Below are 114,128 nucleotides of genomic sequence, written 5' to 3' on the forward strand. Positions count from 1 at the left end.
ATGTCTCCGAAGCTTCTGCAGATCTTCCGGAAAGCTGGAAAGAGCCGCTGCGGGAAAAAGTGCACGCAAATACGGCGGTGCTGGATGACGGTATTGATGCGGCGATTGCCGGCACTCCGTTGGGTGTTGAACGGTCTTCATGGTGGTGGCCCGTAGTCAAGGTCATCCAATGGGTTGCACTTGTTGCGGCATTAGGTGGTGCTTTGTGGCTCGCCGGCTATCTGGTTGCCGGATACTTCCAATTCGAGCTACCGGAGGCTCCGCGAGTCGAAGGTATCGCTGTACCAACGCTGCTGGTTTTCATTGGAATACTGCTGGGCATTGTCCTGGGATTGGCGTGCTCGTTTGTCAACCGAATAGTCGCTAAAGTTAAGCGAAGGAAAGCGTTGAAGAATATTGAACGCTCGGTATCCCAGCTGGTGAGGCAGGCAGTCATTGAGCCCGTTGACCAGCATCTGGACACCTACAACAGCTACTCAGCATTGATCACCTCCGCAGCCAAGAAAGCCGATTAGAACTCTGTGACTACAAACCAACCAAAAGTCGATGCAACAGTGGGTGACCTAGGCGAGCAAGGCATCCTGGAAGCGATCTTGCCGCTGCTCGATTCAGCGCAGGCAAGTCTCGGGCCGGGCGACGACGCAGGTGCGTTGAGGGTGAGCGGGAACGAAGTTCTCGTCTCGGTAGATACCCTGGTTGAAAACCAGGATTTTCGACTCCTCTGGCCCAGCGGTTTGGAACACAATGCTTATGACATCGGATGGAAGTCCATTGCCCAAAATGTTTCAGACATTAATGCGATGGGTGGTCGCGCCACTGGCGCTGTGATTTCGCTGTCCCTGCCGAAGTCCACGTCTCTGGAATGGGTGAGGGACTTCAGCCGTGGCGTTGCCGAGGCTATTGCGGAGCTTGGCGCCAGCGAACTGACGATTCTCGGGGGAGACCTCGGGAAGTCGCAAGAAATTTCCGTTACCACGACCGTTCTTGGCGAATGCGAGCATGGGAAAGTGCTGAGGAGCGGAGTCCGAGCCGGAGACCGCATAGCGGTGGCCGGACGTGTTGGCGCCGCCGGGGCAGGACTCTCTGTGCTTGAACACGAGCATGACAATGAAAGTTGGAGCAGAGCGGTGCGCCGTCTGGTCCAGGCACAGTGCCGTCCCGTGCCGCCGCTGGAATCTGGGCCACGCGCTGCCGAAGCGGGCGCGACAGCCATGATGGATCTATCCGATGGGCTGATCCGCGACGCCGGGCGCATGGCCAAAGCCAGCCATGTGAATCTCGAGTTGGAATCTTCTGCTCTCCAGGACTTCGCGCTTCGACTGGAGGCTGCCTCAGAACTGACGGGCACCGATCCGATGTCATGGGTACTTTATGGCGGTGAGGATTTCGGACTCCTTGCCGCCTTCCCTCAGGGACTTGAAATCCCCGGAGAATTTAATGTTATCGGTGTTGCCAAGCCGGCCAATGGGCGTCGAGCAGTGGTGAAAGTCGATGGCAAGGTCGCAAAGCCTGAGACGGGCTTTGACCACTTCGCTTAGCTTCTTGGCACCAGATTCGTGTGCTGGCTATGCACGGTCATTTTGAACGCGCAGGAGTTCAGAAAGTTCGTGGGCGGCGCTCGTCACGGCTTCGTGATGAATCTTGCCAGGTTGGCGGGTAAGCCGTTCAATCGGGCCCGATAAGGACAGGGCAGCGATGACTCGTCCGGACTGCCCGCGAACTGGTGCGGAAACCGAAGCGACGCCAGGCTCGCGTTCTCCCAGCGACTGGGCCCAACCGCGCCGGCGGACTCCGGCCAGGATTGTCGGCGTGAAGCGTGCGTGGTGCAACCCTTCCACCATGCGCTCATTATCTTCCCACGCGAGCAGGATCTGGGCTGCCGAACCGGCCTTCATTGACAGTTGGGTCCCCACGGGAATGGTGTCGCGCAGGCCGATTGGGCGCTCGGCGCTGGCGATGCACACACGGTAGTCACCCTGCTTGCGGAAAATCTGCGTGCTTTCACCAGTCAGGTCGCGAAGCTTGATGAGCACCGGCCCGGCAGCGCTGACCAACCGGTCTTCGCCCGCTGCGCTGGCGAGCTCCACCAGGCGGTTTCCCAGCTCAAAGCGGCCATGCATGTCGCGCCCAACTAATCCGTGATGGACGAGCGACTGGGCAATGCGGTGCACCGTGGGACGCGAAATTTCGGTGAGCTCCACCAACTGGGAAAGGGAAGTGGGGCCATTCTCCAATGCATTGAGAATGGCTGCTGCCTTATCCAATACGCCTACGCCGCTGCCTGTTGTCATAGTCCAAGTATCACGTCTCAGTATTTGAGATTCAAGTCCGCATACTGGAAAAGTCGCTCTGTGAAGTGTCAAAGTTGGAGTATCAATTGTTTGTAGCTTGAGGAGTGTGTCGCATGTCCGCCATGCAGTCGCCCCAGACGTTGGCAGAAAAAGTCTGGAATGCACATGTTGTGCGTCGAGGAGAAGGCGAAGGCGAAGCCCGCCAGCCGGACTTGATTTTCATTGATCTCCACCTGCTGCATGAGGTGACCTCTCCGCAGGCCTTCGAAGGCCTGCGTCTCGCTGGCCGTCCGCTGCGCCGTCCGGATTTGACCATTGCGACAGAGGACCACAACACTCCGACGCTGGACATCGACAAGCCCATTGCCGACTTGACCAGCCGCACCCAGATCCACACCCTGCGCGACAACTGCAAGGAATTCGGCGTCCGCTTGCACTCCTTGGGCGACAAGGAACAGGGCATTGTCCACGTCGTGGGTCCGCAGCTGGGACTGACCCAGCCGGGCATGACCGTTGTCTGCGGCGACTCGCACACTTCGACCCATGGTGCCTTCGGCGCCCTGGCCTTTGGCATCGGCACCTCGGAAGTCGAGCATGTCATGGCCACCCAGTCCTTGAGCCTGAAGCCGTTCAAGACCATGGCCATCAACGTCGAGGGCACCTTGAAGCCAGGCGTTACCTCCAAGGACATCATCCTGGCCGTGATTGCCAAGATCGGTACCGGTGGCGGCCAGGGTTACGTGCTGGAGTACCGCGGTTCGGCGATTCGTTCGCTGTCCATGGATGCCCGTATGACCATCTGCAACATGTCCATCGAGGCCGGTGCCCGCGCCGGCATGATTGCACCGGACGAAACTACCTTCGAATATGTCAAGGGCCGCCCGCACGCTCCGGAAGGCGAAGATTGGGATGCCGCTGTTGCAGACTGGAAGCAGCTGCACACCGATGAGGGTGCACGCTTCGACGCTGAAGTCTTCTTGAACGCTGATGAACTCGAACCTTTCGTCACCTGGGGCACCAACCCTGGCCAGGGCGTCTCACTGTCCGAGAATGTGCCTTCGCCAGAAGACTTCGAAGACGAAAATGACCGCAAGGCCTGCGAGCGAGCATTGACCTACATGGGACTCGAGGGCGGTACCCCAATGAAGGATATCCGGGTGGATACCGTCTTCCTGGGATCTTGCACCAACTCCCGCATGGAAGATCTGCGGGCAGCCGCTGAGGTCATCAAGGGCAAGGAAAAAGACCCCAACGTCCGTATGATAGTGGTCCCTGGCTCGGCGCGAGTTCGCTTGGAAGCAGAAGCAGAAGGACTGGACCAGATTTTCAAGGACTTCGGCGCTGAATGGCGGTTCGCGGGCTGCTCCATGTGCCTGGGCATGAACCCGGACCAGCTGGCCGAGGGGGAGCGCTGCGCGTCCACCTCGAACCGCAACTTCGAAGGACGCCAGGGCAAGGGCGGACGCACCCACCTGGTCTCGCCACTGGTTGCCGCGGCTACCGCAATCCGTGGAACCCTCTCGTCGCCTAGCGACCTCGTCAACGCACCGGTTTCGGTCTAGGAAGGATCACCGTCATGGAAAAGATTGTCAGCCACACCGGCATTGGTGTTCCACTGCGGCAGAGCAATGTGGATACGGACCAGATCATTCCTGCCGTATACCTCAAGCGCATCACCCGCACCGGTTTCGAAGACGCGTTGTTTGCAGGTTGGCGACGGGATGAGAAATTCATTCTGAACCAGGAACCATTCAACACCGGCTCCGTACTGGTGGCGGGTCCCGACTTCGGCACCGGCTCGTCGCGCGAGCACGCTGTCTGGGCCTTGAAGGATTACGGATTCAAGGCCGTGATCTCCTCGCGCTTTGCCGATATCTTCCGCGGCAACTCGGGCAAGCAGGGATTGGTTGCTGCCGAAGTTGCGCAAAGCGACATCGAATTGATCTGGAAGGAACTGGAAAACAATCCAGGAACCACGGTGACCGTGGACTTGGAATCGCGTACGGTTCACTGCGGTTCCATCTCGGCACCGTTCCAGATTGACGACTACACCCGGTGGCGCTTGATGGAAGGCCTGGATGACATCGGCCTGACCCTGCAACACGAGGAAGATATCACCGCATACGAGGCCAAGCGCCCTGCGCACAAGCCGAGGACTTTGCCCGCACGAACTGCGGGCTAGCACCGAGTTCAAGGTAAATGGAATGGTCCGCTCATCCCTGGCGTTGTTAGGGGTGAGCGGATCATTGCGTTCCCAACGCAATGTTTTTCTGCAGAGCATCACGGCTCTGTCTGAAAGCATGCTCACAATGTGTGCGCCACGAGATGATCTGGGCGTACTGGCAGGTATAGAGGCGGTATGCTTACTTAGTCCTGCCAGTTCGAAAGCCTTGATGCTTCGGCGGGCGATAACGACTACGCGATGAGGTAATTCATACATGGGTAAGATCCTGACGATCCATGGTGGTGTTCCGCTAAAGGGCACCGTACGAGTCGGCGGAGCGAAGAACCTAGTGCCAAAAGCCATGGTCGCGGCTCTGCTGGGCGACAGCCCCTCGGTACTGCGCAACGTACCGGAGATCAAGGACGTAGCTGTTGTCCGCAGCCTGCTTGAAATCCACGGCGTCAAGGTGGACCAGGATCCCGAGACCGGTGATCTCACCATGGACCCTACCCAGGTCAAGACCGCCTCGAACCAGGCCATTGATGCCCACGCCGGCGACTCGCGTATTCCCATTCTTTTCTGCGGACCGCTGATCCATTCGCTGGGCGAAGCCTTCATCCCGGACCTGGGTGGCTGCCGCATCGGCGACCGCCCGATCGACTTCCATCTGGAAGTACTGCGCGACTTTGGCGCCATCGTGGACAAGGCAGCCGACGGCATCCGCATTTCTGCCCCAAACGGGCTGACCGGAGCCAAGCTCGAACTGCAGTACCCAAGCGTTGGCACCACCGAGCAGGTGCTGCTTTCGGCCGTCCGCGCCAAGGGTGTCACCGAAGTCAGCAATGCAGCCATTGAGCCGGAAATCCTGGACCTCATCTCGCTGCTGCAGAAGATGGGCGCCATCATCTCGGTGCACCGCGACCGCGTGATCCGCATCCAGGGTGTTGAGAAGCTTTCCAGCTTCGACCACTCCGCTCTGCCAGACCGCAATGAAGCCGCATCTTGGGCCTCTGCCGCTCTGGTCACCAAGGGCGATATTTTCGTCCAGGACGCCACCCAGCGTGACTTGACTGCTTTCCTGCACGTCTATCGCCAGATTGGCGGCGAGTTCGAGGTAAAGGCCGACGGCATCCGCTTCTACCACCCAGGTGGAGACCTTAATCCGCTGATCCTGGAAACCGATGTGCACCCGGGCTTCATGACCGATTGGCAGCAGCCGCTGGTCGTCGCCTTGACCCAGGCCAAGGGCGTCTCGGTCATTCACGAAACCGTGTATGAGAATCGCTTCGGATTCACCGATGCGCTGGTCCGCATGGGATCCACCGTCCAGGTTCACACCGACTGCCTCGGTTCCACGCCTTGCCGCTTCGGACAGCGCAACTTCAAGCATTCAGCTGTTGTCGTAGGCCCTGCCAAGCTGACCGGTGCCGACATCGATGTTCCGGATCTTCGTGGTGGATTTTCCCACCTGATTGCCGCACTGGCTGCCGAAGGCACCAGCAAGGTCACCGGAATCGAGATCATCAACCGTGGCTACGAGCACTTCATGGAGAAGCTGCAGGCCCTGGGCGCAAACGTCGAGCTGAGCAACTAAAGGGGATCAGATTCGTGGAAAAGATTCTGGCCCCTGGCGAATCTGCAAGGACCAAGCGGGTTTTCTCGGTATTGGCGGGCGTTGTCCGTACTTCCATGAACGTTTTGATGGGCAAGACGTGGAAGGGTTTCGAGACGCTTCCGCAGGGCGGGTACATCCTCTGCCCCAATCACCTCACCGAAATTGATCCGCTGGTTGTCGGCCACGCTATTTACAGCAATGGCCGGCTGCCACGCTGGCTGGCCAAGGAGTCCTTGTTCAAGATTCCAGTGCTCGGCTGGCTTCTGCGCGAGACCGGCCAGGTACCGGTATCACGCAGCGCATCCAACGCCGGCGAATCGCTGGCCGCGGCCAAGAAAGTGCTGGATGCCGGCGGAGTCATTGTCATTTACCCTGAGGGCACGCTGACCCGCGACCCCAATTTGTGGCCAATGGTTGGACGCACTGGCGCCGCACGATTGGCTCTGCAAACCGGTGCACCAGTGGTGCCGATGGCACACTGGGGCGACCAGGAACTGCTCCCTCGCTATTCCAAGAAGATGTACCTGTTCCCGCGAAAGCACGTCACCGTGTCCGTCGGGCAGCCAGTGGATCTAGACGATCTTCGTGGAGGCCCGCGCACTCGTGCAGTGCTGCAGGAAGCCACCGATCGCATCATGGACGGAATCACTGCACTGACCGCAGAACTGCGCCAAGAAGAAGCGCCGGCTGTGCGTTGGGATCCCAGCAAGCACGGCCAGTCGAAGACTGGACGCAATTTCGATACCCCGGAAAACTAATAAACTTCATCATCACCTTCCAGAGGACTGACTTTGACTAAGCCGCTACCACGCAAAATCGCCGTCATGGGCGCTGGCAGCTGGGGGACCACCTTCGCCAAGGTGCTTGCCGATTCAGTTGCAGACAAGGGAATCGCGGTTCAGATTTGGGCACGTCGCGAAGACGCAGCCAATGAAATCAACGAACGCCATACCAATTCACGCTACTTGCGCGAAACCAAGCTTCCTGCCAACGTCACGGCATCATCGGATCCGCAGACCGTGCTAACCGGCGCCGACCTTGTGGTCTTGGCAATTCCGTCGCAGTCCTTGCGCCAGGAATTGGCGAAATTCAAGGAATTCTTTGAACCAGGCGCCGTGCTGCTTTCCCTGATGAAGGGCCTTGAACGCGGAACCGACCTGCGCATGAGCCAGGTGATCGCTGAAGTGACCGGGATGCCCGCTGAGCAAATTGCCGTGCTGTCCGGGCCGAATCTGGCCATGGAGATTGCGCGCGAGCAGCCCACCGCCTCAGTTGTTGCCTGTACAGATTCCGATATTGCGCAGTGGATCGCTGAACTGTGCTCAGCTCCGTACTTCCGTCCCTACACGAATGATGATGTACTGGGCGTGGAGCTTGGCGGTATCGTCAAGAACATCATCGCGCTTGCCGTGGGCATGTGCGACGGCATGGGGATGGGCGATAACACCAAGTCCACAGTGATCACTCGCGGTTTGGCCGAGACCACTCGCTTGGTCCTCGCCCTTGGCGGCCGTTTGGACACCTTGGCCGGCCTTTCTGGTTTGGGCGACCTTGTCGCTACCTGTTCTTCCTCGCTCTCGCGCAACAACACCGCCGGACGACTGCTCGGCCAGGGGCTCTTCCTAGAAGAGGTCAATGACCGCATGTCGCAGACCGCGGAAGGCATCAAATCAGCACGTGCCGTATTCGACCTTTCCCGTGCCCATAACGTGGAAATGCCGATTACCGAAGCAGTGGTGATGGTCCTGGAAGGCACCTTGAGCGTTGAGAACATGGCCGCACGCCTGTTGTCGCGTGAACTGAAATCCGAAGGAGAACGTCACTAATGACTGAACGCAAGCTACGCGTCCTCTTGCTCTTCGGCGGCCGTTCCTCGGAGCACTCCGTTTCCTGCGTGACCGCTGCCGGCGTCATGCACGCCATCGACCGTGAACGCTTTGAAATCGTTCCGGTAGGGATCACCCGCGACGGCGGCTGGACCTTGCTGGATGAAGATCCGGAAGGCTGGGCTCTGAACACCGGCAAGCTGCCGGAGATTTCCTCGGTGGAGCATCCGGTGCATTTGTCCACCGACGCGCAGAAGACATCATTGCTTTCTTACTCGGATTCCACTGTGGTAGACCTGGGCGAGATTGACGTAGTCTTCCCCTTGCTTCACGGTCCGTTCGGTGAAGACGGGTCGATCCAGGGCATGCTTGAAATGGCAGGCGTGTCCTATGTGGGCTCCGGTATTGCAGCCAGTGCGATGGGCATGGATAAGCACTACATGAAGGTGGTTTTCGAAGGGGCCGGCTTCAATGTGGGACCGTACGACGTGATCACCAACAAGCAGTGGCTGCGTGATAGCGAAGCTGCCATGAAGCGTTGCGATAACCTGCAGTACCCGTTGTTCGTCAAGCCGGCCCGCGCAGGGTCTTCGGTAGGCATCACGAAGGTTGATGATCCGTCCGAGCTGCGTGCTGCTATTGAAATCGCCCGGGCCGAAGATCCCAAGGTGATCATCGAGCAGGGGATCGTCGGGCGGGAAATCGAATGCGGCGTTCTTGAAGGCCGCGGTAGCGGACCATCGCGCGCTTCATTGCCAGGAGAGATTGCGGTGGCGGACGCTCAGCACACCTTCTATGATTTCGAAGCCAAGTACGTTGATGGAGCGGCGGCCGAGCTCAGCTGCCCTGCAAACTTGAGCGATGAAGCCACGCGCGAAATCCGTGAGCTGGCAGTCAAGGCGTTTGACGCCATCGACGCAGAAGGCCTATCCCGAGTTGATTTCTTCTACACTCCCGAAGGTGAGTGGATCATCAATGAAATCAACACCATGCCCGGCTTTACTCCGTCCAGCATGTACCCGCAAATGTGGGCGAAGACGGGAATTGAGTACCGTGAACTCATTGATGAGCTGATTGCCCTGGCGACCGAGCGGAACATCGGTTTGCGCTAGGCCAACGAGCATTGGTGGAACCTCGGGGTGTGTTGAAAATTCAGCACACCCCGAAACTTTTGTCGACGAGTTGTTTACAAGTCCACCGATTTGTCAACGCTGACGCACTTCTTGGAAGCTGGGATTTTCTGTGCAGCATCTGAAAGTGTAGCCAGAACTGTGCTCGACGGGATCACGTTAGGGTCGAGGATAACTTCGGTTGCTGGGGTCCGGCCATAAGTGGTCAAGGTCCAGATGCTCGTTGCTTCGTCCTCATGCGCTACCCAGTCAACGTCATTCACCGACACGCAAGGGTCCGTTGTCGGCCCGGGGACTTCTACACCGCAACGCAGAACGACCTTTGACGGGTCGCCCCAGGCTGCTGTTGATTGGGACGTCGTGGTACGGCGTTCCGCATCATCGATAGCTTCGGGCAGGACAACCATCATTTCCGCGCACAGTGGGTTGGCTGCGTCTGGGGCAGCATCCACGGAAGCTACTGATGCGCAACCGGCGAGGCCAGTTATGGAAATGAGCCCGATTCCGGCGACTACTGAACCACGACCCAATATTCGGTTAAGTTTTGGTGACAGTCGTGCGGAGACACTGATTTTAAACACGTTATAAGCCTACATCGGCAATCTGAAAGATAAGATGTAGTCAGTTGAAACTGTGAAAGGTAGCATATGTCCTTTGAAGAACATTCGGTGAGACCACGCCAGAAAAAGAAACGCACGGGTCGAGCTATTATCCTGAGTGTCCTTGCCCTGGTGGTTATCGCTGGACTTGTCGCTGGTGGTTACGCATGGAACCTCGGTAGAACGTTCAATGACAACAGCACCAAAATCACCAACGCTTTCCCTGCGGAAGAGACGCGCCCGGAGGTAAAAGAGGAATCTAAGGACGCAGTTAACGTACTTCTGCTGGGTACTGATACCCGGGCCGTGCGTAGTGACGATGCACAGGAGGATGAGTTCGCAACACTTCCGGGTGGAGGACGATCCGACACCATGATGCTGGTGCACATTCCTTCGGACCGGAAGAACGTCTTCGTCACGTCGATCATGCGTGATACTTGGCTGGACATTCCTGGCGTCGGCACCGCGAAGATTAACCGCGCATTCGCCAGCGGCGGTGTTCCCAAAGCAGTCGAAACTCTCGAAGGTCTCTTCGGCATTCGGATCAACCATGTGGCATCGATTGACTTTGAAGGCTTCAAGGGCCTGACCAATGCCGTCGGCGGCGTAACCGTCGACAACCCGATCGCTTTCAGCCCGGTACATGTCAAGGGCTACTTCTTCCCAGAAGGTGTGCAAACGCTCGATGGAGACGAAGCACTAGCCTTTGTTCGTGAGCGCAAGGCGTTTACGGGTCCAGGTGGTAGCGATTACCGCCGTGTCAAGAACCAGCAGCTCTTCGTCAAGGCTTTGATTGGCCAGATCCTGTCCAAGGAAACTCTGACCAGCCCCACAAAGATCCAGTCTGTCGTTGAGGAAATCGCACCATATGTAGCAGTTGACGAATCCCTTGACGCAGGAAAAATCGCATCGTTGGCGTCTTCGATGATTAGCATCCGTTCCAGTGCTATGGAGTTCTTCACCCTGCCAAACAATGGTCCTGGGCGTTCAGCTGACGGGCAATCAATTGTCGTTCCTGACATGGATACGATTGCCAAGTTTGGCGAAGCATTGCAGAATGACACGGTTGATGAATTCGTAGCATCAACTGACTTGTCGCAGTAAGACCACCTAAGGAACGACTTTCCATGACGCCCCACAAACTCGATACCTCCGTGCGAGCCATCCGAGAATGGCTCGCTCGAAGCGTCAAGAGTCTCGGGAACCATTCTGACAGGTTGAATGCAATCAATGTGTTCCCAGTGGCAGACGGCGATACCGGTAGCAACCTGTATCTGACCGCGAGAGCGGGACATGACGCGATCAGCAAACTGGAAAGCGACGATATTGGTGGGTTTCTTGAAGTTGCCGCGCGGGCTTCGTTGGAATCTGCGCGCGGCAACTCGGGCACATTGCTAGCAGTCTTCTTGAGCGGCCTGAGCGAGCCTTGGAGTGGCCATGAACGCCTAACTGCGCCGTTGCTTGCGCTTGGTCTCGAGCGAGCCAAAGTGCGGTCTTGGTCAGCGCTGAGCGAACCGGTCGAAGGCACGATGCTGTCCGTGATCAATGCAATATCTTTGGCCGCAGGCTCAACACTTGCACACTTGAAGACGGATCCGGATAGTCGTGCAGCACTTGATGCCGTTCTCACGCAAATGAGTCAAGCAGCTCAACTCGCAGTCAGGGGCACCGAAGCTGAACTTCCGAGTCTCGTTAAGGCTGGCGTTGTCGACGCAGGAGCGGTCGGGATGCTAATCATAATTGACGAGCTATGCGCCGCGATTCGGAGCGAATCCACCGAATTCGATTCCTACGACGACTTCCACGGTTACCGTTCACAAGACCCGCACATTCACATGACTGAAGAAACAGAGTCAGGTGTTGAGGTAATGTGCACTGTTTCCTTGGACGCGTTGGGTGCCGCTACTCTGCGTGGACAACTGGACTCAATGGGCAATTCAGTGATCATGTCGCCCGTGAATCAGCTGGAGGAAGACACCTACAGATGGCGCGTTCACGTCCACGTCCCTGATGCCGAACCGGCACTGGAACTCATCAGAAAACACGGTGACCCGGTGAATATCAGTGTCACTGATCTGTGCACCCACGATGGCTGAAACAACGCTTACTTCGTTTGAGAGTGCAGAGCTCTCAGCATTCCTGGGAAAAAAGAACTCCACCGCCCTGGAAAAAGCATTCGGCTATAAGACGGTAGGGGAGTTCTTATGGCATTTTCCGCGACGGTACGTTGAGGTAGGTGAGCTCACCCCGATTTCAGAGATTCCCTTCGATGAGCACGTTACTGTTGTCGCCCAGGTTGTCAACGTCAGCCAGCGGCAGATGCACTCGCGGCGCGGTTTCATTTTTGAAGTGACCGTCAGCGATGAGCTCAGCATAGGCGGACAAGAGCTGAAGATGACCTTCTTCAATGGCTATCAAGCACGCACAGATCTGCACATTGGAACTATCGCGATGTTCAGTGGCAAGGTCGGTTGGTACCAGGACCACCTGCAGTTGAGCCAGCCTGAGTACGCGATCCTGGATGAGGCATCGCAGGCAGATCCACGTCCAATTCCGATCTATCCTGCTTCGGCAAAGATGCCCAACAAGCGCATCCGGGATCTGCTGGGTCTGTTGCTGGAGCACTTCACAGATCAGAAGCTTCCTGAGTTTCTTCCAAGGGAACTTCTTCGCACGCATCAATATCCACAACGCCATCAAGCGTTCTTGGATCGCCATTTCCCCAAGGAAATCAAGCACGCCTACGTCGCTCGACAGCGCTTTGCCTTTGAAGAAGCATTTATGCTGCAGCTGGCGTTAGGCGAACGTGGGCGCCAGTTGGGCGCGCAGAAAGCAATTGCACGCCCACCGGTGCCGGGCCGCTTAGCTGACAAATTCGATGCCCAGCTGCCGTTCAGCTTGACCGAAGACCAGCTTGTTGTCGGTGAACAAATTTCCAAGGACTTGGAACAGTCGCAACCAATGCATCGCTTGCTGCAGGGGGAAGTCGGCTCCGGCAAGACTGTTGTCGCACTACGGGCCATCTTGCAAGTGATCGACGCCGGAGGACAGGCTGCACTCTTAGCGCCAACTGAAGTCTTGGCCGCACAGCACTACGCTTCGATCAAGAAGATGCTCGGCAAGCTCGCTGAACCTGGGCTTTTTGGCGAAGGCGAAGGAACAGGCGTCGCGCTTCTAACCGGGTCGGCTAAAACTGCCCATCGCCGTGAAGCATTGCTGGGTATTGCCAGCGGTGAGACTGGACTGATTATTGGTACGCATGCCCTCTTGAGCGGCCATGTGCAGTTTGCAGATCTTGGCCTCGTCGTCGTGGACGAACAACATCGATTTGGTGTTGAGCAGCGCGACGCCTTGAGGTCTAAAGCAGTCGACTCGGTTCCTCATACCCTGGTCATGACTGCTACTCCGATACCGAGAACCGTCGCCATGACCGTCTTTGGTGATTTGGACACCTCCACAATTAAACGCTTGCCCGCCGGCCGCGCCCCGATCCACACGCATATCGTGCCAATGCAGCTGACCGGTTTCCGCGACAGGCTATTCACCAGAATTGTTGAAGAAGTGGAGAAGGGCCACCAAGCATATGTGGTGTGCCCAAGAATTTCGGACACAGCGGCGGAACAAGGCGTTCTGCTGGCGTCCTATGAAGAATCGTCCGGTCAGCCCATGAGCGTAGAAGCCATGCAAGAAATGCTTGGTGGGATGCCTGAATTCGCTGGGATACGCACCGAGGCGTTGCACTCGCAATTAGATGTGGCAGACAAGCAGGCAACCATGGATTCCTTTGCCCGTGGTGAAATTGACGTGCTGATTTCCACGACAGTCATTGAGGTTGGCGTTGACGTCCATAATGCGACATTGATGGTGATCATGGATGCTGAGCGCTTCGGCATCTCGCAGCTCCATCAGCTGCGCGGTCGAGTGGGCCGTGGCGGACTGCCTGGTACGTGCCTCATGACGACATGGCTGGACGCGGACCATCCGTCGGTTGGACGCTTGAAGACCATCGAGTCAACTATCGACGGTTTTGAGCTAGCCGAGGCAGACTTGGCTGAACGCAAAGAAGGAAATATCTTGGGTGTTCAGCAATCAGGCAGCCGGACGACGTTGCGGGAACTGAGCATCATCAAGGATCGCTCGCTCATTGAGCACGCGAGAACCGATGTGGGCAGGCTTCTTGCCGATGCCAACTGGGGAAGCAACTACCCGGGGCTTCTGAGCGCAGCCGGGAATTGGCTTGATGATTCCACTAAAGAATTTTTGAATAAGAACTGATTGAAGGTATTGCTAGGCAATGAGCCGTATTATCGCTGGAGCTGCCGGCGGGCATCCACTGAAGTCCGTACCGGGTGATGCAACGCGCCCGACAACGGATCGTGTCAAAGAGGCCCTCTTCTCCCGCTTGGATAGCTGGGATATTCTTGCCGGCGCCCGAGTGCTGGATCTCTTCGCCGGTTCGGGGTCGCTGGGACTCGAGACGGCCAGTCGCGGTGCGCGGCAGGTTGTTCTGGTAGAAAAAGCCCCGAAGGCGGTTTCTGTTTGCCAGCAAAACGCGTCACTGGTGAACAAGGTGTTGAAGGCCAATACGGTGACGGTACAGCGTGGACCTGTTGATAGTGTCCTAGACGGCTATTACAACGCAATTTCGGGAGTGCCCAGCAAGACCTTTGACATTGTCTTGCTGGATCCTCCCTACCCGCTGACTGAAGAAGAACTGGCTGTCACCCTCGAGAAAGTATCCAGAATCCTGGCTGAGGATGCCACAGTCATTGTGGAGCGTTCCGGACGCTCACCGGAACCTACATGGCCAAGCACCATGGAGAAGATCGCCGACAAGAAATACGGCGAAACGCACCTATGGTTTGCAGAACCCATCTAGATCCATCGAATGGCGAACTTCTGACGGGTACGGTCCCGCTGCCTGGCACTGGACTATTTGGTCTTCGCTAAAGTGTTGGCGCGACGCTGTGAGAATCAAATTACCGGGGAAGCGCTTGGTAAACATTTCCGGACTCGAACTCAACATCACGAACTCAAAGCTGGAGTTCGCCGCCTCGACTTGGGTGCAAGTGAAATTCAAGGGCGGATCATCTCCAATATTCACGAAGAGCAATCCGTCATTGGCCAAAGAGTTCTTGAGTTCGGCGTAATAGTCCTCCGTAGTCAGGTGTTCAGGGGCTTCCGGGCCAGAGAAAATATCCAAGACAATGACGTCAAACTTCTCACCGGCCAGTTGTTCGGCAAGTACACTCCTCGCATCGGCGACAATCGGTGACAAGTGGCAGTCATTCGGCAAAGGAAGATGCGTGAGAACGAAATCAAGAAGTTCGCACTCAATGTCTACAGCCACGTGGGTACTCGATGGGTAAACGACACTCGCCCAACGGGCCAAGGTCAATGCACCGGCACCTAGATGAAGCATCTTCAATGGGCGTTTTTCTGGGCGCAAGGCCTTCAGATGGTTAGCGATGCGTGCGAGATACTCGTAGAACACTTCTTCCGGAAGGGAAAGATTCACATGGGATTGAGGCGCATCGCCGATCGCTAGTATTTTTGACCCGGGGATCAAATCATCGTCGTAAATAGTGGCGTGTGCCTGGATGAATCCGAGCCACCGTTTAGCAGGCTCGCGCGTCATTGGGCAAGCAACCTTGGCAGGAGGCGCAAGTGCTCGACGGCATCGGCAATGACCTCACGCTTCTTGCAGAAAGCGAAACGCAACAGTCCTTGGTAGTCTTGCTGATTCTCGGGATGGACAAAGGCAGACATCGGAATCGCAGCTACGCCTACGCGCTCGGGCATCATGCGCGCTACTTCAGCAGCGTCGTTCAGATCAAAGCTGCGTACGTCAGCAACCAAGAAGTAGGTGCCCTTTGGACGTATAACCGGGATCCCAGCTTGTTCCAGGCCTGATGCGAGAATTTCTCCCTGCTGTCCTAAATCAGCAGCGAAGCGTTCGAAAAAGGCATCAGGAAGATTCAAGGCTTGTGCGACAGCAGGTTGGAACGCAGGGCCCGAGGAATAGGTAAGGAACTGTTTTACCGTACGGACGGCAGTGATCAGTTCGCGGGGTCCAGTTGCCCATCCAACTTTCCAGCCGGTAAAGGAGAATGACTTGCCTGCCGAAGAAATGGTGATGGTTCGTTCGAATCCACCTGGCAAGCTCGCGATCGGAACATGCCGTATGCCAAAAGTGAGGTGTTCATAGACCTCGTCAGCGATGATGATGCAGTTGTGCTGATGTGCTAGAGAAATGATTTCCTGGAGCACCGAAATATCTAGAACTGTGCCCGTTGGATTGTGGGGATTGTTCACGACGATTACACGGGTCTTGTCTGTGACCGCACGTCGAAGGTCATCCATATCCGGCTCGAATTTCGGAGCCTTGAGCTGAACGACCTTATGCACTGCATTGGCCAACCCGATCATGGCCGCATAGGAATCGTAATACGGTTCAAAGGTCACAACTTCATCGTCAGGTTCCAGGAAGGCAAGTAAGGAAGCAGCGATAGCTTCGGTAGCGCCAGTCGAAACTACGACCTCGGATTCGGGGTCCAGGTTCAATGAATAAAAGCGCTCCTGGTGGGCAACGATGGCTTCGCGGAGCGAAGGAGTTCCTGAACCGGGCGCATATTGGTTAGCGCCATTCTGGATCGCATCGATAGCAATTTTCTTGATTTCCTCTGGCCCTTCGGAATCCGGGAATCCTTGCCCAAGGTTAATTGCCCGATGATCGTTCGCCAGACCCGTGATTTCTTCGAAGATGGTCACTCCCGGCCGGCCAGTGGAATCTAGTAGGTTGGCACCGTGGGCGGTCCGTTGCCACGGAGAGTATTCAATGCTCATGGTTCCATTATCGTCTTGTGTAAAGGCGAGCATGGGCATTAAGTCATTGAATCTTTACGAGACATTCATACCAGTTCGCTGAATTGGCGAGAGTTCTTGATAGATTCAGATCATGCGAAGAGCGGTATGCCCGGGTTCTTTTGACCCAATTCACAATGGACACGTCGAGATCATTGCGCGCGCAGCGAGCCTTTTTGATGAGGTGATCGTGGCTGTGTCTACGAATTACTCCAAAAAGTACCGCTTCAGTGAAGAAGATCGCGTAGCGATGGTTGAGGAAACTGTTGGGGGACTGCGCGGGGTTTCCGCTGTTCCTATGGGGCAAGGCCTGCTGGCTGATTTCTGCAAGGAGCAGGGCGCCGAGGCAATCGTCAAGGGATTGCGCAGCACTGTTGACTACGCATACGAAATTCCCATGGCCACGATGAATCGGCATCTGACTGGAGTTGAAACTGTTTTCCTTCAGGCCGATACGCGCTACACGCATTTGTCATCTTCGTTGCTTAAGGAAGTTCAGGCACTTGGTGGGGACGTTGATGAATACTTCCCGCGGGCTGTTATCAAGAGACTAGCAACGCACTGAGCACATTCGAAGCAACGTTGGGCATCAGCCGAACAATAGGTAGGAAAATTAAAATCATGTCTATATCGCGTCCGATAACCAAAGCCGTAGTTCCCGCCGCAGGGCTCGGTACTCGTTTTTTGCCGGCGACGAAAGCAATGCCCAAAGAAATGCTCCCTGTCGTCGACAAGCCGGCGATCCAATACGTTGTTGCTGAAGCTGCTCGTGCTGGTCTCAGCGACGTACTGATGATCACCGGGCGAAATAAACGTGCTCTAGAAGACCACTTTGATCGGGTTCCTTCTCTAGAAGCTTCTCTGGCGGCCAAAGATGACCAGAAAAAGCTCTCGTTGGTGGAGGAAGCGACCGCCCTAGGCGATATTCATTACATCCGCCAGCGCGATCCGCGAGGATTGGGGCACGCAGTATTGTGCGCGAAGCAGCACGTAGGCGATGAGCCCTTCGCCGTGCTGCTCGGCGATGACTTAATCCATGAGAACGATGACCTACTGAGCACGATGATCGCGGTACAAGAAAAGACCGGCGGGTCAGTCATCGCTCTGATGGAAGTCGAACCGGATCAAATAAGTTCCTATGGCTGTGCTGATGTAGCTCCTGTCGAAGACGAAGATTTCGTTTGCGTACGAGGACTTGTAGAAAAACCAAGTGTTGAAGAAGCCCCCAGTAACCTCGCAGTAATTGGACGGTATTTGTTGCATCCTCGGGTATTCCAGATTCTGGAGCACACTGCTCCTGGACGCGGAAACGAGATCCAATTAACCGATGCCCTAGAAGAGCTTGCAACTTCCGAAGGCGAAGGTTCAGGAGTGCATGCTGTTGTCTTTAGAGGGCGTCGCTACGACACTGGGGACAAACTGAGCTATCTCCAAGCGAATATCAGCCTAGCTGTTGAAAATGAGGATCTTGGACCGGGATTGAAGACGTGGCTGAAATCCTTCGTTCAGGATCTCGACGTTTGAACCTGACTAAGACTACTCAGGATAATCACAATTATCTTGGGTAGTCTTTTTGATTGCGCAAAGTCGCCCCATACGACGTTGACATTGGGGGATCATGGTCCGGTGGAGATTGATTGAAAACACAAGAAGACGGGAACTCGCTACTTCTAACACGTAGTGCGAAGAACCGAGCAATCCGACAAAAGAAAAAACGAACACAGGGCATCGTAGTCCTCGTGATTTCTATCGTGCTCGTCGCCATGCTGGGTCTTGGATACATCTTGTTTGACCTGCAACGGCAGTTCAATACGAAATCTAATACGGTGGCTTTGGAATTCTCTAAAGCCGAACAGCTAGCGCGACCCGTCAAAGATCCAGATGATAAGTCCATGAACGTTTTGATGCTGGGTGTCGATCATGCTGATGATGACACGGAGAATTCGGCAGCCTTACAGGGCGCGGTTTCGCAGCGAAGCGATTCAATGATGTTGGTGCATATCCCCGAAGATCGTTCCCAGATTTACGTAATGTCAATGGTTCGAGATATGTACGTGGACATCCCTGGGTACGGCCAAAACAAACTGAACGCGGCCATTTCGTTTGGCGGGGTTCCACTGCTTTTAAGAACCGTTGAGGGGCTCTTCGAAACCAAGATTGATCATGTTGCCATGATCGACTTTGAAGGTTTCAAGGAGCTGTCAACAGCTCTTGGGGGAGTGACTGTCAACAACGAAATAAAATTTACTGCGAACGACACTGACTATTTTTACCCAACTGGTGAAATCACGTTGGAAGGCGACCGCGCACTTCGATTCGTGAGAGAACGAAAGTCCTTCTCGAACGGCGATTATCAACGAGTGGCGAATCAACGAATATTCATTGCTGCAGCCGCTAACCAATTGTTGTCTTCTGGAACAGTCACGAATCCTGCAAAGTTATACGAAATCGTCGATACGGTTTCTCCATACCTGACTTTGGACGAGAATTTTGATGCTGCCACCCTTGTTGGGCTTGGTCTGCAGTTGAAAAATGTCGATACAAAGAACATGGCCATGTTTACGATGCCGACTGCGGGCTCAGCAACTAGCGTCGATGGCCAGTCGATTGAGTTAGCCAGTGTTACCGCCATCGAACAAATTGGCGAAGCACTTCGTACCGATTCTATGCGGGAGTACTTGGCTGAAAACCCACCAGAATCGAACTGATCGACGTGACTGACATGATAATTCGTGTGTTGCGTATCCTAAAGTGCGGGGTTCACACGAGCTATCTACTAGACTTTGAACATCTTTGCTCACGAACCGAGCAGTAGTTTGCATAAGAAAATGAGGACTTTTGGGCATGACAGTTGCAGAGGAGGCCGACAAGTATGGCTTGCACCGTGTTGGTGCGCGGCCATCGTTGGCTAACTATCTGAGGCAGACCTGGGAACGCCGTGAATTCGTATATGAGCTAGCTAAGGCTCGGGTGCAAAAACAGAACCAGCAGAATCGGCTGGGAATGATTTGGGTAATTCTTAAGCCGACGCTCAACGCCATTATGTACGGCGTGATTTTCGGTATCCTGCAGGGCGACAAGAAAACTGCTGATTTCCCTGTCTTCGTGGTGATTGGTGTCTTCTTATTCGAGTTTTTCACTAGTTCAATGAATGGCGGCGCGAAATCGATTACCGGTAACCAGGCGCTAGTGCAATCTTTATCGTTCCCACGATTAAGCCTTCCTGTGGCACAGATAACTCAGAATTTGTTAACTCTGATGCCGATGCTTATCGTCATGTTCCTCTACTCAGTCATACTCGGCACTGTCCCTAAATGGACTTGGTTTGGCATTATTCCGATCATCGCCATCTTCACTGTATTCAATATGGGCGTAGCACTCATTTGTGCAAGAATAACGGTCCATGTACGGGACTTCACCCAAATCTTGCCGTTGGTGACTCGAATGCTTTTCTATACTTCTGGCGTATTGTTTAGCGTTGACCGCATCCTCGCTAGTTGGCCTTGGCTCGTAACAGTATTTGACTACCATCCGCTTTATCAAACCCTTCAGTTGGCTCGCGCCATGATTATGGATAACGCTGAATATAATCCGTTTGGATGGTTGGTAATCGGAGCGTGGGCGATCGCCGCGCTTGTCTTTGGACTTATTTTCTTCTGGAAGGCTGAGGAGCGTTACGGTCGTGCCAATTAGTTTTGATGACCTGATCAACCCAGGACTGCATCCTGAGTATGAGCCGGCCCCTATTTTTTCAGATGACACATCATTTATAGATGTTGTTCAGCCAGATCAAGTCAAACAATCCTCTTTAGAGATCGACGATAGTCGTCAGCCTGTTGTTATGGTTGATAATTTGCACGTGAAATACCAAGTGTTCTCTAGCGGTAAAGCTGTCGGAAACGCTGGTGCTCGCAGGCTCTTACAACCTAAGATGCGTGGAGTGAGAACCGTTCATGCGCTTCAAGGCATCTCGTTTGTCGCCTATGAAAACGAATCCATCGGAATCATTGGTTCAAACGGTTCTGGAAAGTCGACACTGTTACGTGCTATCACAGGGCTTACTCCTCCGGCCTCGGGTTCCGTCTACGCGCGCTCCCGCCCCAGTCTTTTGGGCGTCGGCGCTGCTCTGATCCCGGATCTATCTGGGGATAAGAACATCACTTTGGGTGGATTGGCTCTTGGATATAACCGGGAGCAAGTAGAAGAGATGAGGGCGGACATCACGAAGTTCGCTGAATTGGAAGAATTCATTGATCTTCCGATGAGAACTTATTCTTCTGGCATGGCAGCACGTCTGAAATTCGCCATCGCTGCGTCAAAGCAGCATGACATTTTGATTGTCGATGAAGCCCTGGCCGTTGGTGATGCGAAGTTCCGCAAGAGAAGTGAAGCGAAGATTCGCGAAATCCGTGAGAACGCCGGAACTGTTTTTCTTGTTTCTCATTCTATGAATTCAATCAAGGAAACCTGTAACCGTTGTATTTGGATAGAGAAGGGCGTCCAGAAAATGGACGGCGATCCTGACACGGTCATTAAGGCCTATCAACAGCATAAAAAGTAAGTGACGAATGACTGAAAACCCTGGCGTATCCTACGTCATGCCTGTGTTGAATGAAGCTGATTATCTCGAAGAGGCCGTTCGTTCGATTTTGTCTCAAGACTATGATGGCGAAAAAGAGTTAGTTATAGCCTTGGGGCCGAGTGACGATGGTACGAATTCAGTTGCTGCCCGCTTGGCTGAGTCAGATCCGCGTATTGTCCTCGTGGACAATCCTAAAGGTCGTACTCCAATTGCTCTGAATCTAGCTGTCAAAAAGTCATCCCACCCCATTGTCATGCGGGTAGATGCTCATAGTGAGCTACCAGCAAACTACACTCGCCGTGGCGTGGAAACGCTATTCCGAGTTGGCGCCCATGACGTGGGCGGGCTCATGGATGCACGAGGACGTACGCCGAAACAACGTGCTATCGCTGCTGCATACCACTCAAAATTCGGTTTCGGCGGCCCGGCTTATCATTCGGGCGCTCCAGAAGGCGAAGCTGAGTCCGCTTATCTTGGGATTTTCCGACGCGAGGTCTTCGACGAAGTCGGTTTTTACGATGAAGACATGTGGCGCGCGCAAGATTGGGAGCTTTGCCTGCGAATTCGTCAGGCAGGCCACAAGGTATGGTTCGATCCAGAATTAAAGGTGGGCTATTACCCGCGTGATAATTTCAAGTCATTGGCGCGCCAGTCCTACGCTTCGGGAACGTGGCGGGGCGAGATTGCACGGCGATTCCCAGAAGGAAAATCGATCCGCCACGACATGCCTCCCGTTCTGCTTGTCGGGGTAGGAGCGGGATTAATCGCAATGGCCGTATCCCCTCTGATCAGGGGACACGTATCACGACCAGTGCAGTTCGTGGTCGACACAGCACGTCTAGCACCCGTGGTGTATTCAACCGCCACTCTTGCTGCTGGCCTCAAATCCAACGCGCAGGGTGTCAAAGAAAAGGTGCTAACCGCCGGCGCGTTCCAAGCGATTCACCTGCCCTGGGCAGCCGGTTACATTAAGGGTCGATTGTTCGGTGCCGCTGGCACAGTGGATAAAGGACGCGTTAAATGAGCGTAGAACGACCGAAAAATCCTACGCTGGATCAACTGCGCGAGGTATGCCAGCCTCCAGAAGTCAAAGCGCGAAAGAATGCTGAACACTGGACAGCTGAACTTTACCTGCGTCATATCTCGATTTATCTGACCGCAGTATTGGTTCGTACAAGGATCAGTGCGAACGGGGTTACGGGATTGATGATCTTGGCCGGTTGGTGCATGTCGTTGGCACTGCTTATCCCCGGCATTTGGGGGCCGGTCTTGGCCGTGGCGTTGTCCCAGGTGCAGTTGTATTTCGATTGCTCGGATGGGGAAGTGGCACGTTGGCGTGCGTCCCAATCTCCTCGTGGCATTTTCATTGATATGGTCGGTCACCACACGACCGAGGCTTTGATTCCGATTGCACTTGGCTATCGCGTGTTCAAGGAACTCTCAACTGATAGTGGTACTGCAGCGCAGGCTTGGCCGACACTATTCATGGGTGCCTGTTTGGCTGTGGTCCTAGTGCTTAATCGTTCACAATCACTGATGGTGCATGCTGCCCGCGGCATGGCTGGGTTGCCAAAGCTGCCGGACACTGCAGCTGCCCGCGCGGTTCCCACAACGACACTCATCGGTCGGTTGCGTTCTCTAGCGAAGTTCCTCCCGTTCCACAAGCTGTTGCATGCGGTAGAACTCAGTTTGATCATTTTGGCTTGCTCAATCATTTCTGCCGTTAGCGGTTCGCCTGGACTGGCGGAGAAGTGGCTGATCTGGATTCTCCTTCCAGCGTGCGTTCTAGTTAATGTTGGTCATTTTCTGTCGAACATGGTTTCTGCGCGGTTGAAGGCCTAAGGAATAACGCCATTGAATTTGAATCGAAAGGGTAGCGCATGAGTCAGCAACTCGCACCGCAGATCGGCGTGGTCGTTCTAACGATGGGCAACCGTCCTGTGGAGCTTCGCCGAGCTTTGGACTCATTACTGTCCCAACGCGGCGTAGAAATCGATGCAGTGGTTGTCGGCAACGGGTGGGACCCCACGGAGATTCCCGAAAGCATCAAAACACACTACTTGCCGGAAAACCTTGGGATCCCAGCTGGGCGAAATGCTGGAGTTTCCCAAGTTTCGGGTGAGTATCTTTGTTTCCTGGATGATGATTCTTGGTTCCTTGACGATGATTTCCTGATTTCCGCTATAGAGCGCTTTAGGCATTACCCACAGCTAGGTTTATTGCAGCCGCGAATCACAGATCCTGAACATAGCGATCTGGATCCCACTCGTTGGATCCCTCGCCTGAAGAAACGAACTGCAGCCGAGCCAAGCAAGGTTTTCCATGTTGGGGAGACGTGCCTAGTTACTAAACGAGCTCTTTTCGACGCCACTGGCGGCTGGGCTGGCGGCTTCTGGTATGCCCATGAAGGTATTGAACTTGCCTGGCGGATCTGGGATACCGGGACCTATGTCTGGTACGCAGGTGATATGCGAATCGGCCATCCCGTGGTCGATCCGCGGCGTCACGATGAGTTCTATAGGTTGAATGCACGCAATCGTGTTTGGCTGGCTCGTCGTAATCTGCCGGTCCCATTTGCGTGGATCTATCCAACTTCATGGGCGATGATCGAATGTCTGCGATTACGGAAAAATCGATCTGCTGTAAGACAGTATCTAGCAGGTTGGAAAGCTGGCTGGAAGGGCAGCCCCTGGTACCGCGAACCGCGTGCCAAGCTTCGTTGGAGTACCTTGATGCGAATGACGCTTTCTGGACGTCCACCTATTATTTAGGCGTATTCGAACCTTGATCCCGTGGAGTCTGTTCTGAATTGTCTTAGCTAGTTATGCCAGCGCCTGTAGTTGCATTTTGTGACGAGTTAACCGATTTGGACTAATATGGTTATTTGGTCGTTCAAGTCCAAAGTGAACAACCTGTAAAATGTTCATGAATGTAGCGAAGCGAATTGGCTAATCGTGATCTAACAACAAGTGCTGGATGGTGTGAGATTTGAGTTTCCGTGGATGGAGGGGCCGGCTTGGTCGAAAGCTACCCGATGCCTTCTGGGAGAAAGTTCTTGCATGGTCTACCAGAAATCAAAGTTCAGCAGATCTTGATATCGAACAAATCCGTTCAATCAATGTACATGAGTCCCGCGCAATGGCGACTTCGTTAGGGATCGAGTACCTCGATGACACGCTACGTGGCGTTTCGACGGTTACGAAGACAGGGTGGCAAAAGCTTTCCACAGCACTGCAGGGCGCTGGCTACAAGCTGACTAGAGTGAGTTTGGACGCAGCAAGCTATGGCGCATTAAGCGTGTGGGCGGTCCATGGACAAATGCCTATGCATCAAACGCCACTAGGACGCCATTCGGGTTTAGGTGCGATATGGGCGGTTTATTCGGATGGCAAGTCACTAGTGCCAGATATCCAGGATTTCACTGAGCCGGTCGATGTTGTATACACGTGGGTTGATTCGGCAGATCCGGTTTGGCAAGAAGCATATCGAGAATTCAAGCAGTCAATCCCAGCCGGCGCATCTCATCCGAGTAGCCGCGATTTGGCACGATACACGTCTCGCGACGAATTGAAATACTCGTTGCGTTCCCTGGAAATGAATATGCCATGGATTCGCAATATCTATTTAGTGACGGCAGGGCAAGCTCCTGATTGGCTCAATACGGAGAATTCCAAGATCAAGCTGGTGAGCCACAGCGAGATATTTGATTCCCCGCTTGATTGCTTACCGACTTTCAACTCGCATGCGATTGAAACGCAAATTTCCAATATCGAGGGCCTGTCGGAGTATTTCATATATGTGAATGACGACATCTTTTTTGGGCGTCCGATGTCACCGAACGTGTTCTATACCGGCAGCGGCTCCGTCAAGTATTCGTTGGCCAAGGCGCATTATGCCGAAGCATCGAACCCGAGGCTTGCGGTAAATCTAGCAGCTCAGCTTAATGCCGATTTGATCCAGGATAAATATGGGAAGACGACTGCCCTGAAGTTCCGCCATGTTGCGCACCCTCAGCGGAAGAGTGTGCATGAAATAATCCGTCGTTCGTTTACCGAAGAAGTTGATGCCACCGCAAAGCATAAATTTAGGCACGTAGACGATATGTCATTACCGTCCTCACTGGCACATTACGTGGCAGCAGCTGAAGGCATTGGCGTTCCTGTGGATATCGATTATTCGTACGTTGATCTCGGCGGCGAACATTTGCCAATGAATCTCTTTCGGCTGGTGCGCGGGCGTGGCAAACAGATGTTCTGCTTCAATGAAGTGTCCAGCGTCAGCGGAACCGAAAAACGCGGACGGATGGCAAAGAGCGTTCTCGACACGCTGTTCCCGTACAAGTCTTCTTTCGAGAAGTAGTGCGGACGCACTCAGGTTTCATCAAGTTGTGCGTGACAAACTTGTGAAGCATTATTTATTGTTCAAGTAACAAAAGTGCCAGGTGCTGCGCTGCAGCGACGGGTGAGGTAGTCCTACAGAATTAGTGCTACCGGTAATAACAGCAGGAGGCAACCAATGACCAAGACGGTACTGACTTATGGAACATTCGACCTTTTCCATATTGGTCATCTCAACATCTTGAAGCGTCTGAAAGAAAAGGGCGACCGTTTGGTAGTTGGCGTATCCACGGACGAGTTCAATGCAATCAAGGGTAAAAAGCCCGTTGTACCGTTCGAACAGCGCCGTGAAATCGTGCAGGCCATCAAGTACGTTGATCTTGCGATCCCAGAAGAAAATTGGGAACAGAAGCGCCTGGATATCAAGAAGTATGATGCCAAGGTGTTTGGCATTGGTGAGGACTGGAAAGGAAAGTTCGACGACCTTGGTGATGAAGTCGAGGTTGTTTACCTTCCTCGTACCTCGGGAATCTCAACTACCGAGATGAAACGTGTCCTGAGCCAGTTTGATGAACGCCACGTGGATTCTTTGAAGGACACGCTAGACACCCTGAGCCAGATCGTAAAAGAACTGAGCTAGTTAGTCCGATTGCACTCCTGCTTTTCTAGATTTTTGAAAGTTCCCATGTCTAGCGACCATATTTCAGCCACCATTAAGTCCAGCGTCAAGAACGCGCTTCGGAAAGTGGGGCGCAGGCCAGAGGTAAGACGACTATCAAGGGTCATGGGCCTCACCGCGCGCCTTGGCAGCCTCAACGTTGGTGTTTCCGGTATTCCTGTACCTGGAACCGTTGCGGTGTACTTCGGCGATGGTGCGGATAAGATCTACCAGGTAACTCAGTGGTTACCAGTGCTCGAAGAACTTCATGCAAAGCAAGAAGTTCTGTTGGTCTTCCGTACCCTGAGCGCTTTCAAAGCTGCTGAGAAATTCACGGATCTTCCGAAGATCTACATCCGCCGTTTTTCAGATCTCATGGATTTGTATGACGACAATGAGTTGAAGCTGGTCATCTATACGAATAACTCGCGTACCAACTTCCAGTCCCTTGACCACCCCCGTTTGGTGCATGTTCACGTGAATCACGGCGAAAGCGATAAGCTGTCGATGGTTTCAAACAAGGCAAAGGCCTACGACAAAGTGTTTGTTGCGGGTCCAGCAGCTATCAAACGCCATGAGGCCATGCTGATCGACTTTGACCACAACAAGCTTGAGGTTACCGGTCGTCCGCAGCTGGACATTGATTTTAAGCCTGAACTGGATCCTAGTGACAAGCTGGATGTCATGTACGCGCCAACGTGGGAAGGCGAAAACGAGGATAACAACTACACCTCGTTGGATAAGTACGGGGTTTCCATCGTCGAAGCATTGCTGGCGAATCCCAATTGGCGGGTTATCTACAAGCCCCATCCGCGGATCCAGACAAGCAAGAATCATGGTGTTGCCCAAGCGCACTCGCGCATCATGGAACTCATCGCGATCGCCAATGAATCGGGGGCCGATCACGTCATTTCCGAACAGGGCAATATTTTGGCGATGTTCGAATCCACCGATGCACTGATAACAGACGTTTCAAGCGTCGGGCTGGACTATTTGTACCTGCATCCTGCCAACCCACTGGTGATTTCAGATCGTCGTACGAATCGTGAAATTCTGCATAGGGACGCCCCGATCACCAAGGCTTGTCACGTTATTGATCGTGACTCCGTGCCCAACGTGCGTGAAGTTCTTAATGATGCGCTGGTCCACGACCGGCATAAAGAACAGCGCCTCGAAATGCGCAAGTTCTACTTTGGCGAATTAAGCCGAGGAGATTCCACCAAGCGCTTCCAGGAAGTAATCGAAAAGCTCATCGACGAACGCCAGAGCAAACTGCAAAACTTCCGTGGTTGGCACAGTTAGTCACTGTTGCCATTGGTACGACCCCAAATCACAATACTTGCGGATTTGGGGTCGTCTTTATTGCAGATGTGTTTTCACACTAACAACACTCGGTCCTTAATTAGGCAATTCTGACGAGCTGTGCGGGAGAATCGGATGATAGATAGGCTCCGTATTATTGGCGCCTATTAGTTAGACCCCCTTCTGAAGGACCCCGGTGGATATTTTTCGTACGCGTGTAGCTCTCGGCGTAGGCCGTCGAATCGAACGACTAGGCAGATACCGTATCGCGGCTATCTACTACGGTCAGGTACTTAACAAAGGCCTGACCAAGTCTGCTGAAGTGCAATTCCGCTACGGATTCTGCTTGTACAAGTGCAAGCAGTACCACGCTGCCATGAATGAGCTTGAATCTGCCATTGCTCGTCAGCCGCATCGTTACGGGTGGATCCAAACGCTCGCATTGAACATGCAGCGAATGAAAAAGTACGAGCGCTCGCTAGAACTTTTTGCAGCTGCTTGCGAAGGCGACCCAAGCAAAATCACTTGGCGGATTCGTTGGGCACGTTGCGCTCGTTTGGCCCGAAAATCAGATCTCGCCTCTGCCGTCTTGGACGGTTTGGTGGCAGATTTCCCGAGCGATCCATCAGCTTCGGCAGCTATCGCGAAGTTCCTGCTGGAGACCGGGCAACGCTGGCGTGAATTGGATGTTCGGCTGCAATATGAAAGCCAGCATGTCGACGACGCAAATTGGATGTTCCTGACCGGCCAGGCAGCCTCCTTCATGTCCCGTTTTGAGTTGGCTGAAGAGTACTTCCAAAAGGCTTTGGACCTCGATGACCAGCACCCCAAGTACTGGTACGGGCTTGGTCGTTGCCTAGAAGAATTGGGGCAATCCACGGAAGCCCAGAACGCGTACTCTAACGCTGTGTTGCGTTCAACCGAACAGACCGTCCTGAACGTTGGCGTAGGCAAAATTCATGAAAATGAAGAAGACTGGAATCGTGCACTAGACGCCTACGAGCTCGAACTGCAAAATACTTCCAGCACTACGAATTTATATCTGCTGAACTACCGTGCCGGCGAAACGGCGGCGAGACTCTTCGAATTCCGCCAAGCCAACGAATACTTCCAACGAGCCGAGAACTTCGCGGACACAGTTGAAGAGCGCGTTTTGGCTGGTTATGCCCGCGGTCGACTACTCGCTCGCGCCGGTGAACAGGCAGAGTCGGTAGCCTGTTTCTCCGAATTTGTTGACCTATTGCCAGAGCAGAAAAGAATTGAACCAGCTGTAGCGTTGTTCCGTTATGCCCACGGACTGATGCAACTTGGCCAATTTGAGGAAGCCAGTAACCGATTCAGCGAGGCGGCAGAAGCTTGGGGATACCTTGGCAGCAGCTTCAAAGGATCCAAGTCCGCTGGCGCACGTGCAAATTACCATCGCCAGCGAGGTGCGATTGCAGCTGCCGGAGGAGATTGGGAAACTGCCGCTTCTGCATATGCGTCAGCTTTGTGGCATTCGTCTTCTACCGAACGTCAGTGGCAAGCGAAAGCTGGGCAGGCCTTCGCCCATCTAGGAATGTTCGAGTCTGCGTGTGAATACTATGCCGGCATGTTGCTTTTCACTGAGATATCGGTGGCCGGACTGGGCAACGCCCTTAAGGGCGTGGGTCGTCGGCGCGGTGCTCTGGCTATCCATGCGCGGGAAGTAGAGCCGCTAGACGAGAATCTAGTCCTATTCGAGTCGTCACATGGCAAGAATGTCCATTGCCATCCTCTGGCAATCTTCCGTCAGATGCGTAAGGATCCACGTTTTGACAACTTCCGTTTCGCGTGGGTCTATAACGATTATTCAGAGGTCCCAGCCCAGCTGAGTGAAGAACCGGATGTTGCGATCATAAAGCAGCATTCCGACAAATACATTCGTTTGCTGGGAACCGCCAAGTACCTGGTGAATAACGCGACCTTCCCAACCTATTTTGCCCGTCGCGAGGGGCAACGAGTATTAAACACATGGCACGGTACGCCCTTGAAGTTCATGGGTAAGCTCGTCAAAGACGGTGTTGCCGAGCACCGAAACGTTCAGCGCAACTTCCTTCAAACAACTCACATGATGGTCCCCAATGCGCACACGCTGAAAACCCTAAGTACTGACCATGACCTTGGTGGTCTGTTCCCGGCTAAGGTTGCCCTGACCGGCAGCCCTCGAATAGACCAGATGATCAATATGAGCGAAGCACGTCGGATCGAAATCCTAGAAATTCTTGGTGTTGATCCAAACAACGACAAGAAAATCGTGTTGTTTGCGCCGACTTGGCGAGGCCAGCTCAAAGATCGGTCTTATGATGTCAATGGCCTAGTCGAGGACCTGGCTGCAATGTCGCAAGGCGAGCACCACATGCTGTTCCGTGCACACCGTTTCGCTGAACAACTAATTGGTGATGCAGCCCTGGATGCAACCGTCGTGCCTGCATCCATCGACACTAACGAGCTTTTGGCAGTTGTCGATGTGTTAATCACCGACTACTCTTCAATCTTCTACGACTTCTTGCCAACTAAGAAGCCAATCATTTTCTACACGCCGGACTTCGACGCTTATGAGGCTGAACGTGGTCTGTACTTCGAACGCTCTACATGGCCTGGCAACGTCATGGACTCAATCGAAGAAGTATGCTTGGAGCTTCATCGCCAACTTGGCGAGGGGGATCTCGGTGTACACGAGAACCTCGAGAAGAACGTGGCTGAGTTTGCGTCGATGGAAGATGGGAATGCCACTCAGCGAGTCATCGATTTCTTCTTCCTGGATGACGAAAGCTGCCTTCTTGAGGCACCGCAAGACGAGCGTATCAAGCTGCTGTTCTATCAAGGTCCTTTTAAGCCCAATGGCATCGCCACAGCATTCACCAATTTGATCGGCTCGCTGGATCCAGAGAAGTACTTGGTGTCTGTTGCTGTTGACATGGGCGCCGTTGGAAGCAATACGGATTCATTGGAGATTCTCAACGGGCTTCCTGAACATGTCAAGATTCTTCCACGCGCCGGCGCAACGATTATGTCCGCCGAAGAACGTTGGGTTTCCGATGGTTATCACGCACATCGTGGTTTCGACTCGCCTGTAGCTGAACAGATCCACCTGAACACGATGGAACGCGAAATGCAGCGTTCCTTCGGTGATGCACGCTTTGACGTTGCTATCGATTTCGAAGGATACTCGCGATTTTGGGCTATGTTATTTGCCGCGTCTCATACTCATGCGAAGCGCAACTACATTTACCTGCACAACGACATGGTAGGGGAGTGGAAACTGCGCTTCGGCACGATGCCGGGACTATTCGCCACTTACCGTCACTATGACCGGTTGGTTTCTGTAACTGAAAGTGTTGGTCAGCAGAACGAGCAGCAACTGAGCGAGGTATTTGGGCTTGATCCTGGCAAGTTCACCGTGTCGGAGAACCTGCTGGATCTGCGCAAGCCTTTGGAATGGTCTGAGGCATCGGATCCGGTGCATCGTTTCGAGGGCGATGGGCTAACCGTTTTTGCCAACATGGCGCGGTTGTCTCCTGAAAAGGGACAAATGAAGTTGCTTGAAGCGTTCGCGAAGATTAACGCGGATCATCCAGGAACTCGGTTGTTGATGATTGGTGATGGCCCGCTTCGCAGTGACCTGGAAACGGAGATCAAGGTACGCGGACTGACCGGGCGCGTGGTCATAACCGGTTTGTTGGCCAACCCCTTCCCAACACTGAAGACCGCTGACTGTTTTGTCTTCTCTTCTGACTATGAAGGTCAGGGACTGGCAATGATAGAAGCGATGATGCTTGGCCTACCTGCAATCTCAACCGATGTTGTTGGATCGCATAGCGTGCTCGTCGGCGGTTTCGGGCAACTTGTCGAAAATTCGGCCGAAGGATTGGTCAAGGGCATGCAGGCCTTCTTGGACGGCTACCAAGCCGAGAAGGTTTTTGACGCACAGTTGTACCAGGACAACGCGCTTGCACAATTTGAGGAGCTGCTTAGCTTGGTGAATTCATAGTCGTCTAAGACTGCCAAACTGGAAAGAGGTGTGTTGAAGAATCAATGACTCTTCAACACACCTCTTCGTTGGATTCGAACACCTAGGCTGCGCGCCGGCCCGGGAAGTGCGAAACCTCCGCGTGGCCGTTGAGCAAGTTCAGAGATTCATCAATAAAGCGCTGCATGCTGGCGCCCTTGGCAACGTCACCGAAATAGTACTCGACAACTTCTTTGAACCCAGCATTTTCTTCCAATAGTGCTGAACGAATCAACGCAGGGCTATCAGCGGACTGTGCAGCTGCTAGGGACGGCACCTTGCTCAGAGCCGGGGAATTAGAGATAGTCGCCTCCTCAGAAACCGGAGTGGTAACGAACATCGGTTTACCAGTTGCAAGAAAATCGTAGGCAACTGCAGAAATATCCGTAATGCAAATATCAGATTGGGCCCACTGCCAGCCCCAATGGGTGGTGTCGTCAAACAGGAGTCGACCAGTTGCTGTCGAATTTGCTGAATTGAGCTTATTTCGAACTCGTTCCACAGCTTGTCCATATTGCGCAGAATTGATGCCAGAACGCGGGTGGGGGCGGAAGATTATGTTGAATCCGCCGTCTTTGATCAGCGCGTCAATGAGCACTTCCCCATGCGATATGAGCGAGCCGTAATTCATCGAAGGCCGGTCGCCTTCCCACGTTGGAGCGTAAAGTACGGTGGGCAAAGAGTGGTTGATCGAGTATGGCGCCAAATAATTTACGTCGATCTGTGGTCGACCGATTAGACGGGTACGATGCTCTGAATCGAAGTTGTGCAGATGAACGCCCAAGCGATCGCGCGCAGCCTGTCCAGCGGAAAAGACGTAGTCGTAGGCTTTGAGCTGGTTGGACCACATGTAGGCCTTTTCGCTCTCACCATGACTGATGAAAACGTGGTCTGGTGCGTTGAAGCGCATCATCTGGAAATTGCGAATATTCTGGTTGACGTAAAACACAACACGTAAATCTTGGGAGTTAACGAGTTTTTCAACGTCTTCGATTGTCGGTGCGTAATGGACTGGTAGGGCGCATTCCTCACGTATCGCCAAAGCGGACTCAGGCAGTCGTGCAATGATGACCACTGGTACGTGTTTGGCCAATTGCTTCAAAGGTTCGTACCACTGGCGGATTTGATAAGCGTTAACCATGGGATCCGCAAAGTAGAGGGCAACCTGGTAACGGCCGTCGCCGCTAGGCGCATAAAAGAGCTCGGTGGCATGACGGTTGATGAACTTGCGGTGCTGTCGCGCAACAAGGCGTTGACCGGCGTATGCCGCCGCATTGTTCAAGGTCTTGAGTACCTTCATGGAAGTTCCTTCGCCACTGATTTTTGGATCTAAGAATAATCATATGGCGTGGACTTCGTAGGAGGCTGTCGACATGCTTAAGGAGGTCTTTGAACCTAGGAAACTTTTAGTTAACCATCAAAATATGTTCAGGTAGGGTGCGAATCAATTACCGTAAAGTTTGTCGTCCTAGAAGACCGTGTTGCCAATGCGGACCAAGATAGAAGCTGAGATATGATGTGATGAGTGCAACTTCCAAATCACTGGCCGAAAACTGGTTTGGGTTTGGGAACTTGGCTCACGGCAAGCTAAGATGAAATGTCGGACTATGTTTCTATAGGAGTCATCATTAGCGAAAAGCGTTCTGATCGATCGCCACACGGCGAACTCGATCGCAACTCGCCTCTGGTTTTTTCAACCAGGGAGCTCGGCCGTTCGCCTGGCTCGATGAAAACTCTCAAGGAGCAGGTTCCGGCGCCCACGGATGTGGGAAATGCACTCATTGGTATTCGTGGAGGATCTGAGCTTGACTTAGATCTTCGCTTTGAAGCCGTGCATGAGGGAATTCTGGTATCGGGTACCGCTACAGCGCAGATTGCTGGGGAATGTGGACGATGCCTGGAGCCTATCGAGTACGATTTCGAGGCTGATATTCAAGAGCTCTTCTACTATGAAGAGAGCGAAGAATTCGAAGACGATGATGATATGGATCAGTATTGGGTGGTCGGTGACTTGATTGACATCGATCCGGTACTAAGGAGCGCAGTGGTTACCGCCCTGCCGTTCCAACCGGTTTGCCGGGAAGATTGCTTGGGGCTCTGCAGCGAATGCGGAATCAGCCTCAACGATGACCCCCAGCATGATCATGAGATCCTGGATCCACGTTGGGCAGCGCTAGCGCAGCTGTCCGACATTGTCGCAGAGGATGCGACAAACGATAAAACGTCAGACAAGAGAGAAGAGAAGTAGTCGTGGCTGTTCCAAAGCGGAAGATGTCCCGTGCGAATACTCGTGCCCGCCGTTCTCAGTGGAAGGCTACCGCACCGAACCTGGTGAAGACCGTTGAAAACGGTCGCGTAACCTACAGCCTGCCTCACCAGGCTAAGGTTGTCACCGACTCGGCTGGTACCGAACTGTTCCTTGAGTACAAGGGTCGCAAGGTCGCAGACGTCTAAGACATGTCTTCTAAAGAAGAACTTATGAAGCGTCTCGGAATCAACATTGATTCCGAGACGTTTCGTCTTGCATTCACCCACCGCTCCTATTCATATGAGAACGGTGGCATTCCAACAAATGAACGCCTCGAGTTCCTGGGTGATTCAATTCTTGGCTTCTGCGTTGCAGAATACCTATACGCAACTTTCCCGTTTCTGCCAGAAGGCGATCTCGCGAAACGGCGCGCGGCTATCGTCAGCACCCGCGCCTTGGCAATGATTGCCCGTGATCTGGAAGTGGGGGAGCACTTGCTCCTGGGTCGTGGTGAAGCGCAGTCCAAAGGCTCAAACAAGTCATCCATTCTCGCAGACACCATGGAAGCCATCCTTGGAGCAACCTACCTGGTACAAGGTATGGAAGCCGCCCGCTCATTTGTACTTCGTTTCGTGACTCCGCTGCTGGAGGATCCTCGACTGCTAGGCGCAACCACTGACTGGAAAACTGTAATCCAGGAGGAAGTAGCCTCCCAAAAGCTAGGCGAGATGCACTACCGGGTCACTGGTTCCGGTCCTGACCATGCACGAACCTACCTCGCGGAGCTCCTCATCGGTGACAAGACGTACGGCGAGGGGCATGGGCCGTCCAAGAAGGAAGCCGAGCAAGAAGCGGCACACAAGACTTGGCTCATGCTGCATCCTGGTGAGAAGCTACCCAAGGGATAGCATTTAGCGCATGCCAGAACTGCCAGAAGTTGAAGTCGTCCGCGAAGGGTTGGACAAGTGGGTTCGCACTCGAACGGTGCAAACCGTTCAGGTGCTCGACCCCCGTTCTGTCCGCCGTCATACCGATGGCGTTGAAGATTTCGAACAGACCCTGAGCGGCTGTTCCATTGCTTCTGTTGTTCGCCGGGGCAAGTTCCTCTGGATGGACTTGGAAGGCTTGCCTACTCCGGCGGCCTTGGTAGCTCACCTGGGGATGAGCGGGCAACTTCTTGTTGAAGAGCCTGACGCTCCCGATGAGAAGCATCTAAAAGTACGCCTATCATTGAGCAATAGATTCGGCTACCCACGCGAACTGCGCTTCGTCGACCAGCGAATCTTCGGCGGAATGTTCCTGTCGCCTGTCATAGCAACACCAGATGGGTTGCCTGCGGGCGCAGGTTCGCTACAGCCATCGATCCCATTAGCGGCTGCGCACATCGCCAGGGATGTCATGGATCCTCACCGCAATCCCGAGGACCTGTACGTCGCGCTTCGCAAAAAGAATACAGAATTGAAGCGGGCCATTCTGGACCAGGGGATCATTTCAGGCGTCGGCAACATCTATGCGGATGAGGCACTATGGCAAGCACGCCTGTCCGGATTGCGCAGTACCGCAACAATTAGGCGTCCTGAGGTTCAACGCCTTAACGATGCCCTGGTTGATGTGATGACTCGCGCCCTTGCATCTGGCGGTACCAGCTTTGATTCTCTCTATGTAAATGTGAACGGTGCCAGCGGTTATTTCGCCAGGTCATTGAACGCCTATGGGCGTGAAGGCAAAGTCTGTTTGCGGTGCGAGGAGAACGGACGAGAATCGTTGATTCGGCGGGATCCGTTTATGGGCCGTTCCTCATACAGCTGTCCCGTGTGCCAACCACGTCCACGCCGCACACGACGCTAGCTGGCGCATCGAGAACTTATATCAGGCTAGGCAGTCTGAGAATTGAGCACCTGTTCATTGAATGGTGCCCAAGCGTCAACGGCCCACTGTCCAAAGTCCTTATCGGTGAGCGTCACACAGGCTAGACGATGTTCTGGATCCACCCAGAGGAATGTGCCAGACTGACCAAAGTGCCCGAATGTCGATGCCGGATGGCTTGCGCCTGTCCAGTGTGGCGATTTGGATGATCGGATTTCAAAGCCGAGTCCCCAGTCATTCGGATTCTGACGCCCATAGCCAGGCAGAATCCCAGCTAGGTTCTCAAAATGAACACGCGTTGCGTCATGTAATGTTTCTTGCGCCACGATAGTTGGGTTCAATAGCTCAGCCGCGAATTTTGCCAAGTCCGCGGCAGTGGAGCGCCCATCCTTCGCGCAGCTGCCGGCAATCTCAGTGCTAGCCATGGCCAGGGGGGCGAAGACAGCCTCTTGTGCGTACTGGGACATGCTGATTCCAGTCTGTTGCTCCAAATGCTCTCCGAGCTTCTCGAATCCGAAATTCGAGTAGCCGCGTTTGGTCCCTACGGCAAAGCGGATCGTTTCGGAATCGAAGTCATAGCCGGCTGTATGCGCCAAGAGGTGGTGCACCGTGGAACCCTCTGGCCCTGCAGGGTCTTCGAGGGTGATGGCTTCTTCTTCTAGCGCTACCAAGAACGTGTAGGCACTGAGCAATTTCGTCACTGAGGCCAAGGGATAAACGCGTGCAGTATCACCGTGCTGGTCAATGATTGCCCCGTTGCCGTTGACTACCATGGAAACCGCATTGTCACTAGGCCACTGGTCAATCTGCGTCAGAATGCTCATAGAATGATCTATCCCTCGATTTTCGTTCTTGGATTTTGCGAGCACAACCAGAAAATCCCTACCGTGCTTCGCTAGAATTGCCACAAGGATTGGGTTTGGATGTCCAACCCAACTTTAGCCATTCGACCCAAACTTAGGAACTTCACGCCGTGCATCTCAAGACTCTCACCGTTCGCGGATTCAAGTCTTTTGCGTCGGCGACCACCTTTGAATTCGAACCCGGTGTCACAGCAGTTGTCGGGCCTAACGGCTCGGGCAAATCCAATGTGGTGGATGCGCTGTCTTGGGTCATGGGGGAGCAGGGTGCCAAGACACTTCGCGGCGGCAAGATGGAAGACGTGATCTTCGCCGGCACGTCGGGTCGCCCACCGCTTGGACGTGCCCACGTTTCCTTGACCATCGATAACGCAGATGGCCAGCTTCCCATCGACTATGCAGAAGTCACTATCTCCCGCACCTTATTCCGTACCGGCGGATCCGAATACGCAATTAATGGAAGCTCGTGTCGTCTACTGGACATTCAAGAGCTGCTCTCGGACTCCGGCCTGGGGCGGGAAATGCATGTGATTGTCGGGCAGGGGCAGCTGGACCGCATTCTGCACGCAACAGCCGAAGACCGGCGTGGCTTCATTGAAGAGGCGGCCGGCGTGCTCAAGCACCGTCGGCGCAAAGAGAAAACTCTGCGTAAGCTGCAGGCAATGCAGGGAAACCTGGATCGCCTTGAGGATTTGAGCGCTGAGGTGCGGCGCCAATTGGCCCCGTTGGGACGGCAGGCGAAAATTGCTCGCCGCGCGCAGACGGTTCAGCTCGACGTTCGGGATGCAAAGTCCCGCCTGCTTGCTGATGATTTGGTCACGCTGAATAACAAGCTGGCACAAGATATTGATGACGAATCGAAGATCCAAGCCCAGCAAGAAGAGGCTGCTGCACGCCTGGAACGCATCAAGAAGCACATCGAAGAACTCGCTTCCCAGATGGAAACCATCACCCCGCGTCTTGGGCAGATTCAGGAAACATGGGTTGCGCTGAGTACCCAAGCAGAAAGGTACCGTTCGCTGGCCGCGTTGGCTCGTGAACGAGCGAAATTGCTGGAGAGCAACGAAACCCATTTCGATTCCAGCCGTGATCCTGAGCGGTTGGAAGCCCAAGCTGAGCGAATGAGCTCAGAACTTGAGGAACTGGAAGAAGCTCTTGAAGACCGCCATGAGATCCAGGCTGAAGCCGTTGAATCCAGGGAGCAGGCAGAGGAAGCCTCGCGGGCTGAACAACAACGAATGGCTGCCATGCTTCGTGCCGCAGCGGATCGCCGCGAGGGGATGTCCCGGCTAGCCTCCCAGGTGGCTTCCGCACGTAGCCGTGTCGATGTAACTCGGGCTGAGATATCTCGCCTTCAGGAAAGTATCCGTTCCTTCGACTCGGATCTTGAATTGGATTCGCGCTCTCACGCCGAAGTCGCCACCGATCTTGAAAAACAGCTAGCTGGCGAAGCGCAGCTGAATCTGGATTTCGAGAGTGCGGATCAAGAACATTCAGCTTTGTCAGAAGCACACAACGCCGATAGCCAGCGGGAACGTGAACTATCTGTGCGTGTTTCAGGACTGCGCGCACGCCTTGATGCCCTGAAGCTGAACTCAAAACCAGATGATCAGTCCGTTCACCTTCTTCGTTCAGCTGCTGGCAAGGTCCTGGGGCGTTTGGGCGAGCTGATTACGGTCAACCCCGGATACGAACAGGCCATCGCCGCGATATTGCGTGAGAACGCCGAAGCATTGGTAGCCAAGAACCTTGGCAACGCGCTGGAACTCATCGAAGACGTGCAACAGCAAGCCGCCAGCCAGATTTTCCTGCACGCAGAGCTGTCTTCAGAGGTTGCTACTGCGGCTGGCGTGGCTAACGCCGTCAGCGCTCGTGAAGTTGTCGCTGCCGATAGCGCTTTGGACAGTTTGCTTGATCAGCTTTTCGATGGCCACTACATCATTGAGGAGATGAGCCAAGCGCCGGCAGTATTGGCGCAGCACCCGTCGGCTTTGCTCACCACCTTGGACGGCATAACTGTTTCCGCATTACGCAGCTCTGTGGGAGATTCAGCGGGCGCTTCCCTGATCGCTCAACAGGCGTTGGTAGAACAGACGGAGAACGAACTATCCCAGTGCCAAGAAGAACTTTCATCAGTTGAACAAAGACTGGCCCAACGAGGTCCAGAGCTTTCCGTCGCCCAGCAACAGCGCGAAGACGCCTTGTCCGCTTTAACGGAATCAGACGCGACAATTGATGAACTGTCGTCGTATCTGGCACGTCTCGGGCAGAAGCTGCGGAGCGCGCAATCGGATAAATCCGCGTTGGAAGAAAAGCTCGAAGCAACGCTTGAGAAGCTGGAAATTGAGCAGGAATCTCTGGAAGAGATTACTGAGCGCATGGAACTTGCTTCGACCGATCAAAACGAAGAAACCGTGGACGACGCGGCCCGGGCAGCACTGGCCGATGCCGCGGCCGCCGCACGCCAGCAGGAATTGGAAGCTCGTCTGGCCTTGCGCAGCAGCGAAGAGCGCGTTTCTGCGTTGCGCTCACGCATCGAGGGGTTGCGCCGCACTGCGGCCGCCGAGCGAAATCACCGTGAAGTCGCCGCCCGACGTGCTGAACAGCGCAAGGCCCAGGCCGCCAATGCGAACCGCATTGAGCAAGCCGCTGAACGCGTCCTGCGTTTCATAGAAGTATCGGCATCCATGGCTGGCCAAGAACGCGAGGAACTCGACGGCAAGAAAACCGGACTCGAAACCATGCTGGGTAGCCAGCGCAGGGAAGCGGAACAGCTCTCCGCAGAGCTCGCCCGGCTTGCAGATGCCGTGCATCGCGACGAGATGGCCCGTGCCGAACTGCGGATGCGTATTGAGAACCTTGAGACCAAGGCACTGGAAGAACTGGGATTCACCCCCGATCATCTGATTGCCAACTATGGTCCAGACCAGCTGATTCCGGAAGCTGTAGATGAAGACGACAAGTGGGGTGCGCTTCGGCAGAGCGTTGACGAAGACGGGAACCCTGTCGGCACCCGAGCCTATGATCGCGTGGAGCAGGAAAAGCGGCTGAAGAAAGCAGAACGCGACCTAGCGGCCCTGGGCAAGGTCAACCCGCTGGCACTTGAAGAATTCGCCGCTTTGGAAGAGCGCCATAAATTCCTGTCAGGCCAGCTAGAGGATTTGAAGAAGTCCCGCGGGGATTTGCAGCAGATCATTGCTGACGTTGATTCCCACGTCGAACGAGTGTTCACCGAGGCCTACAACGACACAGCCGTGCAGTTCAAGCGGATCTTCGACCGCCTGTTCCCGGGCGGCGAAGGCCAGCTCGTGCTTACCGATCCCGAAAATATGCTCACCACGGGCATCGAGGTGGAAGCGCGTCCAGCCGGCAAGAAGATCAAGCGGCTCTCGCTGCTCTCCGGTGGCGAGCGTTCGCTGACTGCCGTCGCCTTGCTGGTCGCCATCTTCAAGGCCCGGCCATCTCCCTTCTATGTAATGGACGAGGTCGAGGCTGCCTTGGACGATATGAACTTGGGGCGCTTGATCACGATCTTTGAGGAGCTGCGCGAGTCCTCCCAGCTGATCGTGATTACCCACCAGAAAAAGACCATGGAAGTGGCTGATGCGCTGTACGGTGTCACCATGCGCGGAGACGGAGTTTCCACGGTCATCAGCCAGAAGATGGATCGAGTTGTAACTTCGTAGCTCTTGCGGCAGGGCGGGGATACGCCAGGCAAACGAATCAAAATGGGTGAAGGTGTAGCAAAGCCCGAATCTTCAGGTTTGTATCAATCATGCAGCGGCCACCGGATTTATCAGCAAAGATGCTTGCCAAGCGAGCCAGCCCGTCGGCTTACGGAACCGCCCGGCTGGCTTCGATCCGATCGCCGACATCATACAAAGCAAAGAAGCTCGTAGTTGCCACTAGCGGCAACTACGAGCTTCTTTACTGTGCAACGGCTAATTCGCCATGCCTACGAGCACGTATTGAGCTTTCCGTCATTCCGGTAAGCAACTGTTGAATCAAGAGCCAGCGGTCCGCCGATGAGGACGTTGGTCCAGCCTTCCATGCTGGTCAGTGCCGAGCCGATTGATTTCGGCAGGCAGGTCTTCTTGGCCAGCAGCATTGGCGCTCCGTTATAGCCTGCTGCAACAGCACCGCTGAGCCCGTCAGGGAAGTTCTTGCCGTTGGCAATGAACTGTCGCTGTGAACCATTGGGCCAGAAGGCCTTGGCGATGACAGCACTGGTGTCATATCGCGTTGCGCCGCCATAGCGGGCGATGCGGGCATTCGGAACCGCCTTGCGGATCTGGTTTTCCGCAGTCTTGGAAACCGCCAGTGGTCCGCCGGCCAAATACACGGTGGAAGGATTCAAGCGCTTCAGCTGTTTCAAGATGGCGCTCGGGACGTACTTCTTGCTGCTCAACAGCAACGGAGCCTCGCGGTCCGCCGCGACTGCCGCCATGGACAGGGCATCAGGGAACGAACGTCCCGAGGCGACAAACACATTCTTCGCAGAGGACCAATTCGTAGCGATCTCGGCGCTGGTTCCGTAACGGGTGCTTCCCGCTTCACGCGATACCGGTGCGTACTTCTTCAATTGAGTGAACGTCTTGCTGCTGACTGCGGTCGGGCCACCTGCAATAATGATGCGCGAAGGATTCAGGCGTTTGATTTCCGCAGCCACCTCGCTGGGCAGGTACGCCTGCTTGGTCAACAGCAAAGGAGCGTTGTGGCGGTTGGCCAGCGACGTGACCGACAGCGCATCAGCGAAGTGCTCACCGGAAGCGACAACAACAGTCTTCGCGCCATAGGGGAAGGTGCGTTTGGAGATCGCAACAGGAGTTCCGTAGCGGTTGGCACCAGACATCCGTGTTGGGCCCAAGCGGGTCGGCCACACATCCATGTTGCCGAAGTAGCTGGTGGTCAACTTGTAGGCGGTGCTGCGGCGGTTCTTCGCGAAGTCGCGCAATGAAGTCAGGTCGCCGTTCCACACGTTGGCATCCACGTTATTGGTCGAGCCCAGCATGTTGGAGTTGGAAGAATACTGCCAGACGTTGAAGGTGGTCCAGCCTTCGGGAAGCTCCCGGGGATTCTTCGCGACGTCAGAGGTCGGGAAAATGGACACATGCAGTGGCCAGGACTTGAAGGCCACGGAATCACCCGTGCATTCGTCCCACCAAGACTGGGCGGTGTAGATCATCGGCAGGCGGCCGGTCTTGGCCTTGACGGTGTTGCCGAAGTCCTTGATCCACGCGACCATTGCCGAAGGAGACATGCCGTAGCACATATCGCCCTTGCCCTGAGGGTAAGCGGTCTTGCTATACGGGTTCCACTCGATATCCAGCAACGGCGGCATGGTGTACCCGTCGTTGGTCCAACCGCCGCCATTGGCCATGAATTCCTTGGCCTGTGCAGCGCCGGACGAATGGGCAGGCATGGCGAAATGGTACGCACCGCGGATCAGGCCGGCATTGCGCGAGTTGATGTAGTTCTGGCTGAACTTCGGGTCCTTGTACAAGGACGAAGGCCATGACTGGGTGGCCTTGATGTAGGCGAAGCGTGCTCCGTTGGCCTTGGCGGTGGACCAGTTCACAGTGCCTTGATGGCGGGAAACATCGATTCCGAGGGTGCCCGGCGGACGCCAAGTGCGCAGCTCATCCAGGGAAGCGGGCGCACCGACATCGAAGGGAATGGAAGCGGCAGCATCATCCGAGGCCAGCTGCGCGAGATCCGCCAGCTCGGCCACGGTGGGGACGGTAGCGTCTCCAGTTTCCGCAATTCGCTTGGCACCTTGCCCCAGCTGGGCATCGAGGTGCTCCAACTCCAGTTCGGCCAGCGCCTTGTCGGCCAGCTTCACCCGCTCCTTGTTGGAAAGTTCCTCACCCTTGGACAGCGCCGTGGAGATTTCCTCAGCAGCCGGCGTGGCCACGGCAGCAGATGTGCTCTGCGTTGGCGCCGTGGACTCAGCAACCTTGTCGCCGGTCCCGGTCAGCTCCGGCGCATCAGATGCCGTCGAAGATAGTTCCGGCGTGTCTGTCGCGATGGCCGTGGGAGTAGGAGATTGGCTTGATTGAGCGGAGGGTTCTTCCGCTGGTGCAGCGAAACCCGGACCCGCAGAAAGCGGGATGGAAAGTGCGGCTACGACCGCAATGGATAGGGCTTTGGATCGTCGTGACCGGAGTGCCGGCATGGATTCCCCTGAAAAATTGAGTGCAAGTGACATGGCAAAAGCCTTTGTCAGTATATCTACCCGATGTTTTCCGGCAAGATTCCGGGAATTAATATTCAGCCTGAAAAACAGTGGAAACGAAGTTGCCTATTCAGTCAATTTCACCGGCTTTATGGTTTTTGGAACCAGAAGCCACGCAATCACCCCGACCAGGCCAACTACTGCCGAAATATTGAATGCCAATTGGAAGCTGATCGTATCTGCCATGGCACCGGCCAACAGCGGACCGATAATGGAACCGAGATCCGTGCACATCTGGAAACCGGCCAGAGCCTTGCCGCCGTTGCGTCCGGAACCAATCACGTCAGCCACGGACGCCTGCTGCGCGGGGCCAAGCAGCCCACCGCCAAGACCAGCCAGCACTGAGAAGACGATGAAGCCAACCAAGGACGTCGAGTAGCCCATGGCGCCAATGGACAAGAGCAAGATGCTCATCCCGAGGACAATAGGAATCTTGCGGCCAATGCTATCAGTCAGTCGGCCGGAGAACATCAGCGCGCAACCGTTCCCGATGGCAAACACCGTCATGGAAATCCCGGCAGCCGTGGCGCCCATGGCTTGGCCGAAGACGGCCAAGGCGAAGAGGGGAATCATGCTGTTGCGTACGCCGAAGGCCAGCCAGCCGTAGCTGAACCCGGAGAACAACGCTGCCCGATAGGCGGGGGAGGCCAGCGCCTCGCGCGTGGTCACTACCTCGATATCCGTTTTCCGCGAGCGCGGGTTGGCGGCATCCGTATCCAGTTCACGGCGGCGGCCCAACGCCATGTAGACCACTCCCGCGGCAATCACCAGGGCTGTTCCGTAGATCAGGAAGGGAACACGCATGCCCAGCGGGGCAAGCAGTGTTCCAAGAACAGGGCCAAAGACATTGCCCAAGAGGAAGGAGCCGGCGTACAAGCCGGAGATGCGTCCGCGGGATTTTTCCGGAGCCAGGCGTGCAATCAGCGCCATGGCCGAAATGGTGAACATGGTTGAGCCGAATCCGCCCAGTCCGCGGGCAATCAACAGCTGGGTGTAGTCCTGCACCACCGCGCAGAGCAACGTGGATACCGCCACCAGCAGCACACCGGTGACGTAGATTCTTGGCTCGCCCAGCTTGCCTACCAATACTCCGGCTACCGGTGCGAAAATCAAGCGGGTAAAGGCAAAGATGCTGACGATGATCGTGGCAGCCGCATTGCCGACATCAAAGCTCACCGCATACTGGGGCAGGATCGGGGCAATGAGCCCGAAACCCAAGGCGATGATGAAAGCCGCTACCAGCAGCACGCCAATCTCCTGTGGGATCGGGGGCCTGGATGTACGGGTGGTTTTCAATGCCATAACTATTGGAAAGATGGTTCTGCCGCCAAGCGGGCAGCAACCGTCAGCCTTTCTGGAACGACGTGTAGGGCAAATCAGCCCACCAGCCAGTCTAGCCCCGGATGCCAAATACGCTTTCGCTGGTGCTGAGCGCCAGATGATCCCTAAATCGTTGGAGATATGAGACGATTTAAAGCGTGTCTGATTCGCTTATATTAACCATCATCATTGTCGCGGTTGTTGCCGTGGTGGCCATTGGCGTCATCGCCTTCGTCACCAAGGGCCGCAAGCCCAAGACCCCGTATACCTCAGAGCGCGACGCAGACGACTTGCCAACCGGCCAGAGCGCTGAGGGCGATACTGATGCCGCAGCGGACACTGCCGGAGCAAGTGACGCACCCGTCGTAGTCCAGGAACCTGCCGCACCGGCTGCGCCACAGCTCGATGTTCCTGAACCAGTGCAGGGCCGTCTGGCCCGCCTGCGTGCGCGACTGACCAAGTCCAATAACATGTTCTCCAAGGGCCTGCTGGCCCTGCTCAGCCAAGACTCGATTGACGAGGATGTCTGGGAAGAGATTGAAGAGAACCTGCTGATGGCAGACCTGGGTACCGAACCTGCCCTTGAGCTTGTCGACGCCCTGCGCGAACGAGTGAAGATTGAAGGCAGCAAGGACCCGGCCCGGGTCAAGGCCATGCTCCGCGAGGAACTGCTCAAGCTGGTCGACCCGAGCCTGGACCGCAGCTACCTGCCTGAACCGCACCCGGACCGCCCGAGCGTCATCATGGTTGTCGGTGTCAACGGCGTAGGCAAGACCACCACGATCGGCAAGATGGCCCGAGTTCTCGTTGCTGAAGACAAGGACGTCCTGTTGGGCGCCGCCGACACATTCCGTGCTGCAGCTGCAGAACAGCTTGCCACCTGGGGTGACCGCGTGGGCGTGCCAACCGTTCGCTCGGAGATTGACGGTGCCGACCCGGCATCCGTTGCCTTTGAAGCTGTTTCCGCCGGCATTGACCAGGAAGTCGACATTGTCATGATCGACACCGCCGGCCGCCTGCAGAACAAGGTCGGCCTGATGGACGAGCTGGGCAAGATCAAGCGCGTGGTCGAGAAGAAGGCCACGATTGACGAAGTCCTGCTGGTCCTCGACGCGACCACCGGCCAGAACGGCCTGCAGCAGGCCAAGGTCTTCTCCGAAGTCGTCAACGTTTCGGGCATCGTGCTGACCAAACTCGATGGCACCGCCAAGGGCGGCATCGTCGTGGCTATCCAGCGCCAGCTTGGCGTTCCGGTAAAGCTCGTCGGCTTGGGCGAGGGCCCGGACGACCTTGCTCCATTCAACCCCGAAGATTTCGTGGACGCACTGCTCGAAGGCTAATCGCCTAAACGAAAATCCCATATCTTCCAGGTCTCCCCGCTGCTTGAAATAGCGGGGAGACCTTTGATTAAAAAGACTTCCGGTGGTGGTCTGATCAAACTGGGGTACCACGGGCGACCCACTTGGCATTGAGGGCTCTGTGCGTGGCGCTGCCGGCTCCTGCGTGCTACGACGTATTCGCTTTCTGCAGGGGCGCTGGTGTGCCGTTCAATGTCGAAGTATTCGCAACGCGGTTGGCACTCAATATGGATCTATTCGCGTGGATTGAGATCGGAGCCAGCGCGTGCGTTTCGAATAATGCAAGCATCATGAGACGCGGTGCCAACATTCGCCCGGGAGCGTGGGCTCCGAAAACCTGCCGCGACAAGATCGCGGTGGTGCAAGCTGCCTGCTGGTGCACGTTGATAGATCATTAGTGCTGAATTCAGCAGACACACTGCATCGCGACACGCCGTGATGCTTTTCATGCGGCCGAGGAGCCGAACTCGTATGCGCGGGTTTCGTACATGTAGCTAAAACTACTTGTCAGCGAGGAGAAGCTTCATTTGATACAAGTGATCTCGTGTTGCTTTGTCCGGGAATCGCACAATAATTTGCAGAAAGCGGTCAGGTAACTTCGATAAAGATGTTCTGGGGCATTGAGCATCTCCACTGCCATGCGAGGCATTCGGGGTTCTGCTCAATGGATCCAGAAATCTTGCAAGAAAGATCGATCTGGCAAAGGACTCACACCGACGTGTCGTCGAATCAAGACCTGCCGATTCCCGTGAACCGGGATTCGCGAACCAAGGCATTCCGCGCCGATATTCAGGGGCTTCGTGCCATAGCCGTTGGCATTGTGGTGCTGTATCACTTCTGGGGACACTATCTCCCTGGGGGCTTTGTAGGCGTCGATGTATTCTTCGTGATTTCTGGTTTCTTGATTACCTCGCACCTGATCTCCAAACCACCTAAGAATCTCGCGGACGTTGCGCATTTCTGGATGCGGCGAGTGAAACGCCTGATCCCTGCATCCTTCTTGGTGATCTTCGCCAGCGTTCTGGCTATCTGGATGTTTGCGCCGACCACGGTCTGGCAGGACTGGGGGTTGCAGGCAGTGGCTGCAACGTTCTACTTCCAAAACTGGTTCTTGGCCTTGACTAAAGTCGATTACCTAGCCGAAGGCGATGCGCCAAGTCCCTTCCAGCATTTCTGGTCATTGTCTGCTGAAGAGCAGTTCTACTTCGTTTGGCCGGTGCTGATTGGTTTGCTGATCTTTGCCGCAGTCAAGTTTGGGCTTAAGTCAGCGACCGTGGCGCTGGCAGGAATCAGTGCCGTGTTTGTTCTGTCCTTTGGCTACTCGATCTATGCGACGGCAGCCGAGCCGGGAAGCGCCTACTTCTCCACGTTCACCCGCGTATGGGAATTCGCTGCTGGAGCACTTGTCGCAGCATTGGGGCCACGTTTGCATGCGGCAAAGCGCGACCTTGTCAGTCTGATTGGCGCTTGGGGCGGCCTATTAGCCGTTGCTTTCAGTGCGTTGGCTTTCACTGGAGACATGCCATTCCCCGGCTACATTGCAGTCATCCCGGTATTCGGCACAGCCTTGCTCCTGCTGTCCCACTCCACCCACAGGTATTCTCCCAACGTCCTGCTGAACTCCAAGCTGTTCCAGTTCTTTGGGGATAATTCCTATGCCATTTACCTGTGGCACTGGCCGCTGCTGGTCTTGATGCCGTTCATGGTTGATGATTTCAAATGGCCACAGAAGATCCTGGCTCTCGCCCTGACCTTGTCTTTGGCAGTGCTGACTCAGAAGCTTGTCGAAGTTCGGTTCCGCAAATTCATTGATTCTTCTGTTGTGCTTTCGGCACCGCGCTTCCTGGTCTCCGGAAGCCTGATTCTGGCCTTGCTTTCCGGTGCCTTCTATATGAATACGGCGCGGGTCATGAATGATGCGCGGGACGTGGATAAGGCGCTGGCCCAAGTCGAGAAATCCGTGGGTCCAGAGTGTTTCGGAGCAGCCGCCCTGGCCGAAGATTGCGATCAGCAACAAGAAGCAATAGGCAATTACGACGTAGTTGCCCCTGCGCCAATCGTGGCTAAAACGGACAAGCCAGTTGTCTACAAGGACGATTGCTTTGCAAGCCAGAGCACCGACTTCAAAGAACGTCCCGTATGCAGCTACGGCGACGGAGACATTAAGGTCGCGCTGGTCGGCAACTCGCATGCCGCTCAATGGTTCCCCGCTTTGGAACCGCTGGTAGAGGAACATGGCTGGACTTTGGACACCTACGTTGCCAACCGCTGTGCCATCATGGCCGAACCACAGAAATTTGATTCGGAGTCGAAGACAGCCGGGTGTGCTGAACTGGGTACCTGGGTGAGCGAGCAGATTGAGAAAGAAGACTACGACCTGGTGATCAGCTCGAATCGCCAATCGGTACCGGTCAGCGGCTACAGCATGAAGGATACGGAAGAGCCGGCACAGAAGGCCTACGAGGAAATCCTGGAAAAGTGGTCGGATACTGGGGCGGACGTCGCGGTGATCCGTGATACCTCATGGCCCGGGGAAACCTTGGACAATGTTCCAGACTGCGTGGCATCGAACCCGAATGACCCCGATGAGTGCACCGGTGATGCGGACGATTGGATTCCGATGGATCCGCAAGTGGATGCGGTAAAGACCCTTGAAGATCCGTCAGTAGTGCAGATCGACATGAATGACCAGCTGTGCGAGGAAGACCGCTGCTATTCGGTGGTGGGCGGCATCGTGGCGTACTGGGACCACTCGCACCTGAGCGAAACTTTTGCGGGATCCTTGTCTCCGACCCTGGAATCCCGCCTGAAGAAGGCACTGGATTCCAAGGAATTGTTCCCGGCCGCATAAGGCATCGGACGGGCATCGCCTGGTGGGCCCCGGTTACGACGCATTCAATGCGTCGTAACCGGGGCCCATTGTCATTCTGCAGTGCTTCTCCCTGACGCAGGAGCATCTCGGCCTGGACGATAGGTGGAAACGCTTGGTTCTCCGGGCAGCCAAAATCGCCACGGGAACTGCGGCCCGCCTGCTATCCCGGCTACCCCAACGCGCGGCCCGGTGCGGATTGCTGCCGGAGCGCTGGGCGCGGCGTGGATGGCAAATGGGGGAGAGAACAGGTCCAATCCATCGTGCGTCAATCTGGTGAGTCCCAGCGCGGCGGCCAAGTTCCCCGGTCCGCGGGCTAGCTGGACTTCCGGGATGGGATTGCGCGCGTAGCGGGCTGGGCGTTTCTCCAGCCGGCGGGCCATTGCCAGTTCTGTCCCAGACGTAATTGCGCCTGAGCGTATCAGCACCCCGGACGCAATGCCCGGCGGCGAGCAAACGAAATTCAGGGCATAGTGCATGCCGTAGCTGAAATAAACATATGCATGTCCGGGGTCCAGGAACATGGATGCGTTGCGCTCGGTTTTCCGATCTTTCGAGTGGCTGCCGGGATCATAGGGGCCACCGGTGCCCAACCCCATGTATGCCTCGGTTTCCGTGATGCGCACGCTGACCGTTCCTTCGGCGGAATCCACCGTGAGCACTGCCCCGAGCAATTGCGGTGCAACGCTGAGCGCATCGGGCAAGAAGAAAGTGCGGTCCATGTCTCCAGTGTGCCTGCTGAAGCCAAATTGTCCCTGGCGCATGTCACGATTCTTTTTACTTGGAACTTGGGGGTTCAAGTAACTCGCACTCGTGAAATGGAGGTGGGCCATGAAAAAGTCCATTCTGACGGCAACTGCACTTGCCGGAATTCTCTCGCTGGCCGCTTGCGGCGTCTCCACGGAAGATTTCGAGGCCGCGCAGGCTTCAAGCTCGGCCATGGCCGCTGAGGTAGAAACGCTTCAAGCTCAGCTGACCGAAACGGAATCGCAATTGGCCCTGGCCCAGGACGAAGCTGCAGAGCTGCGCGCGGCCGAAGAAGAACGCGTCGCTGCCGAAGAAGCCGTGAAAGCCCGCAAGGCGAAGGAGAAGAAGGAGAAGGAAGCCGCGGCCAAGGCAGAGAAAGCCAAGGCCAACAAGGCCCGGAAAATCACCAAGCGCGAATTGGCGCAGATCGTGAAGAAGCCGGACGCGCACATCGATGAGAACGTGATCGTCTATGGGCGGGTCACGCAGTTCGACTCGGCGACCGGTCCCTGCACCTTCCGCGCTGATCTCAGCCACGCGCACGTAGGCAAATACGACTACGAGCACAATTCGATGTTCACCGCCGGCGACGGCCTGGTGGATTGCAAGGTGCTTGATGACATCGTGGCCGAGGATATCGTGCAAATCACCGCCACGGTTACCGGTTCGCTGAGCTACGACACCACCATCGGCGGCTCAACCACGGTGCCGAAGTTCCAGGTCGTGAAAATCAAGCGCCTGTAGCCGCACGCAGCGTCAGCGCAATCAGCCCGGTATCGGCAGAAAATACTTTCTGCCGATACCGGGCTGCCCGTTTTCACCGGCTGCCAGCAAAACCGTGAACTGTTCGAAACGGCATGGAAACATTGCCGAGAAGCAACCGTTACCCCCGGCTTGAACTTGATACACAGCGGAAACGAAGCAGCGAGCATTCGGAAACATCGGGTTAGTTCAATAGTCATATCACCACCGATACACCGAATAACTTGAGGGGACGTGATCCAGATGGAGTTGGATGTTGCCAGCTTATGGATCCTGATAGCTGCCGCGCTCGTGCTGCTGATGACACCGGCACTGGGACTTTTCTACGGCGGCATGACTCGCGCCACCGGCGTAGTGAACATGATGCTGATGAGCTTCTCCGCCGCGGCGATCACCGCAGTCGTCTGGGTGCTGTGGGGCTACTCGTTCTCCGCCGGAGAACCAGCCATCGCCGGGATTGTCGGCAACCCGATCAGCGACTTCGCGATGCACAACACCGAGCAGTCTGAGCTGCTCGCCGCCGGATTCGCCGGAACCTTCGCCATGATCTCGGTGGCCATCATCTCCGGAGCCATCGCCGACCGTGCACGTTTCGCACCGTGGCTGTTCTTCGTGCCACTGTGGGTCACCCTGGTCTACGCACCGGTGGCCTTCTGGGTCTGGGGCGGCGGCCTGCTCTCCGCCGACGGCTTCCTGGGCAGCATCTTCGGCGAGGCCATCGACTTCGCCGGCGGCGCAGTGGTCCACACCAACGCAGGTATCGCGGCCCTGGTCCTGGCCCTGAAGCTCGGCCAGCGCCACAACTTCCACGACCGTCCGCAGCCGCACAACACCCCGCTGGTGATGCTCGGTGCAGGCCTGCTGTGGTTCGGCTGGTTCGGCTTCAATGCCGGGGCGGCAACCACCGTCGAGCAGGCAGGACTCATCTGGGTCAACACCCTGGCAGCTCCGGGTGCCGCAGTCCTCGGCTGGATCCTGGTCGAGAAGCTGCGCGGCTCCCGCCCCAGCTCGCTGGGCGTTGCCTCCGGCCTGGTGGCCGGCCTGGTAGCCATCACCCCATCCTGCGCCGACGTTGCCCCATGGGCCGCCATGCTGCTGGGCGTGCTGGCCGGAGCCGGTGCCGCCTGGGCCGTGAACCTGAAGTGGAAGCTCGGCTACGACGACTCGCTGGATGTTGTCGGCGTGCACCTGGTCGCCGGCCTGATCGGCACCCTGTTCCTCGGCTTCTTCGCACTGCCAACCGAGGAAAGCGCCGGCGGCCTGTTCTATGGCGGCGGCGTAGCCCAGCTGATCGCCCAGACTGCCACCCTGATCGTGGTCATGGCCTTCTCCGCGGTGATGACCTGGGTCATCGCAACGGTTATTGGAAAGTTCAGCCCATGGCGTGTCACGGCAGACATCGAGATTGCCGGGATCGACGAGGCTGAACACAACGAAAATGGATACCAGCTGGTTTCCAAGTAAGGAGTGGAATCTGGAAAATAACGCAGTACAAGCACGAGGGGCTGGACGTTTCTGAAACGTCCGACAAGACCGCCGGTGGGCCATGCAGCCACCGGCGGTCTTGGCATTTGCCGATGCGCCAGCTGGCACATGTGCAAACCATGGGAATCAGCTTGCCCGGTGGCATCGGCACCGCGAAGGACCTTAGCGTGGCACTGACCAGCCGATCATTCCTGCGAATAAGGAGAGTGCCATGACCAGCGAACCACAACAGCCATCAGCTCACGGGCAAAAGCCGGTGCTGTCCGGCCCCGGACAGGACAGATGAGTAACTGACCACGACCCAGGGCGCTGAAGTCAACGACACCGATCACTCGCTGAAAGCCGGCGAGCGGGGCCCCACCCTGATGCAGGACCACCACCTGCGTGAGAAGATCATGCATTTCGATCACGAGCGCATTCCCGAGCGCGTTGTCCATGCGCGCGGTGCCGGCGCCCACGGCACATTAACCAGCTACGGCAATGCCGGCAAGCTGTGCCGTGCCGACTTCCTTAAGCCCGGACGCCAAACTAAGGTCTTCGTCCGCTTCTCCACCGTGGTCGGATCCCGCGGCTCCATGGACACCGCCCGCGATACCCGCGGCTTCGCCACGAAGTTCTACACTAACGAAGGCATCTTCGACCTGGTGGGCAACAACATCCCGGTGTTCTTCATCCAGGACGGGATCAAGTTCCCGGACCTCGTCCACGCCGCGAAGCCGCATCCCGATACGGAGATCCCGCAGGCGCAATCCGCCCACGACACCTTCTGGGATTTCGTCTCCCTGCATACCCCTGCCCAGGCCCATGTGATGTGGCAGATGAGCGACCCGGGCGCCATCTGGCTGGCTAGCACCGACGCGGATACCTGCGTCCCAGAGCATTGGCTTCAGGGCTTTGCCCGCCTGCACGCCGACGGGGCAGATGCGGTAGCGGGAACCGTGGAACCGGACCGCAGCGAACTCGATGAGCACCTCTTCGCCCTATGGCAGCAGGAATACCGGCCGGTGGAGGGGCATGGCCATATCCACGGCGCGAACTTCGGCGTGTGCGCTGCCGCCTATCTGGCTGTCGGAGGCTTCGAGCCGCTGGCGGCCCGGGAGGATGTGGCACTGGTGGAAGCCTTGCGCCATGCCGGTTACCGGGTCCAGGCCACGGCCCGGCTGCAGGCAACCACCTCTGGGCGCCTGCGCGGCCGGCTGGACGAAGGCTTCGCGGACTATCTGGCAACGCTGGAACACCGGATGCTCAACACCGGCTAGCATCCAGCAAGCAGACCTGGTCCCTGGCATGGAAACAGCCCCCTGGTGAACTGCGCGGTGCGCAGATTACCAGGGGGCTGTGCCAGTGGCAGCGTTGCCAGCTGTCATGAGCCGCTGCCGGACTCCTGTGCGACGTGCCTGTGTCCTGGAGCATTCGCATCGAAATGGGGCACCGCGTGGGCGACCGCACTGTACTGCCAATACTTCACGCGGAATGCTGCCATGCCGCTGTGCTCGGCCTGCGCGAACAAATCTTTGATCGTGCTGCGCGGCGCGCTGGCCGGAACCACTTCCAAAACTGGAGAAGGCTCGGAAATATGCAAGAATTTCAGCTCCCCGGTCTGCTTTCCAAGCATCGCGACCAGTACCGGCCGCTTGTGCACTGACACGAGGCCCATGACATCGTCGAGCGATTCCTCAGGCTGCGTCATGACCACTGGCATTCCCTGGGTCCAGCCATAATTGCCCAAATGACTTCTGCCCTCGCGTGATCCCAGCAACTCAGCAACACGCACCGCAGTCTGGGATCTGACTAGCCTTCCTGGCATGTGAACTACCCTCCACTTCTAGACGATACTTCTCACTTCAACTATGCAGTTTTCCGGCCCCTGAGGCGGCGGCATGGCCTGCAGTGACGCTGTCGACCATACGCCAAGCGGTGGGGGACTTGGTATGAAATTATCATTGGCCCACTAAGTTCTTGTTAACCCGTCCCGATTCCGAGGAAATTCACAGACTTTATTTTTTACTAGTCAAAGCCTTATTGCAGGAAATGGCTTGGGCTGCGCGGGCTCGGTTCGCCCATGTAGTTGCATGCCGCTGATCCATCGCCGGCAACCAAGGATGCTGATCATCGGCTCAGTTGCGCCCCAGTTCTCGCAGGGCCCGATGCGCTGCATGCCAGCCGGCCATGCCATGCACCCCGCCGCCCGGCGGCGTGGAAGAAGAGCACAGGTACAGTCCCGGAATGCCGAGGGAATAGGGATTGGGCGAAGCGGAGGGGCGGAAGAATTGCTGGGTGCCGGACAGCGATCCGCCGCCGATATCGCCGCCGACCAGGTTGGGATCCCAAGCCTGCAGCTGCGCCGGGGAAGTGTCCACCCGCTGCACGATCCGGTCCCTGAAGCCCGGCGCGAACCGCTCGATCTGCGCATCGATGAGCGCACCGGCATCCCCGGCATAGCCCTGGGGCACGTGGGCGTAGGACCAGATGACGTGGCGGCCAGCTCTCCTGCGTTCTGCATCGCCCGGTCCAGCGATGCTTCGGTATCCCATAACCCGGCGTGCTTGACCTGCGCCGGGCTGGAAGCCAACTGGGAAAGGTCATAGCGCAGATTGCTGCTGGCAGCCTTCAGCACTGCGCTCAGCATGCCCAGGGTAGTGGCGACATCGGCCACCAGTTGCGGCTTGGCTTGCTGCGCGAGCCAGCGCAGGTCATCCAGAGCGGTCATGGCCAGCGCACCGAGTGCGGCAGAGGATTTCGCGGCCTGCAAGCAGGCCTGTGCAAGACGGCGGTCGCGCTGCTGCGAGGCCGGTTGCGCGTAGGCTACCCCGAACTCCGCGGAAGCCCGCGCATCACGGTCTGCCATGGCCAGCGCGTCGAGCCGCAGCTGCTTGGCCCGTGCCAGCAGGCCGGTGAGTTCGGACTGTGCGGTCCCCGAAGCCGATACGTAGCCGCCGGACATTGACATCAGCGCGGCGGCGGCTGCGAGCATCAGCGCCGCCGCGGCTCCGCCGCCCGGGTTCCCGTCCGATTCAGCCAGCTCCTCCAGCCAGCGTCCAATGCGTGCATCGCTGATTGGACGCTGCGCCAGGCTATTCGCCATGCCCCTGGTCTTGGCTCATCGAACCTTCACCGGGCGGGGTTTCATCCGGTGGTACCGAACCTCCCGGTTCAAGCCCGGTAATCAGTTGCTCTTCTGGATCGGGGTTGGATGTGGCCGCGGCCTCGCGGTTGGCTGATTGCGCATCGTCGTGTGCATCGTCGCGTTCGCCATCGTCCTGCGGCGCGGAGAATTCCTGCGGGTTCATCGGCTGCTCCTGTCTGCATGATTGCTGGAGGTGAGAGTCCAGCCCTTGTCCGCTCACGCTAGGCAGCGCTCGGCGGCGGGTTCAACAGCAAGGAGCGATTCACACCGAACGATCGGATTGAGGTGCGCTGCCTGCCGGAGATCAACCGGCCGAGGACTATCCATGCCCCAGGTGCTTGAGCACTGCTGCATGCAGGCGCGCATCGGACAGCAACCGGAAATGCCCCAGCGTGGGCAGCTTGATATTGGTGGCTCCGGCCAAGTCGCAGCCGCCGGGGATGTGCGGGTCGAAGCTGCTGTAGATGGAGATGATCCGCGAATTCACGCTCAAGTTGGCCGAGAGCTTGAGCAGCCCCTGGGCATTGGGGGACAGGGCCCGCAGGGAGCGGATCGGAGCATAGCGTGCATAGCGCGAACCGGAGAAAGGAGTGCCGATGGCGATCATCCGATTGATCCGGTATCCCTGCAGCGAGGCGGCCATGAGGTACTTGCCGATCAGGCCGCCTTTGCTGTGCGCCACCAGCACCGCACCGTCCAGCTGCTCCGTGGCCAGGTAGCTCGAAACTGCCTCGGACATCTCCGGCACGGTGCCGTGGTTGAAGCCGAGCTGAGGGATCACATGCACCGAGTGGCCGGCTTGGTGCAGCGCCTTGGCCAGCGGGAGCATGAACTTCCAGGATTCCCAGATTCCCGGAATCAGCACCACCGGTTCTGCCACCTGGTCGCTGCCCGCGCGCAGCTGGTCGGCCGGCGTGCCCGGCAGCAGCGAACGAAGCTGCCCGGCGCCAGCATAGAGATAATCTTGCAGCCATGCGCAGGACAGCACTGCCCACCGGGAAAGCCTTCCTGCCAGGGTGCTGGTCTCCATCGTGGATCCTCCGTTTTTCACCGCGCTGCGGGGACCGGTTGCCCCACGGTCCCTCCTCACAGCATTATCAGCACATCAGCACGGTTCAAGCAGGAAGCGACATTGCCCGCCCAGGGATTTCCGGGTTTCCGGCGGCCGAGCAGTTGTCTCCAACGCGCCGTATCGAGGCAGGAATCCCGGGTGGAATCAGCGCTCGCCGGAAGACGAGCAGGCATCGGAACCGCAACGTTTTGATGCCGGATTTCCGGGGTGGCGGCACGGCTGGGATGGTGCCGCGGGAGAACGGTGTTCCGCAGGACCATCCCCGCCGTTGCAAAAGCCTTCAACTAGCCATGGATTATTCATCGGGCTAGGGCTATTCTGAGGTTCTGTTGAGTAATTGCAGTTTTGGGGGACTGGCAAGTTATGAAACGACAACATCATGGTTTAAGCAGTTCTATGCCGCGCGGAGTCTTGGGGACCAGCCGCCGGTTGCCGTATGGGGCACTGGCTATCGCTGCGGCATTTGGCCTGAGCAGTGCATTGGCGTGGCCCGGTGCGGCCGGTGCAATGCCTGCCAGAGCTGAATCAAGCACCGTGGCCTTCAGCGCGGAATCCCGGCCGCTGCTCGGGCGCGACGTCGTCACCGTACCGGATATGCCCGAAGTGGCCGGCATAGAAATCACCGGCCTGAAATCTGGCACTGAGAGGCTCGGCGGGTCCGAGCCTGGCCCGGTGGCACAGGTGGCTGAGCGTCGAGCTTCTATGACGGCAACGTCGAGTTCGGGGGTAACAGTGCCGCCCGCACCGATTGCCGCGTCCCAGGAGATCCGGACGGCCATGCTGCGCACCGGCCTGCTGCTGGAGCACCCGGTGGCCACCCGGCAAATCTCCAGTGCGTTCGGCTGGAGAGCCAACCCGACAGGTGCCGGGCACCAAATCCACATCGGCCAGGATTATCCCATTGCCTGCGGCTCGCCTGTTCGGGCCAGCGAGACCGGCAGGGTGATTGTCGCCGGCTGGGCGGGCCATTCCGGCCAACGGGTCACCATTGACCACGGGAATCGGGTGCAGACCGGATACAGCCACAATTCGCTGCTGCTGGTAAGCGTTGGCGAATTCGTGGTCCAAGGCCAAGTCATTGCGTTGTCCGGGACAACCGGCAATTCCACTGGGTGCCATGTGCATTTCGAAGTCATCGTCAATGGGCAGTGGCAGAATCCGAGCAACTACCTGCCGATGGCCGGCGGGCAACGGCGAGCGGTGCTTGCAGCCGGGCCATTTGCGGTGGACGCCGGCAGTGCCCTGCGCCAGCAATCGGTTGCTGGAGCATTTGGGCATTCTTCCCGGACCTCAAGCAACCGCGGCTCAGCAGGCGAAGAACGCCCAACCCGTGTGAAGCATTACCAGGCTGACCCGGTGCAGCCATCTGCCGAGGGCAACCAGAAAAAGGCCAAGATGGCCAAGCCTAGGAATCAGCCGAAAAAGGATCACTCGAAAGCCAGCCCGTCTCCACGAACCACGCAGGCGGCACCGCAGCCGAACAAGGCGCCTAAGCCGCCGAAGAAGCTAGGAACCGAACGCCCGAAGGCCCAGCCAACGCAAACTCCTGTTCCAGCTGAGCCAAGCGCGTCAACGGCAGCACCGATTCCAAGTGCGCCAACGGCAGCGCCAACGCCAAGCACTGGACCAGTGGAGCAACCCAGCGCTTCCGCATCACCTACCGCGACACCCACCGAGTCGACGATGCCTTCGGCATCACCTACCGCCTCGGAGTCTCCAGCTCCGGAGAATCCAACAGAGGAAGTGGAATCCACCCAGCCACCTCCATTGGCCGAGCCGACCCTCGCTCCTGAACCGAGCCCGGACTCGGGTATCGAACCGCAGCAGGAGAAAGAAACGGGAAACCCGGACACGTCGGACCATGAGGAGGAAACCGAGCCCACGGCCGGGACAGAGAAGATCATCGGAGTAGCCCAGCCGAAGATCGTGGACATGCAGGCAGAGAAGCGCCAGAAGGCTCCGCCTGTAGCCAAGGAGCTGGCGCCGGCCAAGCCTGCTGCTCCAGAGAAGAAGAGCGCAAAGAAGCCAGCGGCTGAAAAGCCCAAGCCGGCAGCTCCGGCCAAGGCGGCTGCGCCTGCAGCGAAGAAGGTCGCGAAGGCGCCGGTCGCGGCGGTTCCGCAACCTCAGCCGAAGCCAAAGCTGCAGCCGAAACCAAAACCGAAGCCAATGCCAAAGCCTCCAGTTGCGGCGCCGGCCGTGCAGAAAGCTGCACCAGCAGCGGCCAAGCCGAACCCGAAGGCCGCGGTTCCTGCACCGGCTGAAGCTGCCGCCCCAGCCAAGGTGCCGAAGCCGCCGGCAGGCACCGCGCCTGCTGCGCGCGAGGCAAAGCCGTAGCCCTTGGCTCCCGGCACCCGAAGCTGCTCCCGTCCTTTCGGAGGGGAGCAGCTTCGGCGTTGCGCCATAGGCTGCTGGTGAAACGCTGCACAGCTGGTTAGTTCGGCGCCCGATTATTGATATTCTTGGGAGTTGAGTCCTGTGCGATTTTCCAATGCGCACCACAAGACCTATCGAAAGAAGTGCCCGGCACGTGTTTAATTCACTTTCCGATCGCCTGACAGAAACCTTCAAGAACCTGCGCGGCAAGGGCCGCCTGAGCGAAGCGGATATCGACGGTACCGTACGCGAGATCCGTCGCGCCCTGCTTGACGCCGACGTCGCCGTGCCGGTGGTTCGCGGCTTCGTGGCCCAGGTGAAGGAACGCGCTCTGGGTGCCGAGGTCTCCGAGTCGCTGAACCCGGGCCAGCAGGTCGTCAAGATCGTCAACGAGGAACTCGTGGGCATCCTCGGCGGGGAAACCCGCCGGCTGAACCTGGCCAAGAACCCTCCCACGGTGATCATGCTCGCCGGCCTGCAGGGCGCCGGCAAGACCACCCTGGCCGGCAAGCTGGCCAAGCACCTGAAGGCCGAAGGCCACACCCCGATGCTGGTGGCCTGCGACCTGCAGCGCCCCAACGCGGTCAAGCAGCTGCAGATCAACGGCGAACGCGCCGGCGTGCCGGTCTACGCACCGCACCCGGGCGTCTCCTCCGAATTCGACACCCCGACCGGCGACCCGGTAGCAGTGGCCCGCGACGGCGTGGCCGAAGCCAAGGCCAAGCTGCACGACATCGTGATTGTCGATACCGCCGGCCGCCTGGGCGTGGACACCGAGATGATGGCCCAGGCCGCGAACATCCGCGCCGCCATCAACCCGGATGAAGTGCTCTTCGTCATCGACGCGATGATCGGCCAGGACGCGGTCAACACCGCCCAGGCCTTCCATGAGGGCGTGGACTTCACCGGCGTGGTCCTGTCCAAGCTGGACGGCGACGCCCGCGGCGGCGCCGCCCTGTCGGTGGCCTCGGTGACCGGCAAGCCGGTCATGTTCGCCTCCACCGGCGAGAACCTGGACGACTTCGAGATCTTCCACCCGGACCGCATGGCTTCGCGCATCCTGGACATGGGCGATGTGCTCACCCTGATCGAGCAGGCCGAGAAGAACTGGGACAAGGGCGAAGCCGAGCGCATGGCGAAGAAGTTCGCCGATCAGGAAGACTTCACCCTGGACGACTTCCTCGCCCAGATGGCCCAGATCAAGAAGATGGGCTCGATGAAGAAGCTGCTGGGCATGATGCCCGGCGCGCAGATCTCCCGCCAGCAGCTTGAGCAGTTCGACGAGCGCCAGATCGACCGCGTGGAGGCCATCGTCCGTTCGATGACCCCGCATGAGCGCGTGGCCCCGAAGATCATCAACGGCTCTCGCCGCGCACGCATCGCCAAGGGCTCGGGCGTCTCGGTCTCCGAGGTGAACCAGATGCTGGAGCGCTTCGGCGAAGCGCAGAAGATGATGAAGAAGATGGCTGCCGGCGGCGGCATCCCGGGCATGCCGGGTGCCGGCAAAGGCGCAGCCCGCAAGGCGAAAGCCAAGGGCAAGGGCAAGAAGCAGAAGTACGGCAACCCAGCCAAGGCCGCGCAGGCCGAGCTGGAGGCCAAGAACAAGAAGGCCGCAGCCCCGAACGGTGCCGCCTTCGGCGCAGGCGCCAACCAGGACTTCGATCCGTCGAGCCTGAACCTGCCAGCCGGCTTCGAGAAGTACCTGGGCAAGAAGTAGGCCTTGATTCCCTGTACAGGGAAGTGACCGCGCCATGGGAACTGGGAACCAGTTCCCATGGCGCGGTTTTCCTTTGCGCAGCACAGTGCCACCTATGATTGATAGATAACGACAATCCCACCCGCGAAAGGGGTCCGCCTCCGTGGATTCAACCGAGTTCAACTACCTCAACCTGGAATTCATCTTCATGGGCGACAAGCCTGATGCGGCGGCGCTGATCCGCACCGCGCTGGCCGACCGGCGCCTGCTGGGATTCATCGGCGGGGCTGTTGAACGCGAGCATTCCACCGAAGTGATGGCCGAGGTGGCCACGGTGAGCGAAGCCCGCGATGCGGTGCTCTACCGCATTGATGCCAAGGGCAAGCTGCGCGAAGGCTCGCGCGTGACCAAGCTGGTCCACGAGCTGAAGAACTCCACCGGTGCCGACTACGTACTGGTGGACGGGGACGAGATCGACGGGCCCAACCCGGATGAGGAGCTGCTGGGCGACTACGGCACTTCCAGCGAGCTGCTGCACGGTCCGAAGCTCAAGGGCTCCGAGCTGGTGCTCGCGGCAGGCTTCGAGACGAACGAGATCACCGTGTGGGAGCACGGCGCCGGGCTGATGGCCATGCCCAAGGAACCGGTCTATGCCCCGAGCATCGGGCGTTCAAACCGCCCATACCTGTCCCTGGACCGTACCGGCAATGTCATCACCGCAACCATCGAAGCCAAGGGGCCGCGGCTGGAGCCGTTCGGTTCCTCGATGTCCATGACGGTGGACCTGGAACGCACCGTCATCCTGGAGCCGGAAGCCGGCAGCCCGGCAGCGGTGCGCCTCGAAGAACTGGATCACCTGCTCCATGGCTGGGACGAGACGGAACTGGAGCTCATCGAGCAGCTGGTCGAGGATCCTGCCCACCGCGCCGAGGCGCAGCAGCTGGCTCGCGGCAGCAGGGATTTGAAGGATCTCAAGCGCCTGCTGACGCTGCTGGGCTTCGATGCGCGCAGCGTCGACTACCTCACTGGCCGTCCGCTGCCCGAAGAACGCCGGGTCATCACCACCGGCGGCCCATACAAGACCATCAAGTCGGCCCTGGCCGAGCAGGAGCGCGAAGCCACGGGCCTGGACCGGCTGCTCTACCGCCACAACTGGAACCCCAAGGCGCTGATCGGTTCAAGCGCAGCGGTGCTGGCATCCGGTGCGGCAGTGCACCTGGTGCTGGCCAAGAGCGAACGCTTTGCCTGGCTGCCCAAGCCGGCGCGCCAGCTGCTGATGCTGGCCTGGTACGCCGACGGCGCCTTCTACCTGGGCAAGGGCATTGTCGACGCGCTGAAAGCCAAGCGCAGCCGCTAGCCAATCGCAGCAAACCAGAGGCCAGCCCGGCAGGTAGCGAGAATGCTTCCTGGCGGGCTGGCCTTTGCCGCAAAGTCCTAGCCGCGGTCCTTGAGTTCAGGGAAATCGGTATCCCGGTACTCTCCGCTGACGCTGGTGCCGGCCGCATGCCGTTCCTCCTCGGCCAGGCGCAGCTCGACGCGGCGGATCTTGCCCGAGATGGTCTTGGGCAGGGTGGTGAATTCCAGCCGGCGGATCCGCTTGTAGGGGGCCAGCTGCTCGCGGCAGAAGCCGAGGATGTCCTTGGCTACCTCGGCGGATGGCTCCAGGTTGCCGGCCAGCACCACGAAGGCCTTGGGCACCGAGAGCTTCAGCGGATCAGGAGAGGGCACCACGGCCGCCTCGGCCACCGCAGGATGCTCCAGCAGCACCGACTCCAGCTCGAACGGGCTGAGCTTGTAGTCGCTGGACTTGAAGATGTCATCGGCGCGGCCCACATAGGTCAGCACGCCTTCCTCATCGCGTTCGGCGATATCGCCGGTGTGGTAGACGCCGCCCTGCATCGCTTCGGCGGTTTTCTCCTCATCGGCGAAGTAGCCCTTCATCAAGCCTGCCGGAGCCGGATCAAGCCGCAGGCAGATTTCCCCGATTTCGGCCAGCTGCCCGGTGGTCGGGTTGCGCAGTTCCACCGCATAGCCCGGCATCGGGCGGCCCATTGCGCCGACCTTCACCTCGGTGCCCGGCGAATTGGCGATCTGCACCGTGGTTTCGGTCTGCCCGTAGCCATCGCGGATCACCTGGCCCCATGCCTTGCGCACCTGGTCGATGACCTCTGCATTCAACGGCTCGCCTGCGGAGACCAGCTTGCGCGGGGGAGTCTTCAGGGTGCCCAGGTCCGCCTGGATCAGCAGGCGCCATACGGTGGGCGGAGCGCAGAAGCTGGTGACCTTCTCCACCGCCATCTGGTTCATCAGCGCCAGCGGATCAAAGCGCTCGTAGTTGTAGACGAACACCGTCGCCTCGGCGATCCATGGTCCGAAGAAGTTAGACCAGGCGTGCTTGCCCCACCCGGGGGATGCCACATTCAGGTGCACGTCGCCTGGTTCCAGGCCGATCCAGAACATCGTTGCCAGGTGGCCCACGGTGTACGAGGTGTGGGTGTGCTGCACCAGCTTGGCCAGCGAGGTGGTTCCCGAGGTGAAGTAGAGCAGCATGTTCTCATCGGCCAGCGTCGGGGTATCCAGGCTGAATTCGGCCGGCGCATCGTGGGACTTGCCGTAGTGCAAGGTGCCCTCGCTGGCCTCTCCGCGCACCTGGACGATCCGGTAGTCCCCGGGGACCGTGTCGAATTTGGCGACCTGGTCATGGCTGGTGATCACCCAGTTCGCGTTGCCGCGCTCGATGCGGTCGGCCAGATCCACGCTGACCAGCTGCGTGGTCGACGGGATGATCACCGCGCCGAGCTTCATGCCCGCCAGCATCACCTCCCACAGGGCCACCTCGTTGCCCAGCATGACGATGATGGTGTCGCCGCGCTGCAGGCCCTCATCCGAGAGCCAGCGGGCCACCTGGGTGGAGCGGCGCGAGAGCTCGGCCCAGCTGTAGCGTGCGGAGCTGCCATCGGGTTCGGTGAGGATCAGTGCCGGTTCATTTGCCCGCGCCGGGTCCTTGGCCACCTGGTCGAACCAGTCGTAGGCGAAGTTGAAATCGTTGAATTCCGGCCAGGAGAACTCAGCCCGGGCCCGGTCGTAGTCATCGCGTGCTGCCAGCAGCAGATCGCGTGCTGCCCGGAACTTGCCGGTATTGCTCATTAGAGTCCTTTGCATGATGGGCGCCAGCGCCCAAGAGAATTCTTCGGTCTTCTGGAATCAATATACTTCAGTGCCCAGTTCTGACGAATTGTTGCGACATCATGCGCGGTAAGAGTGTTGAAGTTCGCAAATTTTGCCCAACAAATTCCACAGCAGGCATACATAGTGCCTGAATGAAGACGTTCTGCGAACTCTGCGGTGGCGCCTGCCGCCTTGTGCCGACAGGCGGTGGTGGTCATTGGCTGGCCTCGGCGCAGACGTGCAGCCAGTATCCGCAAGGAGCATTGGCGGCAAGGAAAAATCCAGAGCGCCTGCCTAAGCCAAGTTCGGAAGGCGCCCTGGATGCTTGGGGCGATTACCCCTTGAGCTTCGGGAAGTCGGTATCCCGGTATTCGGTGCCAGCTGGGGTACCGCCGGTGTGCCGCCGTTCTTCTGCCTGGCGCAGTTCCACGCGGCGGATCTTGCCCGAGATGGTCTTGGGCAGATCGGCGAATTCAAGGCGGCGGACGCGCTTGAAGGCCGAGAGGTGCTCGCGGCAGTAGGCGAGGATCGACTCGGCCAATTCCGGGCCCGGCTCGTGCCCGCCGGATGCGACGATGTAGGCCTTGGGCACGGTCAGCCGCAGCTCATCGGGTGCCGGAACCACCGCCGCTTCGGCCACGCCGGGGTGCTCGATCAGCACCGATTCCAGCTCGAACGGGCTGATCTTGTAGTCGCTGGACTTGAATACGTCATCGGCACGCCCGACGTAGGTCAGCACGCCGCGCTCGTCCCGCTCGGCGATATCCCCGGTATGGTACACGCCGTCCCGGAAGACCTCGGCAGTCTTCTCGGGATTTTCGAAGTACCCCTTCATCAGCCCCAGCGGACGCGGGGTGGTGACCAGGCAGATTTCGCCCACTTCGCCTTCCGCGCCGGTGGCCGGATCGCGCAGCACCACATCGTAGCCGGGCATCGGCCGGCCCATCGCGCCGATGGTGATCGGCTCGCCTGGCGGATTGGCGATCTGCACCGTGGTCTCGGTCTGCCCGAACCCGTCGCGGATCACCTGGCCCCAGGACTTGTGCACCTGGTCGATGACTTCCGCATTCAGCGGTTCGCCGGCCGAGACCAGCTTTTGCGGCGCCGTCTTCAAGGCGCCCAGATCAGCCTGGATCAGCAGGCGCCATACGGTGGGCGGCGCGCAGAAGCTGGTCACCTTTTCGGCGTCCATCTGGTTCATCAGCGCGATCGGGTCAAAGCGGTCATAGTTATAGAGGAAAACAGTCGCCTCGGCGATCCATGGCGCAAACAGGTTGGACCACGCATGTTTTGCCCAGCCCGGCGAAGCGACATTCAGGTGCACATCACCAGGTTCCAGGCCGATCCAGAACATGGTGCTCAAGTGGCCCACCGGGTAGGACGTATGGGTGTGCTCAACCAGCTTGGCCTTGGATGTGGTGCCAGAGGTGAAGTAGCGCAAGAGCGTTTCATCGGCGCGCGTGGGGGAATCGAGCTGGAAACTGGCCTCGGCCTGGTGGGACTTCGCGTAGTCGAGATTATCTTCTGGCACGCTGCCGCCGATCTGGATCAGCGTGTAGTCCCCGGGCACGGTGTCGAACTTCTGGATCTCGGCCTCGTTGGTGATCACCCATTGGATGCGGCCGCGATCGATCCGGTCGGCCAGGTCCGTGGGCGTCAGCTGCGTGGTGCACGGGATCAGGATGGCGCCGAGCTTGATTCCGGCGAGCATCGACTCCCAGAGCTCAACCTGGTTGCCGAGCATGATGGCAATGGAGTCCGAGCGGTTCACGCCCTGGTCGGCGAGCCAGCGGGCCACTTCGGTGGAGCGCTCGGAGAGCTCGGCCCAGGTGCGCCTGATGGAGTTGCCGTCTCGTTCGGTGATGATCAGCGCCGGCTGATCCGCCCGCTGCGGATCCTTGGCAACCTGGTCAAACCAGTCAAAGCCGAAATTGAACTCACTGAACTGAGGCCAGGTGAACTCGGCCCGTGCCTGCTGGTAATCGTTGCGCAATTCCAGGAGCCGATCTCGGGCAGCTCTGAATTCATCGGTAACGCTCACAACTAACCTTCCCTCGCGTGGACAATGGTGCCCCGTCGATAGAGTGAGGCGGATCACTGGCCAATCTACTTGGAAGTCCAAGGGTTTGAAAGCGTTGTTGCCGACCGAAGTCTTGAATCACCTGAGGCCGGGGGTGTTGAATTAGTGTATGAGCCAGCAGCCCAAGGTGCTTGTCTGTGGTCCGTCCAGCTGGAATCAGCTGGTTGAGCTTGACCACCTGCCCGAACCCCGCCCCCAGCAACTCGTCGCGAACAGCGCATGGCGTACCGTCGGTGGCACTTCTGCGGGCAAGGCACTGCACTTGAGTTCGCTGGATGTCGCCACCGAGCTCTTTACCCAGATAGGCGACGATGAATCCGGGCGTGCGCTGCGGCGTGCGCTCTTGGGCGCTGGCATCAACCTGCAGGTGGTGCCCAGCGCGAGCACCGAGCAGCATGTTAACCTCATGGCTGGCGGCCAGCGGGTCTCGGTCTATCTTGCCACGCCGTCCACTCCCGCGGATGCGGCTGTCGAAGCCGTATGCGCCGCGGTGCGCGAAGCCGATCTGGCGGTGATTGATCTGAGCGAGTTGGGGTTGCGGGTCATTGAGCGATTGCGTGGGCCGGCCGTGCCGCTGTGGGTCGACCTGCATGACTTTGATGGCTTTACCTCGTTCCATCAGCCATTCCTGGGCGCGGCTTCTGTGGTTTTCATGAACGATGATGCCACCAGTGACCCGTGGGAGCTGCTGGCCGGTTGCCTGCGCCGCGGCCCCGGTCTGGGTATTTGCACGCTGGGGGAGCAGGGCGCGGTGGCCATGGATCGCCAGGGTCGGCGTTGGGAAGTGGCCGCGCCAAAGGTCGAGGTGGTCGATACCAATGGTGCCGGAGATGCCTTCATGGCGGGATTCTTGGCGGCCCGGCTGCGCGGCGCGTCAGTGCAGGCGTCGATGGAGGCGGCTGCCAGCAGTGCGGCGGCAGCGCTATCGAGCAGGCATCTGCACCCGAAGCTCGCCCAGTTGCCAGCCTAGCGGAGCGGTGCACCCGATGCGTTCAATGGCGTGATCACCGGAACACCAGAATTTACTTGAGGCATCAAGTAAATTGGAGTAGGGTGATATCCAACAGGAAGTCCTGATCGGAAAGAAGGCGCTGGAGATGACCATGCTCAAAGAAGACAAGCTCGCCGCAACCACCCACATGAACGCCGTGCAACTGAAGGTCGGCGACATGAAGACCATGAGCGAGTACTACCAGAAGGCACTGGGCCTTGAGGTGCTGGCCGAATCCGCCGAAAGCACCCGCCTGGGCCGCGGCACCCAGGAACTGGTCAACCTGCAGAACGCGCCAGGCCTGCAGTTGCCATCGCGCAACGAAGCGGGGCTCTTCCATACCGCACTGCTCTTCGAAACCAAGGCCGATCTGGCAGCCACCGTGCTCTCGGCGGCCCAGTTCGACCAGAGCCGCTTCGTGGGCAGCTCGGACCACCTGGTCTCCGAAGCCTTCTACTTCACCGACCCGGAAGGCAACGGCATCGAGCTGTACTGGGACCGTCCGCGCGATACCTGGAGCTGGAGTGGCGGCGAGGTGGCCATGGATACCATCTATCTGGATCCGAACAGGTTCCTCAATGAGCACCTGAACGAGCAGGCCATCACCGGACAGCGCCAGGCCGCCGCCGATATCGGGCACGTGCACCTGCAGGTTGGCGATGTCGCCACCGCCCGCCAGTTCTACGTCAACACCCTGGGCTTCGACGAGACCACCACGCTGGGCAACCAGGCGCTGTTCGTCTCCGCTGGCGGATACCACCACCATATGGCCATGAATGTGTGGAACTCGCGCGGCGCCGGGCCGCGCAAGGACACCCTGGGCCTGGGAGAGGTGCTGATCAACGTCCCGACCGAAGACGAGGTGGGCAAGCTGGCCGAACGTCTGGCCTTCGCCAAGGTGGAGAATCACCATACCGGCGCGGAGCTGCGTTTCAAGGACCCATGGAACAACGAGCTGCGCGTGGCCGTGGGCTGATCCAGACTCCGGCCCGACAGCTTAATTGCCCCGGGCGCCCGCCAATTCGGCGAGCGCCCGGGGCATTCCCATGTTCAGTCGCTTGCGGATTGCACCGAATCCAGGTGCTCGGCAATGTGCCGGGCGGTCAGCGGCTGGGTTTCGAAGGGCCGCAGCATTCCGGCCGCTGCCTGTTCAAGCACCTGCTCGGCGAAGGCCGCAGGGTCCGACACCTGCAGCGGCGTGAGATCCTCCGGGGCGTACCGCCACCATTGGGAGGCCTTCAGCGCTTCGGTGGTCTGGGCATCGAAGCGGTCGCGGATCTTCTTCGCCGGCAGCCCGCCCACCACGGTGAATGGCGCCACGTCCTTGGTGATTACCGAATTCGAGGCGATGACCGCGCCATCACCAATCGATACCCCATGGCCCAGGGTGACCTTCTCGCCGATCCACACGTCGTTGCCGATGGTGATCTTCCCCGGCGTGTAGCCGTACTTCGCCGTGCCCAGTTCCACGCCGCGATCGGCGCAGTAGGTCTGCATCAGCAGCCGCTGGTTGTAGAACACCGGACTGGTCGAAGCCCACTCCAAAGGGTGCTTGGCACCCATGACCGACAGGCCCTTGGCGATCGAGGTGAAGCGCCCGACGCTGATGGCCTTGTTGAGCTTCGAATGCGTGTAGGAGAACGCGCCCATGCGCGGTAGGGCTGTTCCGCTGGTGCCCCAGAAGGTGGTGTAGGGATCCAGGGCGAGGTCTTCCTCGTAGCTGACCCAGGCATCGGGATTGTAGGTGCTTCCGGTGTCTTCGAATTCCTTCATGCCAGGAACCGTCATGAGGATCCGGTGGCTCTTGAGCAGCGGCCGCAGCTGGGACATCTTGATTCGCATGCGATCGATTTTATCGAAGCGGGCTTGGAGAATTGTCCATGGGCGCGGAGCACGCGCTGGATGCCGGCTACTGCTCGGGGCGGAAGGAGAGGTTCTTCTGCGTGGTGAAGTAGGGCAGGATCATCGATTCGGGCAGGCCCAGGCGCTTCATTCGAGCGTCCTTGCCCACCCGCAGCCGCAGGTTCACATCCACTGCCGTGTCCTGCTCCGGGATTTCGCCCAGCAGCTGGGGATCCACGTCGAAGAAGGCCAGTTCTCCCTCCACGCCGGTGCTGGGCACCGAGGCGAGTTCTTCGTTGCTACCGCGGTTGACGAAGACCAGCTCGAAAACGGCATCGGCTGGCAGGCCATCGAGGTCCGCATGATGCTCCACCTTCACCTGCAATCCCTGGCCTTCGGGGAATTCCACGCCGCGCAGCCGCGCATCGAAATGCGGGACGTCGTTGGTTGCGGCCTTCTTCTTGAACAACTTGGCGATGGACACGGTTTCCTCCCAGAGCGAGACGAGATCGCGAGACTGGTACTCGCGGGCAAAGGTGCGGGCTTGCTGCGACATCCTCGCGGCCAGCGCAGGGTCTTCCATGAGCTGCTCGACGCGGTCCGCCATCAGCTGGATGTCCCCATGGGGGACCAAAAAGCCGTTGTCCCCATCGGTGATGCTGTCGGCGGGGCCGAAGTTGATGTCGAAGGACACCGGAATGCATCCCTGCGCCTGGGCTTCGAGGATCACCAGGGCCTGGCCCTCGTTGGTCGAGGTGAACAGCTGGGCCAGGCAGGAAGCGAAGCGGCGAGGGAGCTGGTCGGAGAAGCCGTGGAAGACCACCGTCTCGCCCAAGCCCAGCTCCGCGGCCCGCGATTCCAGCGCATCGCGCTCGTTGCCCTCGCCCACGATGTGCAAGGTGGGATGCTTGCCGCGGCGCGACAGCTCGTGGATGACATCCAGTGCGGCGGCTACATTCTTGTTGGGGGTCAGCGAACCGGCGACGATCAAATCCGTGGCGCCGCGTTCGGGTTCCGGCGGCTGGAGAACCGAAGGCTTCAGCGGATTGGGAATGACGAATGCCGAGTCGGGGTTCCCGAAGCGCTCGACATAGGCCCGGCGCTGAGCGCGGGTCAGGAAGACGAACGCATCCCAGTTGGCGCGTTCCTCGATGATCGGGCCGTGGCCCTTGGAAAGCTTGCCGGTGGCTAGATCCTGCCCCTTGGCCACATGGATGCTGTGGAAGGCGAACACCTTGGGCACATGCACGGTTTTCCACGAGGCCAGCATTGCCGCGGTGAATTTGCTGTCGACCACCATCAGGGAGTCCGGGTGGTCGACGATCTGCGAGAGCCAATAGCGGTAGAACGATGCAGCGCTGTTGAAGCGCGCCACCAGCATTCCGGTGCGGTCGAATGCCTCGAGGATGCGCCGGTGCTTGCCGTCATGGAATTTCGTATCGGTCAGGAAGGCGGTGCCGTCGCCGCGGAAGTAGGCGGTTTGCCTGACCTCGCCTTCCGTGCCGGCCACGCTGTGCTCGCAGAACACGCCGGCGCCGCCGGGATGGCGGACCGATTCAGTGAGGGTGAAGTCCTGGTGCGCGGGTTCCGCTTTCCTGCCCGGGATACTGTCCTGCGGCTGCAGGTCGTGCTCGGCCAGGTGGATGTAGGGGTTGAGTACCTGGACCTTGGGCGAGAGCTTGCCGCGTTCCACGAGCTCTTCGGCGATCTGCGGAATCTGCGCATTCGGGGCGAAGGTGATCACTGCCGCCGAGCCATGGCGCTCGGCGAAAGCCGCCGCGCGCTGGGTGCAGACTGTGGTCATCCCGCCGAATTCGCGCTCCAGTTTCCACGTCACCATATAGGCGTGAAGATGCTGTTTCTTGAATTCCACGGCGAATGATCCTTAGGTTGACCACAGGAAAGTTAATTTCACACGAGAACAGGAAGTACCTCGCGCCAGATTTCAGCCTACGGGCTGAAGCTAGGCGGGCGCTGGAAATGCGCCGTTGTGCCGGTCACATCGCGTCATTTGCGCAGCGGGCAGGGTGCTCGCCGGATGCGCCGAGTATGCCGGAATCATGGGAAGAATCGCCCAGCTGCCCGCATCCCTTGCCCTTCTGGGCGAAACTTCCTACGGTCGTGGGCATGGGGTACTTTCCCCGCATTTGTTGGAGGCGTAGCGCGCCTCCGGTAAAGGACGGCACGTCATGTCGAGCAAATCCCCGCGCAAGGGCGAAGCGAAAAAACCAGGCAAGAGCATCAAGGAGAAGCGCGCTGAGAAGCGGCTGAAGCACGCGGAGAGCGCTGTCGATCCGGTGCGTAAGGCCGCCAGATAACCACTGATTGAGCGCGGCACCTTTCGGGGCCACTAGTTAACAGCATCGAGTCCCTGCCTACGGCGAATGACGCCGGGCGGGGACTCGATGCCCATTAATGGCTGGAGCCGCATGCGGCCGCTATGGCAGCTGCGGGTCGACCTCGAAGTGCTCGGCCACCTGGGTGATGACCTCACCGGCGCCCTGCAGCGAAACCGCGGGCAGGAAGACCGAGTCGTCAACCGGCATGACCTCGCCCTCCAGCTTCTTCCATAGCGGGTTGGAGGTGAACTTCTTCTCCTGGGCGCGCGACGCGTCACCCTCGGCACCTTCCGGCGCCCAGGTGGACTGGAAGATCACTGCGGCATCCGCCTTCAGGATTTCCTCCGGCGAGAGCGGAACGATGATCGATTCGGTGGTGTCCGGCGCGTCCTCCGGACGCGGGATGCCCCTGTCGACCATGATCTCGCCGATGAACGAATCGGTGGCGTACAGGCGCGCGGTGTCCTCGCAGGCGAAGCGCACCAGCGAATAGGTGGTCTCCGGCTTCTTCGCCAGGATTTCCTTGCCTACCGCGGCGGCGGTGATCGTGCTGGGACTGGTGGCCGCGGCGCTGCTGCGCAACCAGCGCGAGGTGCTGGCCCTGGATTCGGGCACCTCCCGCGCACTGGGCATGCACCTGGGCCGCGACCGGGTGCCGATGCTGGGCATCGCCTCGCTGCTGGCCATCGCCGCGACCGTGATCGCCGGGCCGCTGGCCTTCGTCGCGCTGGCCAGCGGGCACGCCGCCCGGCTGGTGACCCGCGGCACCATCCCGCCGGTGCCGCATGCGGCGCTGATCGGGGCGATCTTCGTGCTGCTGGCCGACTTGCTCGCGGCCTGCGCGTTCCCGGTGATCCTGCCCGCCGGGGTGGCTACCGCGGTGATTGGCGCCCCGTACTTGATCGTCCTGGTCATCCGCCAGTCCAAGGTCCGCCAGCGCGGATAGCAGCTTATCCACATTTCGCGGCATCGGCCCGGCCAGCGCATTTGGACGGGGCGATGCTGGGTCCATGGGAATCCACCAGCTAGCCGCAGCGACCCAGATCCTGCGCGAAGCCATCAACGGGGCCCTGCCGCGCCAAGCGGCCGGAGTGCTCCTGGAGCTGGTGGCTTCCTGCCTCGCGCTGCTGGCCAAGCTGTCTGCCGCCCTGCGTGAGAGCGATGACCCGCGGGTGGCGGCCGCCCATGCCCGGCTGGTTGAACTGCTCTACCGCTACACCTTGCGCGAGCAGCTGCGCAGCGCCATCCACCTCGAATCAACCGGCGCCCACCTGCTGGAAGACGACGAGCTGGCGGCCGTCGCGGATTCAACAGCCAATTTGGCCCGGCCGGCCCGACAGCACTCGGGCCGCGCCCACTACCAGAACACCGGCGACTTCCTGGCCGGGTGGCTGGGGCTCAATGCCCACGAAGGGCAGCATCGGGTCAGCGACGCCCACCTGCTCATCGCCCGCCGGCTGATGGATGGCAGCACCGCTGCGCCGCGCTTCGCCCAGCTGGCCAAGCTCTACGCCGAGGCCCCCGCACTGGATCCGCGGATGGTGGCCCGCGCTGCCCGTGCCCTGGACAAGTTCGAGCCGGCAGACACCAGCTTCCAAGGCCAGCCGCTGCAGCCCACCGCATGCAACGCGCAGGGGCAGCTGCTCGAAGAACAAGCCGCCGAGCTGCTGAAGGAACCCGATCGAGCCACCCGCGAAACCAGGCTCGCGGCCATGCTCAATGCCGAACGCAAGGCCCGCACGCAAACCCGGAACCCGCAACCAGGCATCTATCCGCGGGGCACCGTCGGGGACTGCGACAAGTACGAGCTGCTGATCGGCGGAACCCAGCGCGAGGAATTCCGCTCCACCCTGGCCCAGGCGGATAATCCGCGCACCACGGCAGGCAAGGCCGCCCGCGCGGCCGGGGCCGCCCCAGACGCAGCGCCAGGCCAACAGGCTAACGCCGCGGACGAGCCAGCCAGCGACGACTTGTTCAGCAGCAGCGAGCCTCCGCCACCCTGGGCCCAAGCAGAACAAGAAGAACACGAAGAGCACTGCGAGTCTGAGGACCACGAGGACGCAGAGTCCAACTCTGCGGCGTGGCAATCAGGCACCCAAGACGCTCAAGGAACTGAGCGCCCTGAAGGCACTGAAAGCACTGAAGGCACTAGGGATTCCGCCTTTCTTGGCGATGGGGACGTGCCCGTGCCTCAGCGTCGGCTCAATGCACTATTGGCCGCGCTGAAGCAGCATTCGACAGGGTCTCCAGCCAAGGGCATCACGCCAAGGATCGGCATCCACATCCAATTGAACGACCTGCAGGATCTGGGTGATCCAGGCAAGCTGGGAGCCACCACAGATCATGGGTTGAAACTCGATTCCGTGGATACCGCCCAGCTGATCTGCCAGGGTGAAATCTACCGGGTGGTGTTCGGGCCCGATGGCCAGCCGCTGGATGTGGGGCGCAAGGAACGCTTCTTCACGGAAGCGATGAAACGGGCGATCTTCGCCCGAGACCGTGGATGTATTGTCCCGGGATGCAGCGCACCACCGGAAATGCTCGAATACCACCACAACGATTGGTGGGAGCGAGGCGGGTGCACCTCGACGCGCAACGGCAGCTGCCTGTGCCGGCGGCACCACCATGCCGTCCATGCCGGGTTGCTGTCCGTGGTTACGGTCGGGGGACTGGCGCACATCCTGCTGCCCAAGCACCTAGATCCGCTGCAAACGCCGCGAAGAAACAGTGTCCCGGTAGCCGCCTGAGCACGCCGAATGCCCAGCTGCGCCGCCATGGCGGCTGGTGCACTAGGTTACGGCCGCGAGAGCGCGACCTTCAGCCCGAAGCCGATCAGTACCGTCCCGGTAATCCGGTCCATCCAGGACACCGCCTTGGCTGAGCTCAGCCAGCGTCCAGCGATCCGTACTCCGAATACCAGAATGGCGGCCCACATCAGGGTGAGGGCAACATGCACGGCGGACAGGCCGACGCCCATGAGCAGGGCATTGCTGCCGGCAGGGGTGAATTGCGGGATGGCCGCGATATAGAAAACGCCGATCTTCGGGTTCAGCACGTTGGTGACCAGACCGGTCAGGTAGGTTCGAATGCCGCTTTGCGGGACCGGGATTTCGGTGCTCGGCAGCTGCTTCTTGCGCAGGCTCCGGTAGATCATCTGCCCGCCCAGGAAGACCAGGTAGGCAGCGCCGGCGTAAGTGAGGATCTGGTACGCCAGCGCCGACGCGGCCAGAATTGCCGATGCTCCGGCGGCCGCGGCCACGCCCCAGACGAAGACACCAGTGCAAATCCCCAGCCCGGCCAGCATGGCCTCGCCGCGCCCACGGGTGATCGCCGAACGAAGGATCAACGCAGTATCGACACCCGGAATCAGGGTCATCAAGGCGGCAACGGCGCTGAAGGCCAGCAAAGCGGAAGTGACGGTCATAGAATAAATACTAAGAGCTCCAAATCAGCGTGGCCTCCGGGGTGAGCAAGCTCATGATCATTGCCCGACACGTTGCGCCAGATGGAGTTGGCCAGCCAGCCTGCTCTCTGGCATAATTGCAGGGTACTCGATTCGCAGTGGCCCCTCTCTCCGCTACGAATCCTGTCCTTTTAGAGTCCAACCAGTAAGGCCTGCCCCACAGGTGCCAAAAATTGGATTCGACCATGTTGAGAAACAGGAGACCACAAAAGTGGCCGTAAAGATTCGTCTGAAGCGCTTCGGCAAGATGCGCGCACCTTTCTACCGCGTTGTCGTCATGGACTCGCGCGCCAAGCGCGATGGCCGTGCCATCGAGGAGATCGGCAAGTACCACCCAACCGAGAACCCATCGGTTATCGAGATCGATTCGGATCGTGCACAGTACTGGCTGTCCGTTGGCGCACAGCCAACCGAGCAGGTACACGCACTGCTGAAGGTCACCGGTGACTGGCAGAAGTTCAAGGGCATCGATGGCCAGGAAGGCACCTACAAGGTTGCCGAGCCTAAGCCAGCATTCGTTGCTCCTGAAAAGGGTTCCGTGATCCTCCCAGAGGCAATCACCAAGAAGGCTGAGAAGCCAGCTGCTGAAGAGGCAGAGGCCGAAGCAACCGAGGCTGAGTAACAGTGCTCGTTGACGCGCTAGACCATCTGGTACGCGGGGTTGTCGAGGAACCGGAAGACGTCAAGGTTGCCTTGAAGTCCACCCGCCGCGGCGACCTGCTCGAAGTTCGTGTGAATCCTGAGGATCTCGGTCGTGTGATCGGACGCCAGGGACGCACCGCGCGAGCACTGCGCACCGTGATGGCAGCGTTGGCCAAGGAGCCGGTACGTGTCGATGTAATCGACACCGACCGTCGCCGAGGCTGAACAACTTAGAAGTCTGACTTGTAAGTTGGCTTCGAAACGAAAGGAGTTTCCGTCCTGAGAAGTGACGGGAACTCCTTTTCGTGTTTACCCTAGAATTTCCAATCCAGTCTCCCGGCGCACGCCACGGAACTTAGTGCAGAAAGAGCAGCAGACTATGCGATTGCAGGTTGCCCGCATCGGCAAGCCCCACGGCATCCGTGGTGAAGTCACCGTCCAGGTCATGACCGACAACCCGGAAGAGCGCTTCACCGCTGGCGAAGAATTCATCGTCGTCGACGGCCCGGTCAAGACCTTGACCATCAAGAATGCCCGCTGGAACAAGACCATCCTGCTGCTCGCCTTCAAGGAAATCGCCGACCGCAACCAGGCGGAAACCCTGCGTGGCGCACGCCTGGAAATCGAGGTCTCGGACGAGCCGGAAGACGACTCGGACGAATGGTACGAGCACGAATTGCTGGATCTGAAGGTCATGCTCGATGGCGAGCAGGTCGGCGTCATCACCGCGCTGCGCACCAATCCAGCCCAGGATCTGCTGGTCTTCGAAGACGCTGACGGCGAGGAAATTTACCTGCCGTTCGTCGACGAGTTCGTGCCGGAGATCGACCCGGAAGCCGGCATCGTGGTCATCACCCCGCCGGCAGGTCTGCTGACCTTGAACAGCGATGAAGAAGGCAGCGAAGAAGAGGGAACAAAGTAAGCCATGCGTCTGGACGTCATCTCGATTTTCCCTGAGTACCTGCAGCCGCTTTCGCTGTCGCTGATCGGACGCGCCGCGCAAGACGGCATCCTGGATCTGAATGTCACCAACCTGCGCGACTTCACCGCCGACAAGCACCGCAAGGTCGACGACACCCCCTACGGCGGCGGAGCCGGCATGGTGATGATGCCCGAGCCGTGGGGACAGGCCCTTGACTCGGTACGCCCGGCCGATGCGCAAGGCCCCAAGCCGACGTTGATCGTACCATCGCCTGCAGGCACCGTCTTCAACCAGCAAATGGCCTACGACCTTGCCGAAGAAGAGCACCTGGTCTTCGCCTGCGGCCGCTACGAGGGCATCGACGAACGCGTCATCGAGTACGCGCACGAGAACTTCAACGTCATCCCGGTATCCATCGGCGATTACGTGCTCAACGGGGGAGAGGTTGCCGTCATGGTGATGGTGGAAGCCATCGCCCGGCTGATCCCCGGTGTCATCGGCAACCCTGAATCCCTGGTGGAAGAATCCCACTCGGATGTCCTGCTGGAATACCCGGTGTACACCAAGCCGGCCTCTTGGCGAGGCCGCGATGTCCCGGAGGTGCTGCTCGGCGGCAACCACCAGCGGGTGGGACGGTTCCGCCGCGATGAGCAGATCAAGCGCACCGCTGCGCGCCGCCCTGACCTGATCATGCAGCTGGATCCCGAGAGCCTGAACCGGAAGGACCGCGATGCCCTGTGGCACAGCGGATTCGCGCTCGTTGACGGTGCCATTACCCCCAAGTCCGAACTGGACTGGGCCACCGGTGCCGACACCGAGGCGGGCTAAGAGGGCAAAATCACTCGAAGCCATTTCGGGCAGACTCGCGTCGGCTTCGCTGATACGGCATAATTGTCTCTTGGTGTGTTTTTGTTCGACTCCTGCCGCAGGGGGAAGTTCGAGCCATAGAAGACCGCCGCATCGATTGCTAGGGGCAATCGATGGTACAACGTTCCGGGGATTTCACTGGTTTCGACCGGTGTCGGGCCCCGCTACGAGGATTCGGTGACCTGCGGCATTGATCCTAGGAGATGCACCATGCATATTCTTGACTCTGTTGACGCAGCTTCGCTGCGCTCCGACGTTCCAGCCTTCGCCCCAGGCGACACCTTGAAGGTGCACGTCAACATCATCGAAGGCAAGAACTCCCGTGTTCAGGTCTTCCAGGGCTACGTGCTTGGCCGCCAGGGCCGCGGCATCGGCGAGACCTTCACCGTTCGCAAGGTTTCCTTCGGCACCGGTGTTGAGCGTACCTTCCCAGTTCACTCCCCAATCATCGAAAAGATTGAGGTTGTGACCAAGGGCGACGTGCGTCGTGCAAAGCTGTACTACATGCGCGATCGCCACGGCAAGGCTGCTCGCATCCGCGAGAAGCGCGACTTCGGCGCAAAGAAGTAATCTGCGTTCTTCGATGAACCGGATTGCACGCACCGAGCGGGCAACAACGAAGCGCCAGGCCTTTTCATGGGTCTGGCGCTTCGCTGTACTCGCAGTTATTCTCGGCCTGCTGGCCACCATTCTTCTTCGAACCACGGTGATCGATGTCTTCCGTATCGAGTCCAACTCGATGGAGCCCACGCTCAACCCTGGCCAAAGCATCTCCGTGGACCGCCGGGCCTACTCGGATGCCGAACCGCAGCGCGGAGACATCATCGTTTTCGATGGCCGCGGCTCGTTCCTCCCGTACGCCAAGCCGAGTTTTGCTGATGATCTGCTCTCGGCGTTCAGCCTCGCAGGAAGCAACAACAAGTACGTCAAGCGCGTTATCGGCGTTGGGGAAGACACCGTGGAATGCTGCAGCGCTGATGGGCGGCTGCTCGTTAACGGCGAACCCGTAGACGAGCCGTACATCTACCCCGGGGATGCTCCGAGCGAACAGGAATTTTCCGTAGAAGTGCCGGAAGGCCGTTTGTGGGTCATGGGCGATCACCGGTCCACGTCCAAGGATTCGCGCTCGTTGCTGGGTGCCAGCGGCGGCGGGATGATCAGTGTTGAACGGGTTACCGGCAAGGCCGCAGAGGTAATTTGGCCTCTCGATCAGCGTGCGGAGATCCGGTGACACGCCGCAACAACTAGCAAATTCGCTTGCGCCAGATGGGTAGAACTACCCATCTGGCGCATTTTTTCTATGAACATGTAATTAATTTGGTTTGAATTTCACGGCCTAGGAGTTCCTGTGTATCCGGTGTGCAAATTGTGTGGCGACTTTCAGGATCTACCCAGCTGACTAGGGCTTAGAAAGAGTATTCCAATCTTAAACCAACGCTACTGGCTCGTAATTTGTGACCCGAGCCGTTTCGGCCGAAGGCATTTGACTAGGTAAAACGTAACTCTGAGTTTGTATTTTTGTTGGATTCGAAGCTTGAAAAGCTGTGCGGGAACCAAGTATTGTTTCATTTTGGTAACAACACCTGTGCTTACGCGTGCGCCCTTAGGTAAGGGGAAACGCAAGCACTCGCACCATAAATCTGGGAGAAGCGTTAATGCCACATCCAAAAAAGAAGACTGCGCAACGCGGCATCGTTGCAGCAGCCGCGACCGCTTTGGTGGTCGGTTCGAGCTTCATGCCTGCAGCGGCAGCGCCGACGGTTTCCGAATCGCCGACTGCTTCCACTCCGTCTAGCGAGAAGCCATCGCCGAGCGCCAGCGCTGTCGATACCGAAGGTCTCGACAAGGCTATCGAACGAGACCTCGACAAGTCGGTTGAGGAGTACGTCAAGGACGGGGAAACGAGCGACGCTGTTTCCAAGGTTCGCGACGAACTGAACGAAAAGGGCGTGGAAGCCACTGCCTCGGTGAAGGACGGCAAGGCCGAAATCACCGTCGGCAAGGACGACGCCGACAAGGCGAAGAAGATCATCGCTGAAACCGCTACTCCAGCACCTACCACGTTGGAAATTAAGGTCCTCGATGCTGAGGTCAAGACTCCACGACAGGTCTACAAGGAACTTGCGAAGACCGTTGCGCCGAAGGAAATGAAGCGCATTACCGCGATTCTGAACACCGCCGAAGGCCTGAAGATCTATGCTGAAGGCTTCGAGAAGAAGGAAGCCAAGGCTCTCGAATCCCAGGCTGCCGAGCTCTCGGCCGAGGACCTGACCATCGAAGAATTCGTCAGCCAGGCCAAATACGTCGAGGGTGAAGAAGGCTCCGGCGTCGCCGAGACTACCGCCCTGGAAGACGTCTACGGTGCAATGGGATACGCCATGGACCAGTCCGGCCAGCCTTCCGACGCAACCACCGTTTGCTCGCTGGGCTTCAACGCCTGGAACTCCGCCGGTGAGGATGCAGTCATTTCCGCAGGCCACTGCTCCCAGGACGGCACCACCAAGATTCTTGGTCTCTTGGAGCACTCGTCCCCAAGCCAGATTGAGGGCATCAGTGCCGAACTGGGCACCTTTGGCTTCAACCAGTTCGGTGGTCCGGGCAACTCGGGCTTAACCATCGAAGAACTGAACTCGATGACTGAAGAAGAGTTCGAGAACCTGGAGCCGGGCACCGACATCTCGGTGATCGACGACATCAACCCTGAGCTGAACCTGCACGCTGCGGTCTCGCAGTGGCCAGAAGGCCAGGACGAGCGTGACAAGGTCATTAACGTGACCGGCGTGTCCAAGGCCGTCATCGGGTCCGAGGCCTGCTCGGCTGGCCGCACCACCGGCTGGAGCTGCTCGGAAATTTACGGCGAAGGCGTCTTCTTCGTCTACGGCCAGAACGACACCGTGCGTTCGGTCTGGGGCTACTCCGCAGAGAACCCGGGCCAGACCGTGCTGGACCAGGGCGACTCCGGTGGACCAGTGCTCGTCGGCAGCAAGGCCGTGGGCATCAACTCCGCCAACTCCGGCGGCGAGGACGGAATCGAGAACAACGCGGACGACGTTGCGATGTACACCTCGCTGGACGATGTCTACAAGAAGGATTACATCGACGGATACACTCTGAAACTCCATATCAATACCCCAACCATTACGGTTGAAAACGGTACTGAAGTAGAGCCTGGCGAAGCAATCACTGGTACGGTTGTTGACGCTCCGGCTGGCACCATCATTCGCGTAGTTGTAGATGGCAAGCTCTACAAGAAGATCGAACTGGGCGCTGATGGGGAGTTCTCGTTCCCTGCTCCGGAAGAAGCTGGAAAGTTCGAATTCAGTGTCGTGGCTAAGAACGGTTACAACCAGTCTAAAAAGGTTAACGGCAACGTCGTCGTAGTTGCACCGGCCGAGGAACCGTCGCCGTCGGAGAGTGCTTCGCCGTCGGAGAGTGCTTCGCCGTCGGAGAGTGCTTCGCCGTCGGAGAGTGCTTCGCCGTCGGAGAGTGCTTCGCCGTCGGAGAGTGCTTCGCCGTCGGAGAGTGCTTCGCCGTCGGAGAGTGCTTCACCGTCGGAGAGCACCTCGCCATCGGCTTCGCCTTCCGAGGATGAATCTGAGGAGCCTTCGGAGTCGCCATCGGCTTCGCCATCGGCTTCGGAAGATGACGAGCAGTCGGAAGCTCCCAAGGACGACGAGCCAAGCAAGTCTGCAACTCCAAAGGAAACTCCGAAGAAGGATGATCCATTGGCAGATACCGGTTCGAGCAGCGTTCCGCTGATCGCTGCCGGTGGTGCAATGGCTCTCGCCGGTGCAGCATTCCTGCTGTTCCGCCGCAGCGCACGCCGCCACGGCTAAGGGATGCCTGACCCACGGGAATAGGTCCTGCTGAAAGTGCCCCGCTACTTTGGAACAAGTAGCGGGGCATTTTTACTTGGCACACATGTAGCTCCTTGGTTGCTCTACGAATCTGGCACTAGCCTGATAGCTAAGATCGTTGCGGCAACGTGAATACCACCGAGGTGTAAATTATGAATTCGAACGCTAGAACTGCACGCACGCCAATCATGCTGGCATCTACCGCCGCCATGGCTGCACTATTGCTTACCGGCTGCGGCCAGGAAACCGATCCGGGCACGCAGCCTACCGCCAGCGCCACGGCATCTGAATCCTCTCAGCAAACAGATAACTCGAGTGAGAATGCCGTGGACCAAGACGCACTGCTGAAGACCAATGACCAGCTGTCCGAAGCATTGGGCGACGACTACGTCCAAGGCTGGATCAAGGATGGGAAGCTGAACGTTTCAACGACCAGCGAAGAACAGCTTTCCACCATTGAAGAAGCCGGGGCCGTCGGGCACCTGGTCCAGTTCAGCAGCGATGAGCTCCGCTCGGCAATCTCCGAAATCATGAAGTGGCAAAGCAAGCAGGAAAACCCGGTGCGCAATGCCATCCATGCCTACACGCTGAATCCTGAGACGGGCGGCATCACCTTGTCGGTGGACAAGAGCCAGCTCGAAGCTGTTGAAAAGCTGATCGAAGATGAGAAGCCCATCGGCGAAATCCCTGTGGACTACAAAGAGAGCGGCGGCATCATGACGCCGGCAGCCACGCAATAGCCAGGCTCCGCTTTGGTGGAACGCACTAGCGGCCAGTCCCTTCGCCGGGGCTGGCCGTTGGCGCGTTCCGGAGCAACTGGCCGTAGCAGTGCAATGATACGTTGGGCCTGATTCGGCACGTAAGATGGGGATAACACGCGACAATGGAAGGCACTAATCGAATCGTGAGTGCAGCATCAGCAGAGACTCCTCGAAACCGGGGTCCACTTTACAAACTATGGCGCTTCGTTCGCGAGATTGTCTTCATTATCGCGATCGCGCTGTTGCTCTCATTCGTGATCAAGACCTTCTTCTTCCGTGCCTACTACATTCCATCCGGCTCCATGGAGCATACTCTCGAGGTCGACGACAGGATTTTCGCCAACCTCATGGTTCCCGGTCCATTCGAACTGGAACGCGGAGATGTCGTCGTATTCCGCGACGACCAGGAGTGGCTGCCGCCGCTGACCGAGTATCCCACCGCATTCCAGAACGTGCTTTCCTTTGTCGGCGTGCTTCCAGCCGCTGATGAGCAGTACCTGGTCAAGCGCATCATCGGCATGCCCGGTGACACCGTTGAGTGCTGCACCGCAGAAGGCGCCATCACCATCAACGGCGAGCCCATCGTCGAGCCGTACATCTACGACGGTGACAGCCCGTCGGATATGGAATTCAAGGTGACCGTCCCAGAAGGAAAGCTCTGGGTGATGGGGGATCACCGTGCAGCCAGCGCGGATTCCCGCTTCCATGCAGATCGCCAAGGCGGATTCGTCGATATCGAATCCGTCCAAGGCCGCGCTTCGGTGATCTCTTGGCCTACTTCTCGCTGGGGCACCATCGATTCCCATGAAGAAGTCTTCGCCAATGTCCCGAACGCAGTGGCTGAGTAGCGTACATGCACATGGCTGATTCCAAGAGCAAGGCAACCACACTCGAGCACGAGCGCGCCCTGGCCGCCAAGCATGGCGTCCGCTACATCGCTGCCGTCGATGAGGTGGGACGCGGCGCGCTAGCTGGTCCGATTACCGTCGGAATGACTGTGATCGATATCCAGCAGGTCAACGAATTCCCTGAACTGCGCGATTCCAAGCTCCTGAGCCCAGAAACCCGGATGTCGCTGGTCGACCCAGTGCGCCAATGGGCGGTCGGCTACGGCGTGGGGCATGCTTCGGCAGCTGAAATCGATGAGCTCGGTGTCACCGGTGCCCTGCGCCTGGCCGGAACGCGGGCCATGACGCAGTGCGCCGTCCAGCCTGAAGCGGCCCTGCTGGATGGCAGCTACGACTGGCTGACAGCCCCTGAACCGGACTTGTTCGATATCCTGGCCGACGACCGCGAGCCCGTGGGCCTGCACATCCCGGTGGCTACCATCGTGAAGGGCGACATGACCTGCCAGGCTATCGCCGGCGCGTCCATCCTGGCCAAGGTCGAACGCGACGGCATCATGGTTGGCCTGGCCACCGAGCATCCGAACTTCGGTTGGGAGATCAACAAGGGCTATGCCACCGCCGCGCATCGCGCCGCGATTGTCCTCCAGGGTCCCTGCGATTACCACCGAAAGAGCTGGAACTTGACTTCGGGTGCTGATCAGGCCCAAGGTGAAGCCACGACAAAGAAAGCAAAGTGATGGCTGCCGACGACCTGGAAAACTACGAGTCCGACATGGAACTGCAGCTGTACCGCGAGTACAAGACCGTGGTGGGGCTGTTCAATTACGTGGTCGAGACCGAACGCCGCTTCTACCTGGCCAACGAGGTAGACGTGAAGACCCTGTCCAATGCCGGGGAAGTGTACTTCGAGCTGAACCTCACCGACGCGTGGGTTTGGGACATCTACCGCCAAGGCCGCTTCGTGAAGTCCGTCAAGGTGCTGACATTCAAGGACGTCAACGTCGAAGAACTCAACCCCGACGAGTTCCAGATTCCCAAAGACGGACTGGGCAACTAGCTCAAACCGCACAGTCATGCGATCGCCGGCCCTGTTTCCAGAACAGGGCCGGCTTTCTCGTTGGCAACGAGATATCCACATTTCGCGGCCAGTGCTGTTGCCGTGGCTTATGAATCTCCGACGATGTTTCCAGAACGGATCATAGACATCGAGGAGCAAACATGCAGACCGAGAAGCAACGGCTAGGTGCCGACGGGGAACGAGCCGCCGCAGCATTTCTCACCGGGCAGCGCTACGAAATCCTTGACCGCAATTGGCGATGCCCGGCAGGGGAGCTGGATCTGGTGGCGCGGGCCGGCAACGGCCAGATTGTGGCCGTCGAGGTCAAAACGCGGTCCTCGCAACGTTTCGGTTCCGGCTTCGACGCGATCACCCCGGCCAAGTTTCGCCGGCTGAACAAGCTGCTTCTCTTCTGGGCCCAATCCCATCGCCTGTTTCTCGCTGAACTTCGCGTGGACGTCGTCGAGGTATACGCGACGGTGAGCGGATTCGACTGCCACCTGCATGAAAATGTGCACTCATGAGTACCGCACGAACCAGTGCTGTGGCCCTGCACGGGGTCAGCGCTTCCTTGGTGGAAGTCGAAGCCGACCTTGGCAACGGCATCCCGGGATTCGTGCTGCTGGGTTTGCCCGATGCATCCTTGAGCGAAGCCCGTGAACGGATCAAGGCAGCGGCACGGAATTCAGGGATCCCGCTGGCCAACCGGAAGCTGACGGTCAATCTCTCGCCGGCCACGCTGCCGAAATACGGGTCGGCTTTTGATCTTGCCATCGTCGTTGCCGCCTTGGCCGCTGATCAGCAACTGCTCGCTTCACCAGGCACCCTGTACATGGCAGAACTTGGCTTGGATGGCACCTTGAGACCGGTTCCTGGTGTGCTGCCAGCGGTGCAGCTGGCTCGCGCCCATGGCTTTGACCAGGTGATCGTGGCCGAGGAGAACGGCGCGGAAGCCAGGCTGGTGGGTGGCATTGAGGTCATCGCGCTGCGCCACCTCGGGCAGGTGCTCGCCTACTGCGGAGCGGCGAAGGACCAGATAACCACCTACCTGCGCCACCGGCCACCGCAACCACCTGGCGAAGCTGGCGGGCATGCCGCCGGTGCTGCTGACGACGTGGATCTGTGTTTGGTCAACGGACAACAGGAAGCACGGCTTGCGCTGGAATTGGCAGCAGCCGGGGGACACCACCTGATCATGGTTGGACCGGCCGGCGCCGGAAAAACCATGCTGGCCAAATGCCTGCCGACAATCATGCCGCCCTTGGATGAGCTCCAGGCTCTCGAAGCCACCGCGGTGCATTCGATCACCCGGGGAGGTGCCGGGGAACTGGACGAGTTGCAACGCACGCCGCCTTTCGTCGCACCACACCACACGGCATCTCGTTCGGCTTTGATTGGCGGTGGAACAGCACAACTGATTCCCGGTGCCATTACCCGCGCCCACCACGGCATCCTGTTCCTCGACGAGGCAGCGCAATTCCATACTGGGGTACTCGATGCGCTGCGTCAACCAATCGAGGAAGGCTATATCAACCTCGCACGGATCCGAGGACACCAGCGTCTGCCGGCCCGTTTCCAACTCATCATGGCCTCCAACCCGTGTCCCTGCGGAAAGAACTTCGGAACGGGTACCGGGTGCACCTGCACTCCCATGGCTCGCCGGCGCTACTTCGCCCGGCTCTCCGGACCGATTCTCGACCGTGTCGATCTGCAGGTCAGAGTCAACCCGGTTCCGCAAGCCCAGCTTCTGAACTCGGCACCGAACGAATCCAGTGCTCAGGTTCGTGAACGAGTTATGGGCACCCGCGCACGCAGCCAGGCTCGGCTGGGAAAGTTCTCAATTGCCTGCAACGCGCAGATTCCAACACAAATCCTCAAAAACGAGCTGAACTATCCGGCCAAGACGAGGGCGGCGCTTGAGCAGCTGGCCACGCGTCGCGGGCTCTCTGCCCGGGCAATCCACCGCCTCTTGCGGGTTGCGTGGACTGTGGCAGATCAGCAGGAACACACAGCACCAACCGCGGATGATTTGGCCATCGCCGGCCATCTCCGCCAGAACGTGGAAAGCAGCTAGGTAAAGCCATGACTTCCAGTAATACGAACACTGCCGGGGGATCGGTGGCCCCAAGCTCCCAAGAGCGTCTGGTCTACGCGCACCTGAACCAGCTCATAGAGCCCAACGACTACGTGGCCACGGCCTTGCTGGAACTCATGAGCCCACAGGAATTGCTGCGCTTGATCCAGCGAGAGGATTTCTATCCGTCCGCGCTCAAGCTTCCGGTTGACGGAATCCTGGGATTCCACCCTGCAGGGGATTCCGCGCAAGACCTGAAAGTGGCGCTGACCCGATGGCGGAAACGCCTGTCGTTGAGCAACCCGGTCGGCGCGCTGGATGCCGCCGCTCGGGTTGGTGGAGGACTGCTGATCCCCAGCGATGCCACTTGGCCACGTCAGCTAGCCGACCTGAATCTCGGGCGTCCGTTGTGCTTGTGGTGGCGATCGGCAAACCCCCAACTGCTTGAAGGCCAAGAGCTGGCCAGCAACGTTTCCATCGTCGGCTCACGTGACGCCAGCGACTACGGTGATCAAGTCACCTTCGATCTTGGCAGAACATTGGCTTTGAGTGGGTACACCGTTGTCTCGGGCGGAGCCTACGGCATTGATGCCAGCGCGCACCGGGCAGCGCTGAGCGTGGAGGATTGGCAGTACCCAGGTCCGCCAACGATCACTGTTATGGCCGGTGGCATCGATCGGCTCTACCCTTCGGGCAACAGCAATCTGCTGAACCAGATTATTGCCCGCGGCGTGCTGATCTCCGAGGTGCCGCCCGGAACCACATCCGCTCGCTTCCGCTTCCTGAACCGCAATCGGCTGATCGCCGCATTGAGCAGGCTCGTCATCATCAGCGAGGCGCGCCACCGTTCCGGTGCACTGAACACCGCCAGCCATGCGGTCGAGCTCGGACGCGATGTTGCTGCTGTTCCCGGCAGTGTTTTCGCACCCAACTCGGCAGGATGCCATCGCTTGATTGCGGAGGGTAGTGCGGCATTGCTCGCCAGTCCGCCCCACGCATTGGGCCTGCTCGGCCAGCACCGTCAAACAGAGTCGCCTAGCTCAGAGGCCCAGCAACGCCCGACTGACAACCTGAGCAGGGACGAAGGCATGGTCTACGACACGATGTCCTTCGCCAAAGGGATGCTGGTCGATGAAATCTCGGCCCGCAGTGGCGTGCCGCTGATCAAGACGCTCCGGGCCATCAACCAGTTGGAGTCGCTGGACATGGCCGCTACTGATGGCCTGACCTGGAAGTTGGTGCGCCACAACTAGCCGGTGACCCAGCTGGGGGTATTCTCAATAGTGATGAAGCAAGAACAAACGACGCACACCAGCACTGCTCTGTCGGCAAAGTTCGCCGAGCCGGTTGCGGATTACCTGGAATACCTGCAACGCGAACGCGGCCGAAGCGCTAATACTCTGCGAGCCTACGACGTGGACTTGCGCAACCTTGGCCAGTACCTGCAGCACCACGCCCAGGATCCGAGCCTCAAGCAGATTACGGTCGACATGCTCCGCGATTGGTTGGCCCAGCTTCACGAAGCGCAGGTGTCCCGCACTACCCTGGCCCGGCGGATCTCCGCGGTGAAGAACTTCTTCGCATGGGCATTGAAGCACCAATTGATCGACACCGACCCCGCATTGCGGCTGGCCGCGCCCAAGAAGGAGCGGCGGCTTCCGCACGTTTTGCAGCCAAGCCAGATCGATCGCCTGCTCTCCGGAAAAACTGAGGCGCCTGCTGGCGCAGTCGATAGCGAAAGCGCAGCGGAATCAGGGCCAGATGCCAAGAGCCAGGCTGTGGTGGCACGCGACAAGGTCATCGCGGAGCTGCTATACGCATCCGGATTGCGCATCAGCGAGCTCGTGGCCCTGGACGTGGACGACATCGACTTCGAACGACGTACCCTGAAGGTTCTTGGCAAGGGAAACAAGGAACGGGTTGTTCCCTTCGGAAAGCCTGCAGAGCGCGTGATCATCGCGTGGATCCGCTCGCATCGCAAGGTCCTGGCCCGGCAGGAGGCCCAGGGGGCATTGCTCGTCGGCGTGCGCGGTGCGCGCTTGAACGTTCGCCAAGCCCGAGAGGTTATTTCCAAGGCGCTGGAATCGCTGGGGGATACCGCTGCTAGCGGTCCGCACGCGTTACGGCACACCGTGGCCACCCATCTGCTCGATGGGGGCGCAGATTTGCGCGCCGTCCAGGAGTTCCTCGGGCATGCTTCACTGGCAACGACCCAGCTGTATACGCATGTTTCAGTCGATCGATTGAGGCAAAGCTATCGCCAAGCCCATCCGCGAGCCTGACTATTTGGCATGAATCCGCGAAAATGGGCTTTCCGGGTGGCGAAAGGCCTCATCATCAGGCAAAATGGAAGTATCGGCAGCGATGGCACCGGAACGATGTTGACGTAGGGGAAGACGATCAACACCGCAACGGAGGATGGCATGTCTGCACCGATGACCAGAGGCGTGATTTATATTCATTCCGCCCCTGCAGCGCTATGCCCACATCTGGAATGGGCAATCGGGTCCGTGCTCGGCACTCCAGTGAAGATGGAGTGGACCGAACAGCACGCCGCACCCGGATTTTGCCGCGCCGAAATTGAGTGGGTTGGCACCCAAGGTACCGGCGCATTGCTGACCAGCGAAATGCACGGCTGGCAGCACCTTCGATTCGAAATCACCGAAGACCCGAGCCCTGGGGCTGATGGAAGCCGCTGGTCCGTCACCCCTGACCTAGGTATCTTCCACGCCACTGTCGATTGCGCTGGCAATGTCATGGTCAGCGAAGAGCGCATCCGCTGGGCATATGAAAAAGGCGATGGCAACCCGTCGGTGTTCTACCAGGAAATGTCCATCGCCCTTGGCGAGCCCTGGGATGAAGAACTTGAACCCTTCCGCCACGCGGGCGAAGATGCGCCTGTACGATGGCTCAACCAGGTGGTATAACGACTGGTTAATTAGTCTCTGGGTGACTTTTCATTGGTCACCCAGAAATGACCCCGTTGGTGCGGGGTTGTTACCAACAAAGAAGTGGGATCCCATGCCGGGGATCCCACTTCTTGCCATTAGAACTGTGATTGTGGCGTCGCGTCGCTTGCCAGTGCTAAGCTCGGTGGCGATGAAGACCAGCCAGGCCGTTGCAGGCCACTCCCGGAACGGCTATCTGGTCGTTCCCTGATTCGCGGACCTCCCGTGCCAGATGCATTCAACCAATGAACAGCACATCTGATACACGAAAGGGAGAGAATGACCGCACAGTTCAACCACACCATCATCGCTTCACTGGACCCGCAGCGCATGGCGAAGTTCTACCTGGAACTGCTCGAAGCACACGAGGAACCGGGCTGGGGACCATTTGCTAACATCAGCCTGGCTCATGGCGTGCTGCTGCAGTTCGCCGCACCACCGATCGACTTCCCGCCGCAGCATTACGCTTACCTGCTTGACGACAAGCAATTCGATCGTGCGTACGCCACGATCTGCAAGCGGGAAATCGAGCATTGGGCAGATCCCCAACGGCAGCTGGCAGGGCAGATCAATTACGAACATGGTGGCCGGGGCGTCTATCTGCTTGACCCTTCCGGGCACTACCTGGAATTGATTACCCGGCCCTATCTGCCAGTGGCTGGCTAGGATCCTCTAGCGCTGGACCTTGAATATGTTCTTCTGGATCCCGTTGGAGTACACCTGGGAATCGACGAGCTTCAGCTTCTGCGCATCCAGGCTCGTGTCGCTGAACAGGCGCTTGCCGGCACCGAGCAAGACCGGGAAGACCAGCAGGTTGTATTGGTCGATGAGCTGATGCTCCTGCAGGGAGTGGACCATCGTCGCGGAACCGTGGATGCTGATTGGTCCGCCGTCGCCTGCTCGAAGCCGCGCCACATCGGCTACCGAACGCAAGATGGTGCTCTCGCCCCAGTTCGTGGCCAGGTCCTTCTCCCGCAAGGTCGTGGACAGCACGAACTTGGGCATCGCGTTGTACTGCGGAAATTCCTCGGTCATTGACGGCCATACCGCAGAGAACGACTCGTAGCTGTGCCGGCCCAAGAGCATCGCGCTGGCCTCGGCTTGCTCGGTGCCCTTCAGCTCATAGGCGGCCGGGTCGAAGTCGACCGTATCCACCGTCCAGCCTGAATTGCGGTAGCCCGGTTCACCGCCCGGCGCCTCGACGACGCCATCCAGGGATACGAAAGAAGTGGCAATCAGGGTGCGCATGGGAAAGGATCCTTTGCAGTAGGCCAAGTACCGTCAGGTGCCTCCGATTCGAGACGGTACCTGAGTCTAAACAACGTGTCAGGACCGAAGCAATGGCTGCCCGCCAATTCCTCCCAGGTTAAAAGCCGCTGGGTTGGCTGAAGGATTTCCTCCAGCCAACCCAGCGGCGTGCGTTCGTGTTGCTGCCGAAGCGATTAGACGCTGCGGATGGCTACGACAGCGTTGTGGCCGCCGAAGCCGAACGAGTTGTTCAGAGCAACGATGGTGCCTTCGGCTGGCAGCTGCGCTGGCTCGCCGGTGACGACCTTCAAGGGGATCTCCGGATCCTGATTGTCCAGGTTGATGGTCACCGGGGCCTTGCGGTGGTAGACGGCCAGTGCGCACAGCACGGACTCCACAGCGCCCGAGGCACCCAGCAAGTGGCCCATCTGCGACTTGGTCGCCGAAACCCAGACGTTGTCGAGCTGATCGCCCAGGGCGCTCTTCAGCGCAGTGTATTCCGGCTTGTCGCCGACCGGAGTTGAGGTTGCGTGGGCGTTGACGTGAGCGACGTCCTCTGGCTGGATGCGGCCGTCGAACATGGCGGCTTTCAGCGCACGGGTCGCGCCCAGGCCATCCGGATCCGGAGCGGTGATGTGGTGCGCATCGGAGGTCACCGAGGAACCTGCCAGTTCGGCGTAGATGCGGGCGCCGCGGGCGATGGCATGCTCTTCGGCCTCCAGCACCAGTGCACCGGCGCCTTCACCCATGACGAAGCCATCGCGGTCGACATCATAGGGGCGCGAAGCCTTGGCTGGATCGTCGTTGCGGCGGGAGAGCGCGTGCATGGACGCGAAGGCGGCCAGCGGCATCGGATGGATCGCGGCTTCCGCGCCACCGACCATGACCACATCGGCCTTACCCGAGCGGATCAGATCCAGGCCTACGTGCATCGCCTCGGTACCCGAAGCGCACGCCGACACCGGGGTGTGCGCGCCACCGGCAGCACCCAGATCCAGCGACACGGCAGCTGCCGGGCCATTGGGCATCAGCATCGGCACGGTCATCGGCAGCACGCGGCGCGGGCCCTTTTCGCGCAGGGTGTCCCAGGCGTTGAGCAGGGTCCAGACACCGCCGATGCCGGTAGCGAAGGCTACGGCCAGCTTGTTCTGGTCCATCTCTTCCTTGACCAAGCCGGAATCGGCCCAGGCCTCGCGGGCCGCGACTACAGCGAACTGGGTGGATGGGTCCATGCGCTTGGTCTCCGGGCGGGTGAGCACCTCGGTCGGCTGCACAGCAGCGCGGGCGGCGAAGGTGACCGGCAGGTCGTATTCCTTGACCCAGTCATCTGCCAGGGGTGCGGCACCGGAGACACCCTTGAGGGCGTTTTCCCATAGGGTGGGGACATCGCCGCCGATTGGGGTCGTGGCTCCGAGACCGGTGATCACTACTTTGCGCGCCATCATCAAACTCTCTACTGTGCGAATTAGAACTGTGCTTGGAAATTCAGGGGGCCGGCTTGACGTACCGGCCCGTGTGCGCGGCTTGCCCGCGCAACGGTGTGGCGATGAACGCCTGGAAGCTTAGGCCTGTGCCGCAGCGATGAAGTTGACGGCGTCGCCGACGGTCTTCAGGTTCTTGACCTCTTCGTCAGGGATCTTGACCTCGAACTTTTCCTCGGCCTCAACGACGATGGTCATCATCGAGATCGAGTCGATGTCCAGGTCCTCGGTGAAGGACTTGTCCAGCTGCACGTCTGCTTCGTCCAGGCCGGTCTCGGAGTTGACGATTTCGGCGAGGCCCGCCAGGATTTCTTCGTTGCTAGCCATGGATGGCTCCTTTTCTTCTTAGCCGGAGGACTCCGGTCATTTTTGTGGCTGGGTCTGGATCCTGTTTCCAGGAGACGGTTCCAGCCGGCTTAATGAAACTTTGCTGGTGCATCAGCGATGCGTGGCAGGTTTCGTCGGTTTAAAGCTTAGGCCAGAGATGGGCTCGGGGCAGGCAACATGACGTTCCCGGCGAGCACAATCTTCGATTGGCGCACCAGCCTAGCTGGCGGTGTGCTCGGCGATGAACGCCTTGGCTGCTTCCAAATCCGCGGGGCTCTTCACGGCCAGGGTCTTCACGCCCTTCAGGCCGCGGCGGGCCAAGCCCACCAGGGTTCCGGCCGGTGCCAGTTCCAGCACGCCGGTCACGCCAGCCTCGGCCAGGGTCTGCATGCACAGGTCCCAGCGGACCGGGCGGGAGACCTGGGCGACCAGCGAATCGAGATTTGCCTGTCCATCGGCTACGGCCTGGCCATCGAAGTTCGAGAGCAGCGTTGCCGAAGGGTTCTTCGGGGTGATGGTATCGGCCAGTTCCTGCAGTGTGCCGACTGCTGGCTGCATGTGCGCGGTGTGGAATGCGCCGGCAACCTTCAGCGGGATCACGCGCGCCTTTGCTGGCGGGTTCTCGCCCAAGGCAGCGAGCTGCTCCAGGGTGCCTGCGGCCACGGTCTGGCCGCCGCCGTTGGCATTGGCAGGGGTCAGTCCCAGCTCGTCGAGCTTGGCCAGGACTTCTTCGGGATCTCCGCCGAGCACGGCGGCCATGCCGGTCGGGGTGGCGGCTGCGGCCTCGGCCATGGCGTTGGCGCGCACCTTCACGAAATTCATGGCGTCAGCCTCGTCGAGCGCGCCGGCCAATGCCGAAGCGGTGATCTCGCCAACGGAGTGACCGGCAACGATGGCACCGGCTGGAAGCGATTCGCCGAAGAGCGCACGCGCGGTGACCAGGCCAGCGGCGACGATCAGCGGCTGGGCGACGGCGGTGTCTTTGATGGTCTCTTCATCGGAGGTGGTGCCGTGAGCGGTGAGGTCGCGCTCGGTGATCGAGCTGAGCGCCTGCAGGTGCTCGGCAACGCCATCGACGTCGAGCCATTCGGTGAGGAAACCTGGGGTCTGGGAGCCCTGTCCGGGGCAAACGATTGCTAACACTCTTACAGCTTTCCAAATGTTGGGAGCTTTTGGCGCTTCTTTTGAGTACCAAGCTCGAGGTGACTGTTTGTAGGATCTCCACAAAAGCCTAGCGTATCCGGAAGCTGAATTCCCCGGTAATGCGCGATCAACACGCAAATATCCGTCATGGCTGCCCGGTGTTCTTTGGCAGAAGCCTACAAGTTCGATTCGTGAAGCCGGCCGAAAAGCAACGCGGTTTGCAGCACGAAGGCATCGCGGGGAACCAGCGGATCCCAGCCGGTGACCTCGCTGACCCGCTTGAGCCGGTAGCGCACCGTGTTCGCGTGCACGAACAGCTCGCGCGCGGTGCCTTCCAGGGAGTGGCCGAGGGCCAGGTAGCTGGAGAGCGTTTCGGCCAGGCCGTTGGATGCCTGCTGCAGTGGCTGGTAGACCTGCTCCACCAGCGCCGTGCGGGCCAGCTCGTCGCCGTTGCAGGCGCGCTCTGGCCACAGGTCATCGGTGCTGACCGGATTCGGCGCCTGCGGCCAGGCCTTGGCGGCACTGAATCCGGCCACGGCCGCGACAGCGGCGTGGTGCATTTCCTTGACCGTCGGGGCCAGAGGGGAGTAGACCAGCGGGCCGGGACCGAAGAACCTGGTCAGCCGGCTCAGATCGGCTTCCTCGAATTTGGTGTCCGAGAGCATCAGCACCGAGCGGTCGCCGAGCACGCCCACCAGGGAGTCGCGCGAGTAGCGGATGGCCATGCGGCGCAGTGCCGAGACGAAGGTTGCCGGGTTGGACGAGGGGGTGGTGCCCACCAAGATGCGGATGTTCTTCTGCGACTTCCAGCCGATGGCGGCAATGCGCGAGGAGAGCGAATCGTGGGCTTCGCCGTGCAGCACCGCATCGACCACATGCGCCTCCAGGCGCGAGTCCCACGCCCCGCGGGTTTCAGCGGCGCGGGCGTAGACATCGGCGGCGGCAAAGGCGACCTCGCGCGAATAGCGCAGCACCGCTTCGCGCAGGGCTGCCTGCTCCTGCTCGGCGGCGATGTCCGGCACCTGCGATTCGACCACTTCCACAATGGTGCGCAGCAGGCCCAAGGCCTTCTGCAGGGAGATGGAGCGGGTCAGCTCCGTGGGGGCGGCGCCAAAGACGTCGGTGACCACCCAGGAAGGGGTGGAGGACGGATCTTCGTACCAGGTCACGAACGTGGAGATGCCCTTCTGGGCGATGAGTCCCAGGGCGGCGCGCTCGTTGGGCGCCAGCGATCGGTACCAGGGCAGCTGCTGGTCCAGGTATTTCAGCGCTGCGGTGGACAGTACGCCGATGTGGCTCTTGAGTCGCTTGAGCGTTTCGCTGCTGGGTGCCTGGGATCGGCTGGGACGGTTCTTCGGAGCTGCGGCGGCATCCATTTCAGGACTCATGTTTTCCAGCTTAGTTTCTTTTCCGTTCCCGTGCCCGGGTCCCGGGGTAAAGGCGAGATTAAATGAATCAGCTGCCCTGCAACGAGGAATCCTCGTTGCCGGGCAGCTGATCGGTGCGGTGCCGGAGGCGGATCCAGCCCCAGCGAACCGGTGCTAGGCGTCGCCGCCAGCGTTGCCGGACTGGCCGGCGTTCGGGTTGTTCAGATCGTACTTCGCATGCGCCTTCACTGCGGTGTCCGCAGGGATTTCGCCGCGCTCAACCAGCGACTGCAAGGTCTGCACGACCAGCGAGTGCGCATCGATCTTGAAGAAGCGGCGCGCTGCCGCACGGGTGTCCGAGAAGCCGAAGCCGTCAGCGCCCAGGGTGTGGAACTCGCCTGGCACGTATGGGCGCAGCTGCTCAGGTACGGCGCGCATGTAGTCGGTGGTCGCAATGACCGGGCCCGGGGTGGACTCCAGCTTCGAGGTGACGTACGGGGTGCGGCGCGGCTTCGATGGATCCACGAGCACCTCGGCGTCGGCGCGCTGGCCGTCGCGGGCCAGTTCGTTCCACGAGGTGACCGACCAGACATCGGCGGAGACGCCCCACTCCTCGGCCAGGATGGACTGCGCTTCCAGCGCCCATGGCACGGCTACGCCCGAAGCCAGCAGCTGTGCGCGCGGGCCGTCGGTGGTGGCTTCCTTGAGCAGGTGGATGCCCTTGATGATGCCCTCGATGTCCACGTTCTCCGGCTCAGCTGGCTGGCTGATCGGCTCGTTGTACACGGTCAGGTAGTACATCACGTTCGGATCGGCGTGGGTTCCGCCGTACATGCGCTCCAGGCCGGAACGCATGATGTGGCCGATTTCGTAGCCGTAGGCCGGATCGTAGGTGATCACCGATGGGTTGGTCGAGGCCAGGATCGGCGAGTGGCCATCGGCGTGCTGCAGGCCCTCACCGGTCAGGGTGGTGCGGCCGGCGGTGGCGCCGATGATGAAGCCACGGGTCATCTGGTCCCCGGCAGCCCAGAACTGGTCGCCGGTGCGCTGGAAGCCGAACATCGAGTAGAACACGTAGATCGGGATCAGCGGCTCGTCGTGAGTCGAGTAGCTGGTGCCCGCAGCGGTGAATGCTGCAACGGCGCCGGCCTCGTTGATGCCCGGGTGGATCAGCTGGCCCTGCGGGGATTCCTTGTAGGCCAGCACCAGATCGCGGTCCACGGACAGGTAGTTCTGGCCACCCGGGTTGTAGATCTTCGCGGTCGGGAAGAACGAGTCCATGCCGAAGGTGCGGGACTCATCCGGAACGATCGGCACGATGCGGTGGCCGAATTCCTTGTCGCGCATCAGGTCCTTGAGCAGGCGCACGAAGGCCATGGTGGTGGCCGCCTGCTGCTTGCCCGAGCCGCGTTTGGCGATGGCGTAGGTCTTCTCGCCTGGCAGGGCCAGCTTCTTCGAGGTTTCCTGGCGGCGGGTCGGCACCGAACCGCCCAGGGCCGCGCGACGCTCCATCATGTACTTGTACTCCGCCGAATCCTCGGCCGGGCGGTAGTACGGAGGAGTGTACAGGTCGGCTTCGAGCTGCTCGTCGGTGATCGGGATGCGCAGGTGATCACGGAACTTCTTCAAGTCCTCCATGGTCAGCTTCTTCATCTGGTGGGTCGCGTTGCGAGCCTCGAAGTGCGAACCCAGGCCGTAGCCCTTGACGGTCTTCGCCAGGATGACGGTCGGCTTGCCCTTGAACTCCACGGCAGCCTTGTAGGCGGCGTAGACCTTGTGGTAATCGTGGCCACCGCGCTTCAGGTTCCAGATCTCGTCGTCGGTCATGTCGGCAACCAATTCCTTGGTTTCCGGACGCTGGCCGAAGAAGTGCTCGCGCACGAACGCGCCGGACTCGGCCTTGTAGGTCTGGTAGTCGCCATCCGGGGTCTGGTTCATGATGTCAACCAGGGCGTTGGTCTTGTCTGCTTCGAGCAGGGCATCCCACTCGCGGCCCCAGGCAACCTTGATGACGTTCCAGCCTGCACCGCGGAAGAAGGCTTCCAGTTCCTGCATGATCTTGCCGTTGCCTCGGACCGGGCCATCGAGGCGCTGCAGGTTGCAGTTGATGACGAAGTTCAGGTTGTCCAACTTCTCGTTGGCGGCCAGCTGCAGGAAGCCGCGCGACTCCGGCTCGTCCATTTCGCCATCGCCGAGGAAGGCCCAGACCTGCTGGTCCGAGGTGTCCTTGATGCCGCGGTTGTGCAGGTAGCGGTTCAGCTGCGCCTGGTAGATGGCGTTGGCCGGGCCGATGCCCATCGACACGGTCGGGAATTCCCAGAAGTCAGGCAGGGAACGCGGGTGCGGGTAGGAAGGAAGCGCGTGGCCTTCCTTCGACTTCTCCTGGCGGAATCCGTCCATGTCCTCTTCGGACAGTCGGCCTTCGAGGAAGGCGCGGGCGTACATGCCCGGCGAAGCGTGGCCCTGGAAGAAGACCTGGTCGCCGCCGCCTGGGTGGTCCTTGCCACGGAAGAAGTGGTTGAAACCTACTTCATACAGGGTCGCCGCACCAGCGTAGGTGGAGATGTGTCCGCCAACGCCGATGTTCGGGTTCTGCGCGCGGTGCACCATGATGGCGGCATTCCAGCGCATGAAAGCGCGGTAGCGGCGCTCGATGGCCTCATCGCCGGGGAATTCTGGTTCCTGGTCTACAGGAATGGTGTTCACGTAGTCGGTGGTGGTCACGTGCGGCACGCCCACGGACTTGGCACCTGCGCGCTGCAGCAGCGAGCGGATAATGAACTGGGCACGCTCGGTGCCCTGGGTTTCTACGAGGGAGTCAAACGAGTCCATCCATTCCTGAGTTTCCTCAGGATCCCGATCGGACAGCTGGTAAGTCAACCCGCTACGGATCTGGGAGATGTGTTCCTCTACAGCCACTGAAGCTCCTTGATTGAATTGCGGCTCCGACGCTGTGCAGTTTTGCGCTGCGGTGCACCGGTATTGGGACAACGGGTGCAGTAACACTGGAATGATGTGCACTGCCGGTTCATATGCAACTCTAGTGTCAAAAGCTCATCTTTGGTGTCGTGATTTCGAGCGCAAACGGGCTAAAATCGGATATTTGAAGTGACTTAGGCAACTGTGTATGGGGGCTATCTACAATATGGTCGTGTCACTATGGTGCGGGTCACGGGAATTCGGGTTATATTTGTTCGGCGTGTTATCGCTGCAGCGCTTGAACGGAAAGGCAAAACCGTGTTTCGTTGGTAGTAACGCTTTGCACCAGCAGGAGGAATGAAGTGAGCGACGCCGTATCGGCAAACTTGGAGCCCGCCAAAAAATTGGGCTTCGCCAATGAAGACCTTATTCAGGAACTGGGTTATGACGATGACGTGGATTACGATCTGCGCGATTCGATCGAGGACCTGATTGGTTCAGAGCTGCTCACCGAAGAGGACCATGACGTTGTCGACGCAGTCATTTTCTGGTGGCGCGACGGCGATGGAGACCTTGTTGACGCATTGATGGACGCGCTGAACTGCTTGGATGAGAAGGGCGTCGTTTGGCTGCTCACTCCGAAGCAGGGCCGCGAGGGACATGTATCGCCATCGCTGATCCAGCAGGAGGCCCCATCGGCCGGCCTGCACGTAACTACTAGTGAAGGTGTCTCGGAGGATTGGTCCGCAATCCGCCTCGCCCCGCGTAAGAAGAACTAATGATCCAAGCAGGTTCACGCCTGTTCGACTTCTCGCTGGAAAATCAGTACGGCGAAACGATAACCAGTACCGGGCTGTCCAAAGGCCGGGTGCTGGTTGTCTTTTATCCCTGGGCGTTTTCACGGGTATGCGGGTCGGAACTGGTGACACTCCAAGAGCACTACGAATTCTTCGAGCGGCATCAGGTGCGCATCGTTGCCATTTCAGTGGACCATAAGTTCACCCTGCGCAATTACGCGCAGTCCCTCGACCTTCAATTCGAGCTGCTGGCCGACTTCTGGCCACACGGGGCAGTGGCCCAACAGGCCGACGCCTTCGATCACGAACGCGGGGTCGCAACGAGGCTGTCGCTGTACCTGGTCGACGGTGAGGTGCGCGATATTTTCCGCAGCGAGATGACCCAGCCAAGAAGTGTCGAAGACTATAAGGCGGCGGTGGAGCGCAGCGCTTAGCCTGCCGATGGTAACTGTGTTCTGGTTCACTGGAAAAATCAGCTCCTCGATTTGCCTGTGTGCAGATACCTGTGTAGAGTTATTCCTCGTTGGCTTGCAAAAGCGAGCATGGTAAGGGCCTTTAGCTCAGCTGGTAGAGCGTCACGTTTACACCGTGAATGTCATCGGTTCGATCCCGGTAGGGCCCACCAAATAAGAATCCTCGATCCGTTCCGGATCGAGGATTTTTGTTGTCGGCAGATTATTTTGCCAGTCGGACGATGCTTGTGGTGCCCAAGATGCTGGCTTCGTAGGATATTTCATTCTCGGTGAAGGTGAACTCCTTGGTATCGTTGCCCGAGACCATCATGGCGTTTTCAGTGGCCTTCTTATCGCGCTTGGAGGTCCAGGTGTAGGGTTCGGCTGCATTCACGGGTGCCTCGAAGCTGCCAACCCAGTACAGAGATTTGGTATCACCATTATTCATCACCCAATTGATGGTGATGATGTCGTTGTCGATCACCGCTTCCTGGTATGAGTCATCGCTCATGGAGTTGCTTTGCGTCCAAGTCCCGGTCAGGTCGGCAGGTTCTGGTACCACATTTTCGGCGGACGGGGACTGAGGTGCCGCACCGGTTCCGATGGGCTTCGAAGCGCAGCCGGAAATGAGCAGGCTTAGGGCAAGGGTGGCAATTGCGAATTTCTTGTTCATGCATTCATCCTCTCCCGTGCCTGCGACAGAATGGGAAGAATGGTTCTAAAGGTTGCCTCGCGGGTGACACTCGGCACTCTTTTGGCAAAACGTCCATATCAAGTTGCCAAGTCAGTACGGGATGCATTAGATTATTACTTGTTGCAGCGGAGGGATGAAGGAAAGCAATTTCCGAGTTCACCCATTGCAGGAGGGCCTTTAGCTCAGCTGGTAGAGCGTCACGTTTACACCGTGAATGTCATCGGTTCGATCCCGGTAGGGCCCACCACAACGAAGACCGTTTCAATCACTTTTCACAGTGATTGAAACGGTCTCTTCTCGTTTTCTGGACGTGGCCGTCGAATCGCCGAAGTCCGCTGAAGGTGCGAAACTGGATTCATGACTGCACCAGAAGAAAACCTTTGGCTCGCCACCGTGCGCAAGAACCCGGACCACTCGCAGAACTTCGCCCAGCGCTGGCGCACACTCGCCGCCGAAGGCCAGGATATTTTCGGAGAAGCACGCGCCGTTGACGCAATGGTTGCCCGCGGCAGCAGGATCCTGGATGCCGGATGTGGAACCGGGCGCATCGGCGGCTGGCTTTCCGAGCAAGGACACCACGTCGTGGGCGTCGACCTCGACCCGCACCTCATCGAAGTTGCGCGAATGGAGTACCCCAATGCCCAATGGCAGGTCGGGAACCTCGCTGAATTCACAGTTGCTGATGAAGCGGGGGAGAAGCAGGAATTCGATCTGATTGTCTCCGCCGGCAATGTTGTCACTTTCCTATCCGAGTCCGAACGCCTTCCATCACTGCAGCAGCTGCGCGAGCACTTGGCGTCGGACGGACGCATGATCATCGGCTTCGGTTCCGGACGAGGGTACGAGTTCGTTGACTTCGAATCCGATGCCATAGAGGCGGGGTTGGTAATTCGGCAACGCTATTCGACATGGAACTTCCATTTGCCTGCCGACGATTTCCTAGTGGCCGTGCTCGGACGCAAATAGTTGCAAGCAGTTAGCCGCGCTGCAGGAAAAATTATTTGCGGTTCATTGCATGGTGCAAAGCCTCGTGAACTACCTCTGGCCTGTGCCTTCTGCTGTTGTATGGAATTTCCCGGGACTTAATTCTGTCCCGCGGTCAGAACGCGCCTCTTGCGGCTAGTGGGTGGCAGGGCTATCGTAGACTTTGCAAGGCAAAGTGGTTTTCATTACGTATCGCTTTGCGTCTCGGAAACGGCACACGCCGGAGGAGGCAGACCGTCATGGACAGCGGGAATAACAAGGAAATCGACCCGGCTCGCATTCTGCAGGGAATCGAGGAGGACGCACAGCAAGCCCGTGAGGGCATGAGCCCGAACCAGCATCTGCTGTTTTCAATCTGGGGTGGCGCATGGATCATTGCCTTCCTCGGCCTCTACTTCGCGTTGGCGCCGCAAGGTTCGCCACTGCTGCCTGCAGCGGTTGGTATCGGCATCGCGGCTGCCGCATTTCTCATCGCCATCGTGATATCAGCAGTGCATTCGGCCAAGCGCGGCTCGGGGACCAAGGGGCCATCGATGGTTCAAGGCGCTATTTATGGCAACACCTTCAGCCTCGGCATGATCATCACCGCCCTGCTGGGGTGGCGGCTGCATGCCGAAGGGCTGAGCTCCATGGGCATGGTCACTTTTGCTCTCAGCAGCTTGTGCCTGGTCATCGGCGTATTGGTGGTTGCCGGCTCGCTGCTCTTCAATGACCGGACCCAGCTGATTTTCGGAGCCTGGATCCTGGCCATTGCGCTGTTGTCGCTGGCTGCACCGGCGCCATTGAATCTCCTGGCTGGAGTGCTGGGCGGCTTGGGCTTCATTGTGCTGGGCCTGCTACACGTCAGCAAGCCGGAGCTGGTTTCAGGTTCGTTGATCCGAGGCGGGCATGCAGGAGCTTGACCCGGTCATCCACGCCCAAGCGCGGCTGAGGACCGTAACGGTTCTGGATACCTTGGGTGCAGGGGACAGCATCTCGTTTCCCAAGCTGCAGGGCCTGCTGTCGATGACATCAGGAAATCTGGCAACGCACCTACGCAAACTGGAAGAAGCCGGGTACGTGGCGGTGGACAAAGTCCTGGAAGGGCGGAATCCGGTGACCTACATCGCTCTGACGCGTGCTGGGCGAACTGCCTTTGAGGACTACAAGGAACAGCTTCGCTCCTTGCTGAACTCGGTGTGACCGTATACCTGAGCCGCGATTATCGGAATGCCTCGGGGATCGTGACCAAAGGCCGCAACCACGAGCTCCGTTGCCGGGCGGCATGGGAACCGCGCGTGAGCAATACCGCTGCGAGTGTCCGGATTGCCAGATCTGCCGACCCCTGCCAGGCCTGCCGGGGCGATACTAGTTGCAGAGCTGTTCGAGGACCCTTGCCACCGGAATCGAGCTGTCAGGTTCGGAGACCAGGCGCCGGGCAATTCGCTGGGCGCCGCTATCCAGATCCTCGTTGGCCAGGACCTCATCAATCGAGGCCGCTAGGCGCCGTGCGGTCAGTTGCTTGTAGGCAATGGGCTGAGCGGCAGTGTCGAGCTGGTGGATGCGCTGGGGCCAGAACTGCTGGTCGATGAAGATCGGTACTGGAACTGCTGGGACACCAGCCAGCAGCCCTGCAGCCGTGATGCCTGCCCCGGCATGGTGCACGACGGCCGCCATCTGCGGAAACAGCCAATGGTGCGGAACTGCGCCAATGCCCAGGACTGAGGGTCCGTCGATTTCCGGTTCCCCTTGCACGATGATGCGTCTTCCAGCGCGCTGGGCAACATCCATGATGAGGCCCGTTCCAGTGCCTGCGTGCTGCCGAAGCCAATGAAGACCGGAGGTGGGCCATCGTTGAGGAAGTCGAGCAGTCGCTGTGATGGGGTCCATGTCGGATCGGCCGGCGGTTGGCAGTACCCGCAATTGACGATCCCTTCATGCCAGTCAGCGGGACGCGGAACGACTAGTGAACTGAAGCTGTGGAGGATGGGGACCGGAAGCTGCGCGCTGACCCCAACGCCATGGGCGCGTACGCCGTGCTAGGTTCGTTGGGCTGCAGGTGCGCGCCGATCGCAGGGATCGCCATGGCCTCGGCTATGTCATAGGCGTAGAGTGCTACCGCATAGGCCATGATGATGTCGGCACCGTGTTCGGCCGCGGCGATCGTTCCGGCTGCTGCCAGTTCGAAATAATCTTTGAGCGCCCGCATGCATTAGCGCAGATCCTTGGTGCTGGCTTTGGCGCCCGGGGTGCCGGCTTGACCAATGCACTCATGTCCCCGGACGGCTCCCGGAAGCGGCAGCCTGCGGTAACGACCAGGTCCTTGTCAGCAGGGTTTGCCGCAATGGAGACATCGATGCCGTGGGCCGCCAGGCTCTGGCCATGGCCAGCCATCGGCGCGACGTCGCCGCGTGTTCCTGGTCCGATCATCAGCAAGCGTATGGATTCGCCTGTAGCACTAATAGCGAACGATGTTCGCAATTAACTACACACCGGAGATTGGCGCATCGTGCGCCATGCGGTAAAGAAGCAGCAATGCCAGGAATCCAGCCTCACACCGGACCCAAGCCCCGGCACTCCAAGACTAAGATCGCCCTGGCGGCGATTGCACTGGCCGATGCCGAGGCATGGCGTCGGTATCAATCAGGGCCGTAGCTGCCAAGGTCGGAGCTGCCCCTGCATCGCTCTACCGCTATCTGGACTCCCACGAGGAACTCAGCGGTCTCATGGTGGAGCAGATCAGCGCTGAATATGAACTCGAGTCTCCCACCGGTTCCGCAGCCCACCAGCTTCTGGGCCTGGCCACCCAGGGGTTGCGGATCATGCGCCGGCATCCGTGGACCCCTGGGCTAGCCATGGGCAAGCATGCCACGGGCCCGAGCACTTTGGCCTACCTGGAGCGCGGATTACCTGCCCTGGATGGCAGCGGGCTGGATGCGGGTGCCAAACTGCAGTGCCTGGCCATGCTCAATGCCATGGCTGTGGCATTTGCGCTGAATGAGCAGGAACAGCAGCAGCCCCAGGATTCAGCGGCACTGTTCACGCAATTGGAAACGGGCAGCTACCCGCACCTGTCAGCTGCGCTGGCCCCAGCGGCAACGCCCGTTAACCAGCGAGCAGCCTTCGAGGACGCAATCATGAACTATTTGCGTGGCGCCGTCATTATTCGCAACTAGCCAGAAAGCCATTCTGCGAAATTTTTCTAGGCGGAGAAGGGTCACTGTGGAACTATGAGTCCATAGCGTTATTGCCTAGAACCAGGAGCTGAGATGACTGCGCCCAGCGAAGCAAGCATGAAGGAAATCCACGAGCTCATCGCCGTGGACACCACGAGCCGCGACAGCAACCTCCCACTCATCGAGAATGTGGTGAAGAAGCTGGACGCCTACGGCATCAGCTCCCAGCTGATCCACAACGACGAAGGCACCAAAGCCAACCTGTTGGCCACCATCCCCGCGGCCGATGGGACGCGCACCGGCGGCATCGTGCTCTCCGGGCACACCGACGTGGTGCCGGTGGACGGCCAGGACTGGAGCAGCGATCCGTTCGATGCACAGGTGCGCGACGGCAAGCTCTATGGCCGCGGCACCTGCGACATGAAGGGCTACCTCGGGGTGATCCTCGCCAAGCTGGACCAGCTCACCAGTGCAAAACTTGCCGAGCCAATCCACCTAGCCCTGTCCTACGACGAAGAAGTCGGCTGCGTCGGCGCGGTGTCGCTAGTGCAGAAGATCGTTGACCAGAACCTGGCACCGCGCGGATGCTTCGTGGGGGAGCCGTCGAGCATGCGGGCCATCCGCGGGCACAAGTCGATGAATGTTTTCCGCGCCGAGTTCAACGGTGTCGCCGCCCACTCCTCGTTGCCATCCGAAGGCGTCAACGCCATTTCCTACGCGCTGCGCTTCGCGAATTTCGTCGAAGAAGTTTCAGCCGAGCTGCGCAGCAATGGTCCGCGCGATGAATCCTTCATCGAACCGACCACCACCATGAACGTGAACAAGTTCGAGGGCGGCATCGCGGTGAACACCATTCCCTCGCAGGCAGTGGTCCACTTCGAATACCGCTCGCTGGCGGTAGTGGACCGCGAGGCGCTCACCGGACGCTTCCGCGACGAAGCGGCCAAGCTGGAGGCCGAAATGCGCGAGCAGAACCCGGCCTGCTCAGTGAAGCTCGCCCAGCAGGCAGGAGCTCCGGGTCTGGATACCGCACCCGATGAAGAAATCGTGTCCTTCGCGGCCTCATGCGGCGCCATTGCCACCGATGAAAAGGTCACCTATGGCACCGAAGCCGGGCTGTTCGCGGCGGCAGGCATTCCCACCGTGGTGTGCGGTCCCGGCGATATCGCCCAGGCGCACGCTCCGGACGAGTACATCGAGCTGGAGCAGATCGTGGCCTGCGAGAACTTCATTGATTCGCTGATTGCAAAGGCCAGCTCATAAGCACCGGAGCCGTGGCTACGCCAGAACAGATCGCCAAGGCGCGCAAGGCCGTCATCTCCAGTTCCATCGGCGCGGCCCTTGAATGGTTCGACATCATTGTCTATGCCACCTTTGCAACCACGATCGCCAAGGTGTTCTATCCGGAATCCGATGGCACGTTCGCGCTGATTCTCACTTTCGCCACCTTCGCGATTTCCTACGTGATCAGGCCCTTGGGAGGCATGGTGCTGGGCAGCTATGCCGACCGCAAGGGGCGCAAGAGCGCACTGACCCTGACGCTGGGGTTGATGATGCTCGGAACGCTGATCATGGCCGTGGCGCCGCCCTATGAAGTGGCGGGCGTGGCGGGTGCCTTGATCATCCTGCTCTCGCGGTTGATCCAAGGATTCTCCGCCGGTGGCGAGTTCGGCACGGCCACCGCGTTCCTCATCGAAACCGCACCGCATAAGAAAGCGTTCTACTCTTCGTGGCAAGTCGCCAGCCAGGGTGCGTCCATGCTGCTGGCCTCGGCCTTCGGCTATTTCCTGACCACGGGCTTGAGCCAGGAAGCCCTGGAGAGCTGGGGCTGGCGCGTGCCGTTCTTCGTTGGCCTGCTGATCGGGCCGGTCGGCCTGTACATTCGCGCAAAGCTGGAGGAAACCGAGGAGTTCATTTCCACGGCCAAGGAGAAATCGCCGCTGGGCACGCTCTTTGTCCAGCACTACGGACGCGTGCTCGCCGCGGTGGCAACCATTGGCGTGGCCACGATTTCGGTGTACATGATCCTGTACATGCCGACCTTCGCCGTCACGAACCTGAAGATCCCCGCCGATGCAGCCTTCCTGGGTGGAATCTCGGCGGGCATCATCACGCTGTGCGGTGTTCCGCTGGTGGGCCATCTGGCCGACCGGATCGGCCCGGCAAGGGTGATGACCTATGCGGCAGTGGCAGCGTTCGTGCTGGCCTACCCGTTGTTCAAGCTGATGACTTCGAAGCCGAGCGTCATCGTGATGGTGATCGTGATTGCGGTGCTTGGCGTGATCATGTCCTTCTACTTCGGCCCGCTGCCGGCGTTGCTCTCAAACCTCTTCCCGGCTGCGATCCGCGGTTCGGGCCTGTCGGTGGCGTACAACGTGGGCGTAACCCTCTTGGGTGGCATTGCCCCGCTGGTGCTGACCTGGCTGCTTGACGTGACCGGGTCGCTGGATGCGCCCAGCCTGTACTACATGGCGATTGCCGTGATCTCGCTGCTCGGACTGGTTGTCGTGCGCAAGCGCTACGGCCAGCGCTAGCCAGCATAGTAGCGGATGCATAAAAGCGATCGCCGCAAGCTTCTTGAAGAAGCTTGCGGCGATCGCTTTTAACAACTGGCCGGCACGGTTACAGGGCTACGAGAAGCACTGCCGTCCAATGGCAGAGGAAGGCCATGACGGTGCAGGCATGGAAGAGCTCATGGAAACCGAAGACCTTGGGCAGGGGATTAGGCCGTTTGGTGGCGTAGAACACCGCACCAACCGTATATGCCACGCCTCCTGCAAGAATCAGGATCATCACCGCGGGGTTCGCTGCCCAGAACGCTGGCAGCTGCATCAACGCGCCCCAACCGAGCAGGATGTAGAGGCTGACCCCTACCCAGCGCGGTGCAGCTGGCCAGAAGGACTTGATGGCGATCCCGGCCAATGCTCCGGCCCAGATGATCGACAGGACGATGATCGCCTGCCGGCCCGGCAAGGTCAGCGCTGCGACCGGGGTATAGGTGCCGGCGATGAGCAGGAAAATGTTCGCATGGTCGGCTCGGCGGAAGAGGCCCATAACCTTGTCCGTCCAGTTCCCGCGGTGATATAGCGCAGAGGTGCCAAAGAGCAGGATCGAGCAGAGAGCAAAGACGGCGGTGGTCCATTCGGCCAAGCGCCCGTCGGCCAGCACGATCAGCACCAGGTTCATGATGATGATTCCTGGGGTGGACCAGGCGTGGATGAGTCCGCGCCAGCGCGTGCGTTCGGTGCCGATGTGCGCGAAAGTGCGGGCTGCCCGGACTGTGCTTGGAGCGGGGAGTGGTGCGGTAGCCATGGCCGTCCTTAATGTGGTGCTCGGGGATTAATCCCCCGTGTTCGAATTCTACGGCAGATTACTGGTGGGTAGCTGTGGCATTCGCCAGCACATGGCAAAAGAGAACCCGCCGATGGGCAGCGGGAGCTGCCCATCGGCGGGTTCAACTGTCTGGCTAGACGGGGCTAGCGATAGCGAAGCTGGATTAGCCGCGCTTTTTGGTGATGAATCCCCAGATAACCAGTACGATCAGTGCGCCGCCAATGGCAAGAAGCCAGCTTGAGATGGAGAAGAACTCATCCACGCCCTTGCCGAAGAGTGCGCTTCCGATCCATCCGCCTAGCAGAGCGCCTACGACGCCCAGAATGAGGGTAGCGATCCAGCCGCCACCTTGCTTGCCGGGCAGAATGGCCTTTGCGATCGCTCCGGCAATCAAGCCCAATACGATCCATCCAATGAATCCCATGATTCGCTCCAATGGTCAGACTGTGTAGTGGTCGGGTTCGATCCACCTAAAACGAGACAATACATGGGTTTGAGCAGGTGATCTACGAAAATCGCAGCGAAATTCAGGGTTTTCATAGACTTGGTTCAAGCATCGATTGAAGGATTGGCATGATTTCCTGGAAATATACTGGCTGACCAGTGAGTTTGCGTGGATCAAGCAAATTCTCCGCGACATTTGTTGACAGTAGCCCAGCTCACTCTTAGTCTAGTTAAATCATATTTTATGGAACTAGAATATCCATAAGTCATATATTAGTTTGCACGCAACGGAGTGAATGCATGAATCAGCAAGTCCCGCCCATTGTGGTGATGGGTGTTTCGGGCAGCGGCAAAACCACCATCGGCCAACTGCTCGCCGACCGGCTGGAGCATGAATTCATCGATGGCGACAGCCTGCATCCCAAGGCCAACAAGGAAAAAATGGCTGCCGGCCAGGCGCTGGATGACGCTGATCGCGAGCCATGGCTGGAACTGATTGGAACGAAGCTGGCCGAAAGCAATCAGCGCCAGGCGCCGCCGGTGATCGCCTGCTCCGCGCTCAAGCGAAGCTACCGGGATCTCATCAGGCGCCTGGCACCGGCGACGGTTTTCATCCACCTTGCCGGTGGCCCGAACTTGATTCGGGATCGGATTACTGCGCGTTCGCACGAGTACATGCCGGCCAGCCTGCTCAACAGCCAGCTGGCCACACTCGAAGTACCGGACCCGGACGAACCGGTGCTCAGTGCCGATATTGCCGACAGCCCTGAGGAGATCGTCAGCCAATTGGCCGCAAAGCTCACTTCGCCGAACGCTCCTCGTGCGGCGCACTGACATCAATCCGCAAACCCCCAAGGCAAAGGCCTCCCATTGATCAAGGAAGACAATGACAAGCGAACTTGAACTGAACTGGACGCTGGGCACGCCCGGCCTGCTGCTACTGGCGGTCGCCGCGGTAGCGCTGCTGTTGCTGCTGATCATCCGCTTCCGCGTCCATGCGTTCCTCGCACTGGTACTCACCAGCTTGCTGACCGCCGTAGCGTCGGGCATCCCCGCTGAATCGGTCATTACGACACTGACCGGCGGCTTCGGATCCACTTTGGCCAGTGTGGCACTGCTGGTCGGCCTGGGTGCAATGCTCGGACGCATGCTGGAAACCAGCGGCGGTGCTGATGTGATGACCAGCTGGCTGATCTCCAAGTTCGGCGAGAAGCGCGCGCCACTGGCCTTGTCGGTGGCCTCGCTGCTCTTCGGCTTCCCGATCTTCTTCGATGCTGGACTGGTAGTCATGCTGCCGATCATCTTCACTGTGGCCCGCCGCCTGGGCGGTTCGCTGCTGCTCTACGCAATCCCCTCGGCCACCGCTTTCTCGGTGATGCACGTATTCGTGCCGCCCCACCCTGGACCGGTGGCCGCGTCCGGCCTTCTGGAAGCCAACGTCGGGCTCGTGCTGGTGCTCGGCCTGATCGTCGCGATCCCGACCTGGTTCGTTGCCGGGCATCTGTTCGGAAAGTTCGTCGGCAAGAAGTTCGATATCCCGGTCCCGAATATCCTAGATGCGGCTCTGGGCAACGGGGCATCGAAGGACGAGTTCAAGTCCTTGCCGTCGGTGGGCACGGTATTCAGCCTGCTGCTGCTCCCGCTGCTGCTGATCTTCATGAATACGGGCTTGAACATGCTCGGCTCCGCAGGCGTCGTGGATGCGGAATCCGCCTGGGTGCGCTGGCTGCGCCTGCTCGGCGAGACCCCGGTGGCCCTGCTTATTACGGTGCTGTTGGGCATCTTCCTGCTGGGATTCCTCAAGGGCAAGGACAAGACACTGACCGAAACCGTCGTGGACTCGGCCTTGGGCCCGGTCTGCTCGATCATTTTGATCACCGGCGCCGGCGGCATGTTCGGCGGCGTGCTGCGGGCGAGCGGTATCGGCAACGCTATCGCCAGCTCGCTTGAATCGGTGGGCATGCCGTTGATCGTCGCCGGCTTCCTGATCGCCGCCATCGTCCGCCTGGCCCAGGGTTCGGCCACGGTGGCGCTGACTACGGCGGCCGCCATCGTCCAGCCCGCGGTGCTGGCCGATTCCTCGCTGAGCGCCTTCCAGGTTGCCGCCATGGTGCTGGCACTGGCTGCGGGCTCGGTCTTCGCCGGACACGTCAATGATTCGGGCTTCTGGCTGATCTCGCGCTTCCTGGATCTCGATGTGCCCACGACCTTGAAGGTGTGGACTGTTGGCCAGGCGCTGGTTTCGGTGGTCGGCTTCGCCTGTGTCATGGTGTTCTACGGCCTGGCGACCGCGCTGGCCTAAAGCGAGCTCGGGCTAAGCAAAGAATCCGCCGGGGCAGCGACGCAGATCGCTGCCCCGGCGGATTCTTAATGCGATGCGGGATAGCCTGGCTACTGGGAGCTCTTGGCCGGATCCACGAACAAGCGCGGTGCTCCGTCCCAGAGGCTGCAGATCTCGTTGTGCGTCCGGCGCATGATGCTTTCCATATTCTTCCGCGCACTGGCGGCATCCGAATTGGAGATCGCATCCGCGACCGACTGGTGCCAGAGCAGGGCTTCTTCGTGGGGACGTTCGGGCATCAGGCCCAATTCGGTGCGGCCACGCAGGATCGCTCCGATCGGGGTGGCGAGATTCGCGAACATCTCGTTGCCCGAGGCGGCCAGCACCACCGCATGGAATCGGATATCCAGCTCCAGGAATCGCCGCAAATCACCTTGGCGTCCGTAATGGTTCATCTGCGCGGAGAGCATCATCAGCTCCTTGCGCATCGTTTCGGGGGCGAACTCGGCCGCCAGTTCCGCGGCCATCGGCTCGACGGAAATGCGCAGTTCGGTCAGTGAGCGCAGCTGCGCGCCCTTCTGGTCGCTGGCCAGCCGCCAGCGGATGACATGATCGTCGTAGGGGTTCCAGCTCTCGGCGCCGAGCACTCGAATACCTACCCGCTTGGTGCTGTTGACTAGGCCGCATTGAGCCAGGACCCGGATGGCTTCACGGATCACCGAGCGCGAGACCTGCAGCTTCTGTTCCAGGTCGGCGGCGAGGATAATGGAGCCGCGGGGAATTTGCCCGCTGATAATGCGGGAGCCGAGGTGCTCAACCACATGAGCGTGCAGACTTGTTGCCATGGGGTTCAGTTTAGCCAATGGCCTGCGTCAAATCAGGCCAAGGCAAGTCGATCCCCGAAATAAATATGCTTTAACTTTTGCGAACCGCTGTAAATCACGGCCCTCGCCCTTGTAGGATGGAAGGGTCACGTGGCCGTGAACAGGGATCGTGACTCATCCGGTCTCTGCTTGGCGGTCCAACTCCCCGTAATCGATGGAGACTTATTTTTATGCCTGCACAGATTGGTGTCACAGGTCTGGCCGTCATGGGCGCAAACCTGGCCCGCAACTTCGCCCGCAACGGATATACCGTCGCCCTGCACAACCGCTCGGTCGGCAAGACCGACGCGCTGCTCGAAGCGCATGGCGATGAAGGCGATTTCATTCGCACCGAAAGCTTGGAAGAACTGGTTGCAAACCTCGAAACGCCGCGCCGCGTGCTGATTATGGTCAAGGCCGGCTCTCCGGTGGACTCGGTCATCGACCAGCTGGTGCCGCTGCTTGAAGAGGGCGACGTGGTCATCGACGCGGGCAACTCGCACTACACCGACACCCGCCGCCGCGAAGCCTCCCTGGCCGAAAAGGGCCTGCACTTCGTGGGCATCGGCGTCTCCGGCGGCGAAGAAGGCGCGCTGCTGGGCCCATCGATCATGCCAGGTGGATCCGCCGAATCATACAAGTCGCTGGGCCCGATGCTGGAGAAGATCTCCGCGAAGGCCGACGACGGCGCACCGTGCTGCGCCTGGATCTCCACCGACGGTGCAGGCCACTTCGTGAAGATGGTCCACAACGGCATCGAATACGCCGACATGCAGGTCATCGGCGAAGCCTACGACCTGATGCGCAACGCCGCAGGCATCGAGCCGGCCAAGCAGGCAGAGATCTTCAACGAGTGGAACCAGGGCGAGCTGTCCAGCTTCCTGATCGAGATCACCGCCGAAGTGCTGGGCCACGTCGATGCATCCACCGGCAAGCCGCTGGTCGATGTCATCCAGGACTCCGCAGGGCAGAAGGGCACCGGCCGCTGGACCGTGCAGTCCGGCCTGGACATGGGCTCGCCGGTATCGGCCATTGCCGAATCGGTCTTCGCCCGCTCGCTGTCCTCGCAGCGCGATATCCGCGCCGTGGGCCAGCAGGTGCTGACCGGCGAAACCGCCGAGGTCGCACTGCCGGAGAACTTCGTCGAGGATGTGCGCCAGGCGCTGTTCGCCTCGAAGCTGGTTTCCTACGCCCAGGGCATCGACATGCTCACCTCGGCTGCCGGCGAATACAACTGGGAGCTGAAGCTCGACGAGATCGCCGGCTTGTGGCGCGAGGGCTGCATCATCCGTGCGGCCCTGCTCAAGGACATCACCGCCGCCTACTCGGCCGGCGAGAAGCCTTCGAACCTGCTGTTCGCCCCGGCCTTCGCCGAGGCCATCAACAAGGCAGTTCCAGCATGGCGACGCGTGGTTTCCGTTGCTGTCCAGCTGGGCATCCCTGCACCGGTGTTCTCCTCGTCGCTGGCCTACTACGATGGCCTGCGCCGCGACCGCCTGCCAGCAGCCCTGACCCAGGGCCTGCGCGACTACTTCGGTGCGCACACCTACCGCCGCACCGACAAGGAAGGCACCTTCCACACGCAGTGGAGCGGTGACCGTACCGAAATCGCAGCCGAGGACACCCACTAATACCGGGATTTCCTCCAATGGCCTGCCCGAACTCGCTGGAGTTCGGGCAGGCCATTTTTTGCGCTCGAATGATCATGGATCAGCCGAATGTATTCCGCGCAGACGCTGATCGCGACGTAGTGCGGGCACTTGTCCGTCGCGTACCGGTTCGGCTTCAGGGCAGCGACAGCTGTCTGGCATGGAAAGTGAAGTGCAAGCTGGGGTAGGCATAGACGTCGGCCAAGCTCATGCGCTCATGGAAAAACGGATCCCACCGGCGCGGGAAGTCGACGCAGCGTTGCAGGTCCGCGATGTCTTCTGTTGCCAGCGTGGCCAGGATCGTTGCTTGGGTCCGCTCCAGCCGTGTGCGCATCCGGCGATGGTTGTAGACCGTAGCCGCCACGCAGGATCCGAGGTAATTCACCGGGTGGAACAGCCGCGTGCCGGAATTGAGCACCGCGCAGAAGGCCGAACGGATCCACGGCGGGCATTTGATCAGCAGATGCACCAGCGGGATGAGCGCGCGGACCACCATATAGCCGAAGACCATATGGAAGAGCAGCTGCTCGTTGCTCCAGCGGGTGCTTTCGCTGTGCTTGGCCAACGAGCTGCGATCGGCGCCAGACAAGAAGCCAGCCAAGGCAGCGGCATCACGCCGGTAGCTGGCGGCAATTTGTTCTCGAACCTGGTCCATCGGTCATCGCTCCGCGCAAGGAAGTCCCGAGCCCGTTGCCGGGATTCCATGGTAAACCCGTCTTCGCGCAGCGGCACCGTCTAGGAAGATGTGCTGCTAGTCCTCCAGCAGGTTCTCCGCGCACTGCAGCAAGCGGACTGCTTCGCCGGGGGAGATGCGCACCAGGGCGAAGGCCGCCACCACGAGCCCGGTAATGGTATCGCTGAGCAGGGCATGGCGTTCGGGTGAGAGCTCTGGGCAAACTGCCTTCAATCCGCGGCCCACGGCGCCATCGAGTTCTTCGCGGTAGGCGGAAATGACGGCAGCGATGTCGTTTTCGGCGGCAATCGGTGCGCTGGCGGTATTGATCAGCAGGCAGCCATGGGCCGCTGGCAGGGATTCGGGTTTCGCGAAGACGGCGGCAAGTCCGCGCAGGTAGTCTTCCAGCGCGTGGGCCGGTACGGGATCCTGGAGCAGTGGACGCAATCGCGGGCGGACGATCTCGTTGAGATAGCTGTCCACCGCTGCGTCGAAGAGGCCGCGCTTGGAGCCGAACGAGTTGTAGATGCTGGAGCGGCTCAGGCCGGTAGCGCTTTCAAGCTCTGGAATGGACGTGGCCTCGAAGCCCCGTGACCAGAAGACCGATCGGGCACTCTGGACGACTTTTTCCTTATCGAATGCAGATGTTCGCGCCATCACACCCATCCCCTCTTTTCGTAACGACCATTCCAGTATATATTGAAATGGTCGTTACAGAATAGTTGTTCCCCGCACATTAAGGACGCATCATGATCATCGCCGCGCAGATCTTCGCAACAGCATCCGCCCTGCTGCACATTTACATCTTCTCGATGGAGTCCCTGACATGGACCACCGCCAAGACCCGGTCGGTGTTCAAGACCAGCGAGGCTGAAGCGGAAGCGACGCGGGAGATGGCCTTCAACCAGGGGTTCTACAACCTCTTCCTGGCCATAGCGTCGATTGCAGGCGTGATCGCCTTGGGCCTGGGACACATGGCAGTGGGCGCTACCTTGGTCTTCGCCGGAACCGGCTCGATGCTGGCCGCCGCGCTGGTGCTGGCACTGGGCAGCCCTGGCAAAGCGAAGCTCGCCATCAAGCAGGGGGTATTGCCATTTCTGGCCATCGTCCTGCTGATCCTTGGGCTCGTGCTGGGCAACTAGTACGACACGAAGAATTCCACACGCTACCGAGACTTGAAAGAACTGGTAACCATGACCAAAGCAACCAGCACGCAGATCCTGCTCGCCTCCCGCCCCTCCGGCTGGCCGACCCACGAGAACTTCACCGTGCAGACCGTTGAGCTGCCGGAACTGAAAACCGGGGAAATCCGGGTGCGCAACGAGTTCATTTCGGTGGACCCTTACATGCGCGGACGCATGAACGACACCCGCTCCTACATTCCTCCGTTTCAGATCGGCGAGCAGATCCTCGGCGGAGCGATTGGCCGCGTGGTCGAGACCGCTGACGCGGCATTCCCGGCAGGCACCTTGGTCCAGCATCAGCTGGGCTGGTCGGACACCGTGCAAGCCGATTCGTCCAGCTTCAAGCCGGTGCCTGATCTGCCTGGGGTATCGTCATCTCTTCGTCTGCACATCCTGGGCATGACCGGGTTGACCGCCTACGTGGGCCTGAGCGCTATCGCAAATCTTGCAGAAGGGGAGACCGTCTTCGTCTCCGGTGCCGCAGGGGCAGTGGGCACTGCTGCCGGGCAGATCGCCAAGCTCATGGGAGCCAAGCGCGTCATCGGTTCGGCCGGCAGCGCCGAGAAGATTGAACTGCTGACCAGCAAGTACGGCTACGACGCAGCCTTCAACTACAAGGATGGCGACGTGCGCGGCCAGCTGGCCGCCGCAGCACCGGAAGGCATCGACGTCTTTTTCGACAACGTCGGCGGGGATCACCTCGAAGCCGCGCTGGCAGCTTTCAACGATGGCGGACGCGCAGCCCTGTGCGGCGCCATCGCCAGCTACAACACCACCGAGCCGGCTCCGGGTCCGCAGAACATGTCCAACCTGATCACCCGCGGGCTGAAGCTGCAGGGGTTCACCCTCTCTAGCTACCTTGATCTCGCCCCGGAATTCGGCGAGCGCATGGGCCAGTGGTTCTCCGAAGGCAAGATCGCCTACGACGAGACAATTGTTGACGGCATCGAGAATACCGTGGACGCCTTCCTGGGCATGATGCGCGGAGCGAACACCGGCAAGATGCTCGTGCGCATCTAGCCTCGGCCACGTGACGATTGCTCCGGTCCGAAGCCCAATCTAGGATCGGAGCATGAACGGATATGGTGGCGGCTGGGGCACTGGGCTGGGAATCGTGCTCGCGCTCGTCCCGCTGCTAACAGTAATCATCGCGGGCGCAGGCGTAGTCCTGGCCATGCGAACGCTGCGGCTGCGCTCGAAAGTGGATACCGCCGGTCAATGGTGGCTACGCGTCCAATACGCCATTGACCGGTGTTTGTCCCAGGACATCGTCGAGCAGAATGTCGGCACGTCGATGCTCGAGCATCTTCAGGGCGCAGGCCAGCCGCCCGAAGGCCTGGACGACGCGCAGCGCAGATCCTGGATGCGCGAGCATCAAGATAGCTGGGCGGTGCAGCCCGAGGACTTGGCGTTGATTCGCGATGTGGTCAAGGAGCTGGCACTGGACAAGTTCCATGCGCGAGACTCCATGGGAATTCGGAAGGACACTGATTCGCATGCCGAATACGACACGCTGCGTCGCCAAGCGCAGTTGGTCTCGAAGATCGATGCGAAACTGGGCACCCCAACGGACCCGGACATCCTGGAGATTCTTGCCGGCGGCTAGCTACCGCAGCATCCTCGCGTCGGTGATTTCCGGGGCGGCCGGGTCAACCTCGGTGGCTCCGTCGAAGTCGAAGCCGTTGCGTTCATAGAACCTGATGGCCCGCGGATTCTGGGCAGCCACCCAGAGCACGGCCGGCTCGTCGCCCAGCACTGCATCCAGCAGCGCTTGCCCAGTGCCATCCCCATGGAAGGCCTGCAGCACATACAGGTTGTACAGCTGCCGAGCCACGTCTTCGCGCAGGCCCTCGGTATTT

107 protein-coding genes, 2 tRNA genes and 2 pseudogenes (2 of these 111 only partly in view) are annotated in these 114,128 nt (G+C 59.0%); 75 read left to right on the forward strand and 36 right to left on the reverse strand.

The features are described 5' to 3' along the window. Positions 1-515: the 3' end of a GTPase gene (locus JOE62_RS08475; RefSeq protein ID WP_204721846.1), read on the forward strand. The gene continues 1,129 nt to the left of window position 1, outside the view; only the last 515 of its 1,644 coding nucleotides appear in the window; its start codon lies off the left edge, out of view; it ends in the stop codon at positions 513-515. Between the two features lie 6 nt (positions 516-521). Beyond that, complete coding sequence (gene thiL / locus JOE62_RS08480; protein WP_204721848.1) at positions 522-1,538, forward strand: thiamine-phosphate kinase; 1,017 nt, start codon at positions 522-524, stop codon at positions 1,536-1,538. A gap of 27 nt (positions 1,539-1,565) precedes the next feature. Here thiL and JOE62_RS08485 read toward each other — a convergent pair whose 3' ends face one another. Further along, positions 1,566-2,291 carry an IclR family transcriptional regulator gene (locus JOE62_RS08485; RefSeq protein WP_038991426.1) on the reverse strand — a complete coding sequence of 242 codons (726 nt, stop codon included), beginning with the start codon at positions 2,289-2,291 and terminating at the stop codon, positions 1,566-1,568. Between the two features lie 122 nt (positions 2,292-2,413). Here JOE62_RS08485 and leuC point away from each other — a divergent pair, with 122 nt between their 5' ends. The 6 genes from leuC (at position 2,414) to JOE62_RS08515 (ending at position 9,008) form a co-directional block, all read left to right on the forward strand. Next, positions 2,414-3,853, forward strand: a complete 1,440-nt coding sequence (gene leuC, locus JOE62_RS08490; protein ID WP_204723255.1) for a 3-isopropylmalate dehydratase large subunit — start codon at positions 2,414-2,416, stop codon at positions 3,851-3,853. Between the two features lie 14 nt (positions 3,854-3,867). Beyond that, entirely contained in the window at positions 3,868-4,473 is a 606-nt protein-coding gene (gene leuD / locus JOE62_RS08495) for a 3-isopropylmalate dehydratase small subunit (protein WP_204721849.1), read from the forward strand. A gap of 256 nt (positions 4,474-4,729) precedes the next feature. Further along, entirely contained in the window at positions 4,730-6,049 is a 1,320-nt protein-coding gene (murA, locus tag JOE62_RS08500; protein ID WP_204721851.1) for a UDP-N-acetylglucosamine 1-carboxyvinyltransferase, read from the forward strand. Between the two features lie 14 nt (positions 6,050-6,063). Next, positions 6,064-6,828, forward strand: coding sequence for a lysophospholipid acyltransferase family protein (locus tag JOE62_RS08505; RefSeq protein ID WP_338085768.1), 765 nt, complete (start codon positions 6,064-6,066; stop codon positions 6,826-6,828). A gap of 27 nt (positions 6,829-6,855) precedes the next feature. Further along, complete coding sequence (locus tag JOE62_RS08510; RefSeq protein ID WP_420842194.1) at positions 6,856-7,896, forward strand: NAD(P)H-dependent glycerol-3-phosphate dehydrogenase; 1,041 nt, start codon at positions 6,856-6,858, stop codon at positions 7,894-7,896. Beyond that, positions 7,896-9,008, forward strand: coding sequence for a D-alanine--D-alanine ligase family protein (locus JOE62_RS08515; RefSeq protein ID WP_204721853.1), 1,113 nt, complete (start codon positions 7,896-7,898; stop codon positions 9,006-9,008). The genes JOE62_RS08510 and JOE62_RS08515 overlap by 1 nt, the downstream gene beginning before the upstream one ends. 74 nt (positions 9,009-9,082) lie before the next feature. Here JOE62_RS08515 and JOE62_RS08520 read toward each other — a convergent pair whose 3' ends face one another. Continuing rightward, positions 9,083-9,607 (reverse strand): DUF3515 domain-containing protein, encoded by a 525-nt coding sequence (locus JOE62_RS08520; RefSeq protein ID WP_420842177.1) that lies wholly within the window; start codon positions 9,605-9,607, stop codon positions 9,083-9,085. A gap of 66 nt (positions 9,608-9,673) precedes the next feature. Here JOE62_RS08520 and JOE62_RS08525 point away from each other — a divergent pair, with 66 nt between their 5' ends. Genes JOE62_RS08525 through rsmD form a run of 4 tightly spaced genes read left to right on the forward strand, consistent with a single transcriptional unit; the run spans position 9,674 to position 14,504 of the window. Next, complete coding sequence (locus JOE62_RS08525; RefSeq protein WP_204721855.1) at positions 9,674-10,729, forward strand: LCP family protein; 1,056 nt, start codon at positions 9,674-9,676, stop codon at positions 10,727-10,729. 23 nt (positions 10,730-10,752) lie between these two features. After that, a complete protein-coding gene (locus JOE62_RS08530; RefSeq protein WP_204721857.1) occupies positions 10,753-11,721 on the forward strand; it encodes a DAK2 domain-containing protein in 969 nt (322 codons plus the stop codon). Next, positions 11,714-13,900, forward strand: a complete 2,187-nt coding sequence (locus tag JOE62_RS08535; protein WP_204721859.1) for an ATP-dependent DNA helicase RecG — start codon at positions 11,714-11,716, stop codon at positions 13,898-13,900. The genes JOE62_RS08530 and JOE62_RS08535 overlap by 8 nt, the downstream gene beginning before the upstream one ends. 19 nt (positions 13,901-13,919) lie before the next feature. Continuing rightward, positions 13,920-14,504, forward strand: coding sequence for a 16S rRNA (guanine(966)-N(2))-methyltransferase RsmD (gene rsmD, locus JOE62_RS08540; RefSeq protein WP_204721861.1), 585 nt, complete (start codon positions 13,920-13,922; stop codon positions 14,502-14,504). On the opposite strand, the gene JOE62_RS08545 is transcribed toward rsmD, so the two are convergent. Both JOE62_RS08545 and JOE62_RS08550 read right to left on the reverse strand, forming a co-directional pair. Beyond that, positions 14,481-15,263 carry a spermidine synthase gene (locus JOE62_RS08545; protein ID WP_204721863.1) on the reverse strand — a complete coding sequence of 261 codons (783 nt, stop codon included), beginning with the start codon at positions 15,261-15,263 and terminating at the stop codon, positions 14,481-14,483. The genes rsmD and JOE62_RS08545 overlap by 24 nt on opposite strands. Next, complete coding sequence (locus JOE62_RS08550) at positions 15,260-16,471, reverse strand: aminotransferase class I/II-fold pyridoxal phosphate-dependent enzyme (protein ID WP_204721866.1); 1,212 nt, start codon at positions 16,469-16,471, stop codon at positions 15,260-15,262. The genes JOE62_RS08545 and JOE62_RS08550 overlap by 4 nt, the downstream gene beginning before the upstream one ends. Positions 16,472-16,583: 112 nt before the next feature. Between JOE62_RS08550 and coaD the strand changes: the two genes are divergently transcribed. The 12 genes from coaD to JOE62_RS08610 all read left to right on the forward strand — a co-directional run bounded on the left by coaD (position 16,584) and on the right by JOE62_RS08610 (position 31,380). Continuing rightward, the gene (coaD, locus tag JOE62_RS08555) at positions 16,584-17,054 is read left to right on the forward strand and encodes a pantetheine-phosphate adenylyltransferase (RefSeq protein ID WP_204721868.1); all 471 of its coding nucleotides are present in this window, start codon (positions 16,584-16,586) and stop codon (positions 17,052-17,054) included. Between the two features lie 56 nt (positions 17,055-17,110). Beyond that, on the forward strand, positions 17,111-18,013 hold the full coding sequence (gene galU / locus JOE62_RS08560; protein WP_038991437.1) for a UTP--glucose-1-phosphate uridylyltransferase GalU: 903 nt from the start codon (positions 17,111-17,113) through the stop codon (positions 18,011-18,013). A gap of 215 nt (positions 18,014-18,228) precedes the next feature. Continuing rightward, positions 18,229-19,197 (forward strand): LCP family protein, encoded by a 969-nt coding sequence (locus JOE62_RS08565; protein ID WP_338085769.1) that lies wholly within the window; start codon positions 18,229-18,231, stop codon positions 19,195-19,197. 136 nt (positions 19,198-19,333) lie between these two features. Then, positions 19,334-20,182: an ABC transporter permease gene (locus tag JOE62_RS08570; RefSeq protein WP_204721872.1), complete on the forward strand. Its 849-nt coding sequence runs from the start codon at positions 19,334-19,336 to the stop codon at positions 20,180-20,182. A gap of 148 nt (positions 20,183-20,330) precedes the next feature. Beyond that, positions 20,331-21,050, forward strand: coding sequence for an ABC transporter ATP-binding protein (locus JOE62_RS08575; protein ID WP_204723259.1), 720 nt, complete (start codon positions 20,331-20,333; stop codon positions 21,048-21,050). Between the two features lie 7 nt (positions 21,051-21,057). Further along, positions 21,058-22,095: a glycosyltransferase family 2 protein gene (locus JOE62_RS08580; protein WP_204721874.1), complete on the forward strand. Its 1,038-nt coding sequence runs from the start codon at positions 21,058-21,060 to the stop codon at positions 22,093-22,095. After that, entirely contained in the window at positions 22,092-22,913 is an 822-nt protein-coding gene (locus JOE62_RS08585; RefSeq protein WP_204721876.1) for a CDP-alcohol phosphatidyltransferase family protein, read from the forward strand. Before JOE62_RS08580 ends, JOE62_RS08585 begins: the two co-directional genes overlap by 4 nt. 38 nt (positions 22,914-22,951) lie before the next feature. Next, entirely contained in the window at positions 22,952-23,842 is an 891-nt protein-coding gene (locus JOE62_RS08590) for a glycosyltransferase family 2 protein (protein ID WP_204721878.1), read from the forward strand. A 367-nt stretch (positions 23,843-24,209) separates the two neighbouring features. After that, positions 24,210-25,430 carry a stealth family protein gene (locus JOE62_RS08595; protein ID WP_204721880.1) on the forward strand — a complete coding sequence of 407 codons (1,221 nt, stop codon included), beginning with the start codon at positions 24,210-24,212 and terminating at the stop codon, positions 25,428-25,430. A gap of 156 nt (positions 25,431-25,586) precedes the next feature. Continuing rightward, positions 25,587-26,048 carry an FAD synthase family protein gene (locus tag JOE62_RS08600; protein ID WP_038991443.1) on the forward strand — a complete coding sequence of 154 codons (462 nt, stop codon included), beginning with the start codon at positions 25,587-25,589 and terminating at the stop codon, positions 26,046-26,048. 45 nt (positions 26,049-26,093) lie between these two features. Further along, positions 26,094-27,368, forward strand: a complete 1,275-nt coding sequence (locus JOE62_RS08605; protein WP_204721881.1) for a CDP-glycerol glycerophosphotransferase family protein — start codon at positions 26,094-26,096, stop codon at positions 27,366-27,368. A gap of 376 nt (positions 27,369-27,744) precedes the next feature. Continuing rightward, positions 27,745-31,380, forward strand: coding sequence for a CDP-glycerol glycerophosphotransferase family protein (locus JOE62_RS08610; RefSeq protein ID WP_204721883.1), 3,636 nt, complete (start codon positions 27,745-27,747; stop codon positions 31,378-31,380). A gap of 82 nt (positions 31,381-31,462) precedes the next feature. Here JOE62_RS08610 and JOE62_RS08615 read toward each other — a convergent pair whose 3' ends face one another. Then, positions 31,463-32,698 (reverse strand): CDP-glycerol glycerophosphotransferase family protein, encoded by a 1,236-nt coding sequence (locus tag JOE62_RS08615; RefSeq protein WP_204721885.1) that lies wholly within the window; start codon positions 32,696-32,698, stop codon positions 31,463-31,465. A gap of 384 nt (positions 32,699-33,082) precedes the next feature. On the opposite strand from JOE62_RS08615, the gene JOE62_RS08620 reads away from it, so the two are divergent. From JOE62_RS08620 to mutM, 4 genes are read left to right on the forward strand one after another with little or no spacing between them, the layout of a single operon-like run. After that, positions 33,083-33,646 (forward strand): YceD family protein, encoded by a 564-nt coding sequence (locus tag JOE62_RS08620; protein WP_128470482.1) that lies wholly within the window; start codon positions 33,083-33,085, stop codon positions 33,644-33,646. 2 nt (positions 33,647-33,648) lie between these two features. Then, the gene (gene rpmF / locus JOE62_RS08625) at positions 33,649-33,852 is read left to right on the forward strand and encodes a 50S ribosomal protein L32 (RefSeq protein ID WP_013348816.1); all 204 of its coding nucleotides are present in this window, start codon (positions 33,649-33,651) and stop codon (positions 33,850-33,852) included. A gap of 3 nt (positions 33,853-33,855) precedes the next feature. Beyond that, a complete protein-coding gene (gene rnc / locus JOE62_RS08630) occupies positions 33,856-34,554 on the forward strand; it encodes a ribonuclease III (protein ID WP_204721887.1) in 699 nt (232 codons plus the stop codon). A gap of 10 nt (positions 34,555-34,564) precedes the next feature. Then, on the forward strand, positions 34,565-35,494 hold the full coding sequence (gene mutM / locus JOE62_RS08635) for a bifunctional DNA-formamidopyrimidine glycosylase/DNA-(apurinic or apyrimidinic site) lyase (RefSeq protein ID WP_204721889.1): 930 nt from the start codon (positions 34,565-34,567) through the stop codon (positions 35,492-35,494). A gap of 26 nt (positions 35,495-35,520) precedes the next feature. On the opposite strand, the gene JOE62_RS08640 is transcribed toward mutM, so the two are convergent. Beyond that, a complete protein-coding gene (locus JOE62_RS08640) occupies positions 35,521-36,336 on the reverse strand; it encodes a serine hydrolase domain-containing protein (protein WP_204721891.1) in 816 nt (271 codons plus the stop codon). A gap of 149 nt (positions 36,337-36,485) precedes the next feature. Between JOE62_RS08640 and smc the strand changes: the two genes are divergently transcribed. Beyond that, positions 36,486-40,058, forward strand: coding sequence for a chromosome segregation protein SMC (gene smc, locus JOE62_RS08645; RefSeq protein WP_204721893.1), 3,573 nt, complete (start codon positions 36,486-36,488; stop codon positions 40,056-40,058). Positions 40,059-40,327: 269 nt separating this feature from the next. On the opposite strand, the gene JOE62_RS08650 is transcribed toward smc, so the two are convergent. Further along, positions 40,328-42,286 (reverse strand): cell wall-binding repeat-containing protein, encoded by a 1,959-nt coding sequence (locus JOE62_RS08650; protein ID WP_204721895.1) that lies wholly within the window; start codon positions 42,284-42,286, stop codon positions 40,328-40,330. A 387-nt stretch (positions 42,287-42,673) separates the two neighbouring features. After that, on the reverse strand, positions 42,674-43,855 hold the full coding sequence (locus JOE62_RS08655; protein ID WP_204721897.1) for an MFS transporter: 1,182 nt from the start codon (positions 43,853-43,855) through the stop codon (positions 42,674-42,676). A 230-nt stretch (positions 43,856-44,085) separates the two neighbouring features. Between JOE62_RS08655 and ftsY the strand changes: the two genes are divergently transcribed. Both ftsY and JOE62_RS08665 read left to right on the forward strand, forming a co-directional pair. Next, positions 44,086-45,267, forward strand: coding sequence for a signal recognition particle-docking protein FtsY (gene ftsY, locus JOE62_RS08660; protein WP_204721899.1), 1,182 nt, complete (start codon positions 44,086-44,088; stop codon positions 45,265-45,267). 625 nt (positions 45,268-45,892) lie between these two features. Beyond that, positions 45,893-48,136 carry an acyltransferase family protein gene (locus JOE62_RS08665; RefSeq protein ID WP_204721901.1) on the forward strand — a complete coding sequence of 748 codons (2,244 nt, stop codon included), beginning with the start codon at positions 45,893-45,895 and terminating at the stop codon, positions 48,134-48,136. Between the two features lie 71 nt (positions 48,137-48,207). On the opposite strand, the gene JOE62_RS08670 is transcribed toward JOE62_RS08665, so the two are convergent. After that, complete coding sequence (locus tag JOE62_RS08670; protein ID WP_204721903.1) at positions 48,208-48,876, reverse strand: DNA-3-methyladenine glycosylase; 669 nt, start codon at positions 48,874-48,876, stop codon at positions 48,208-48,210. Between the two features lie 109 nt (positions 48,877-48,985). Between JOE62_RS08670 and JOE62_RS08675 the strand changes: the two genes are divergently transcribed. The 3 genes and pseudogenes from JOE62_RS08675 to JOE62_RS16525 form a co-directional block, all read left to right on the forward strand. Then, entirely contained in the window at positions 48,986-49,645 is a 660-nt protein-coding gene (locus JOE62_RS08675) for a hypothetical protein (RefSeq protein WP_204721905.1), read from the forward strand. A gap of 261 nt (positions 49,646-49,906) precedes the next feature. Further along, the gene (locus tag JOE62_RS08680; protein WP_190265186.1) at positions 49,907-51,127 is read left to right on the forward strand and encodes an ammonium transporter; all 1,221 of its coding nucleotides are present in this window, start codon (positions 49,907-49,909) and stop codon (positions 51,125-51,127) included. 311 nt (positions 51,128-51,438) lie between these two features. Beyond that, positions 51,439-51,981 (forward strand): annotated as a pseudogene (locus tag JOE62_RS16525) (catalase); the annotation flags it as partial. Positions 51,982-52,511: 530 nt separating this feature from the next. Here JOE62_RS16525 and JOE62_RS08690 read toward each other — a convergent pair. The 5 genes and pseudogenes from JOE62_RS08690 to JOE62_RS08705 form a co-directional block, all read right to left on the reverse strand. Next, on the reverse strand, positions 52,512-52,838 hold the full coding sequence (locus JOE62_RS08690; RefSeq protein ID WP_239543282.1) for a hypothetical protein: 327 nt from the start codon (positions 52,836-52,838) through the stop codon (positions 52,512-52,514). A 427-nt stretch (positions 52,839-53,265) separates the two neighbouring features. Further along, positions 53,266-53,682 (reverse strand): phytoene desaturase family protein, encoded by a 417-nt coding sequence (locus JOE62_RS16265; RefSeq protein ID WP_338085770.1) that lies wholly within the window; start codon positions 53,680-53,682, stop codon positions 53,266-53,268. 47 nt (positions 53,683-53,729) lie between these two features. Further along, positions 53,730-54,233: pseudogene (locus JOE62_RS16770) on the reverse strand (cyclodeaminase/cyclohydrolase family protein); the annotation flags it as partial. Then, the gene (locus JOE62_RS08700; protein WP_204721911.1) at positions 54,223-54,438 is read right to left on the reverse strand and encodes a DUF6480 family protein; all 216 of its coding nucleotides are present in this window, start codon (positions 54,436-54,438) and stop codon (positions 54,223-54,225) included. The pseudogene JOE62_RS16770 and the gene JOE62_RS08700, both read right to left, overlap by 11 nt. 156 nt (positions 54,439-54,594) lie before the next feature. Next, positions 54,595-55,305, reverse strand: coding sequence for a lipase family protein (locus tag JOE62_RS08705; protein WP_204721913.1), 711 nt, complete (start codon positions 55,303-55,305; stop codon positions 54,595-54,597). A gap of 438 nt (positions 55,306-55,743) precedes the next feature. Between JOE62_RS08705 and JOE62_RS08710 the strand changes: the two genes are divergently transcribed. The 3 genes from JOE62_RS08710 to JOE62_RS08720 all read left to right on the forward strand — a co-directional run bounded on the left by JOE62_RS08710 (position 55,744) and on the right by JOE62_RS08720 (position 60,773). Continuing rightward, positions 55,744-57,681 carry a peptidoglycan DD-metalloendopeptidase family protein gene (locus JOE62_RS08710; protein ID WP_204721914.1) on the forward strand — a complete coding sequence of 646 codons (1,938 nt, stop codon included), beginning with the start codon at positions 55,744-55,746 and terminating at the stop codon, positions 57,679-57,681. Between the two features lie 193 nt (positions 57,682-57,874). Then, positions 57,875-59,437, forward strand: coding sequence for a signal recognition particle protein (gene ffh, locus JOE62_RS08715; RefSeq protein ID WP_066138008.1), 1,563 nt, complete (start codon positions 57,875-57,877; stop codon positions 59,435-59,437). Positions 59,438-59,579: 142 nt separating this feature from the next. Next, positions 59,580-60,773 (forward strand): hypothetical protein, encoded by a 1,194-nt coding sequence (locus JOE62_RS08720; protein WP_204721916.1) that lies wholly within the window; start codon positions 59,580-59,582, stop codon positions 60,771-60,773. 77 nt (positions 60,774-60,850) lie between these two features. Here JOE62_RS08720 and JOE62_RS08725 read toward each other — a convergent pair whose 3' ends face one another. Further along, positions 60,851-62,563 carry an AMP-binding protein gene (locus tag JOE62_RS08725; RefSeq protein ID WP_204721918.1) on the reverse strand — a complete coding sequence of 571 codons (1,713 nt, stop codon included), beginning with the start codon at positions 62,561-62,563 and terminating at the stop codon, positions 60,851-60,853. A gap of 355 nt (positions 62,564-62,918) precedes the next feature. Next, entirely contained in the window at positions 62,919-64,625 is a 1,707-nt protein-coding gene (locus JOE62_RS08730) for an AMP-binding protein (RefSeq protein WP_204721920.1), read from the reverse strand. 148 nt (positions 64,626-64,773) lie between these two features. On the opposite strand from JOE62_RS08730, the gene JOE62_RS08735 reads away from it, so the two are divergent. Both JOE62_RS08735 and JOE62_RS08740 read left to right on the forward strand, forming a co-directional pair. After that, a complete protein-coding gene (locus JOE62_RS08735; protein ID WP_204721922.1) occupies positions 64,774-65,634 on the forward strand; it encodes a carbohydrate kinase family protein in 861 nt (286 codons plus the stop codon). A gap of 127 nt (positions 65,635-65,761) precedes the next feature. After that, a complete protein-coding gene (locus JOE62_RS08740; protein WP_204721924.1) occupies positions 65,762-66,631 on the forward strand; it encodes a VOC family protein in 870 nt (289 codons plus the stop codon). Positions 66,632-66,705: 74 nt separating this feature from the next. Here the strand turns inward: JOE62_RS08740 and JOE62_RS08745 are convergent, their stop codons facing one another. The 3 genes from JOE62_RS08745 to JOE62_RS16530 all read right to left on the reverse strand — a co-directional run bounded on the left by JOE62_RS08745 (position 66,706) and on the right by JOE62_RS16530 (position 69,626). Continuing rightward, positions 66,706-67,497, reverse strand: coding sequence for a CatB-related O-acetyltransferase (locus JOE62_RS08745; protein ID WP_204721926.1), 792 nt, complete (start codon positions 67,495-67,497; stop codon positions 66,706-66,708). A gap of 67 nt (positions 67,498-67,564) precedes the next feature. Next, positions 67,565-69,370 (reverse strand): glycosyltransferase, encoded by a 1,806-nt coding sequence (locus JOE62_RS08750; RefSeq protein ID WP_204721927.1) that lies wholly within the window; start codon positions 69,368-69,370, stop codon positions 67,565-67,567. Positions 69,371-69,494: 124 nt separating this feature from the next. Further along, the gene (locus JOE62_RS16530) at positions 69,495-69,626 is read right to left on the reverse strand and encodes a hypothetical protein (RefSeq protein WP_275587976.1); all 132 of its coding nucleotides are present in this window, start codon (positions 69,624-69,626) and stop codon (positions 69,495-69,497) included. 60 nt (positions 69,627-69,686) lie between these two features. Here JOE62_RS16530 and JOE62_RS16535 point away from each other — a divergent pair, with 60 nt between their 5' ends. Continuing rightward, positions 69,687-69,815: a hypothetical protein gene (locus tag JOE62_RS16535; protein ID WP_255209554.1), complete on the forward strand. Its 129-nt coding sequence runs from the start codon at positions 69,687-69,689 to the stop codon at positions 69,813-69,815. A gap of 120 nt (positions 69,816-69,935) precedes the next feature. On the opposite strand, the gene JOE62_RS08755 is transcribed toward JOE62_RS16535, so the two are convergent. After that, entirely contained in the window at positions 69,936-70,418 is a 483-nt protein-coding gene (locus tag JOE62_RS08755) for a TroA family protein (RefSeq protein ID WP_204721929.1), read from the reverse strand. Here JOE62_RS08755 and JOE62_RS08760 point away from each other — a divergent pair. Both JOE62_RS08760 and JOE62_RS08765 read left to right on the forward strand, forming a co-directional pair. Beyond that, entirely contained in the window at positions 70,360-70,782 is a 423-nt protein-coding gene (locus tag JOE62_RS08760) for an iron chelate uptake ABC transporter family permease subunit (protein WP_204721931.1), read from the forward strand. The two genes, JOE62_RS08755 and JOE62_RS08760, sit on opposite strands and share 59 nt — an antisense overlap. A 64-nt stretch (positions 70,783-70,846) precedes the next feature. After that, positions 70,847-72,583 carry an HNH endonuclease signature motif containing protein gene (locus tag JOE62_RS08765; protein WP_204721933.1) on the forward strand — a complete coding sequence of 579 codons (1,737 nt, stop codon included), beginning with the start codon at positions 70,847-70,849 and terminating at the stop codon, positions 72,581-72,583. 47 nt (positions 72,584-72,630) lie between these two features. On the opposite strand, the gene JOE62_RS08770 is transcribed toward JOE62_RS08765, so the two are convergent. After that, positions 72,631-73,260, reverse strand: a complete 630-nt coding sequence (locus JOE62_RS08770; RefSeq protein WP_073706331.1) for a LysE family translocator — start codon at positions 73,258-73,260, stop codon at positions 72,631-72,633. 250 nt (positions 73,261-73,510) lie between these two features. Here JOE62_RS08770 and rpsP point away from each other — a divergent pair, with 250 nt between their 5' ends. The 17 genes from rpsP to JOE62_RS08855 all read left to right on the forward strand — a co-directional run bounded on the left by rpsP (position 73,511) and on the right by JOE62_RS08855 (position 87,941). Then, entirely contained in the window at positions 73,511-73,921 is a 411-nt protein-coding gene (gene rpsP / locus JOE62_RS08775) for a 30S ribosomal protein S16 (RefSeq protein WP_038991489.1), read from the forward strand. Positions 73,922-73,923: 2 nt separating this feature from the next. Beyond that, positions 73,924-74,166, forward strand: coding sequence for an RNA-binding protein (locus JOE62_RS08780; RefSeq protein WP_038991490.1), 243 nt, complete (start codon positions 73,924-73,926; stop codon positions 74,164-74,166). Between the two features lie 154 nt (positions 74,167-74,320). After that, entirely contained in the window at positions 74,321-74,863 is a 543-nt protein-coding gene (gene rimM / locus JOE62_RS08785; RefSeq protein WP_084083780.1) for a ribosome maturation factor RimM, read from the forward strand. Between the two features lie 3 nt (positions 74,864-74,866). After that, positions 74,867-75,691 (forward strand): tRNA (guanosine(37)-N1)-methyltransferase TrmD, encoded by an 825-nt coding sequence (gene trmD, locus JOE62_RS08790; protein WP_204721935.1) that lies wholly within the window; start codon positions 74,867-74,869, stop codon positions 75,689-75,691. A gap of 249 nt (positions 75,692-75,940) precedes the next feature. After that, positions 75,941-76,300, forward strand: coding sequence for a 50S ribosomal protein L19 (gene rplS, locus JOE62_RS08795; RefSeq protein ID WP_204721937.1), 360 nt, complete (start codon positions 75,941-75,943; stop codon positions 76,298-76,300). Between the two features lie 13 nt (positions 76,301-76,313). Next, positions 76,314-76,961, forward strand: coding sequence for a signal peptidase I (gene lepB / locus JOE62_RS08800; RefSeq protein WP_204721939.1), 648 nt, complete (start codon positions 76,314-76,316; stop codon positions 76,959-76,961). 424 nt (positions 76,962-77,385) lie between these two features. Then, positions 77,386-79,566 carry a S1 family peptidase gene (locus tag JOE62_RS08805; RefSeq protein ID WP_204721941.1) on the forward strand — a complete coding sequence of 727 codons (2,181 nt, stop codon included), beginning with the start codon at positions 77,386-77,388 and terminating at the stop codon, positions 79,564-79,566. 173 nt (positions 79,567-79,739) lie between these two features. Then, positions 79,740-80,327, forward strand: coding sequence for a hypothetical protein (locus tag JOE62_RS08810; RefSeq protein ID WP_204721943.1), 588 nt, complete (start codon positions 79,740-79,742; stop codon positions 80,325-80,327). A gap of 164 nt (positions 80,328-80,491) precedes the next feature. Next, the gene (gene lepB, locus JOE62_RS08815) at positions 80,492-81,196 is read left to right on the forward strand and encodes a signal peptidase I (RefSeq protein ID WP_338085771.1); all 705 of its coding nucleotides are present in this window, start codon (positions 80,492-80,494) and stop codon (positions 81,194-81,196) included. Positions 81,197-81,207: 11 nt separating this feature from the next. Beyond that, positions 81,208-81,933, forward strand: a complete 726-nt coding sequence (locus tag JOE62_RS08820; RefSeq protein ID WP_204721947.1) for a ribonuclease HII — start codon at positions 81,208-81,210, stop codon at positions 81,931-81,933. Next, positions 81,933-82,253, forward strand: coding sequence for a DUF2469 domain-containing protein (locus tag JOE62_RS08825; protein WP_128470383.1), 321 nt, complete (start codon positions 81,933-81,935; stop codon positions 82,251-82,253). The genes JOE62_RS08820 and JOE62_RS08825 overlap by 1 nt, the downstream gene beginning before the upstream one ends. A gap of 161 nt (positions 82,254-82,414) precedes the next feature. Continuing rightward, positions 82,415-82,777, forward strand: coding sequence for a YraN family protein (locus JOE62_RS08830; protein ID WP_204721949.1), 363 nt, complete (start codon positions 82,415-82,417; stop codon positions 82,775-82,777). Next, positions 82,774-84,327: a YifB family Mg chelatase-like AAA ATPase gene (locus tag JOE62_RS08835; RefSeq protein ID WP_204721951.1), complete on the forward strand. Its 1,554-nt coding sequence runs from the start codon at positions 82,774-82,776 to the stop codon at positions 84,325-84,327. The genes JOE62_RS08830 and JOE62_RS08835 overlap by 4 nt, the downstream gene beginning before the upstream one ends. 8 nt (positions 84,328-84,335) lie before the next feature. Continuing rightward, the gene (gene dprA, locus JOE62_RS08840) at positions 84,336-85,580 is read left to right on the forward strand and encodes a DNA-processing protein DprA (protein WP_204721953.1); all 1,245 of its coding nucleotides are present in this window, start codon (positions 84,336-84,338) and stop codon (positions 85,578-85,580) included. A 33-nt stretch (positions 85,581-85,613) separates the two neighbouring features. Further along, positions 85,614-86,609: a tyrosine recombinase XerC gene (locus JOE62_RS08845; protein ID WP_239543286.1), complete on the forward strand. Its 996-nt coding sequence runs from the start codon at positions 85,614-85,616 to the stop codon at positions 86,607-86,609. A gap of 141 nt (positions 86,610-86,750) precedes the next feature. Continuing rightward, positions 86,751-87,254 (forward strand): DUF3145 domain-containing protein, encoded by a 504-nt coding sequence (locus JOE62_RS08850; protein ID WP_204721955.1) that lies wholly within the window; start codon positions 86,751-86,753, stop codon positions 87,252-87,254. A gap of 300 nt (positions 87,255-87,554) precedes the next feature. Then, complete coding sequence (locus JOE62_RS08855; protein WP_204721957.1) at positions 87,555-87,941, forward strand: VOC family protein; 387 nt, start codon at positions 87,555-87,557, stop codon at positions 87,939-87,941. A gap of 6 nt (positions 87,942-87,947) precedes the next feature. On the opposite strand, the gene JOE62_RS08860 is transcribed toward JOE62_RS08855, so the two are convergent. The 6 genes from JOE62_RS08860 to aceE form a co-directional block, all read right to left on the reverse strand. Continuing rightward, entirely contained in the window at positions 87,948-88,523 is a 576-nt protein-coding gene (locus tag JOE62_RS08860; protein ID WP_204721959.1) for a dihydrofolate reductase family protein, read from the reverse strand. A gap of 194 nt (positions 88,524-88,717) precedes the next feature. After that, positions 88,718-89,965 (reverse strand): beta-ketoacyl-ACP synthase II, encoded by a 1,248-nt coding sequence (gene fabF / locus JOE62_RS08865; RefSeq protein WP_204721961.1) that lies wholly within the window; start codon positions 89,963-89,965, stop codon positions 88,718-88,720. Positions 89,966-90,085: 120 nt separating this feature from the next. Next, positions 90,086-90,331, reverse strand: a complete 246-nt coding sequence (locus tag JOE62_RS08870) for an acyl carrier protein (RefSeq protein ID WP_038991515.1) — start codon at positions 90,329-90,331, stop codon at positions 90,086-90,088. Positions 90,332-90,550: 219 nt separating this feature from the next. Beyond that, complete coding sequence (locus JOE62_RS08875; protein ID WP_128470375.1) at positions 90,551-91,474, reverse strand: ACP S-malonyltransferase; 924 nt, start codon at positions 91,472-91,474, stop codon at positions 90,551-90,553. A 176-nt stretch (positions 91,475-91,650) separates the two neighbouring features. Then, positions 91,651-92,862, reverse strand: coding sequence for a PucR family transcriptional regulator (locus JOE62_RS08880; RefSeq protein ID WP_204721963.1), 1,212 nt, complete (start codon positions 92,860-92,862; stop codon positions 91,651-91,653). 153 nt (positions 92,863-93,015) lie between these two features. Further along, the gene (gene aceE, locus JOE62_RS08885) at positions 93,016-95,760 is read right to left on the reverse strand and encodes a pyruvate dehydrogenase (acetyl-transferring), homodimeric type (protein ID WP_204721965.1); all 2,745 of its coding nucleotides are present in this window, start codon (positions 95,758-95,760) and stop codon (positions 93,016-93,018) included. Positions 95,761-96,122: 362 nt separating this feature from the next. On the opposite strand from aceE, the gene JOE62_RS08890 reads away from it, so the two are divergent. The 3 genes from JOE62_RS08890 (at position 96,123) to JOE62_RS08900 (ending at position 97,182) form a co-directional block, all read left to right on the forward strand. Then, positions 96,123-96,539 (forward strand): DUF3052 family protein, encoded by a 417-nt coding sequence (locus tag JOE62_RS08890; RefSeq protein WP_204721967.1) that lies wholly within the window; start codon positions 96,123-96,125, stop codon positions 96,537-96,539. Continuing rightward, complete coding sequence (locus JOE62_RS08895) at positions 96,539-96,991, forward strand: redoxin domain-containing protein (RefSeq protein ID WP_204721969.1); 453 nt, start codon at positions 96,539-96,541, stop codon at positions 96,989-96,991. Before JOE62_RS08890 ends, JOE62_RS08895 begins: the two co-directional genes overlap by 1 nt. 115 nt (positions 96,992-97,106) lie before the next feature. Continuing rightward, positions 97,107-97,182: transfer RNA gene (locus tag JOE62_RS08900), tRNA-Val, on the forward strand. 50 nt (positions 97,183-97,232) lie between these two features. Here JOE62_RS08900 and JOE62_RS08905 read toward each other — a convergent pair. Further along, positions 97,233-97,682 carry a YajG family lipoprotein gene (locus tag JOE62_RS08905; protein ID WP_204721971.1) on the reverse strand — a complete coding sequence of 150 codons (450 nt, stop codon included), beginning with the start codon at positions 97,680-97,682 and terminating at the stop codon, positions 97,233-97,235. A 192-nt stretch (positions 97,683-97,874) separates the two neighbouring features. Here JOE62_RS08905 and JOE62_RS08910 point away from each other — a divergent pair. From JOE62_RS08910 to JOE62_RS08925, 4 genes are all read left to right on the forward strand, one after another. Beyond that, positions 97,875-97,950 (forward strand) — tRNA-Val (locus JOE62_RS08910). Positions 97,951-98,060: 110 nt separating this feature from the next. Continuing rightward, entirely contained in the window at positions 98,061-98,669 is a 609-nt protein-coding gene (locus JOE62_RS08915) for a class I SAM-dependent methyltransferase (RefSeq protein WP_204721973.1), read from the forward strand. Between the two features lie 257 nt (positions 98,670-98,926). Continuing rightward, entirely contained in the window at positions 98,927-99,589 is a 663-nt protein-coding gene (locus tag JOE62_RS08920) for a hypothetical protein (RefSeq protein ID WP_204721975.1), read from the forward strand. Then, positions 99,576-99,869 (forward strand): transcriptional regulator, encoded by a 294-nt coding sequence (locus JOE62_RS08925; RefSeq protein WP_204721977.1) that lies wholly within the window; start codon positions 99,576-99,578, stop codon positions 99,867-99,869. The genes JOE62_RS08920 and JOE62_RS08925 overlap by 14 nt, the downstream gene beginning before the upstream one ends. Before the next feature lie 165 nt (positions 99,870-100,034). Here the strand turns inward: JOE62_RS08925 and JOE62_RS16270 are convergent, their stop codons facing one another. After that, positions 100,035-100,457 (reverse strand): glycosyltransferase, encoded by a 423-nt coding sequence (locus JOE62_RS16270; RefSeq protein ID WP_239543290.1) that lies wholly within the window; start codon positions 100,455-100,457, stop codon positions 100,035-100,037. A 172-nt stretch (positions 100,458-100,629) separates the two neighbouring features. After that, positions 100,630-100,875 carry a hypothetical protein gene (locus tag JOE62_RS16275; protein ID WP_239543292.1) on the reverse strand — a complete coding sequence of 82 codons (246 nt, stop codon included), beginning with the start codon at positions 100,873-100,875 and terminating at the stop codon, positions 100,630-100,632. 418 nt (positions 100,876-101,293) lie between these two features. Here JOE62_RS16275 and JOE62_RS08935 point away from each other — a divergent pair, with 418 nt between their 5' ends. The 3 genes from JOE62_RS08935 to JOE62_RS08945 all read left to right on the forward strand — a co-directional run bounded on the left by JOE62_RS08935 (position 101,294) and on the right by JOE62_RS08945 (position 104,376). Beyond that, positions 101,294-101,842, forward strand: a complete 549-nt coding sequence (locus JOE62_RS08935; protein WP_204723261.1) for a TetR/AcrR family transcriptional regulator C-terminal domain-containing protein — start codon at positions 101,294-101,296, stop codon at positions 101,840-101,842. A 93-nt stretch (positions 101,843-101,935) separates the two neighbouring features. Further along, complete coding sequence (argE, locus tag JOE62_RS08940; protein WP_239543294.1) at positions 101,936-103,105, forward strand: acetylornithine deacetylase; 1,170 nt, start codon at positions 101,936-101,938, stop codon at positions 103,103-103,105. Positions 103,106-103,116: 11 nt separating this feature from the next. Further along, a complete protein-coding gene (locus tag JOE62_RS08945) occupies positions 103,117-104,376 on the forward strand; it encodes an MFS transporter (RefSeq protein WP_338085772.1) in 1,260 nt (419 codons plus the stop codon). An 88-nt stretch (positions 104,377-104,464) separates the two neighbouring features. Here the strand turns inward: JOE62_RS08945 and trhA are convergent, their stop codons facing one another. Both trhA and JOE62_RS08955 read right to left on the reverse strand, forming a co-directional pair. Next, positions 104,465-105,154 carry a PAQR family membrane homeostasis protein TrhA gene (trhA, locus tag JOE62_RS08950; RefSeq protein WP_174520593.1) on the reverse strand — a complete coding sequence of 230 codons (690 nt, stop codon included), beginning with the start codon at positions 105,152-105,154 and terminating at the stop codon, positions 104,465-104,467. A gap of 184 nt (positions 105,155-105,338) precedes the next feature. Beyond that, positions 105,339-105,599, reverse strand: coding sequence for a GlsB/YeaQ/YmgE family stress response membrane protein (locus JOE62_RS08955; RefSeq protein ID WP_204721979.1), 261 nt, complete (start codon positions 105,597-105,599; stop codon positions 105,339-105,341). Positions 105,600-105,919: 320 nt separating this feature from the next. On the opposite strand from JOE62_RS08955, the gene JOE62_RS08960 reads away from it, so the two are divergent. Together JOE62_RS08960 and JOE62_RS08965 are read left to right on the forward strand one after the other, a co-directional pair. Next, a complete protein-coding gene (locus JOE62_RS08960; protein ID WP_204721981.1) occupies positions 105,920-106,453 on the forward strand; it encodes a gluconokinase in 534 nt (177 codons plus the stop codon). A 52-nt stretch (positions 106,454-106,505) separates the two neighbouring features. Next, positions 106,506-107,921, forward strand: coding sequence for a GntP family permease (locus JOE62_RS08965; protein ID WP_204721983.1), 1,416 nt, complete (start codon positions 106,506-106,508; stop codon positions 107,919-107,921). A gap of 89 nt (positions 107,922-108,010) precedes the next feature. Here the strand turns inward: JOE62_RS08965 and JOE62_RS08970 are convergent, their stop codons facing one another. Continuing rightward, positions 108,011-108,745, reverse strand: coding sequence for a FadR/GntR family transcriptional regulator (locus tag JOE62_RS08970; RefSeq protein WP_204721985.1), 735 nt, complete (start codon positions 108,743-108,745; stop codon positions 108,011-108,013). Positions 108,746-108,954: 209 nt separating this feature from the next. On the opposite strand from JOE62_RS08970, the gene gndA reads away from it, so the two are divergent. After that, the gene (gndA, locus tag JOE62_RS08975) at positions 108,955-110,394 is read left to right on the forward strand and encodes an NADP-dependent phosphogluconate dehydrogenase (RefSeq protein ID WP_038990948.1); all 1,440 of its coding nucleotides are present in this window, start codon (positions 108,955-108,957) and stop codon (positions 110,392-110,394) included. Positions 110,395-110,548: 154 nt separating this feature from the next. Here the strand turns inward: gndA and JOE62_RS08980 are convergent, their stop codons facing one another. Together JOE62_RS08980 and JOE62_RS08985 are read right to left on the reverse strand one after the other, a co-directional pair. Next, positions 110,549-111,067: a DinB family protein gene (locus JOE62_RS08980; protein ID WP_204721987.1), complete on the reverse strand. Its 519-nt coding sequence runs from the start codon at positions 111,065-111,067 to the stop codon at positions 110,549-110,551. A 96-nt stretch (positions 111,068-111,163) separates the two neighbouring features. Then, on the reverse strand, positions 111,164-111,742 hold the full coding sequence (locus JOE62_RS08985; protein WP_204721989.1) for a TetR/AcrR family transcriptional regulator: 579 nt from the start codon (positions 111,740-111,742) through the stop codon (positions 111,164-111,166). A 92-nt stretch (positions 111,743-111,834) separates the two neighbouring features. Between JOE62_RS08985 and JOE62_RS08990 the strand changes: the two genes are divergently transcribed. Genes JOE62_RS08990 through JOE62_RS09000 form a run of 3 tightly spaced genes read left to right on the forward strand, consistent with a single transcriptional unit; the run spans position 111,835 to position 113,875 of the window. Further along, positions 111,835-112,227 (forward strand): DUF1304 domain-containing protein, encoded by a 393-nt coding sequence (locus JOE62_RS08990; protein WP_204721991.1) that lies wholly within the window; start codon positions 111,835-111,837, stop codon positions 112,225-112,227. A 51-nt stretch (positions 112,228-112,278) separates the two neighbouring features. After that, on the forward strand, positions 112,279-113,289 hold the full coding sequence (locus JOE62_RS08995) for an NADP-dependent oxidoreductase (RefSeq protein WP_204721993.1): 1,011 nt from the start codon (positions 112,279-112,281) through the stop codon (positions 113,287-113,289). Positions 113,290-113,341: 52 nt separating this feature from the next. Continuing rightward, positions 113,342-113,875, forward strand: a complete 534-nt coding sequence (locus tag JOE62_RS09000; protein WP_204721995.1) for a hypothetical protein — start codon at positions 113,342-113,344, stop codon at positions 113,873-113,875. Here JOE62_RS09000 and JOE62_RS09005 read toward each other — a convergent pair whose 3' ends face one another. Next, positions 113,876-114,128, reverse strand: the 3' portion of a protein-coding gene (locus JOE62_RS09005; protein WP_204721997.1) for a GNAT family N-acetyltransferase. It continues 248 nt past the right edge of the window; only the last 253 of its 501 coding nucleotides appear in the window; its start codon lies off the right edge, out of view; its stop codon occupies positions 113,876-113,878.

Source organism: Glutamicibacter nicotianae (assembly GCF_016907615.1).
Classification (GTDB): Bacteria; Actinomycetota; Actinomycetes; order Actinomycetales; family Micrococcaceae; genus Glutamicibacter; species Glutamicibacter nicotianae.

What these genes read in the sequence shown, in the direction of transcription:
- JOE62_RS08985 (WP_204721989.1), bottom strand. Translation starts at nt 111,742, where the DNA reads ATGGCGCGAACATCTGCATTCGATAAGGAAAAAGTCGTCCAGAGTGCC.
- JOE62_RS08700 (WP_204721911.1), bottom strand. Translation starts at nt 54,438, where the DNA reads ATGAACCCGCAGGAATTCTCCGCGCCGCAGGACGATGGCGAACGCGAC.
- argE (WP_239543294.1), top strand. Translation starts at nt 101,936, where the DNA reads ATGACTGCGCCCAGCGAAGCAAGCATGAAGGAAATCCACGAGCTCATC.
- JOE62_RS08995 (WP_204721993.1), top strand. Translation starts at nt 112,279, where the DNA reads ATGACCAAAGCAACCAGCACGCAGATCCTGCTCGCCTCCCGCCCCTCC.
- JOE62_RS08525 (WP_204721855.1), top strand. Translation starts at nt 9,674, where the DNA reads ATGTCCTTTGAAGAACATTCGGTGAGACCACGCCAGAAAAAGAAACGC.
- JOE62_RS16270 (WP_239543290.1), bottom strand. Translation starts at nt 100,457, where the DNA reads ATGGATGTTGCCCAGCGCGCTGGAAGACGCATCATCGTGCAAGGGGAA.
- JOE62_RS08675 (WP_204721905.1), top strand. Translation starts at nt 48,986, where the DNA reads ATGAAAAAGTCCATTCTGACGGCAACTGCACTTGCCGGAATTCTCTCG.
- JOE62_RS08725 (WP_204721918.1), bottom strand. Translation starts at nt 62,563, where the DNA reads ATGAGCAATACCGGCAAGTTCCGGGCAGCACGCGATCTGCTGCTGGCA.
- JOE62_RS08580 (WP_204721874.1), top strand. Translation starts at nt 21,058, where the DNA reads ATGACTGAAAACCCTGGCGTATCCTACGTCATGCCTGTGTTGAATGAA.
- JOE62_RS08920 (WP_204721975.1), top strand. Translation starts at nt 98,927, where the DNA reads ATGGACAGCGGGAATAACAAGGAAATCGACCCGGCTCGCATTCTGCAG.
- JOE62_RS08710 (WP_204721914.1), top strand. Translation starts at nt 55,744, where the DNA reads ATGCCGCGCGGAGTCTTGGGGACCAGCCGCCGGTTGCCGTATGGGGCA.
- rplS (WP_204721937.1), top strand. Translation starts at nt 75,941, where the DNA reads ATGCATATTCTTGACTCTGTTGACGCAGCTTCGCTGCGCTCCGACGTT.
- JOE62_RS08830 (WP_204721949.1), top strand. Translation starts at nt 82,415, where the DNA reads ATGCAGACCGAGAAGCAACGGCTAGGTGCCGACGGGGAACGAGCCGCC.
- JOE62_RS08850 (WP_204721955.1), top strand. Translation starts at nt 86,751, where the DNA reads ATGTCTGCACCGATGACCAGAGGCGTGATTTATATTCATTCCGCCCCT.
- JOE62_RS08670 (WP_204721903.1), bottom strand. Translation starts at nt 48,876, where the DNA reads ATGGACCGCACTTTCTTCTTGCCCGATGCGCTCAGCGTTGCACCGCAA.
- JOE62_RS08955 (WP_204721979.1), bottom strand. Translation starts at nt 105,599, where the DNA reads ATGGGATTCATTGGATGGATCGTATTGGGCTTGATTGCCGGAGCGATC.
- JOE62_RS08925 (WP_204721977.1), top strand. Translation starts at nt 99,576, where the DNA reads ATGCAGGAGCTTGACCCGGTCATCCACGCCCAAGCGCGGCTGAGGACC.
- JOE62_RS08860 (WP_204721959.1), bottom strand. Translation starts at nt 88,523, where the DNA reads ATGCGCACCCTGATTGCCACTTCTTTCGTATCCCTGGATGGCGTCGTC.
- JOE62_RS08970 (WP_204721985.1), bottom strand. Translation starts at nt 108,745, where the DNA reads ATGGCAACAAGTCTGCACGCTCATGTGGTTGAGCACCTCGGCTCCCGC.
- JOE62_RS08960 (WP_204721981.1), top strand. Translation starts at nt 105,920, where the DNA reads ATGAATCAGCAAGTCCCGCCCATTGTGGTGATGGGTGTTTCGGGCAGC.
- JOE62_RS08895 (WP_204721969.1), top strand. Translation starts at nt 96,539, where the DNA reads ATGATCCAAGCAGGTTCACGCCTGTTCGACTTCTCGCTGGAAAATCAG.
- JOE62_RS16530 (WP_275587976.1), bottom strand. Translation starts at nt 69,626, where the DNA reads ATGCCCACGACCGTAGGAAGTTTCGCCCAGAAGGGCAAGGGATGCGGG.
- JOE62_RS08515 (WP_204721853.1), top strand. Translation starts at nt 7,896, where the DNA reads ATGACTGAACGCAAGCTACGCGTCCTCTTGCTCTTCGGCGGCCGTTCC.
- trmD (WP_204721935.1), top strand. Translation starts at nt 74,867, where the DNA reads ATGCGTCTGGACGTCATCTCGATTTTCCCTGAGTACCTGCAGCCGCTT.
- leuC (WP_204723255.1), top strand. Translation starts at nt 2,414, where the DNA reads ATGCAGTCGCCCCAGACGTTGGCAGAAAAAGTCTGGAATGCACATGTT.
- JOE62_RS08740 (WP_204721924.1), top strand. Translation starts at nt 65,762, where the DNA reads ATGACCATGCTCAAAGAAGACAAGCTCGCCGCAACCACCCACATGAAC.
- JOE62_RS08530 (WP_204721857.1), top strand. Translation starts at nt 10,753, where the DNA reads ATGACGCCCCACAAACTCGATACCTCCGTGCGAGCCATCCGAGAATGG.
- rnc (WP_204721887.1), top strand. Translation starts at nt 33,856, where the DNA reads ATGTCTTCTAAAGAAGAACTTATGAAGCGTCTCGGAATCAACATTGAT.
- JOE62_RS08765 (WP_204721933.1), top strand. Translation starts at nt 70,847, where the DNA reads ATGGGAATCCACCAGCTAGCCGCAGCGACCCAGATCCTGCGCGAAGCC.
- JOE62_RS08935 (WP_204723261.1), top strand. Translation starts at nt 101,294, where the DNA reads ATGGCGTCGGTATCAATCAGGGCCGTAGCTGCCAAGGTCGGAGCTGCC.
- JOE62_RS08680 (WP_190265186.1), top strand. Translation starts at nt 49,907, where the DNA reads ATGGAGTTGGATGTTGCCAGCTTATGGATCCTGATAGCTGCCGCGCTC.
- JOE62_RS16535 (WP_255209554.1), top strand. Translation starts at nt 69,687, where the DNA reads ATGTCGAGCAAATCCCCGCGCAAGGGCGAAGCGAAAAAACCAGGCAAG.
- JOE62_RS16265 (WP_338085770.1), bottom strand. Translation starts at nt 53,682, where the DNA reads ATGGGATACCGAAGCATCGCTGGACCGGGCGATGCAGAACGCAGGAGA.
- trhA (WP_174520593.1), bottom strand. Translation starts at nt 105,154, where the DNA reads ATGGCTACCGCACCACTCCCCGCTCCAAGCACAGTCCGGGCAGCCCGC.
- galU (WP_038991437.1), top strand. Translation starts at nt 17,111, where the DNA reads ATGTCTATATCGCGTCCGATAACCAAAGCCGTAGTTCCCGCCGCAGGG.
- JOE62_RS09000 (WP_204721995.1), top strand. Translation starts at nt 113,342, where the DNA reads ATGAACGGATATGGTGGCGGCTGGGGCACTGGGCTGGGAATCGTGCTC.
- JOE62_RS08855 (WP_204721957.1), top strand. Translation starts at nt 87,555, where the DNA reads ATGACCGCACAGTTCAACCACACCATCATCGCTTCACTGGACCCGCAG.
- JOE62_RS08965 (WP_204721983.1), top strand. Translation starts at nt 106,506, where the DNA reads ATGACAAGCGAACTTGAACTGAACTGGACGCTGGGCACGCCCGGCCTG.
- JOE62_RS08810 (WP_204721943.1), top strand. Translation starts at nt 79,740, where the DNA reads ATGAATTCGAACGCTAGAACTGCACGCACGCCAATCATGCTGGCATCT.
- JOE62_RS08820 (WP_204721947.1), top strand. Translation starts at nt 81,208, where the DNA reads ATGGCTGATTCCAAGAGCAAGGCAACCACACTCGAGCACGAGCGCGCC.
- JOE62_RS08735 (WP_204721922.1), top strand. Translation starts at nt 64,774, where the DNA reads ATGAGCCAGCAGCCCAAGGTGCTTGTCTGTGGTCCGTCCAGCTGGAAT.
- dprA (WP_204721953.1), top strand. Translation starts at nt 84,336, where the DNA reads ATGACTTCCAGTAATACGAACACTGCCGGGGGATCGGTGGCCCCAAGC.
- JOE62_RS08880 (WP_204721963.1), bottom strand. Translation starts at nt 92,862, where the DNA reads ATGAGTCCTGAAATGGATGCCGCCGCAGCTCCGAAGAACCGTCCCAGC.
- JOE62_RS08590 (WP_204721878.1), top strand. Translation starts at nt 22,952, where the DNA reads ATGAGTCAGCAACTCGCACCGCAGATCGGCGTGGTCGTTCTAACGATG.
- JOE62_RS08485 (WP_038991426.1), bottom strand. Translation starts at nt 2,291, where the DNA reads ATGACAACAGGCAGCGGCGTAGGCGTATTGGATAAGGCAGCAGCCATT.
- JOE62_RS08610 (WP_204721883.1), top strand. Translation starts at nt 27,745, where the DNA reads ATGAATGAGCTTGAATCTGCCATTGCTCGTCAGCCGCATCGTTACGGG.
- JOE62_RS08905 (WP_204721971.1), bottom strand. Translation starts at nt 97,682, where the DNA reads ATGAACAAGAAATTCGCAATTGCCACCCTTGCCCTAAGCCTGCTCATT.
- JOE62_RS08585 (WP_204721876.1), top strand. Translation starts at nt 22,092, where the DNA reads ATGAGCGTAGAACGACCGAAAAATCCTACGCTGGATCAACTGCGCGAG.
- JOE62_RS08870 (WP_038991515.1), bottom strand. Translation starts at nt 90,331, where the DNA reads ATGGCTAGCAACGAAGAAATCCTGGCGGGCCTCGCCGAAATCGTCAAC.
- JOE62_RS08615 (WP_204721885.1), bottom strand. Translation starts at nt 32,698, where the DNA reads ATGAAGGTACTCAAGACCTTGAACAATGCGGCGGCATACGCCGGTCAA.
- JOE62_RS08825 (WP_128470383.1), top strand. Translation starts at nt 81,933, where the DNA reads ATGGCTGCCGACGACCTGGAAAACTACGAGTCCGACATGGAACTGCAG.
- mutM (WP_204721889.1), top strand. Translation starts at nt 34,565, where the DNA reads ATGCCAGAACTGCCAGAAGTTGAAGTCGTCCGCGAAGGGTTGGACAAG.
- JOE62_RS08980 (WP_204721987.1), bottom strand. Translation starts at nt 111,067, where the DNA reads ATGGACCAGGTTCGAGAACAAATTGCCGCCAGCTACCGGCGTGATGCC.
- JOE62_RS08605 (WP_204721881.1), top strand. Translation starts at nt 26,094, where the DNA reads ATGTCTAGCGACCATATTTCAGCCACCATTAAGTCCAGCGTCAAGAAC.
- JOE62_RS08600 (WP_038991443.1), top strand. Translation starts at nt 25,587, where the DNA reads ATGACCAAGACGGTACTGACTTATGGAACATTCGACCTTTTCCATATT.
- JOE62_RS08595 (WP_204721880.1), top strand. Translation starts at nt 24,210, where the DNA reads ATGGCGACTTCGTTAGGGATCGAGTACCTCGATGACACGCTACGTGGC.
- lepB (WP_204721939.1), top strand. Translation starts at nt 76,314, where the DNA reads ATGAACCGGATTGCACGCACCGAGCGGGCAACAACGAAGCGCCAGGCC.
- JOE62_RS08535 (WP_204721859.1), top strand. Translation starts at nt 11,714, where the DNA reads ATGGCTGAAACAACGCTTACTTCGTTTGAGAGTGCAGAGCTCTCAGCA.
- JOE62_RS08770 (WP_073706331.1), bottom strand. Translation starts at nt 73,260, where the DNA reads ATGACCGTCACTTCCGCTTTGCTGGCCTTCAGCGCCGTTGCCGCCTTG.
- coaD (WP_204721868.1), top strand. Translation starts at nt 16,584, where the DNA reads ATGCGAAGAGCGGTATGCCCGGGTTCTTTTGACCCAATTCACAATGGA.
- JOE62_RS08705 (WP_204721913.1), bottom strand. Translation starts at nt 55,305, where the DNA reads ATGGAGACCAGCACCCTGGCAGGAAGGCTTTCCCGGTGGGCAGTGCTG.
- JOE62_RS08690 (WP_239543282.1), bottom strand. Translation starts at nt 52,838, where the DNA reads ATGACGCAGCCTGAGGAATCGCTCGACGATGTCATGGGCCTCGTGTCA.
- JOE62_RS08640 (WP_204721891.1), bottom strand. Translation starts at nt 36,336, where the DNA reads ATGAGCATTCTGACGCAGATTGACCAGTGGCCTAGTGACAATGCGGTT.
- JOE62_RS08550 (WP_204721866.1), bottom strand. Translation starts at nt 16,471, where the DNA reads ATGAGCATTGAATACTCTCCGTGGCAACGGACCGCCCACGGTGCCAAC.
- JOE62_RS08845 (WP_239543286.1), top strand. Translation starts at nt 85,614, where the DNA reads ATGAAGCAAGAACAAACGACGCACACCAGCACTGCTCTGTCGGCAAAG.
- JOE62_RS08805 (WP_204721941.1), top strand. Translation starts at nt 77,386, where the DNA reads ATGCCACATCCAAAAAAGAAGACTGCGCAACGCGGCATCGTTGCAGCA.
- murA (WP_204721851.1), top strand. Translation starts at nt 4,730, where the DNA reads ATGGGTAAGATCCTGACGATCCATGGTGGTGTTCCGCTAAAGGGCACC.
- gndA (WP_038990948.1), top strand. Translation starts at nt 108,955, where the DNA reads ATGCCTGCACAGATTGGTGTCACAGGTCTGGCCGTCATGGGCGCAAAC.
- fabF (WP_204721961.1), bottom strand. Translation starts at nt 89,965, where the DNA reads ATGGCGCGCAAAGTAGTGATCACCGGTCTCGGAGCCACGACCCCAATC.
- JOE62_RS08570 (WP_204721872.1), top strand. Translation starts at nt 19,334, where the DNA reads ATGACAGTTGCAGAGGAGGCCGACAAGTATGGCTTGCACCGTGTTGGT.
- leuD (WP_204721849.1), top strand. Translation starts at nt 3,868, where the DNA reads ATGGAAAAGATTGTCAGCCACACCGGCATTGGTGTTCCACTGCGGCAG.
- JOE62_RS16275 (WP_239543292.1), bottom strand. Translation starts at nt 100,875, where the DNA reads ATGCGGGCGCTCAAAGATTATTTCGAACTGGCAGCAGCCGGAACGATC.
- rimM (WP_084083780.1), top strand. Translation starts at nt 74,321, where the DNA reads ATGCGATTGCAGGTTGCCCGCATCGGCAAGCCCCACGGCATCCGTGGT.
- JOE62_RS08745 (WP_204721926.1), bottom strand. Translation starts at nt 67,497, where the DNA reads ATGCGAATCAAGATGTCCCAGCTGCGGCCGCTGCTCAAGAGCCACCGG.
- JOE62_RS08575 (WP_204723259.1), top strand. Translation starts at nt 20,331, where the DNA reads ATGGTTGATAATTTGCACGTGAAATACCAAGTGTTCTCTAGCGGTAAA.
- JOE62_RS08915 (WP_204721973.1), top strand. Translation starts at nt 98,061, where the DNA reads ATGACTGCACCAGAAGAAAACCTTTGGCTCGCCACCGTGCGCAAGAAC.
- JOE62_RS08665 (WP_204721901.1), top strand. Translation starts at nt 45,893, where the DNA reads ATGTTCTGGGGCATTGAGCATCTCCACTGCCATGCGAGGCATTCGGGG.
- rsmD (WP_204721861.1), top strand. Translation starts at nt 13,920, where the DNA reads ATGAGCCGTATTATCGCTGGAGCTGCCGGCGGGCATCCACTGAAGTCC.
- JOE62_RS08990 (WP_204721991.1), top strand. Translation starts at nt 111,835, where the DNA reads ATGATCATCGCCGCGCAGATCTTCGCAACAGCATCCGCCCTGCTGCAC.
- JOE62_RS08835 (WP_204721951.1), top strand. Translation starts at nt 82,774, where the DNA reads ATGAGTACCGCACGAACCAGTGCTGTGGCCCTGCACGGGGTCAGCGCT.
- JOE62_RS08545 (WP_204721863.1), bottom strand. Translation starts at nt 15,263, where the DNA reads ATGACGCGCGAGCCTGCTAAACGGTGGCTCGGATTCATCCAGGCACAC.